Here is a 115343-nt window from a genome sequence, read left to right on the forward strand (position 1 = left end):
TTGCAGGGGACTATTTAACCCAAGAAGACTTTATACGCATGGGGGAAGGCGGATTGTGCCGAAATTGCCCAACCTGTCATTACCCGAATTGTTATTTCGGACGTTAAGAGTGCCGCCAGCGGCGGAAAGGAGGCTTTTATGAACAATATTCCGGTGGTTTGTATTGTCGCCGGCCGGTCAGATACAGGAAAGACGACGTTTATGGAAAAGCTCATTCAAGAACTCGTTCAACGCGGCTATGAAGTGGGAGCAGTTAAAAGTGATACTCATGGCTTTGACATTGATATACCGGGAAAGGATTCTTGGAGATTTGCTCAGGCCGGGGCAAAATCAACAACTATTATAGGGCCTGATAAATATGCCATGATTCAGAAGACGGAACGCAAACAAGAAATTGAAGACGTTATTCCTTTAATCAGTGGTGTTGATATTATTCTCGTTGAAGGATATAAAGCCTCGACAAGACCGAGAGTTGAAGTGATTCGAAAGGAAAAAGGGACAGAAATTATTTCTCCATCCGAATATCTTATAGCTATCGTAAGCGATGTCAAGGGGTTGAATACCTCTGTTCCAGTTCTTGATATTAATGATTTTCAAGGAGTCGCTGATATTCTGGTTAATAAGTATCTGGAGTGATGTCCATGCTAGAAATGAAGGACAATATTTTGAATAAATCCGTTTTGCCCGTAACCGGAGTATTACTTGCCGGAGGAAAGAGTTCTCGTATGGGCAGGGATAAGGCGTTTTTGGACTATCTCGGCAAACCGCTGATTGAAAAAGGTCTGGAAGAACTGAGGTCCGTTTTTTCAGAAGTGATCATCAGTACGAATTCACCCGAACGGTTTCAATGTTATGGAGAAAAAAAGGTTACAGACCTTTATCCGGGCTGCGGACCTTTAAGCGGACTTCAATCCGGACTACAAGCTGCTCAGTTTGGTTATTCATTTTTTGTTGCCTGTGATATGCCGTTTATTGATCCAGAAGTCATTCGTTTTTTAGCAGGATATTGTGGAAAACATGATGTCATTGTGCCGGAAGTGGATGGGGTTTTGCACCCTCTGCATGCTTTCTACCATAAAAACTGTCTTCCTTTGATAACAGAGTATCTAGAAAAAAGGTCTTTTAAAATCATAGATTTTTATCCGAGGTGTTCCGTACGTATCGTTCGAGAAGAGGAATTTCGCAGGTTTCCTCAAGTTGCGAGAAGCCTTAAGAATGCGAATACCGTTCAGGAATGGCAGGAGCTTCAAACACTCTAATTAAATTTCAATTCAACCTTTGAATATCACAGAATGGGAGAGAGCATATGGATTTAACACATATTGACGAACAAGGCCGTGCGCGCATGGTTGATGTAACGGAAAAAGTTGAGACTTCTCGCGTTGCCGTTGCTAAAGGAACTGTTAGCATGAATGAGGAAACGCTTAAGCGAATTCAGCAAGGGGGAATTGCTAAAGGCGATGTTTTAGGTGTAGCCCAAGTTGCAGGAATCATGGCCGCTAAAGAGACTTCTAATTTAATACCGATGTGCCATCCCTTGGCAATTACCAGTGCGAAGCTTAACTTCAAGGTAATTCCGCCAGAGACGGTGGAAATCGAAAGCATAGTTAAAGTTACGGGCAAAACAGGAGTGGAGATGGAAGCACTGACTGCGGTGAGCGTTGCGGCTCTAACCATATATGATATGTGCAAAGCCATCGACAAAACGATGGTCATCGGAGAAATCCGCCTGATCGAGAAGATGGGCGGTAAGAGTGGGCATTTTATCCGCGAAGAATACATTGGGCAATAGCGGAAATTTTATAAATGTAAGGGGATAGAAAAATGGGTAAAATTGTTGCTGTTTGTACGAGTCCGAAAAAAGGTATGCGTAAGAAAAACATAGGGGAAGGGACACTCAAAGTTAAATTTGGAATTGAAGGAGATGCCCATGGCGGTGATTGGCATCGCCAAGTCAGCCTGCTGGCCATGGAAAGTATCCACAAGATGCAAGCCAAGGGCTTAGATGTGGGGCCAGGTGACTTTGCAGAAAACTTAACAACTGAAGGAATCGATCTCGTCAGTCTGCCGATTGGAACAAAACTTAAAATCGGAGAAAATGGCTTGGGGGAAGTCACGCAAATTGGCAAGGAATGTCATGCTCATTGCGCAATTTATTATCAGGCGGGAGATTGTGTCATGCCTAGAGAGGGAATATTCATCCGGGTGCTGGAGGGCGGTCCTGTCCGAGTGGGCGACTCTATTGGAGTGATTGAAAATGCTTAAGGTAGGTGTAATAACTGCCAGTGACAAAGGATCGCGGGGCGAACGCGAGGACCTTTCGGGGCAGCTTTTAAAAGAACTTGTTCAAGAGATCAACGGGAAAGTTATCCTCTATATTGTGCTGCCGGATGATCAAAAACTTTTGGCAGATAGAATGAAGGTTTGGACTGATGTAGAAGAGGTTGATCTCATTCTTACAACCGGAGGGACAGGATTTTCGCTTCGCGATGTGACACCTGAAGCAACCCTTTCTATCGCCGATCGACTTGTGCCAGGCATAGCTGAGGTCATGCGGATGGAAAGTCTAAAAGTTACCCCGAAAGCAATGCTCAGTCGGGCCGTTGCCGTGCTACGTAAACGTACGCTGATCATCAATATGCCAGGTTCACCTAAAGCGGTTAAAGAATGTTGGCAGGCTATATCCCCAGCGTTAAACCATGGCATTCAGATTCTAAAAGGGGAAGCAAGTGAATGTGCTGAACCGATTAAGGCATAAGGTTCTAAACTACGGACATAATTTCTTAGTCATTGTTGATGCCTCAAACTTATGCATAGGAGTTTGAGGCAGTTTTTATGTTGTCCCATATTTGTATCAAATTGAAAAATCTTTTTTTAAATTGATAAAGGGACTAAGGATAATATTTTAAATTTCAATTATATTAATTAGCTCAAAGTCTTCTTTATTAAGCCATTGAAGGATTTATCCTGAAATATAAAAGCTTGGCATATGACTTGCATTATGTAAAGCAATAAAGGCTTTCTCCGAACCTCATTTCCTAAAGTAAAAACTATGGAATAGAGGTCTGGACTTTGTCCACGAAGTAGTAGAAGAAATTTTATTACTTGCTGTTTGGCGAAGGAGATGCACGAGAAATAGACTTGAGTCCAAACTCAGTCTATAGAAATCCTGCACTTCATTGCAGGATTTTTTTTTCTTGAGACATACGAACTCTCAATTCCTGACTTTGCAAGAACAGAATGATTCATTTTGAAATTCTCAGCATTGCCAGGAAACGGAGATAGCCCCTTACATTTAAGGAGTGAAGAAATTATGATGGATTCTTACGGAAGAAATATTAATTACCTAAGGCTATCTGTAACGGGTATGTGCAATTTAAGATGTAACTATTGTATGCCGGAAAAGGGAATCACGAAGAAAGCACATAAAGAGATTATAAGTCTGGAAACGATTGAACAACTTGCGGTTAGTGCAGTCAAATTGGGCTTTGAGAAAATACGAATTACTGGGGGAGAACCTCTTGTCAGGAAAGGAATTATTGATGTTATTCAGGAAATCGCTCAGCTAAAAACGCGCGGCCTAAAAGATTTAGGTCTGACGACGAATGGAACTCTGCTCCGCAACTATGCAGACCAACTAAAAAAAGCGGGGTTAACAAGAGTGAATGTAAGCCTTGATAGTTTGGATCCGGAAAAGTATTCTCAAATTACGAGAGGCGGCAGACTTTCCGATGTCCTTGAAGGGATTCAAGCGGCAAAAGAGGCAAAGTTATTGCCTTTAAAACTTAACGTTGTCCTTATTGGCGGCGTTAATGATGATGAGATCAGTGAATTTGTGAACTTAACCTTAGAGGATGATGTTGAAGTACGCTTTATCGAACTGATGCCTATTGGTGAGGCAAGCCGTTGGGATCAGGACCACTTCTTGACAGGTACCGAGATTTTAAAGCGAGTTCCGGAATTGCTTCCTTTAGCCGTTAAAGGGCAGGGGGCAGTAGCTCGCCTTTATAAACTTCCGAATAGTAAAGGCAGAGTGGGAATCATTAGTCCGTTAAGCAATCATTTCTGCAACTACTGCAATCGGCTTAGAATTACACCGGATGGTAAACTCAAACCGTGTCTGCATTCCGATCTGGAACTCGATATTCGGAATTATGGAGAAGATTATGAACGGTTCTTATTGGATGGTATTTGTGCAAAGCCCAATAGACACTACATTCAAAATGAAAATTATGAGCCGATTTTGCGGAACATGAATGAGATAGGCGGTTAAACACTAATGGTAAATAGTCTCAGAAGAAATAACAGCCAGTATTGAAGAAATAACCCTAATGATGGAAAAATTAAACAGGTTTTCCGAGCAATTGTAGATTCTTAGCTATAAATATTAAGGTCAGAGGCATTGAAAATGCCTGATTTAGCAAGATTATTTACACTTGTCATTGAGCTATTAAATATTATAAAGAGAAAGAACTTCATTGAAGGAGTTCTTTCTCTTTATGATATTTTGATTTTAAGATGTTTAATTTTACCTAAACTCAGAAGTGATTTTGAACAAATTTTAAAAAACGGAGAGCGGCAGGGGACATATATCGATTTGTAATCCATACTAAACCGATGATTCTTTGGCAGATGGGTTCAGATATTCGCAATTGCGCTATTTCTGTCATATCTAAACCCTTGTTATGAGGAATTAGTGCGATTCCAAGATTTGCGGCAACAAGTCCAGCAATCGTTCCTACTTCTTCCCCTTCAAAGGTTATACGGGGTATGAATCCAGCCTCTTTAAAAAATCTGTCAGTCATTTCCCCTAAGGTTAGTTCTCTTTTAAATGTTATAAACGATTCATCGGCCAGCTCCTTTAATTTGATATTGCCTTTTCGGGCAAGTGGATGTTCCTTAGGAACAATAACAAATAATTCTTCCGTCGATAAAGGAATCCACTTCGCATTTTTATGTGAATAAGGTTCAGTACAAATGCAAAAATCAAGCTTTGAGCTTTCTAATTGGTCTAGGATATTATGGGTTATATTTTGATAGAGTTGAAACCGTATCGTTGGATAGTCTTTTCGAAATAAGCCAAGTAAGTCTGGGACTAGACTCGATCCCTGCGAGGGAAGAAAACCAAGAGAGATACTGCCATCAGAACAATCTATAAGATTTTGAATTTCCTCTATGCCTTCAGAGATTTCTTGTATCCCGCGATTCACTCGGTTTAAGAAGATTTGACCATAGCGGTTGAGGGAAACCGTTCGTCCTTGACGGTCAAACAAAGGTACGCCTAATTCTTCCTCTAAGCGTGCAATAGCCCGACTTAAGGTAGGCTGGGAGACTGAAAGAGTTTCTGATGCTCGGGTAAAGTGTTCTAATTGAGCCACCGTTTGAAAGTACTGAAGTTGATTCCACTCCATAAAACAAGCACCTTCTTTGAGTTTTAGCTTTAATTGATTACTGTGAAACATTAAAATTATGCAAATTATAGATTGGACGCATAGAACTGTCAAGGTGTACGATTGGATCAGACTTATTTCATTAACCGGAAGGAGTCCTTAAACGGTGGATACCTATATTCAGCATGGAACACCTGCATTCCGTAAAACTAATATTGCTTTTTTTGCAGGGGGTTTTACAACCTTCGCTATTTTGTACTGTACACAGCCTATACTCCCTGAACTCTCCAGGGAATTTAATATTTCTCCGGCAATGTCAAGCTTGTCTCTTTCAGCGGCAACAATATCAATGGCCATAAGCATGTTATTTGTTGGTTCAATATCAGAAGTTCGGGGTCGCAAACCTATCATGATTTTCTCGCTCTTGGCAGCGTCCATACTTTCCTTATTTACATCCGTAGTCTCAAAGTTTCAAGTTCTATTATTATTCCGAATGCTTCAAGGAATTATCTTAGCTGGATTACCATCTGTTGCAATGGCCTACCTCAGCGAAGAGATAGAACCAGCCAGTTTAGGTGTTGCTATGGGATTATATATCAGCGGAAATTCAGTGGGGGGTATGAGTGGGCGGATTATCATTGGGACGTTATCAGACATTTTCAACTGGCATATTGCTTTAGCGGTTATTGGGGTGTTAAGTGTTTTGGCTAGTCTTTTGTTTTTATATATGTTACCTGCCTCTAAGAACTTTAGACCGCGTAAGATGGAGATTGTAAAGTTAACTAAATCTATGCTTGGTCATTTACGGGACCCAGGCTTACTTTGCTTGTATGCAATTGCTTTCTTACTTATGGGAAGTTTCGTAACATTATATAATTATATTGGTTACCAGTTAATGGCGCCCCCTTATTCCCTTAGCCAAACCTTAGTCGGCTGGATTTTTATTGTTTATATTGTAGGGACTTTTAGTTCGACATGGATGGGTCAGCTCGCAGACAAATATGGGCGTCGAAAAGTCCTTTGGATTGTATTGCTTCTTATGTTCTTGGGGGTATGTATAACTTTAAGTACGAATTTGATCTTTAAAATTGCGGGCATGGTCCTGTTTACCTTTTGTTTTTTTGGAAGCCATTCGATTGCAAGCAGCTGGGTAGGTCTTAGAGCAACACACGATAAAGCTCAGGCCTCTTCACTTTACCTCTTTTTCTACTATGTAGGATCAAGTGTTGGCGGTACATCGGGAGGTATCTTTTGGATGCACTTTGGATGGAGTGGAGTTGTCAGCATGATAAGTTGTTTTCTTATTCTAGCTTTTATCCTATCTATAGGGCTATCCCGAATTGCTCCTGTTGTGAAAATAGGGCTAAATTTTAATAATTAAGGAAGTTGCATGTTTCTAATATAAACCTAAATTAGGTGTTGACACCCCTAATTCCCTATGGTATTCTAATTGAGCGCTAAGGGACAGCCGTTCCGAAGCCGGCAGAAATGCTGGCAAGTGCACGGGGGCTTAGAAATAACACTTGATTCGAGAGAGAGAAAATGTTAATCTAAGAATCCACGCTGATGGGCTTCAAATGAAGTTCAGAAGCGAAAAAGGCACTTGACTCGAGAGAGTCAATCTGCTAAAATAAATAACTGTCGCAAGTGATTGCGACGACAAAGATTGGTCTTTGAAAACTAAACAACAAGGAACAGCCAAGTGACTCGTTAAAGAGTTTGAGATGAATTTGAGCAATCAAATTTTCTTCATAAATTTTATGGAGAGTTTGATCCTGGCTCAGGACGAACGCTGGCGGCGTGCCTAACACATGCAAGTCGAACGGAGAACTCAATAAGCTTGCTTAGCGAGTTTTTAGTGGCGGACGGGTGAGTAACGCGTGGGTAACCTACCCATTAAATTGGGACAACCCTTGGAAACGAGGGCTAATACCGGATACGTTTAACTGATGGCATCATCGGTTAAAGAAAGATGGCCTCTGAACATGCTATCGATAATGGATGGACCCGCGTCTGATTAGCTAGTTGGTGGGGTAAAGGCCTACCAAGGCGACGATCAGTAGCCGGCCTGAGAGGGTGAACGGCCACACTGGGACTGAGACACGGCCCAGACTCCTACGGGAGGCAGCAGTGGGGAATCTTCCGCAATGGACGAAAGTCTGACGGAGCAACGCCGCGTGTATGATGAAGGCCTTCGGGTTGTAAAGTACTGTTTTCAGGGACGAACGGTAGATATGCAAATAGTGTATTTACATGACGGTACCTGAGGAGGAAGCCCCGGCTAACTACGTGCCAGCAGCCGCGGTAATACGTAGGGGGCAAGCGTTGTCCGGAATCATTGGGCGTAAAGGGCGCGTAGGCGGATAATTAAGTCTGGTGTGAAAACTTGGGGCTCAACCCCAAGCCTGCATCGGAAACTGGTTATCTTGAGGACAGGAGAGGAAAGTGGAATTCCACGTGTAGCGGTGAAATGCGTAGAGATGTGGAGGAACACCAGTGGCGAAGGCGACTTTCTGGACTGTAACTGACGCTGAGGCGCGAAAGCGTGGGGAGCAAACAGGATTAGATACCCTGGTAGTCCACGCCGTAAACGATGAGTGCTAGGTGTAGAGGGTATCGACCCCTTCTGTGCCGCAGTTAACACAATAAGCACTCCGCCTGGGGAGTACGGCCGCAAGGTTGAAACTCAAAGGAATTGACGGGGGCCCGCACAAGCGGTGGAGCATGTGGTTTAATTCGACGCAACGCGAAGAACCTTACCAAGGCTTGACATCCTACGAATTCTTAGGAAACTAAGGAGTGCCCTTCGGGGAACGTAGAGACAGGTGGTGCATGGTTGTCGTCAGCTCGTGTCGTGAGATGTTGGGTTAAGTCCCGCAACGAGCGCAACCCCTATGTTTAGTTGCTAACGAGTAAGGTCGAGCACTCTAGACAGACTGCCGGTGATAAACCGGAGGAAGGTGGGGATGACGTCAAATCATCATGCCCCTTATGTCTTGGGCTACACACGTGCTACAATGGCCGGTACAGACGGAAGCGAAGCCGCGAGGTGGAGCAAATCCGAGAAAGCCGGTCTCAGTTCGGATTGTTCTCTGCAACTCGAGAACATGAAGTTGGAATCGCTAGTAATCGCAGGTCAGCATACTGCGGTGAATACGTTCCCGGGCCTTGTACACACCGCCCGTCACACCACGAAAGTCTGCAACACCCGAAGCCGGTGAGGTAACCCGAAAGGGAGCTAGCCGTCGAAGGTGGGGCCGATGATTGGGGTGAAGTCGTAACAAGGTAGCCGTATCGGAAGGTGCGGCTGGATCACCTCCTTTCTAAGGAGACATGTTAGCTTAAGATTTTAAGTTAACTAATCCTATGGTCGATCCTCAATCGAGGAAGAATCTCTTTGGAGAAACGGAATCGATTGAAGGGTAGAGTCGAAAGACTCAAAAGCCGAAAAGGCAAAAGCGCAGAGCAATCTGCGAGGCTGTAAAGAAGCGTAAGCTTTCCTTTGTTGTTTAGTTTTGAGAGACCCAATGTGGGGGTATAGCTCAGCTGGGAGAGCGCTTGAATGGCATTCAAGAGGTCAGCGGTTCGATCCCGCTTACCTCCACCATTATATTGGCTTCTCAATATTGGTCGCTTCTTGCCATCCCGATAGTCTCCAGTGGAGGGTATCGCATTTGTTTGGCGACGGCGACACTTGGACATCCAAGTCCATCGTTCTTTGAAAACTGCACAGAGAAAATAGTTTTCAAAAGTCAAAGGATTCATATAAAAACCTGAAGTGGCGAAAAGATTTAGGTCAAGCTACTAAGGGCGTACGGTGGATGCCTAGGCGCTAAGAGTCGAAGAAGGGCGCGGTTAACAGCGAAATGCCACGGGGAGCAGTAAGCATGCATTGATCCGTGGATACCCGAATGGGGCAACCCCATTGGAGTTATATCCAATGATCTTTAACTGAATAGATAGGTTAAAGAGGACAACCCGGGGAACTGAAACATCTAAGTACCCGGAGGAAGAGAAAGAATAATCGATTCCCTGAGTAGCGGCGAGCGAAACGGGAAGAGCCCAAACCAAGCTCTTCGGAGCTTGGGGTTGTAGGACCCTCTATTAAGCATTAATTCTTAGCTGAAGAAATCTGGAAAGATTCAGCAAAGAAGGTAACACTCCTGTAAGCGAAAAGAAGAAATGCTGTGAGGGTATCCTGAGTACCGCGGGACACGAGAAACCCCGTGGGAAACCGGGAGGACCACCTCCCAAGGCTAAATACTCCTTAGCGACCGATAGTGAACCAGTACCGTGAGGGAAAGGTGAAAAGCACCCCGGGAGGGGAGTGAAAAAGAACCTGAAACCGTACGCTTACAAGCAGTCAAAGCACCCTTGAGGTGTGATGGCGTGCCTTTTGTAGAATGAACCGGCGAGTTACGGTATGTAGCGAGGTTAAAGCGAGAAGCTGGAGCCGAAGCGAAAGCGAGTCTGAAAAGGGCGACAAGTTACATGCTGTAGACCCGAAACCGTGTGATCTACCCATGGTCAGGGTGAAGGTGGGGTAAAACCTACTGGAGGCCCGAACTCACTGTCGTTGAAAAGGCAAGGGATGAACTGTGGGTAGGGTGAAATGCCAATCGAACACGGAGATAGCTGGTTCTCCCCGAAATAGCTTTAGGGCTAGCCTCAATTGATGATTCTTGGCGGTAAAGCACTGAATAGGCTAGGGGCCTTACCGGGTTACCGAACCTTATCAAACTCTGAATGCCAAGAATTTAGATTGGGAGTCAGACTGTGGGGGATAAGCTTCATAGTCAAAAGGGAAACAGCCCAGACCATCAGCTAAGGTCCCAAAGTATACGCTAAGTGGAAAAGGATGTGGAATTGCACAGACAACCAGGATGTTGGCTCAGAAGCAGCCACCATTTAAAGAGTGCGTAATAGCTCACTGGTCGAGTGGTTCTGCGCCGAAAATGTAACGGGGCTCAAGCGTATCACCGAAGCTATGGCTTTACAGTTTACTGTAAGGGGTAGGGGAGCGTTCCAAGGTCAGCGAAGTTCAACTGGAAGGTTGGGTGGAGAGCTTGGAAGTGAGAATGCCGGTATGAGTATGCGAAAAGGTGAGTGAGAATCTCACCCGCCGAAAATCTAAGGTTTCCTGGGGAAGGCTCGTCCGCCCAGGGTCAGTCGGGACCTAAGCCGAGGCCGAAAGGCGTAGGTGATGGACAACTGGTGGATATTCCAGTACCTCTCTTAAACGTTATTAGCGATGGGGTGACACAGAAGGATAGGTTAAGCGTGCCGTTGGTTGAGCACGCCCAAGCCCGTAGGGTGTGAGGCAGGTAAATCCGTCTTACGCGTTGCCTGAAAGGTAATGGGGAGCGAAAATAAGTAGCGAAGTAACCGACTCCAAGCTGTCAAGAAAAGCCTCTAGTGAGTGAGAGAGAGCCCGTACCGCAAACCGACACAGGTAGATAAGGAGAGAATCCTAAGGCGCGCGAGAAAACCCTCGTTAAGGAACTCGGCAAAATAGCCCCGTAACTTCGGGAGAAGGGGCGCTCTTCGCAAGAAGAGCCGCAGAGAAATGGTCCAGGCGACTGTTTAACAAAACACAGGTTCCTGCCAATCTGAAAAGAGAAGTATAGGAGCTGACGCCTGCCCGGTGCTGGAAGGTTAAGAGGAGAGGTTAGCCGCAAGGCGAAGCTTTGAATTGAAGCCCCAGTAAACGGCGGCCGTAACTATAACGGTCCTAAGGTAGCGAAAATTCCTTGTCAGGTAAGTTCTGACCCGCACGAAAGGCGTAACGATCTGGACACTGTCTCAACGAGGGACTCGGCGAAATTGTAATACCCGTGAAGATGCGGGTTACCTGCGACAGGACAGAAAGACCCCATGGAGCTTTACTGTAGCTTGACATTGGATTTTGGTATAAAATGTACAGGATAGGTGGGAGACTAAGAAGCTAGGGCGCCAGCCTTGGTGGAGTCGCCGGTGGGATACCACTCTTTTTGTACTGAAATTCTAACTTAGACCCCTGAATCGGGGTTGAGGACCGTGTCAGGTGGGCAGTTTGACTGGGGCGGTCGCCTCCTAAAGAGTAACGGAGGCGCCCAAAGGTTCCCTCAGCGCGGATGGAAATCGCGCGAAGAGTGTAAAGGCAAAAGGGAGCTTGACTGCGAGACCAACAAGTCGAGCAGGGACGAAAGTCGGGCTTAGTGATCCGGTGGTACCGAGTGGAAGGGCCATCGCTCAACGGATAAAAGCTACCCTGGGGATAACAGGCTTATCTCCCCCAAGAGTCCATATCGACGGGGAGGTTTGGCACCTCGATGTCGGCTCATCGCATCCTGGGGCTGTAGTAGGTCCCAAGGGTTGGGCTGTTCGCCCATTAAAGCGGTACGTGAGCTGGGTTCAGAACGTCGTGAGACAGTTCGGTCCCTATCCGTCGCAGGCGCAGGAAATTTGAGGGGAGCTGACCCTAGTACGAGAGGACCGGGTTGGACGGATCACTGGTGTACCAGTTGTCTCGCCAGAGGCATAGCTGGGTAGCTATATCCGGATCGGATAAGCGCTGAAAGCATCTAAGCGCGAAACCGACCTCAAGATGAGATTTCCCACAGCACAAGCTGGTAAGACCCCTGAAAGATGATCAGGTAGATAGGCCCAATGTGGAAGCGCGGTGACGTGTGGAGCTGACGGGTACTAATCGGTCGAGGGCTTGACCTAATGAGCCATGAAGGTTGAAACTGATGACTTGAAGAAAACGAAAAGATCTGTGTAGTTTTGAAGGAACAGAAAGCTCTGAAAAGAGCCCTGAAAACTTCAAACGATCTGGTGATTATGCCGGAGGGGTTCCACCCGTTCCCATCTCGAACACGGAAGTTAAGACCTCCAGGGCCGATGATACTTGGACCGCAGGGTCCTGGGAAAGTAGGTCGTCGCCAGGTAAGCAAAAGCAGAGAGACTATCTTAATTGATGGTCTCTCTGCTTTTTGCTGTTTCTTCTATTCGTACGACATCGTACGATTATACCGAGTATCGGTTAATAGATTTACTCTTCTTCTGCATTCACAGGCGTGGTAGTTAAACCCACCCTGGAAAGTTTGGCATCTACTTTAATATCGACAGCAATATTTTTATATTCTTCTTCCCAATTTTTTTTAAGTTCTAGATAATCGATAGGGAATTTGCGATGATACTCCACACCAAATTTGAAGATATCAACTCCCCAAGTTTGGGCTTTCTGGAGAGCAGCAGTGATTTCGTCTTTGATTGCAGCGGACTGTTTTTCTTCAAGTTTTTTGAAGGCTTCTGGCTTGGTAAAGTTTGTTTGAGACATTTGCTCACCAAGACTTCCTTCCTCCTTCACCTCAACGGTTACTGCAAGTTTGCCACCGATCAAATTAGGGGTGACTTTACTCGAGGTACTAATGATTTCCAGAGCGACTTTTTTGTTTTCGTCTTCTGGGGATTCTACCACGATAATACCGCTCTTTACCTTTCCTAAAACCCAGAGAATTCCTCGTGTTTCTTTACCTCCAAACCAACCGATAAGCTTATCTTCCTTAAAAACGGCGGTTCCACAAAGTTGAACTTGCTTTTCTATTACAGCACCATTGGGTTGTTCCGCGAGTTCTATTCCTGGAAGAATTGGGGCAGTCGTTTTGCTGACAATACTTTTCATAAGATCGAGCAAGGTTACTTCGGGGGCCGTCGAGGTGGTTCGCGTTGCTTTGACCAAGTTTTCGAGAGCTTTAGCAGGCACCTGTTCTTGTTCATTTTCGGCTTCAATGATATCCTTTGCTGCTCCTTTAGCAATAAAAATATAGGAGAGCTCTCGAAGCTCAGGATCACGAACGACAAGGTCAAGCAGGGGGGCAATTCCGGATTTGGCTGCGGCTTCTCCAATGACGATCACCTTATTTTGGCTAAAGAGTGATTTGCGGTTGACTTGGTGAGTGGCATTTCGGATAGCGTCAAAAAGTGTCTGCCCCGTCGAAGTTACGACCCAAACACTTTTTCTGCTACCGCTCGCTCCTTTCCCATTTTTTCCTGATGATGCCTTAATGGAAGCCGGTTTGAGAAGCTGCAAGGTGAGGTTAATTTGACCATCTTCCGTTTTATCGATACCGATCGCTTGAACAACAGAAAGTGTAGTTAATTCTTTTCTGTTCCAACAGCCTGTTAAGCTCAAGGTTAGTGCAAGGCAGAGAATATAAATAAATACTCGTTTTCTCATCTTGATTGTTCTCCTTTTTTTCGGAAGATTGCGGTCAAGAGCAGGAGGGTGGGTATGAATAGAATAAAAAACAGGGTGTACCACGTGTAGATTTCAAAAGAATAAAATTCCCTTGTTTCAACCACGTTTTGCCCTAACACATTCGATAATGAAATAATAATTGAGCCCGTGGGTAGGATCAGTGGTTTATAGTCTTTGAGATGGAAAAGCTGGCTTAGTCCGAGTACGATTAAGTAATAATAAAATGCTATTTTAATAAACATCCCTAAAACCCAGATTGCAACATGGATGGATTCGATTCGTTCTAAGAAATCACCCACATGAACTACCCGTACAATGTTAAAGAAAGGATAAGTAAAACTTTTCGCCAAATCATCGCCTAAAAGGGCAATTACCGAGAAGGTTAGGATAAAAAGGAATAATACCAGTAACAAGGGAGTTAATATATAAACTTCTCTTATTTTTTTACGATCATTGAGAAAAGGCATAATTATGGCCATTCCGATAATTTCTACGGTTTGGGACACGGGGGATAAGCCGGTAAAAATTGAAGGATAGATTCCTTTTTCTAAGATCGGAGTTAACTCTTTAATATCCATATCTTTAACCAGTAATAAGATAACTCCAATGAGGGCGATCATGATAATTGGCGCAATAAATTCGGAGAGACGACCTAAAACCTCAATCCCGTAATGGGCTGCATAAGCTGCAGCAAGAGTTAAGGTAATTATGAAAAAAAGGGAAGGCGTTTCAGGCATGACGACTGTTGTATGAAATTCGGAAAACTGGCTTAGAGCTAAAGCAGATAGATGAATAAAAAACAAGATATAAAGAATTCCTACCAATTTACCTGCTTTCCCAGTAATGGCTTGGCTGTACTCGTAAGGTGTCTGGCTAGGAAACTTCTTGGCTAATAGATAAAAGGGAAGGGCTACAATAAGATGAATCGGAAACGACATCAAGCAATCAATCCATACATCTTGATTAGCAGGTGGGGCTAATATAACGGGGAGAAGGGCAATCCAAGAAATGACCCTACTGATAAATAATAGCAAGATCATTTGTGTATAGGTGATTTTACCGCCCTCTATCATGCTGTAGACCTCGCTTTAGTACTTGTAATTTATAAATCCAAAGAATCTAGGAAGTTAATAGTTTAATCAAATATTCAATTCCTTTATTCGGATTGGGAACTTTCACTCCAATGACCTGAAGAAAGGAAAGGATAAATCCAGTCGCGAGGAGCACTGAAGAAGTGATGAGCTCGGGCCATTGCTTCTTACGTAGGAGTCCTGGAATTTCGTAGTATGCTATAGCAGCAAAAATAAGGAATAATATGAATATGTGCATTCTGTTATCGTCCTCCTTCTATTTTTTCTGATTCCTCTATTTTTACAGGGGTGGTACTTAGACCAACTCGGCTAAGATGAGCGATGACTTCGAGGTTAACCTTTATTTTGGGGAATTCCTCCTCCCAGTTCTTTTTGAGGTCCGGCCATTCTTGGGGATACTTTTGATGGAACTCCTCGCCAAATTTAAAGATATCAACATTCCATGCTTGAGCTTTAGTGATAGCGACATTGATCTCTTCTTCAATCGCTGCAATTTGCCTTCTTTCCAGTTCAGCGAAGGTATCGGGTCTAGTTAGATTCATTTCCGAAAATTGTTCAGCCAGATTTCCTTCTTCTTCAATTTCAACGGTTATGGATAGCTTACCATCCGTAATTTGCGGCTTAAGTTGAGTTGAGGTTCTAATGATCTCCAGACTGACGTTCTTCGCTTCTTCTTCGGGTGATTTCACCACGATGATGCCGCTTTTTATCTCGCCCAATACCCAAAGCAGCCCGCGCGTTTCAGTGTGATCAAACCACCCAATTATTTTATCTTTTTTGAAGATTGCAGTATTGTCTAGAACGACCACTTCTTTTGAAGCTCCATTTTCATTTTTCTTTTGAATTTCAATGCCAGGGACAACGGCACTGCCTGTTTTACTCCCTAAGGAGCTGAGTAAATCCTTCAACTCTCTTTTGGGCAGATGGGAAGCGATGATACTTGTTTTGGATAAACCTTCGATGGCTTTTCCTGGAATTTTTTCCTGTTCATGTTCACCTATTAGAATATCTTTCGCTGTTCCCTTGGCAATGAAGACATAGGAAAGTTTATCTACCTCGTGATCCCGCCTTAGAAAATCAACGAGAGGTGTAATCCCAGTTTTAGCCGTGTCTTCGCCAATAATGATCACCTTATTATGTGGGAAAAATAATTTCCGGTCTGTTTTAAAAGAGGCATTTCGGATCGCATCAAAGACTGTTTCGCCTGTACTTGAGACAACCCATACCCCTTGCCCCCCGTTCTCTGAATCCCCACTGGATTGGCTGGGTTTAAGAATCTGAGCGGAAATGTTGACTTGATCATCGTCCGTTCGATCGATCCCAAAGGCTTGAACAATCGCTAGCGTATTGATTTCTTTTCTGTTCCAGCAGCCTGTGAGCAGACTCGATAATAATATACAAATGATATAGATCGGAATGTACTTCTTCATGGGGATTGCACTCCTTTCTTCCGGATGATTGCGGTAAAGAGAAGGAGGGAAGGAATGACAAGAATAAAAAACGAAGAATACCAAGCAAATGTTTTGTACGAAGTGAACGCTGCTAATGTGGTGAGGTTAGGACCAACTAAGAGGCTTAAAGGGATCAGAATTGTGCCAGTTGGCAGGATTAAGGGGCGGTATTCTTTTAAATGAAGGAGCTGACCTAAGCTGAGAACAACCAAATAGTACTTAAAGGTTACTTTAATAAAAGTACCGAGAATCCAAATTGCCATATGTATCGATTGATTACGTTCGATAAAATCCCCTATGCTAATGAGCCGGATAACTGAATAGAAGGGAAAGGTAAGGCCTTTAGCCTCTTCAAATCCCCATATGGTAAGAACGGGAACAGTTATAAGGGTAAAGAATAGAGTAACTAACGCGAAACTGAGGACAATAACTGATTTAGCCTTTTGGGGATTATTCAGATAGGGAAGAAGCATGGAAAACCCCAAAATTTCGAGTGATCTTGCAGAGTAGATCAAACTGCCCTGAGTTATCGGAAGTATCCCATTTTCCAGGACAGGTCTTAGCATTTTTAAGTTCATATCTTTAGCAAGTAGGAGAAACACTGTAATAGTAGCAATCATGACAAGGGGCGCAAATAATTCGGATAAACGACCAATCACCTCTAAGCCCCTACCTGTGGCATATGCACAAACAAGGACGAATGATAATGTAAAAAAAAGGACGGGTGTTTCGGGCATAACTGCACTTGTAAGGAAGAGACTAAACTGAGCTATAGTAATGGCAGCTTGATCTAGAAAATACCAGAGGATTAATATTCCTGACAGTTTACCAAGTTTGCCACCGATCGACTGGCAATACTGAATAATTGTTTGGTCAGGGAACCTCTTCCATAAAAAATAGATTGGGAGTGCAAATAATAATTGCAGAGGAAAATATAAGAGCTCGGAAAGCCAGATATCTTGGTTCGCTGGTGGCTCTGCCAATGCGGGGAGGAAAGTAATCGTAATGATGATCCGGCTTAAGGCGATGAGTAAAATTAACTGTTTGTAGGTAATTCGGCCTTTTTCCAGCATGCTAGTTTTCTCCCTTTGGGTCATTAGGTGGAGTAGGTCTTAGGTTAGACTTTTGCCGAGTTGGATTTTCACCCCCAAACAGGCGGGGACGAGTGTGCATCAGCCATAAGGGTACTCGGATAAATAAATCTTTTAAATCCGAGAAGGTGGTGGGAGCCAAAGGGGACATATAGGGTACACCTAGAGAACGAAGCGAGACTTGGTGAGTCACGAAGACAATAAATCCTAACATCACGCCATATAATCCTGAAGAACCAGCTAAGATGATGAGGATAAACCGAGCAAGGGTACTGATGTCAACTAAAGATGGAACAACAAACGAAGAGATAGCGGTAAGGGCAGTCACTACGACCATGGGAGCGCCGGCGATCCCTGATGAGATAGCAGCATCCCCAATCACGAGTGCTCCGACGATACTTACAGCTTGACCAACGGGCCGGGGTAAACGAACCCCTGCTTCTCGCAAGATCTCATAAATGGTTTGCATGAGAAGCGCCTCAACCATGGAAGGGAACGGAGTTCCTTCTTCAGCTGCTGCAATCGTCACGAGGAGTGCTGGCGGTAAAAATTCTTGATGGTAGGTCGTGAAGGCCACATATAACGCAGGGGTAGTCGTTGTGAAAAAGAAAGCCAACCAACGCAGCCAACGAATGAACGAGCTATAAAATGGTCGGGAATAGTAATCTTCAGCGTTTTGAAAGGCTTCAATAAATAAATAGGGAACGGTTAAAACAAAGGGAGTTCCATCAACTAAGATGGCAACTCGACCTTCTAACAGTTTCGCGCTCACAATATCCGGTTTTTCCGAGTTTCCTACAGTCGGGAAAATAGATTGGGGTGCATCTTCAATATAGGATTCAATATATCCTGATTCTAAGATTGAATCCGTGTCGATCCTTTGGAGCCTTTGCTTAACTTCATCGACAATTTTTATATCAACGATTCCTTTAAGGTAAGCCACACAGATGGTAGTTTTTGTTTGCTTGCCAATTTGCATTTGATAGAACTTAAGCGCGGGGTTTTTCATTTTTCTTCTTAAGAGAGCCATATTGGTTCCGATACTTTCGACGAAACCTTCGCGTGGTCCTCGAACCACAGCGGTGGTCTCGGGTTGATCGACGTTCCTCGCTTTCCATCCATGTAAAGCAGCGATTAGAGCAATGTTCGATTCCTCGATAAATAGGACAGTATCTCCCGATAATATGGCTTCCGTTACATCTGTGAAAGAGTGACCTTCCTTCACCATAGCAACAGAAAGGGCACTTTCTTTAATGACGTTTAAAGCATTACTTTTGTTCACGTCATGTTGCAAGAACATGAGGGGTTTGATCAGGTCCGCATTTACTGCTTTTACATCAATAAGTCCATTGAGCATAACGATAAAGGCCTTGATTGACTCATCGGCCCCAATCTTGAACTCTCGGGTAATCAGGTCGCTGGATTCCTCAAAAATGGTCTGGATTTTCTGGAGGTTTTCATCTAGATTTTCTGAAAGAGAATCTGCATTATCCTGCGAGCTGCCCTGTGTATCAGCCTGAGAATTGGTCTGAGAATTATTTTGAGAGGGATCTGAGCTACCCGTATTTTGTTGTTGGCGTCTTGATCTATACTTCCGCCTATGTAATTCATCAACTAACTTTTTTATTGGCATATATACTCCGATGCTTGAAATCCAAGTTCTGATCCTTCTTTACATCATCCTTACTTACTTATTATCTTTAAAAGTAATTCTTTTATGCTCACTCTAAGGGACTTGGACCTCGAATTGATATTGATTTTGAGTGGCGCGGCGCTTCTAACTGGACTACACTTTTATTTTTGCGACTCTCCTGTATCCGCAGGGGGCGTGCTAAGACCGATCCCGTTAAGCTTGGCAGTGATTTCGAAGTTAACCGCTATCTTCGGGAATTCTTTCTCCCAGTTTTTTTCAAGCTCTGGCCATTCATGAGGATATTTCCGATGAAATTCGTCACCGAATTTGAAGATATCGACATTCCATGTCTGTGCCTTACTAAGGGCGGTTTGGATTTCTTCTTCGATTGCAATAGCTTGTCTTTTTTCCAATTCAGCGAGGGTATCAGGCTTCGCCAAATCCACTCTTAACATTTGTTCAGCCAGATTTCCGTTTTCTTTCACTGCAATAGTTATAGACAGTTTACCTTCTGTGATCTCAGGCTTAAGTTGTGTAGAGGTTTTGATAATTTCTAGGCTGACGTTTTTTGTTTTTTCTAGGGGTGATTTAACTGTAATAATTCCAGTTTTCACCTCACCCAACACCCAAAGTAATCCGCGAGTTTCCGCATGATTAAACCATCCGATCAGCTTATCCTTTTTAAAAATAGCCGTCGAATCCAGGATAACGACGTTTTTTGATGCCCCATTCTCATCTTTTTTTTGGATTTTAATGCCGGGAGCAACAGAACTATTTGTTTTGCTGGCCAAGGTTCCAAGTAAATCTTTTAAATTGACTTCTGGCACCTGAGAAGTGATGCCACTCGTCTTGACCAGATTCTCAATGGCTTGACTTGGGACCCTTTCTTGTTCATGTTCTCCAAGGAGGATATCTCTTGCTTTTCCTCTGGCAATAAAAATATGAGCTATCTCGTGTGACTCATGGTCCCGCCCTAAAAAATCAAGGAAGGGTGCAATCCCTGCTATAGCTGTTTCCTCACCAATAACGATCACGTCATTATGGGCAAAAAATAACCTTCGATCCGTTTTGAGAGAGGCATTTCGGATCGCATCAAAAACCGTTTCGCCTGTACTTGAGACAACCCATACCCCTTTGTCATCTTTCTCTGAACTTCCTTTGGCTAGGATAGGTTTGAGTATTTGAGCGGAGATGTCCACTTGATCATCCTCTGTTTGATCGATTCCAAAGGCTTGAACGATAGCTAGGGTAATAAGTTCTTTTCTGTTCCAACAGCCGGTAAGCGTACTTGTGAGTAATAGGCAAAAGATCAAGAGAGAAACTATTTTTTTCATTTTGACCTTACTCCTTTTCGGCGGATAATTGCGGTTAGAAGAAGAAGAGATGGAATAAGCAAGATAAAAAAGTAGGAATATCCCATGAATATTTTGTATGAACTAAATAATTGTAATTCGACAAGGTTTGGGCCAATTAAAAGGCTTAACGGAATAAGGAGCGCTCCGATAGGCAGAACCAGAGGTTTATACTCCCTTAATTCCAAAAGCTGACTCAAGCCCAGTACGGTTAAATAATACTGAAAGGATATTTTGATAAAGGCACCGAGTGAACAAATCGCCATATGGATAGATTCGAGACGATTTAGAAAATCTCCAACGTTGATGAGCCTGATTACAGAATAGCAGGGAAAGGAGCTGCTTTTTGCTAATTCTAATCCGAGCATAGTGACGACGGGGAGGGTTAGCAAGACAAGGTAGAGAGAAATTAAAGCGAAACTAAGGATAAAGATGGGCTTAACTTTTTGACGATTGTTTAGATAGGGAAGAAGCATCGCTAAGCCTAAAACTTCCAGCGTTTTGCTCGCAGCAATCAAGCTTCCGTGAAATACGGGAAAAATCCCCTTTTCAAGGAGAGGGGTTAGTATTTTGAAGTTCATATCCTTAACCTCTAGACTCAAAAATAGGATGAGGCTAATCATAATAAGGGGAGCAAATAGTTCAGATAAACGGCCGATCACCTCAAGCCCTTTTCGTGCGGCATAAGCACAGACAAGAATTAAAGATAACATAAAAAAGAGAGCAGGCGTTTCCGGCATAACAGCGCTCGTAAGGAAGAAGCTGTATTGAGCTAAAGTGATTGCTGTATAATGCAGAAAATACCAGATAATTAAAAGTCCTACCAGCTTGCCAACTTTTCCAGCAATTGTTTGGCTATACTGAATAATCGTTTGATCCGGAAACCTCTTCCAGAGTAGATATATCGGGCTTGCAAGAAACAACTGGATTGGAAAAAACAGCAAATCAGATAACCAGATGTCTTGATTTGCCGGTGGTTCATTTAGCCCTGGAAGAAAACTAATGGAAGTAACAATTCGGCTTAGGAAAATGAGTAGGATCAACTGCTTGTAGGTAATGCGGCCTTTTTCCAGCATGCTTTTTCTCCCTTTGAGTTACAAGGCGGAGTGGGCCTAAGGTTAAGATTTTGGATTTATCTGAAGGTTTTGGTCTAGATTGACTAAAGGAGAATCTGGATTATCTGGATTATCTGGATTATCTGGATTATCTGGTGAACATGTCTTCAAGTTTCTAACTCTTATCCGCTTATCTAGTATTATCTTTAAAAGTATTATATTTATGCTCGTACTTAAGGGGCTGGGACTTTGTATTTCTTGGTTTAGAACTATTAAATTTGATGATAATCGTCATGTGAATTTATGTATTGACACTTATAAAGCCCTATGGTATTCTAATTGAGCGCTAAGGGACAGCCGTTCCGAAGCCGGCAGAAATGCTGGCAAGTGCATGGGGGCTTAGAAATGACACTTGACTCGGTAGAGAGAAAATGTTAATCTAAGAATCCACGCAGACGGGCTTCAAATGAAGTTCAGAAGCGAAAAAGGCACTTGACTCGAGAGAGTCAATCTGCTAAAATAAATAACTGTCGCGAGTGATTGCGACGACAAAGATTGGTCTTTGAAAACTAAACAACAAGGAACAGCCAAGTGACTCGTTAAAGAGTTTGAGATGAATTTGAGCAATCAAATTTTCTTCATAAATTTTATGGAGAGTTTGATCCTGGCTCAGGACGAACGCTGGCGGCGTGCCTAACACATGCAAGTCGAACGGAGAACTCAATAAGCTTGCTTAGCGAGTTTTTAGTGGCGGACGGGTGAGTAACGCGTGGGTAACCTACCCATTAAATCGGGACAACCCTTGGAAACGAGGGCTAATACCGGATACGTTTAACTGATGGCATCATCGGTTAAAGAAAGATGGCCTCTGAACATGCTATCGATAATGGATGGACCCGCGTCTGATTAGCTAGTTGGTGGGGTAAAGGCCTACCAAGGCGACGATCAGTAGCCGGCCTGAGAGGGTGAACGGCCACACTGGGACTGAGACACGGCCCAGACTCCTACGGGAGGCAGCAGTGGGGAATCTTCCGCAATGGACGAAAGTCTGACGGAGCAACGCCGCGTGTATGATGAAGGCCTTCGGGTTGTAAAGTACTGTTTTCAGGGACGAACGGTAGATATGCAAATAGTGTATTTACATGACGGTACCTGAGGAGGAAGCCCCGGCTAACTACGTGCCAGCAGCCGCGGTAATACGTAGGGGGCAAGCGTTGTCCGGAATCATTGGGCGTAAAGGGCGCGTAGGCGGATAATTAAGTCTGGTGTGAAAACTTGGGGCTCAACCCCAAGCCTGCATCGGAAACTGGTTATCTTGAGGACAGGAGAGGAAAGTGGAATTCCACGTGTAGCGGTGAAATGCGTAGAGATGTGGAGGAACACCAGTGGCGAAGGCGACTTTCTGGACTGTAACTGACGCTGAGGCGCGAAAGCGTGGGGAGCAAACAGGATTAGATACCCTGGTAGTCCACGCCGTAAACGATGAGTGCTAGGTGTAGAGGGTATCGACCCCTTCTGTGCCGCAGTTAACACAATAAGCACTCCGCCTGGGGAGTACGGCCGCAAGGTTGAAACTCAAAGGAATTGACGGGGGCCCGCACAAGCGGTGGAGCATGTGGTTTAATTCGACGCAACGCGAAGAACCTTACCAAGGCTTGACATCCTACGAATTCTTAGGAAACTAAGGAGTGCCCTTCGGGGAACGTAGAGACAGGTGGTGCATGGTTGTCGTCAGCTCGTGTCGTGAGATGTTGGGTTAAGTCCCGCAACGAGCGCAACCCCTATGTTTAGTTGCTAACGAGTAAGGTCGAGCACTCTAGACAGACTGCCGGTGATAAACCGGAGGAAGGTGGGGATGACGTCAAATCATCATGCCCCTTATGTCTTGGGCTACACACGTGCTACAATGGCCGGTACAGACGGAAGCGAAGCCGCGAGGTGGAGCAAATCCGAGAAAGCCGGTCTCAGTTCGGATTGTTCTCTGCAACTCGAGAACATGAAGTTGGAATCGCTAGTAATCGCAGGTCAGCATACTGCGGTGAATACGTTCCCGGGCCTTGTACACACCGCCCGTCACACCACGAAAGTCTGCAACACCCGAAGCCGGTGAGGTAACCCGAAAGGGAGCTAGCCGTCGAAGGTGGGGCCGATGATTGGGGTGAAGTCGTAACAAGGTAGCCGTATCGGAAGGTGCGGCTGGATCACCTCCTTTCTAAGGAGACATGTTAGCTTAAGATTTTAAGTTAACTAATCCTATGGTCGATCCTCAATCGAGGAAGAATCTCTTTGGAGAAACGGAATCAATTGAAGGGTAGAGTCGAAAGACTCAAAAGCCGAAAAGGCAAAAGCGCAGAGCAATCTGCGAGGCTGTAAAGAAGTGTAAGCTTTCCTTTGTTGTTTAGTTTTGAGAGACCCAATGTGGGGGTATAGCTCAGCTGGGAGAGCGCTTGAATGGCATTCAAGAGGTCAGCGGTTCGATCCCGCTTACCTCCACCATTATATTGGCTTCTCAATATTGGTCGCTTCTTGCCATCCCGATAGTCTCCAGTGGAGGGTATCGCATTTGTTTGGCGACGGCGACACTTGGACATCCAAGTCCATCGTTCTTTGAAAACTGCACAGAGAAAATAGTTTTTCAAAAGTCAAAGGATTCATATAAAAACCTGAAGTGGCGAAAAGATTTAGGTCAAGCTACTAAGGGCGTACGGTGGATGCCTAGGCGCTAAGAGTCGAAGAAGGGCGCGGTTAACAGCGAAATGCCACGGGGAGCAGTAAGCATGCATTGATCCGTGGATACCCGAATGGGGCAACCCCATTGGAGTTATATCCAATGATCTTTAACTGAATAGATAGGTTAAAGAGGACAACCCGGGGGAACTGAAACATCTAAGTACCCGGAGGAAGAGAAAGAATAATCGATTCCCTGAGTAGCGGCGAGCGAAACGGGAAGAGCCCAAACCAAGCTCTTCGGAGCTTGGGGTTGTAGGACCCTCTATTAAGCATTAATTCTTAGCTGAAGAAATCTGGAAAGATTCAGCAAAGAAGGTAACACTCCTGTAAGCGAAAAGAAGAAATGCTGTGAGGGTATCCTGAGTACCGCGGGACACGAGAAACCCCGTGGGAAACCGGGAGGACCACCTCCCAAGGCTAAATACTCCTTAGCGACCGATAGTGAACCAGTACCGTGAGGGAAAGGTGAAAAGCACCCCGGGAGGGGAGTGAAAAAGAACCTGAAACCGTACGCTTACAAGCAGTCAAAGCACCCTTGAGGTGTGATGGCGTGCCTTTTGTAGAATGAACCGGCGAGTTACGGTATGTAGCGAGGTTAAAGCGAGAAGCTGGAGCCGAAGCGAAAGCGAGTCTGAAAAGGGCGACAAGTTACATGCTGTAGACCCGAAACCGTGTGATCTACCCATGGTCAGGGTGAAGGTGGGGTAAAACCTACTGGAGGCCCGAACTCACTGTCGTTGAAAAGGCAAGGGATGAACTGTGGGTAGGGGTGAAATGCCAATCGAACACGGAGATAGCTGGTTCTCCCCGAAATAGCTTTAGGGCTAGCCTCAATTGATGATTCTTGGCGGTAAAGCACTGAATAGGCTAGGGGCCTTACCGGGTTACCGAACCTTATCAAACTCTGAATGCCAAGAATTTAGATTGGGAGTCAGACTGTGGGGGATAAGCTTCATAGTCAAAAGGGAAACAGCCCAGACCATCAGCTAAGGTCCCAAAGTATACGCTAAGTGGAAAAGGATGTGGAATTGCACAGACAACCAGGATGTTGGCTCAGAAGCAGCCACCATTTAAAGAGTGCGTAATAGCTCACTGGTCGAGTGGTTCTGCGCCGAAAATGTAACGGGGCTCAAGCGTATCACCGAAGCTATGGCTTTACAGTTTACTGTAAGGGGTAGGGGAGCGTTCCAAGGTCAGCGAAGTTCAACTGGAAGGTTGGGTGGAGAGCTTGGAAGTGAGAATGCCGGTATGAGTATGCGAAAAGGTGAGTGAGAATCTCACCCGCCGAAAATCTAAGGTTTCCTGGGGAAGGCTCGTCCGCCCAGGGTCAGTCGGGACCTAAGCCGAGGCCGAAAGGCGTAGGTGATGGACAACTGGTGGATATTCCAGTACCTCTCTTAAACGTTATTAGCGATGGGGTGACACAGAAGGATAGGTTAAGCGTGCCGTTGGTTGAGCACGCCCAAGCCCGTAGGGTGTGAGGCAGGTAAATCCGTCTTACGCGTTGCCTGAAAGGTAATGGGGAGCGAAAATAAGTAGCGAAGTAACCGACTCCAAGCTGTCAAGAAAAGCCTCTAGTGAGTGAGAGAGAGCCCGTACCGCAAACCGACACAGGTAGATAAGGAGAGAATCCTAAGGCGCGCGAGAAAACCCTCGTTAAGGAACTCGGCAAAATAGCCCCGTAACTTCGGGAGAAGGGGCGCTCTTCGCAAGAAGAGCCGCAGAGAAATGGTCCAGGCGACTGTTTAACAAAAACACAGGTTCCTGCCAATCTGAAAAGAGAAGTATAGGAGCTGACGCCTGCCCGGTGCTGGAAGGTTAAGAGGAGAGGTTAGCCGCAAGGCGAAGCTTTGAATTGAAGCCCCAGTAAACGGCGGCCGTAACTATAACGGTCCTAAGGTAGCGAAATTCCTTGTCAGGTAAGTTCTGACCCGCACGAAAGGCGTAACGATCTGGACACTGTCTCAACGAGGGACTCGGCGAAATTGTAATACCCGTGAAGATGCGGGTTACCTGCGACAGGACAGAAAGACCCCATGGAGCTTTACTGTAGCTTGACATTGGATTTTGGTATAAAATGTACAGGATAGGTGGGAGACTAAGAAGCTAGGGCGCCAGCCTTGGTGGAGTCGCCGGTGGGATACCACTCTTTTTGTACTGAAATTCTAACTTAGACCCCCTGAATCGGGGTTGAGGACCGTGTCAGGTGGGCAGTTTGACTGGGGCGGTCGCCTCCTAAAGAGTAACGGAGGCGCCCAAAGGTTCCCTCAGCGCGGATGGAAATCGCGCGAAGAGTGTAAAGGCAAAAGGGAGCTTGACTGCGAGACCAACAAGTCGAGCAGGGACGAAAGTCGGGCTTAGTGATCCGGTGGTACCGAGTGGAAGGGCCATCGCTCAACGGATAAAAGCTACCCTGGGGATAACAGGCTTATCTCCCCCAAGAGTCCATATCGACGGGGAGGTTTGGCACCTCGATGTCGGCTCATCGCATCCTGGGGCTGTAGTAGGTCCCAAGGGTTGGGCTGTTCGCCCATTAAAGCGGTACGTGAGCTGGGTTCAGAACGTCGTGAGACAGTTCGGTCCCTATCCGTCGCAGGCGCAGGAAATTTGAGGGGAGCTGACCCTAGTACGAGAGGACCGGGTTGGACGGATCACTGGTGTACCAGTTGTCTCGCCAGAGGCATAGCTGGGTAGCTATATCCGGATCGGATAAGCGCTGAAAGCATCTAAGCGCGAAACCGACCTCAAGATGAGATTTCCCACAGCACAAGCTGGTAAGACCCCTGAAAGATGATCAGGTAGATAGGCCCAATGTGGAAGCGCGGTGACGTGTGGAGCTGACGGGTACTAATCGGTCGAGGGCTTGACCTAATGAGCCATGAAGGTTGAAACTGATGACTTGAAGAAAACGAAAAGATCTGTGTAGTTTTGAAGGAACAGAAAGCTCTGAAAAGAGCCCTGAAAACTTCAAACGATCTGGTGATTATGCCGGAGGGGTTCCACCCGTTCCCATCTCGAACACGGAAGTTAAGACCTCCAGGGCCGATGATACTTGGACCGCAGGGTCCTGGGAAAGTAGGTCGTCGCCAGGTAAGCAAAAGCAGAGAGACTATCTTAATTGATGGTCTCTTTGCTTTTTGCTGCGCAATAATATAAAAAACATTTGTGTAAAAACTGTGCGTAAGTTTTTCGTAAGTGACTCTTATGTGGGGATAAATAGTACTTTTTGTGGATAAGACAGTTAACGTAGGGGATAAGCTGTGGATAATTGAGAGCATAGCTATTACGTGAGCCTATGCTCAAATTGTTCGTCTTGCAGTTTTTAGCCGATTAAAGAAAAGCTATTTATAGAGAGCTCATTAAACGGAATGTAACCTGTGTATAAGATGCGAATAAGTTAGGAACAACATGGGATAACTTCGTGTTTTTTGTGGATAAGGCTGTGGAAGATGGGGATAAGTCCTGGGGAATAGGAATATATTGCCAAAAAGAGAAGGAAGGCGAATTGTACAGCTTTCCTTCTCTTTTATTTATTTATTCTATTTAATCCTTACTCTTTAGTACTTGATCCTTGGAAAGACCATGACCATCGCGTGAGTCCATGCTAGGGACCTTATCCGGTTTGTGGTAGACAGGCTTAGTATTCGGATTTTCTGCTTTATCGGGAAACTTTTTTTCCATATTTAAAAACCTACCTTTCTGCGCTTGCTTAACTTTGTGCTCAAAGCTTATTTTTCCGCAAAAGAAGGTTTTCCATGTATAGTTTAGGGGTCATTTTTTATGACTTTCTCTTGATCTGCGGGTATATAATAAATATCCACTAACACCGAGGAACAAAATGAGCCAGAATTCATTAAAGTTGAGTAAATCCATCTGTTATCCCTCCAATTTTTGAAGATATTTGTCTAAAAATATTGTATCGCGGATTGAGAAGTTTGAATAGATTAAATTTTAGGTTATCTTAGAGAATGAGATTAAATATATATAGAAAATGTTAAAAGTTGAGAAAAAAGTGGACAACCCTGATTGAGCGAGTAAGTGGGATTCCGGAGAACCTAAAAGAAGAGCAAACGACTAAACCCTTCCGAAAACGGGATTGACATGCTACATATAGCGTTGATAAAATGATCAAGACACTAGATGTAGGGGGTGAAATGTTGCATTGCCCTTTTTGTGGAAATGAGGATACTAAAGTTTTGGAATCCCGCCCAGTGGAGGAAGGTACAGCCATCCGAAGAAGAAGAGGATGTGACCGATGTTCACGACGTTTCACAACGTTTGAAAAGTATGAAGATAACCCTCTGATTGTTGTCAAGAAAGATGGGCGGCGAGTGGATTTTTCCCGGTCGAAAATTATGGCAGGTATTTCACGAGCGTGTGAAAAACGTCCAATTTCAACTGAACAGATTGAGGAGCTTGCTTATTCTATCGAGAAGACGCTCCGCAATAGTCATGAACGTGAGGTACAGAGCACTGAAATCGGGGAAGCGGTGATGAAAGCTTTACTTCAACTGGATGAAGTTGCCTACATAAGGTTTGCTTCGGTCTATCGTGAATTTAATGATATTCAACGCTTTTTACAAGAACTTCATGAATTGGTCGAAAAAAGGGGCCAATAGACCTATTTCAAAAATCAGGTCATTGTTCCAAAATATAATGGTGAAAAACTTTAGATTAGAGAAGAAAGTTGGGGATCATGTTGAGTTTTCAAGAATCTGCTCCGAAGACCTGGCCTAAGGCCAAACTAACACCAAATGCCAGAGTCATCCTAGAAAAACGCTATCTTAAACAGGAGAATGGGAAAGTCATTGAAACTCCGGAGGACATGTTTTACCGGGTTGCAAATGTTATTGCCGAAGTTGAAGAGCGTTACGGGAAAGGGAAAAAGGAAGTCAAGGAATTAGCCAAAGAATTTTATGCGATGATGGCTAACCTTGAATTTATGCCAAATTCCCCAACGTTGATGAATGCAGGCCGTGACCTAGGGCAATTGAGCGCTTGTTTTGTTCTTCCAATTGAAGATAGTATGGAGAAGATTTTTGACGCCATTAAGTTTGCTGCGATTATCCATAAATCGGGCGGTGGGACAGGCTTTAGTTTTTCACGCTTGCGTTCGAAGAATAGCACAGTACGTTCAACTGGAGGAGTTGCTTCCGGACCCGTTTCCTTTATGAAGGTCTTCAATGCTGCGACTGAAGCGGTAAAACAAGGAGGAACTCGCCGCGGAGCGAATATGGGTATTCTGCGTGTGGATCATCCAGATATTCAAGAGTTCATTTCCTGTAAAGAAGATAACAAAGAGATTACGAATTTTAATATTTCTGTCGGAATAACGGAAGAGTTTATGAAGGCGGTTAAGGAAAGACGAGATTATGACCTGATTGACCCCCATACCGGAAAAGCCGTTGGAAAGCTTTCAGCTCCCGAGGTTTTCCACACAATTGTTGATCATGCTTGGAGAAATGGCGAACCCGGTATTGTCTTCCTCGATCGACTGAATCGGGATAATCCAACTCCAAAGATTGGAGAAATTGAAGCCACAAATCCTTGTGGTGAGCAGCCCCTGCTTCCGAATGAAGCGTGTAATCTGGGGTCGATTAACCTTAAACTTTTAGTTACTGAGAAAAACGGGAAAGCCGTTGTGAATTGGGAACGCTTGAGTTATGTTACGCGTCAAGCGATTCACTTTTTAGATAATGTTATTGATGCCAATACTTATCCATTGCCGATGATTGAGGAAATGGTTAAAGGAAATCGGAAAGTGGGCCTCGGAGTCATGGGCTTTGCCGACATGATGATTTTGCTCCAGACCTCTTATGCTTCGGAAGATGCGGTAGAGTACGCTGAAAAGATTATGAACTTTATTCAAACCGAAGCTCGTTTGGAATCTCAACGTTTAGCCGAGGAGCGGGGAACGTTCCCTAACTATGAAGGATCGATTTATGATGGTGTCCGTAAGCTCCGGAATGCTACCCTTACGACGATTGCCCCAACAGGAACAATTTCCATGATCTGCGGTGCATCGAGCGGGGTTGAACCTCTCTTCGCTGTTGCTTATACGAAAACGGTAATGGATGGAACGGCTTTTGTTGAAGTGAATCCGATTTTTGAAAACTATGCTAAAGAATACGGATTTGATTCCTCTGAACTGATGAGAAAAATTGCAGACAAGGGAACCGTTCTGGGCTTTTCAGAAGTACCTGATTGGGTTCAGGCAGTTTTTGTGACGGCTCAGGAGATTGACCCTGAATGGCATATCCGAATTCAAGCCGCTTTCCAAAAATATACCGATAATGCCGTATCTAAAACGATTAATTTTGCGAATTCCGCAACGCGTGAAGATATTGCTAAAGCGTATGAACTTGCCTATGAACTTAATTGCAAAGGATTAACTGTTTATCGTGACGGCAGTCGTGATGAGCAAGTTCTTTCAGCAGGGACAAGTCAAAATAATTCGGAGGAACAAGCTGCTACTACAGCAGCTGAAGCGAAGACGGGCATACCCGTTGAATTTGCCGCTCCCAATGCTCCATTTGTTCCGGAAGCAAACACGGTTATTCCTCGGCCTCGTCCAACGATTACGATGGGGGTCACGGAAAAGATTAAGATTGGTTGTGGAAACCTTTATGTTAGTGTAAATGCCGATGAAAAGGGAATCTGCGAGATCTTTACAAATACCGGACGTGCCGGGGGTTGTTCATCCCAATCAGAGGCTACAGCTCGTCTTATATCGATTGCTCTCCGGTCAGGTTTATCTGTGGACGCGATTATTGAGCAAATTAAAGGAATTCGTTGCCCAGCTTGTATTCGCCGTGAAGGAGTTAATGTTATGTCTTGCCCGGATGCAATTTCTCGCGTCATCCGTAAATACATGGATGTTGGCGCAAATGCAAATGGGGCTGAAAAAGCGGCGGGAGCGGCTCTTACACAGCTTAAAAATACTGATGCAGCTAAACCAAAGAGCAAAGAAACTAAAACCGAAACAGCTACTGGTTTAACGAAGAAAGCGCAAGCTGGAGTGGCTGTGGACAATGCTTGTCCTGAATGCGGAACTCCGATTATACATGAAAGCGGTTGTGTCGTATGCACAAATTGCGGTTATTCTAAATGTTCGTAAGGTCACGTGTTTAATGATAATAAAGTTTGTCACCGAATAATAAAGTCTGTCACTGTATAATAAAAACTGTCACTGAATAACAAAGTGTGTCACTAACTTATTGATGAGGATGGAGGAAGTTCGTTATGTTAGGACATGTTTATAATGATGTCGAAGTTTTGAACCATCTATGTCGTGAGGACTATGAACAAAAAAGATGGTATAAAGCTGAAAACTATGCAAGTGAGTTAAATCAATTGTTGGAGTCGGCTCGACAATATAGAACGGAAATAAAAACGACACCAGTCATCTTTAATGATGTTTCTACGCAAGAAAAAGGGTTAAAGGATGTGCTCTTGAAATCAACTCTGTTACTGCAAGAGATAGATGCAGAGTAATAGATGACCGAGCTAGAAGAGGAAAAATGTGGATGGAACTTAATGATTCTATCCACCCAGCTAAAGTGAAATTACATTTGTTCAATGATAATAAATGAAGAGAATTTAATCTTATTTTTATTTCCAGAGAATACTTCTTATTGATCCCACAAGAAATCTTCCTAAACTTTGGTTAATTTGGACCCTAAGGCAGCTAGGCATACTCCATCATGTTATGTTAGGGGTATGCCATTTTTATACCTTTAGACAACTTATACTCATGGATATTCCATAATCCGGTTGCTTCATTTGGGAAAGTAAGAGCTTTACAGCCCAAAAAATCGAGTAAAATCCATTTGAAGTTAGCCAAAATGGCGAAAGCATAAAAAAATCAATAAATAAAATAAGAGAAAGTTTGCCAGTTGAAGATTATAACGAAATAAAAAGATGCTAAATTCACAACAGACAAAAGTCGAGACGTATATTGATTCTTTCATTACAGGTGCAGCGTTAGTCGATGAAAAGCTTATTATTGATGATGATTTCAATACGTGTCAGCAAACATTTTGTAAATACAATTATTGATAAAAAAGAAATTAGAAAATATAAGTGAAAAGCTAAAATAAAAGACTAATATGCCATCAACTCAACAATACAGATCAGAGGTTACCATAAAATTATACTACGGCTCCCATTATGTCTATAATGTGAACTTAAATGAGATACATTTTGTGTGAATAACTAGGAAGTTATAAAAAGATTCATTTTTCGGGGAGAGGTGATATACTTGTGCGAATCTTCTGCACGAGATCGGCGTGAAGCTATTCCTAGTTGGCATGGCTATGATTATCAGGGTAGAGTTGCAATAGTTGTGGCACTGGAGATACTTAATGAGATCAAGAATAATCCAGATAAGATTACTGCATATGATCTTGCTATCGAAGACATTGAAGATTTTGCAATTTATTACTCAGGAGAACTTAGAAGTATTCACCAAGTAAAGGCCAGAGCTAATAGAAATTTAACCGGGTATAATGAAGCATTATATATGCTCGCAAAAGGAATTACTAACAGAAAAGATGTACAAGCATATTTACATAATTCAGTCTCATTAGATTTCACAGATTGGGAAATAGATCTTGGTCGTTCTTTAAGATTATATTGCGCATCTACAAAAGATGAGTTGCTAGCAAAGTTAGAAGATGAAGAGAAGCTCAAAGAATATATCAAATCGCTGCAAAAAGGTATCACAAAAAACAATACTATTGATAAGCGTATTGATGAAGAGCGCAAGGCACTTCTAATAAAAATCATTGAGATAGATGGAGGTTTAGACCACCATATTAATCTTTCACTTGAAACTGTGCGACCGGCAATTGAAAGTTATATCGCTGATTTGGGAAATGAAAATATCATCTGTTCTGAAAATCTTTCCAGGATTAAATTATATCGATACAATCAATCAGAGTTTTTTCTAGACACAGATAATGTTGGTAAGGTAATAGAAGATTCGATTATACAATATTGGGGAAAAGAAGCAGAATTCAAGGTTCCTAACGTTGTAAGCTATCGAATCAAATTACAGGAACTTATTACAGAACATATTCGGAAACGTTATAGTAATCCAGCTATCCCTCGAATTTCTTTACAGAGATTTTCCGAAATTTTGGACTCTATTTTAAAGACCGATGGAGCAATGCGATTACTAATACAGAAAGATAAACTTTCTAGCTTTCGCCAAAGTTATTGCCATCAGGAATGCCATAGGACGAACGATAATTGTAATGGATGTGACCTATTAAAGAAAACAGCCCTGTTGGAAGTCATGGATTTTCGTGAATTTGGTAAAGCGTGTTATGCACTTTGCCCTCAGACTACAGATAATGTTTTGCAAAAGGATGCAACTGAGTTAATCACAGAACCTGGCACATGGGAATGTATGTTTCCAGTTCTCCAGAATGTCAAACGAGAAGCCGAATTAAATCATTGTAGAATTGTATATGACATTGATGTTCAGTTTTATATGCTTACTGCGCTTTACTTTTCTAGGATAAGAGAGTCTCATATTCTAAAAAATCTTTGCAATAATGAGACTGTTGATGAGCTTTTTTCCTCCGTTTGTAAAAATTCTGAATCGGGCTTGATATTCAGAGAAATAGACTACATGATCATATCGTCAGATTATGAGTTGGAAAATACTGAACTAGAAAAGTATAATCCTAGCATTTTCAAAAAAGGACATCTTGCAGGATGGACCCCATCTTATTCAAAAATTACGGGGCCGAAGGAAGTTCACCTGATAAAGAAAGATACTTTTCTAGAAAGATGTAGTGAGGTACAGGCATGAATAATATAGTTTCTTTAATAAGCAATGCATTAAAAGACATTGGTTTACGCAAATATCCTAATATGAATGATTATTGCGCTGAATTTCCAGGCGAATACACCCTATTTGTTCCTGATGAGGATGCTCATCAACAATATTTAGTTATACAGAATCTCATATGGGATGATTCATTAGATCCATCTAGGTGGTTGCTTTATCAAAAGCCTCTATATGACATACTCTCAAAGTTGATTGACAAGTCTGAATTTCATAAGAACGTATCAATTCTCGTTTGCGTCCTAAATAGTGGAAACAAAGATCCGGATAAATTGGAGCGATTCATTTTGCATTTAGAAGAAGATATAGACTATTTCAAGAAATTAGTACTTGTTTATAATGCCAATAGTGCTACTGAATTAAATAACGCATATAAGCAATCCTCTATGGATTTTTTATCTTTTGTAAGAAAAGAACTTCGCTCTTATCCAGATATTGAAGAGGCGCTTGAAAATCCTAGTCAAAAATTATTACTTCATTTATTAATTAAACTACCATTAATTCAATTACCTGTTGTAGATTATGAACCTCCATCGATTGAAATCATGTTAGAAGAAAATATAACAGATGGTGTTTTAATAAGCGCTAAGAGTTTACTTGATAAGGTGGATATCAGAGAGATTAATGAAATTTCATTACCTGAACAAGAAGATCAAATTGAAGGCTTTCTAGATAAATGGGATTGTAGCGAGGAATTAGCATGAGTACATATATTTTACAAAAGTTAAACCTTCAAAATTTTAAGATATTTTCACATGTTCAGGTGAATTTTAATGGAAAGGATATTTCAGTTTTAGATGGTCCAAATGGTTATGGGAAAACAACCATTTTCGATGCCATTGAATATGCGTTAACAGGAAATATCTTGCGTATCACAGAAGAAACGCCAACAGATGGCAAGTTGACTTTTTCTACTCATTTTCTTGCACATAAACCTGGTGACACAGTATGTGTAGAAGCGTTTTTAACCGACGGAATTAATGATATTGTTATTCAGCGAAAAATAGATACTGTTGCGGGAAAGGAAAACAATCCAAGTCACTTTGTTGCGAATACGAGAACGACTATAACAATTGGTGAAGAGCGATTTGAATATGATAATGTTAAAAATGCAAACAAAAAGTTGACAGAATATATTAATAATAATGTTCAAAAGTATTTTAGACAATATTATTACCTCTCACAAGAAAATAGGTTAGACTTTTTGGCAAAAAGTGAAATTGAACGCATGAAGGCGTTGAACTATATCTTTCATATGGAAAATGAACAATTAGAAAAAGATAAAGCGACTAAAGCCTCAAGTAGATTTACTGATATAGCTAAAAAACTAGAGGATAGAAAAATAGCCCTAAAAGAAGATTTATTGAAATTACAGTCTGCTCCGGAATTATTTTCTGCTGAAAACCTCATTCCATATCATAAATTAGCAATTGACATAATATCTCCGTCGTGGGATTATGAGCATCCGACTATATCCAATTTGGATGCATTGAAAGATATGCAAAAACAACTGCATAATATAGCATTGTTTACACGACAGTTTAATTGGTTCTTTCAACAGAAGAAAAATGAATGGATTGAGCAGCAAATTAAAAGTCAGGATGAGCTAAAGCAGAATTTATTTTTGCTGTCAATGCAATTAGACAATTTGGATAATTTTTTCGAAATTGCGAACAAGTATAAGGAAATTCAACAGATAATTAAAACATACAAATTAAATACTAACGAGCCTGATTATGAAGGGATAAATCTTCAGAGACTCTCCACGTTGCTTAATATTCAATATAGCACTGAAGATGTTCGTATTTACAAAGAAAAAATTAGTGATTGCAGAAAGGGTATGCAGGCTCAGGAAAAAGCACGCGCTAATTTGATTACACTCAGAAAGCAGTTAGAAAATCAGAGGCAGATTTGGTCTCAAAATAAATATTCTGGTTTAAAGGAAAATGAATGCCCTTTTTGCGGCCGGTTATGGGATTCAAAAGAACAATTAGATGAGCATATCCAAATAATGACTGAGGCAATTGATACGGGCTCTAGTTTATTGGTCGAGCAGTTTGAACAATCGCGCAGTAAGCTTCAAAGGATTATTACAGAGATTTTCAACCCTGTGATACAGCTTTTTTTGAAAGATAATCAATATTTAGAGCTAGATTTATTACAGCGAATTTTATTGGATAAAACCAAGGCTATTCAACAAATGAAGGATTTTTGCAGTAAGGCAGCAGGATACGGGATCCAAATAGAGGAAAAAATATTAACACTAGATAACATAGAACAATGGAATTCCATTTATGAGGTATTTTGTTCACACCAATTGCGACCTCATCAACGTGAATTACCAGCAGGCTTCTTAGAAAATGCTTTTAATTGTGAATTTAACCATATATTTGAAGTTACATTTTTAGGAAATGAAGAAACCGTAAAAAGCCTACCAATAATTCAAGAAGATATAGAAAAACAAAAGGCAACATATTTAGAACAACAATATTACCTTCAGCAAGAAAAGCTGGCTGAAGAGATTAAGAAAAAAATTGTGAATTTAAATCATCAACAAAAAAAAGCAGTTAGAATACAGCAACAATTTAACCAGCTTCAAACAAAATTAACTAAAACCATTCAGGATTATGAAAAACAGATAGTACAACAGTTGCAAATTCCCTTTTTCCTGTTTTCTGGGCGAATATTACAAAATTATCCGGGAGGATTAGGGGTATGCCTAAAAACAAAAGGAGCAAAAAGTATTCACTTTGATGCAAGTAATCGTCAAGGACATGATATTATCTATACAATGAGTTCCGGTCAGCTATCGGGTATTTCAATAGCTTTATTGTTGACCCTAAATCGTATATATGCAGAAAATTCTTTCCGATGTGTTTTAATCGACGACCCGATTCAAACCATGGACGAGTTAAATATTACTTCGTTTGTTGATTTACTTCGTAATGATTTTCCTGAATATCAATTTATTATTTCCACTCATGAGGAAGATTTTTCGGACTATATGCGGTACAAATTTGACAATTATAATCGTTCTCAGCAGAGTATAGATGTTCGAACATTGGATCAAATTTGACCTTATATTTTACATTTCTAACCTTCTCTTATCTAACTGGCTACTTATTATGATTATACTAGACATAAAAACAACGTTTCAGCTTCCGATTCTATAAACTATGTACTAACTCTAAATATAATTGACCTCCTTCTGCTGATTAAAAGCGAAGGGCGGTCATTGTCTATAATGCGAACCAGAATTGGATTCATAAAAGGCTAATAATCGGTAGTTGAAATACCGTTGCGTATTAATCCGATCAGACGTGGGTGAAGAGAAGATCAGTTTGAAGGTTGAACCTTATCAGATTACATCAAAAATGGTTCGCTATTCCTTCGTCGTCATGCCTCAAACAGAATGAACTTGTCTTAGACAAAGCTGAAAAGGTGACGAGATGGGGAGCTCATTAGAGCGCAGGGAGAAGCCTGCGAAACGGAGATAGGCATTATGAAAAAACCAATGCGAGATGAAGATGCTGCATATGATGCTATAGAACAGCGGAAAGAGAAGTTTGGTACTTTTTATAAAACGTGTTTTCATTTGCACACTCCTGAGTCGTATGACTACAAACTAATGATTAGCTGGGATCAAAGCAGATATAATATCTCCTCCGATCAAGAAGTATTTGAAATATGTCTAGAGCGAAATGTATTTCCATATGTACTGAAAATTGAAGACTTTGAACCAACAGGACCATTTGATAAATATAATAGCAGGAAAGAAGTCTTATCTTTTTTACTTTTGGCAGAAGAATTAATTGCAAAAGATATAGAAATTGTTGTTGTTTCAGATCACCATACGATTAAGGGAGTTCCGAAGCTTGAAATAGCAATCAAATACTTGTGCCAAATGAGGAAGAGAAATATTTATCCTGAAGTAATCTTGGGCATTGAAATATCTTGTGCAGATAAGAACCATGTTGTTGGTATTTTTGAAAATACTAATAAAAATAGACAAGTAATAAATGAATGGCTGGAGGATAATTTACTTAATCTTGAAGAGGGTTCTTATGAAACGAGCAGGGAAGTATTGCAATTTTTCAGTTCTGCTGGGGGAATAGGTTATATTGCTCATATAGATACTTCAGATATATTCAAAGAAAAATATTTAAGCGGTGCCTATAAACAAAAGTTATTCTCTGATGAAGCACTGCATTTTATTGGGTTATCTGATTACGATAATCTCAGTTATATTAAGTCTAAATTGATGAAATATCGTTCAACAGAAATCAAATTTCTTATCGATAATGATGCGCATGATCTTGAATCAATCGATAAAAAGTGTTTTTGGATTAAGGGCAGTAAAAGAAAATATTCTATGATTAAAGAAGCTCTTAATGATTATGATATTTCTATTAGTTTTACAGAAGAAAGGCAGAATAAGCAATTCATTAAGGGTATATATATCGAAAATTGTATAGATGGTTTCTTGAGCGGAACAAATGGAAAAGGAAACTTCTGCTTGAATTTTTCAAATGCATTAAACTGCTTAATAGGTGGTCGTGGTACCGGGAAAAGCAGTGTTCTGGAAATTTTAGAATATGTTCTGAGTCAGCGGTGTGAATCTGAGAGATTACTTGATTTTATATGTGCACATGGAAATACATGGGTTTTATACGACTACCAGGGAGATGAATTCCTAATCGAAATGCGAATGCCATACAAAACAAATAAGGATGAAAATATACTTCGCTATTTCGGTCAAAATCTTAAGGATCAATATTATTTTAATTATCGATTTAGCAAAGAGGATGTTGAAGACTTTGCATTTAGACAGTATATAAAAATATCAAAAGTTATATATCGGGATGGTGATTTATGGCTTGAGACAGTACTAAATAAAAAGGAAATGCTTAAGAAGTTCTTTGACACTCGATATTCGGTTAATGAATTGGTCAATACTGCTAGCGGTGAACAAATAAACAAATTCTTATATGAAGTCCTTTTTGAAAACAAAACTTTAGCTAAACCAGCCGATGTTATTCGTGTTAGAAGTAAATCTGGTTTAAAAAAAATGCTTTTGAATGTGAAAGGCGCGCTGCAACAACGACAAGAAGCAGTAAATACCATAATTGACCCATTTAATGCTGATCAGCAAGGAATCCTTCGAATTGTTTATTCTCAAAAGAAAATTCCGAATGGACCTGATATAGGACGCTGGATTTTTGGAATGGATTATAACGAAGAAAGTTCTTTTCATAATTATAATATTACTCAAGAGAATGTCATTGGGTATCTGTTAAGCTTATATGATAAACTTGGAATTTTTGAATTCCTTGATATGGTGACTTATGGAAAGATCGATGAAGCGAAAAGACTAGTCAATCTATTAGACTTTCGTACGGACATGAACCAAGATTTGATTGATAAAGGAATAAATGAACTGAACTCAGCGAAAACAAGTAGTTTTATCAAAACTATTTTCTCTGAGCTTATCACTGATAGTAATATCAATATAATAATTAATTATTTGAGACAATATGTTGAAGATATTGAAGAGTTCTCCCTAGAATTTAATCTAAATAATAGAGAAGGCAACAATGAAATGAGTCCATTGTATAAAGATGTGAGGACACTTTCTCTTGGGCAAAAAGTTGTAGCAATGCTCTCTTTTATTCTAGGTTATAGTGAGTACTCAAAAGACTATAGGCCATTAATAATAGATCAACCGGAAGACAATTTGGATAATCAGTATATTTACAAGAATTTAGTTAAGCAATTAAGAGGGGTTAAGGAAAAGCGACAGGTTATTATTGCTACACATAATGCAACAATTGTCACTAATGCAAAGGCTGATCAAGTATGCATTATGGTATCAGATAATAATCATGGATGGGTAGCAACCACAGGATATCCAGGAGAAAATAGGATAAAAGAGCACATAATAAATTATCTTGAAGGTGGGAAAGATTCATTTCTACATAAGTTAAGTGTGTATGAAGAAGCTTTAGGAATTCAAGTAAGAAAATAATAAGATTATTTAGTCTGTTTGTAAAAATTCGGCGGGTATTTTCCTATTAGGGCGCCAGTTGGTGAATAGTCCAAGGTATTTTTTTACCCCTTTTGTGTCAATCTAGTTATATGAAGAACCAGTTGGCTTTTTTCCCGACTCCTTACGAGGATGAAGATTTCAAAAGTTTAATATATCGATACCATATCCGTTCTTGTAATGTAAACATTAAATATACTCTTGGAGAATTATTTAATGTTAAAACCCATAGGGTACCCCACTTTCCGCGAAACCTAAATTATTTAATTGAAAGATTAACGGATAATCATAGCCTTACTTCGGATTATCTTATTCAAAAGCATACTTTGCTGGCATTGTTCCTTCCATTTCTTTCGGCCGATGTGATTGTTAAATTGCTGAGCGATGTTAGGCATTCAAATGATGGAACAAAGATCAGCACTCGAATGTTACCTTCTATTATTTCCAAGTTAATAGGTTATTGCCCAATTTGTTTGGCAGAAGACTATCAACGATTGGGAGAATGTTACATTCATAGGGTTCATCAATATGATTTTGTAAATGTTTGCCCTGAGCATGGGGCAATCTTAATAACCCATTGTCCGATATGTGGAATACCCTTATCAGATGATTATGCATCATTTATTTTAAGCACCCCAGTTTGTCCAAATGGGCACTCTCTTAATGGCAACAGAGAAGTAACCCCTACCCATATTCAATTGTTTGATGAACGTATAGCTAGAGATGTTAAGTTTATTATTGATAATGTCTCTAATTTAAATGTAGATTTATTAAGGCAGAAGATGTTTGAGCGATGTACTGATAAACATTATTTTAAGCCTTCGGGAGCATTTGATAACAATAAATTATATAACGAGTTGCAAGTTGAATCTGACCAGCAACTACTAAGGTCAGTTGGGCTTAGTCTTGAATATCTATCAAATAGGACAGCACAAAAACTATTAAATATTACGGGTAGACCCAAAAATCCTTTGTTATATATTCTAGGTATGCAATACTTAGGCAAATCGGCTAAAAATTTTGTGTTTAGTAAAAAACGAGAATTAGATTGCAGTTATGGCCCATGGCAATGTAAGAATCCTTACTGCCCCGATTTTAATAAACCGGGCATAGCTGAATCCAAACGCAAATATCGAAAAGAGAGACAAAAAGTTATCTTAGAATGTTCCTGCCCGAGTTGCGGTTATAGTTATACTATTTCTGAAAATGTTAACGAGATTTCAGGACACGATATAGATTCGGTTTTATCAATTGGTTGGCGTGCTGCTCTTATTATTTTGGATTATTACTTGAAGAACGAGAAGCTGGATCGGGTTTTTGCAAGTTTAAGAATTAAACAAAAACAACAAATAATAGTAGAGAAAAAAGCCTGTTATGTAATTGAAACTGCAAAACAATCTTCTTTTAATCTCTCTAGGTTGCTATCTAGCAGTAATGAATTACAGTTTCTTAATCGTGTTTTAAGTTCGAAGGATATTCCCTATTTTATCAAGGACTACATAACGAACCCATTTGGATGGAAGTACGGACCGAAGGTTGAATTTAACTTAGAAAAGGATAAGCTTGATCTTTTAGAGAGTATCAGATCCTACCCTGATAGAGAATCGATTGTTCGAAATGTTGGAAAATGCACCTATAATAAATTGATGCAAAAAGAATCAGCGTGGATGAAAGAAGTACTCCCATCAAGAAACTTTAATTTTAAATCGCTTGACTGGGAGCAAATTGATGGTGAACTAGAGACAGTATTAGAGCAAGTTATTACTAAAACATATTCTTTCCCACCCAAAAACCGTATCCAGAAATACACTCTCATCAAACAAATGACAAGTAGAGATAAAGCAAGAATTGAAAGATTCCCGTATAGGTTACCGAGAACCATTGATCGCTTAAATCAATCAGTTGAATCTATAGAATCCTATCAGATTCGAAGGATCCCCGATATAATTGATCGGATCAGAAAAAGTACATGGGCGTTAACTTTGGAGAACGTACTTAAATATCCTGTCCTTTTGGGGTGCTCTCAAGAAGTGAAAGAGTTGGTTTTGAAGGAACTTAATTTGCATATTTTGTCATGAGGAACAAATGTAAATAACTTGGGAGTGACGAAGTAATAAAAGCTAGAAATCCTTACGGAGCCTTCCATTTTGGGGATTTTTAATGAGAAACCTATTTACAATAGTTAATAGGTAGAATATAATATGCAGTATAAAATGAATTAGTTAGGGATATATTATGGATGAAGTTTCCAGGGGTAGAATAATAAATGCTGTTGTAACATCTAGCGAAGTTATCAAAATTTTAGGTATAAGTAGAGCTAGACTTAGTCAACTAATTAAGCATAATAAACTAAAGCCACTTAAGAAAAATTTGTTCTTACTTGACGATGTTTTAAGACGGAAAAGTGAACAAGCAGGACTTCGAAAACTATATTATAGGCCTAGGGGTGACCGCCCAAATGAAAAGTTATAGGTTAATATGTGAATCAATATTTTTTGGAAAAAAGGGACGAGTATCGTTAAGATGATACTTGTCCCTTTTTTTGAGTGATTTTGGGTGCTTGACTTAAGTATAGGACGGTGGAATATGGCAAAGAGAAACAGGACTACTACAGAACGTAAAAAACAAATACGGATTAACGAAGGAAGAGGTCAAGGAGAAGGTTCGGACTATATTCCATGGTTAAAGATTCAGGATGTACCTTCGCTAGGAACGGTCTCAAGAGTAAAAGGTTGGAAAACGGGTAGAACCCATCATTTGATGTCCCGAAATAATGAGCTAATGTATTTTTACCTTTTGGAATGGTCGCCGATAGTAACCGATATTAGGGAACAATACCCACTTTTACCGATTGAGCGCACCTTAGAAATAGCTGAATCGTTCAATATAGAACATCCTAAAGATCCACATTCAAAAGAAAATATAGTTATGACTACTGACTTTATGATAACGGTCGATCGCGGAAATGGTCGGGAATTATGGGCAAGGACTATAAAACCGGTTGAAGATTTAGGAAAGAGAGTACTCGAAAAGTTTCGGATAGAACATAAGTTTTATGAAGAACAGGGTATTGATTGGGGAATAGTTACGAATCAAGTGATACCTAGGACTTTAGCTTTAAATATAGAGAAGATACACGATGCTTATTGGATAGACAACCATGGCAACATCGATGAGAAAATTATTTCTTTAGTTGCACCGACACTTTTTAATACTCTAAAAGATAGTTCTTTAACACTTTCCAAAGAGGCATTACTACAGGATAAGGTTTATGGATTTGAATCTGGAACGTGCTTATTTATTGTTAAACACATGCTAGCTCGTAAACGTTGGTTCACAGATATGAATAATGATATAAATTTTAACAGTCACTTGCAATTAGATCTAAAACAACAAAGATCAATAGATGTGGGGTGAAGAAGTTTTGGAAAATATTTTTGTTAATTCAATAATTGAATGGCAAGATGATAATAGGAACATTACAGTTGAGCGTATTCTATGGGTTTCTCCTAATTGTTCTCAATTAGTAATAATAGATATTAGTGATCTTTCCCACCTTCCTGAATTTAGGGAATACAAGGAAATCGAGGCAGCATTGGAACATGGAATTGCAAGAAAGCTCAGCATTGATCCGTATTCCAATTTCATGAGGCCTGTAGAGAACATATCTGAAAATAGCTTAAAAAATCGTGATAAGGCATGGAATATCATCTCGAATATTGTGGAGATAGAACCAGATATTTATGATGAACGCCGAAGAGGGAAGTTAATAGATGAGGTATGCAGAAAGTTTGGAATTCATAAAAAAATGGTTTATCGTTATCTAAAACGATATTGGGTAAGAGGAAAAACAAAGAACGCTCTCTTGCCAAATTACAGTAATTGTGGTGCTCCGGGCAAAGAGAAAAACTTGTCAAGTGTAAAGCTTGGGCGCCCTCGAAAAGTAACACGCGAGGATCCAGCCTTAACAGGTATAAATGTTAACGAAATTGATAAAAAAAATATACGAATAGCCATTAAACAATGGTACCTAAACACGGATCAAAACTCAATGGCTTTTGCATATAAACAGATGTTAGAGAATCATTATAACTCAAGCGTTTATTTTAAGAATGGAGTACCAATACCGATTTTGCCGTCAAATGATAACGTAATAAGTTTTGTCCAGTTCCGTTATTGGGCTCAAAAGGAAATCTCCAAAATTGATAATGCAATGCAAAGACGTATAGGCGAAAGGAAATATAATCTCCAAAAGCGCCCATTATTAGGAAACTCGACGAGTCGTGCATCAGGTCCAGGCGCTATATTTGAAATTGATGCAACACCAACAGATGTCTATCTTGTTAGCGAGCTTGATCGAAAACGCATTATCGGTCGAGCAGTTCTTTATATAGTTGAAGATGTGTTTACACGTTTGATAACAGGGATTTATGTAGGCCTAGAGGGGCCAAGCTGGATTGGCGCTATGATGGCATTAGAAAATGCGGCAAATAATAAGGTTGAGTTTTGCGCCCAATACAGTATTCAAATTGATGAATCAGATTGGCCGTGTCATTCCCTTCCAAAATCGATTACTGGCGATCGTGGTGAAATGGAAGGCAAAGGCCCAGAGAGTTTGAATGATGCATTGGGAGTAAGACTAGACAATACTCCTCCTTACCGTGGTGATTTAAAAGGGATTGTGGAACAGAATTTTAGAATGGGGCAACGTAAGATTGGACCGTTTGTTCCAGGGTTAATTAGGAAAGAAATTCGTGAGCGAGGGGAACCAGACTATAGGCTTTGTGCCAGGCTTACTGTTAAAGCTTTTACTAAAATAATGATCTTTACGATTCTTGAGCACAACAAAAAAGAATTACATAACTATCCACTTGATAAGGATATGACGGTTGAAGGTATTCCGCCAATTCCCTTAGAACTTTGGGATTGGGGTATCGTTAATCGTTCAGGATTTCTCCATGAAAAACCACGCGATATCATCAGATTAAATCTTTTGCCTAGGTCAGAGGTATCAGTTACTCGTCAGGGAATTTATTTTGAAAAAATGTATTATGGGTGTGATATAGCGCTTGCGGAGGGCTGGTACGAAAAAGCTACAAATAGACGATTTCGAGTACCCATATGTTATGACCCGCGAAATATGAAGTATATTTACATACCCAATCGAGATGGGACAGAATTTATAAAATGCCAACGACTTCCTCAGTTTGATCGATTTGATGACATGAGGCTTGAAGAAATCCAAGATCAGTTCTTTTTCGAAGAAGTCGAATCGCATCGACGTAAAACGGGACAAAATCAAATTGGCGCTGATACGGATGCCCAAATTAAGACCATAATTAAAGAGGAGACAGAATTAACCGAAGAGGTTTGGCCAAAAGATACCAGTAAAGCAAGCAAGCTCAAAGATATTAAAATGAATCGAAAAGAAGAAAAAGAGGCAATCCGACAGAGGGAAGCATGGGAACTGGGAGAGGATATTCTCAATCAAGAACATCCAGCCGAGGTTATCCCTATTTCCCGTTTGCGGGACAGTGATAAGGAGAATATTACTGGAAATCAAGAAACTGATCCCATAATGGAAATGTTACAATTGCAACGTAATAAGCGGAGGAAATAATGAAAGATTCTGTTTCGGAGATCTTAGAACACCCTGTTCTAGCTGGCTATCAATGTGAAGCTGAATATCAGAACCAACAGATTTCTGCTTATAAAGGAAATCCCCTACTTGAAGCGCTTCCACCTATATACGAAACTGAGCAGGTAGCCAAATTATTAACGGATTTCCCTGATTATGATGATAGCCAAAGAAGCTGGGGAGGAGAAACCAGGAAGCATTGCGTTGAACAAATTAAGCACTTTATGCAGCCATTACCCTACCATTTAAAGTTGGAAAGTTCATTCTCGCGGATTATACGAGACGGTTATATAGCAAGGAATCCACTATCGCCTATATTTGTACGGCAGTTTTCTGTTAAATTTAGTAAGATTCTTGCTACCGGGCTAAATCAAGAGGGGAGAAATATAACTGGAAACCGTCCTTCAGCAAGTGGTTTTTCCATAATTGGGATAAGTGGTATAGGGAAGACAACTGCAGTGGAACGTATCCTGTTACTGTACCCCCAGGTGATACAGCATAGCAAATACCATGGTAAGCCGTTTATACTTAAGCAGTTAGTTTGGTTAAAACTTGAATGTCCTGCAAGTGGGTCACTTAAAGTACTCTGCCAAAACTTTTTTCGCCAAGTAGATCTAATTTTAGGTACTGACTACTATAAAAAGAACGTTAACTTATATTCAACAAAGGAAAATATGTTAGCGCCTATTGCTCAGATCGCATCTCTTCATGGTTTGGGTGTTCTTGTAATTGATGAAATGCAAAGACTAAAGAAAGTTAGGAACAGCGGCGAAAAAGAGATGTTGGATTTTTTGACGGAACTAATTAATACAATTGGTATTCCAGTAGTCTTGGTTGGGACTTATAAATCTACGTTTTTGTTTGAAAGTGCCTTTGCACATGCTCGGAGGGCAAGCGACCAAGGGGATCATATTTTATCTAACATGAACAAAGGAATGGAATGGAATTTATTCTTGGAGTCTCTATGGGATCTCCAGTGGACTAGAAAAGTTTGTCCCTTAACCGACGAGCTTAATAATGTTATGTATGAAGAATCTCAGGGGATCACTGATATTGCTATCAAACTTTATAAAAATGCGCAATGGGAAGCTATTTCGAATAGGACAGAAAGAATTACTCCGTCCTTAATAAAAGATGTAGCTAAGCGTTGCCTAAAACTCCTTAGGCCAAAACTTTTAGCTCTTAAAAATAACGATCTTAATGCTATAAAGGAATATGAAGACCTAAAACCGGATTGGTTAACGCTTAATGATTATATTATTAATTCTGAGGAAAAGGTTTTGATACAAGGAAGGCTTGCGGAAGAACATATAAGAGCAAAAAGAAAACATGAGAAAAACGACATAATGCTTGATCTTATATCGCTTGCTTTAAATTTAGGACTTTTGCCGGAAGAAGCTGAAAAAATCTCTCTCGAAGTGATCAAGGCGTCAGGCGGAATAGCTGAGTCAACAATAATGAGACAACAGGTTGCGAATATAGCTCTTAATCGAACAACTAATGCATTTACAGAGTCTGAACAAATGAATACAAATAATGAAAAGGTAAAGTCAAAGAAAAAAGTAAAACCATTAATTAATAAAGAGGATCCTTGGTGTAAAGTCTTTCAAACTTTAGAAAAGCGTGGGTGTGTCAGCGATGCACTCAAGGAGGTAGGCTTACTTAAGCTACCAACAGAAGAACTATTGATAAAATGTTAGAATCAATATAGAAAGTTCTTTTAGAAGCAAAGAATAAGGCAATTTGTTAAATACGGATATGGTATGGCTAATAATCATCGAGGCGGTTGAGCAATATGGTAAATTGCTAACTTAAAGTGAATATTACGATTAAAAGAGCCAATCTATATTTTGACCCAAGTTTTATTATTTCTAAGATTTGGATCCTATCAAACCCACCAATTCCAAAATTTGTGTAAGAAAAACTAACAACCTGAAAATTGTTGATTCATGTGGACTTACAGGCTTTTATCAGACCAAATAAATTGTGAGTCTGGATGATAATTATAGTTATATAAAAATGCCAAGTATTGCCGAATACTCGGTCTAATAAATTAGTAATTATAAGAATGAAAGCTCTAGATTATTTAAATAGTCTAGGGTATGGGTCAGAGTGAGTATTTTAATTGACATTACTATATTCAAACTACAATAGATCGGAGTTGCTTTTAATGTGTCATACATTAGCTTTTTTTCCGACGCCCTACCCGGATGAGGATTTCCGAAGTCTAGTTTACCGTTATCATATTAGAGTTGGTTATGATAATTTTTATAGTACATGTCTGGATCTATATGGAAGTAAATTGAATCGTAACTTACCTATACCGATAAATATGATTGCATTAACTAATAAACTGCCAATTAATTGTGGTATCGATATGGAGAGCCTCTTGAATCACAATACTTTTTGGCCACTTCTTAGGATTTATATACATGAGTCTAATTTTAGTAAAAGTATATCAAGTATTCAATATGGCCGAAACACGATAGGCGCAAATCGATATTTAATACATAGCGGTATATTATCTTCCCAAATAAGGTATTGCTCCGAGTGTCTTAAAGAGGATTTTCATAGATATGGAGAATGTTTTGTTCACTTAAGTCATCAAATCAACGATATTGACATTTGTCCAATTCATCACATTAGACTTATAACTCATTGCCCAGTTTGTAATATTAACCTTACAAATGAAGATGGGACAAGTTTATTAGTTACTCCATATTGTTTAAACGGACATTCTTTATCTAATCTTCATACTGAAAAATGTAATACAATTATAGCCCAAATGCAGCTATATCATAATGTTCAAGTTATTTGTGAAAATTCTAAAAAACTAAGTCAAAAAGAAATTTTGCTACGATACAGACTAGCATGTATTCGTAAAGGTTATACGGGCATAAGTGGATCCTTAGAGAAAGAGAAATTATTTAATGACATTCTCGATGCTATTGCTACCAGTCCAGATAGCATTGTTGCTTTGGTAGACTATTCTGATGTTTCAAGGACTCTTAGTAAACCAATTTTTTTTAATTATCTTTACTTTCATAGTTTACCTTTTTTTATTTTTCTAATGTATTTTTTTTATGGAAGTGTGGAAGAGCTTTTGCATAGTAGTTTTTTGCTAACAGATGAACTTAATAAAGTGTTCGATGGTGTATTAACATTCACCCGTTCGGAGTATATACAAACTCATTTAATATTAAAGAATTTATTATTAAGCTTTGATGAAGTTGCTGTAACGGACTGATCATATATTATTATTTGCCCACCGAACTGCCATTTATGCCAGGCAACTCAGAACCTTTAAAATCGGATCAAGCTGCAACTCTCTGAATTTATTGAGGTATTCTTTTTGATAATGTAATCATCCTATTTTCCAATTTGCTAGCGCAAATACACAATAATTAATGAAATATCTTAGAAGAAATTCGCCTTTGAGTCTACCGAATGTAATCAAGAAAATCAAATATCTAATCCCCCTCGGTATTATATGGGGCGTTTAGAACTAGCCTTATCGCTCAAAATATCCCAGAAGTGGGCTAAAAAGTCTTTATCAAGATTAGAAAGATCAAAGCAAGCAAATACCCCAAATCTTGCGAAGTAAATTGCGACTCGAGTAATATAGTAGTCCATCTTAGAAGCCATTGCAGCATAACCGAAAAGTTGAGCAAAATCTTCGCTGCTATAGGAAAGCTTGTTTTTTGTTTTGATATCTATTAAACAATCATCTGCAATTAAGTCAGCGTCAGCCCCACCAAGAAGGGCACTATAGATACTAAAGCCAGGGTTTAAGATTATTTGAGCCCAAGTAATATTTTTGATCGATTCTAAAAAGACAGTGAGCAAATGGGATACATTTTCTATTATTTTTTTATCAGTGATCATACGTTTTTGGGAGAAGTAGGTTTTACCTTCAGTCTCTTTGAAGTAGTAATCGGCTACATGAATGGAACGCGCACGAAACGTGTATTCAAGACTTGTGAGGAAAACAGCATCTTCAATGATTTGATCTAGGTCACAGGCTCCGGTTAAAAACTTTTGACGGTTATCAATACAAAAGTCTAGTCGCTCACTCAAGTAATTCATAATTTTCTTTACGTTCTTAGCAGCTAATCTTTGGCCTTTAGAGCGTTCATTATCAATTGATGTATCTCCGGTAGGGTACAATGGGACTTCGATATACCTAGGGAAACGCTCTAATCCGCCTACAGCTACAAGTTGTCTTTCTGGAACACCATATTTTTTAGTCAAAACTGAACGGGCGACATAATCGAAAGCCGTACCAATATAGCCTGCCTCGAGAGAAGTACCAATACTAGCAACTTTAATCGGAGTTTTCCAATCTTCTTTTTTCAGAAGTTTCCCTGAGTAATCTGTCAGATGGGATTTAAGATTAGGAAATTCCTTTCTGATTTCTGGATTCTTTTCAATGATACTGGATAAAGACACTCGGCATTCCTCTTTTCTTGATACTTCCAATTTAGCTAAATATTTAAATTTGTTGTTTGTTGTATTTACCTCTTTCTAACTTATTGTTTAGTCTTTTATGGGAAAATGAGGTACTTGTTTATTAAGATAGCATCGATTACTAATTTAATAAAGGATTCCAAATAGAATTGTTGAATAATTTAGTCAATAGTAAATTTGCTCAGATCCATTAGGATATTAAATGTGGAGGTTTAACATGTATTTCTTAGATACACCGGTGTTCATTGAAGGGAATCAAAAGTTAAGAAAGCCCCAGATTGAAGCATATCTCAAAATTCAGGGGCATTTCAAGGAAAAACCTAATGAACAGGCACTTGTTGTATTACCTACAGGAACAGGTAAAAGTGGACTTATTTCTATTGCACCGTTTGGGGTATCTCATGGTAGGGTGCTAATAATAACTCCGAACAAGGTTACAAGGGCAAGCATCTCGAAAACAATGGATACACTAGAAGATAATTTTTGGATTAATTCAGATGTTATTTTTAATATTGAAGATAATCCAATTTTGGTTGCTTATGATAAGGACGTTTTAGATAGTGAACTTGAAGAAGCGGATATTGTATACACAAATGTTCAAAAACTGAACCCAAATTTCAGTAATTCGCTTTTAAATAGAGTCGGACCTGAACACTTTGATATGCTAATCATCGACGAAGCTCACCACTCTCCAGCTAATACATGGCAATCCGCAATAAAATATTTTAATAAAGCAAAAGTCTTACATGTAACTGGTACACCTTACAGAGGTGATGGTGTAGTTGTTCCGGGTAAAAAAATTCATGAAACTAAGTTATCAGAAGTGATGGAACAAAGATATGTAAAATGGTTGCGGAACTCGACTATAGGATCAACAGAGATATCATTCGTAAAAGATGACGGTAAGATTTTAACACTCGAAGAAGCAAAGGAGCTAAATGACGAAGAATGGGTACAGAAATCAGTTGCTTTATCCGATGAATGTTCTTTAGAAGTCATTAGACAGAGTATTAAGGAGTTAGATCAGTTAAAGAAACTATCTCCAAATGTTCCTCATAAAATAATGGCCTCTGCTTGCAATATTGCACATGCTAAGAGACTAGAAGAGTTATATTCTCAGGAAAGAATGGTACCGATACTGATTCATAGCAATATGCCTGAAGCTGAGCAGGCAAAACGTTTTAAGGATATTGAAAATCATAAATGCAATGTAGTTATTCAAGTTGGAATGATGGGAGAAGGTTATGATCATAAGTATTTGACAATAGCTACCTTATTTAGACCTTATAAAAGTCTTAATATGTTCGCTCAAATAATAGGGAGAGTGTTAAGAGCTATTCCCGAAGAAGAAATAACTAAGCATGAAATAGATAATAACGCAATTGTTATTTACCATAAGGAACTTGGAATGGAAAAATTATGGGATTATTTTCGAAAAGAGGTCCAAGATGTTGGTAAATACAGTAAGGTAAAGGAGATTGATATAACTGATCAAGAATTCGAACGCCGGGAAACTATCTATGGTAAGGCATTAACCAATGGAGAACTAGTTGAATTTAAAGACTCATATAGCTCGAATATAGATTTCAATGAAGAGTTTGAAAAAGCAAAGAGATCAATTGATGAGGAAGCAAATGTTAAGCGAAAACAATTAAAAGAATTAGGCTGGGACGATGAGGATATAGATGAAGCCGTAGAAAACCTTACTAAAAAGAAACTAAGAGTTAAGAATGGTGAATTAAATAAACTTTACAACGAGAAAAGACCTCTGGAACGTCGCAAGATGATAAAAAAGCTGTTAAAGGAAAAGATAGAATTACTAACAATAGATTTATTAAATGAGTGTAAAATTGACCCAAAGGGGAGCGAACTATATAATAAATTGAAAAAGTATCTGCCCCAATATATAAAAGCAGGAACTAAAAATGATGGAGTACTAGTAATTTTTATTAATACTAAACTTAAAATTCGGTTTGCTGGAAGAGATGAAATGGAAATTGAGGATTTAATGCGATCAGAGGAATACTTATCTAAAGTTCTAAGTGGAGAAGTGAGGCGAATTTTAAATGGAATTACAAACTAGATTAAAGGACAAGATTGATGAACTTATTCAATTGAACCTAAATAAAGGCATAGCGCCCCATGAACTAATGCAAAACATATATCAGGATGAATATATCGAAGTTAAAGCAAATAAACATTTTGACCAATTGTTTTGTCATGTTACATTTTATGATGAGGGGATTTTTGACGAAAAAAAGATTAAATACGAATACAGATATATTTATAATAAAGACTTATATCTTCAAGAAGTTTATCAAATGAAAAACAAAAGTGTTAATTTGCTTTGGAGTAGATTACAGGAGGAGCAGGCTCTGCTAACGGAAATTGTAGAATTATTTCGGCTTAATTCTAAAGCCTTTAAATCCTTTAAATCCTTCTTAAATACCTTACCTATTGAATACCAAACGATGATTAACGATAGACTAAAATCCGTGAAACAAACTGTAGGATTATGAACAAAAAAGATGGTATAAAGCCGAAAACTATGCGAGCGAGTTAAATCAATTGTGGAGTCGATTTCGGCAATATCGAACAGAAATTAAAACGACACCAGTAAGCCTTAATGAAGTAGCTTCAGAAGAAGAGTTAAGGAATGTTCTTTTGAAGTCGACTCGCTTGCTACAAGAGATTGATGCAGAGTAATAGCTATCTAGATATAACGTGAAAAACGAGGGGATAGGATTTGATTATTCTATCCCCTCGTTTTTAGAAGAAGTTAACTATGTTAGAAGTATGCTTTTCATCCAAAATAAAGTTACTTAAATTAGGAATTGAGTTTCAATATTAAGAAGCAGTATAATTCTTCTTTTTCCCCAATTAACCGGCATTAATTCTGGTAATTTAGGCCCCAGGGCACCAAGGCATACCTCATCATGTTAGGGGGTATGCCTTTAACTTTATCCTTGAATAATGTCTTCGAGGCGAACTACGACCAATAATCACAATGAGAAAAGTGCATTTGAGTTATTGAAAGTGAGTTAAAGTGAACGGCTTATAGTTTGGTAACTATGAACTTTATGTAATATTTGTTAATTTAGGAGGAATATTCAGGAAATATGTTGAATGCTAGAGGAGTGTTATCTGGGGGGCTTAGTAAGCAGTTGCTAATGTCTATAATGGGAAGCTGATTTAGGATCATTGTAAGATAATAATGGGAAATTCATTTTAGTAATTATTAAAAAATAATATATTAGAGGTGTGAAGTGGAGTTAATTTATATATGGATTAATGAATATCGTACATTTAAAGATAATGAAATTAATTTATCTAATAAATTTATTGTAAAATACATTCAAGAAAGTAATTCTATTCTAATTCGAGAGAATACCGATTATTTTAAATTATATCCTAAGCACATCTTAAATATCAGTGCTTTATTAGGCAAAAATTCAACGGGCAAGAGTAATTTGATTGATTTAATGGGCATGAGAATAAATGACAGAAATAATTTAAACGAAGAATTTGAAATAGTGTATAAAGCGAAAATGCCTGGACAATTAGGTTATCTAATGCCAGATGATATTGTTGAGGAAAAGAAAAAAGCTAGATATTTTTTTCTCTATTATTTAGGAAAAGATGAGGATGGGTTAGATAAGTTTTGTATAGAGGGAAATGATATTGACAGCTATTTAGATTTATTTAGTAATAAAGAAAGAATTAACACACAGAAAGAGCATAATCCAATAAATTATTGGAGAGAAAAATATTGGTTTGCATTTGTTTGTACATATTATGATGAAAAGTTAATTTATAAATATAATGTTCAAGAAGACGGTGGATTTGATTCCGAACAAAAAAAATATAATCTGACAACAAAAGATAAAGTAGTAATTATATCATTTAGAGAAAAGTATAAACAAAAAAATTATTATAATCATTCTTCTTTTAAAAGTGAGGATGATTATAGAATTTCGATACCAAGAAGAATTGCACATTTTGATACTAAATATTTATATAAAAAAATAGAATTTCTTATTGATCAAATGAAAAAAAAGAATAAGGAATTATACACTAATAGTAGCTATAATTTATCGATAAAGTTTGCTGAATCGCCTAAAAGAAAAGATATTGGAATTTATGATCTTGATGATATAAATAAAGGACTTTCTGATAATGAAAAGGCTGTATGTAAAATACTGTCGTCTTTCTGTTTTTTCTTTACATCATCAGTTTTTCCTAATGAGGAAAAGGGAACTGAGAAAAAACGAGTCTATTTTGCTAATATAAATAAGGTCGTTACTAATATTAAGCCAAAAGGTAAAACTTATAAAAACATAAAAACATATTACTGGGATGTATTAAAATATATTGTTAATGCTTTTTTTAAAGAAGACCAAGAGGATAATAAAGAGCAGGATATTAATCATTTTTTTAATACATATAAAAATTTAGAAAAAGTATTAGAGAAATTTTTTATTAATTTAAAGAATAGACCGAAGATTAAAATGGTTGAAGATAATATTTATCTTACTATAGATAAATATTCTAATAAGAAATTAATCTCAGAATTAATTCGTGCAACTATTGATGAAAAAATAGATAGCGACTTAGTAGGAACATATTCTGTATTTTTAAATTTTTTTGATTATAGTATTGAATTTTTGAGTGATGGAGAGTTAGCATTTCTAGGAATGATGGCATCAATTGATGAGCAAATCTCCCTTTTGACACAATTAGAAAATAGTGTTCAGAAAAAAGAAAAATATATTTTACTTTTTGATGAGCCAGAGTCAAGAATGCACCCTGAGCTAGCGAGAATATTTATGAAAACAATGATAGATTTTTTATCACAATATAAAGATAAAACCTTTCAAATAATTTTAGCAAGCCATTCTCCGTTTCTTGTTAGTGACATTCCGAAAACGAATATTATTACTTTAACAAAAGAGGAAGGCACACTGAGCATCCTGAGACCCTGTGAACTAGATACATTTGGACAAAATATACATAGCTTGTTGAAAGATGCTTTTTTCATGAATTTTACAATGGGTGAGTATGCAAGGGACAAGGTGGAAAAAGTTAAAAAGTTTTTAGATGGTAAATTAGAAAATGCTGACTACGATGGTGAAATGACTATTCAGGAGGCAGAAAAAACAATAGATTTAATTGGAGAAAGAGTTTTGAAAACAGCACTACAAGGAAAATTGAAAAAAATCAAAAATCATTACTGTACCCAAGAACTCAAAGAAACAATTAATAAATATGATAATCTTTCGCCTGATGAAAAGAAGGGATTGATAGAGTATATTATTATTTCCCAAAAAGGTGGGGATCAAAGGTGATGCAGCTAGAATTATCTAAGGAAATTGAAAAAAAACATTTAAAATATTTTCAAGAAAAAGTACTTACGAATTTTGATATTAAACCAAAATTCTTGAATATAACTAACGAAAACATTCATATTCAATTTATGAATTATTGTAAAACTAAATTTCGAGTATTAGCAATTGGAAAACCAGAAGATTTAAGAAAGTTTCGATCTGAGTTACCAGAAGAGATATTATCTTTGATTGACGAGAATCCGATGTGTAGTTACCGGGGTAAGAAACTTAAATACAATAAACTCTTATTAAACATATTTGGGTATGAGAAGTTCTGTAACCTAAATCAGTATGTGTCAAAGGAATTGCTAACACAAGAAAATTATAAACAAATTAATAGCGAACTTAAACACTACTGGACTCCATATAATTTTGTGACAATGAGCAATGTGAGAGCATGCCCCTACTGTAACAGACAATATATTACACCGATATATATACATTCGAACGAAAAAAACGATAAGCATAAATTGAGAGCTGATCTTGATCATTTTTACCCAAAAAGTAAATATCCGTATTTTTCAATGTCGATCTACAATTTGGTGCCATGTTGTAAATTTTGCAATTCATCGCTTAAACATGTAAAAGAGTTTGATATAACTGATGTTAATCCATATGAAGAAAACTTTGATGATTATTTTAAATTCAGGACAGATATATTAAATGATGGAGACGTCTATATTGAAAAAACACATTTAGATCATAGAATTGATCGATATTTAGACTATTTCCAGATTGAATCTTTGTATAGTTATCATAAAAATCAAGCAGAAGAAATGATACAAAAGCGAATAATATATCCTGAGAGTTACATTGATGAATTGTATAAGAATAATGAATTATATTTTGCAAGTAAAGAAGAAATAAAGCAACTAGTCATCGGATATATTTCCGATAGGGGATGTTTGAATGACGAAGCATTTTTAAAATTCAGGAGAGATATTGCCGAACAACTACACTTTATTGATTGTATAACAGATGATGAGCAATTAGAAAAACTTAAAGAATTGATAGGCAAATGATAAACAGCTTCCAATTATCCATAGAAATTGTACAGGTTATTTATTAAGGGACTTTGAGGTATGTCAAAATAACTAATTGAAATGTTTAAGGAGTTTAAACTATATGCAAGTCGTGCTTAATAGTTTATTGAAGTGGATAAAAAATGACCCTGTTTTGGTTAGTTCTATTGTAGCCAATTTTATGGTGTTCATTAAATGGTTTTTTGGGACACGTCAAAAAAGGAAACTGGGTAAGGCTGAACTGGCATATCAAAGGCTAGTGAGAATCTTGATACCCCTTAGTAATCAACTTTATTGGGTGAGAATTGAATCATGTGTAGCCTCATATGGACGAAGAAGCACTTTACTAAAGAAGCTAATTGGAACATTATTTCGGTTTGTTATCTTCCAATCTAATTATTCTGAGCTAGTTACCGCTTGGAGAAGATTTTATTGTCCATATATGTCTAAACCCGGATATGATTTTCCGTGGCAAGAGCCAGACTTCGAGAAAGTTGAGCAAATAATGATACAACAAGATTCTCTCGTGTGGTCTGAACTAAGGAGAAAATGGTTTCGATTAGTAGAAAGTTACCGTGAAGATTATCCCGATCTCACTGAAGATTGGGTTGACTTTATTAGATATGCGCGAAGTATGACTGAAAAGACAAAACTATACTTAGAAAAGAAATATCCTTCGGTTCTTGCAAAATCTACTTAAACTAAGGGAAAGTCTAAACAATGGGTATTCTGAAGTTCCTATTATCCATAGCATGGTCATTCCAAACAATTAACTATGGCATTAGTTAAACATCATGGCAAGCGGGTTTGAATTGACAGCAGACTGCAATTGATGCTCATCAATATAGACGAAACTAGAAATGAAATTGTTCAGGTATTAAAGAATATGGGTTTTAGAGATGCCGAAAAGGGTCTTCAGTCTTCTTATAGATCTACTTCCTATAGGAAATTTAATTAGAAAATTAACATTATAGTCTGAACTAAAACCCTAAAAAAATTGGTTTTAAAGAAACCCTCTATAGTAACTGACAAGCTGAGCATCTTTTCGACGTTCGACAAGCTCCAGTCTTGTAAGCGGTGAATGGCAGCTCTTTTTATAATCTATTTTATGAGACTCATCAATATCAAATTTTTGGTAAAAATTACTTTACAATTATTAGTTGTACAATATATACTTGTACTGGGAGGGATATCCTTTGGAAACAATTGAAATAGTTCCGGAAGAATTTGCGACCCAGCTTAAATTGTTACGCAAAAAGAAAGACATGACTCAACAGGAACTGGCAGAAAAAGCTCAAGTTACTCAACAAACAATTTCAGCCATTGAAAACGGTCGTTTAGACCCCTCACTAAAATTACTTATAACTATTGCAGCAGCCTTAGGTGTAGCCCTTTTAATCAAAGCGATATTTTCAGAGAAAGGAGGAAATTAAGCATGTTCTTAGCTAATAATCTTGGGGTTGTATATGGTAAGAGTAATGGTTGGTCTGTACCGATCCTTGGTATTCTTGCTATAGGAGTTTTGCTTTTCTTTGTTGGTAGAGCAAGTATGATTCAACCGATTGCGACTTATAATTAGGCTTTATTCAGGTTAAGTAAAAAAGGCTTCCAATAAATAATGGTAGCCTTTTTTACTTAACGCTTATTATAGGGCCCAAATTATTATGGACATGTTGTTTGAGAGGAGTTTTATAGTATAGTGGAACGTACAATTTCGTGGATTGTATCCAATCAAACCATATTATCAGTAATAACAAATATTTTATTAGTCATTGTCACTTTAGTTTATGCTGTACTGACAAGATCACTGGTAAAACTTGCTGAGAAGCAGGTTAAAGTAGTCTCTAATCCAATTTTAGGAATTAAGATAACCAAAATGTATATTTCTAAAGTCTATGGTCCCGAAAGACGAACGCTAACCGTTGAAATTGAAGTAGCCAATATTGGAGACGGACCAGCAATAAATATTCAAATTGATGGAGAAATAATTCTTAAAAATAATGATATTAACGGTAAGAAAGTTATTCCAGCTTACACTGAGCCTAGGAGGTTAACTTTCTTGATGGCAGGACAGAAATGGGACAATAACTTTGAGTCAAATGTGTATTTTGGTAATAAAGCAATTTTATATTTATTCGATGATCTAAGGGAGGCATCTAGATTGAACGAGCATAGAATAAAAACCAAATCTAACGATGAGGTTTTTGAAGCTAGTAAAATTAGAATCTTGGTTTATTATAGCAATAACTTAGGCCAACAATTCAGGTCAAGTTTTGAGACCTATGTGGACTTGGGTATGGAAATGAAGGAAGACCCAGAGGCAAAGTCAGTGACGATAAAGCCAAAGGAAATACCGACTGACGGCCAAGAATTTGAACTTACATATCATCCATATATCAGACCAGAATTTGAGTCTAGGCTAATTGAGAAAAAAGAAGTAGCAGAAGAGCTAGCTGAAAGAAATTTAAATCGTAAATTATCCGGGTGGTAATGATACGTAACTAAAGGAAGATACAACATCATCTTTGTTATAAGAGTAGAAATAGAAGAGGTTAAAATGGAAAATACTGAATTTAGATTAAATGAATCGAAGTTTTTTCTTGAAAGACTGAAAGATAGTAAAGATAAATCATTTGAATTTGAATACTATCTGAACGCTTATATTAGTTCTTCACGCTCTGTAATTTGGATTATGAACAGTGAATATAGCAAAGTAAAAGGATGGAAGAAATGGTATGAAGATAAAGGTGTAAGCGAAGAACAAAAAAAGTTATTAGATGGAATTGTAAAAATGAGAAATCGTTCCTTAAAACAAAAACCATTAAAAGTCACTACTTACATAACTATTGGCGATGATAAGAATTTTTGTGATATTAACGATGTAGCTAAAAGATTTGTTGGGAAAAAAGTGGCCATAGAAATTATGGAAGAAAAAATGGATGGGTTTAATTTTTATGAGGATACGAATCGAGTTGAAGTTTCTGGAGAGTTGAAAATTTCGACAACAGTAGAAGAGTTTAAAAACAAAGATATAATTGATATTTGTATTGAATACGATGCGTGGTTATTAAATATAGTTAATGAGTGCGTTAGTATATTTGGCTAAGCTACCTATACTTAGACTGTAGGAACCATCTTGGCGGGTTCTATTGTCATATCATGAATTATTGGATCCTTAACGTTTCTTAGATTATAATGTAGCAAATTTCACTTTTAGTGACAGACTTTATTATTCGGCCATATTAGGTTAATAAAATACTTGTGACAAACTTTATTTTTGTTTTGCCCATCTTTCAATTGCTCAAAGGGTTGATATGCTTACTAATCCGGTGACAGACTTTATTATTACTTAACATCACGGCAACACTAATCCCTTGAGGATATGCTTAGGTGTACTTTCATTTATAAAAAAGATGGAGGTTAGAGTATGTTAGGACATGTTTATAATGATGTCGAAGTTTTGAATCGCCTATGTCGTGAGGATTATGAACAAAAGAGATGGTATAGAGTCGAAAGATATGCAAGCGAGTTAAATCAATTGCTGGAGTCGGCTCGACAATATAGAATGGAAATAAAAACTACACCTGTAAGCCTTAACGCAGTTTCGTCGGAAGAAGTGTTAAAGGATGTTCTCTTAAAATCAACGCGGTTGCTTCAAGAGATTGATGAAGAGTAAGCGATGACCTACAAATAAAACTATATGAATGGAGCAGGTTCAGAAGTGGATTCTGGAACTGCTCCATTTTAAATTAAGAAAACGAGTGGATTGAATTTAGCGATTCAATCCACTCGTTTTTCGGGTCATGAATGATCATATTGAATATTACGGTTTTAGAGAGCCACTATTCCAGATGTCACTGAGCCATCTCTCTGGAAAAAATGATCCACTGCTCCGGACAGAGAGCCACCCGAATTTCCTTGAGTTTGTGGAGAGTGTGGGCAAGTTCTTTTGAGAAAGACCCAAAAGGGCTTGTCCTCACTCTCCACAGCTCTCTAAACTAGAGTAAGGTTTTGTTATTCCTGTATTCCTTTGCGTTTACGCATGGAATCTTGGCCATCGATCAAGATTGTATAGGAATCATGAACAATTCTGTCCAAGATGGCATCAGCTAAAGTATCCTCACCAATTTTGCCATGCCATCCGGCGGGTGAAAATTGAGAACTGAAAATGGTTGATCCCTTTTTGTGTCTCGCTTCCACGATTTCTAAAAGATCACGTGCTTCACTATTACCCAGTGGAACGAGTAACCATTCATCTAGAATGAGCAGACTGACTTGCTTGTATTGCTTCATTACTTTTTTGTAGATACCTTCTCCTCGTGCTACTGCCAGTTCATTCAGTAAATCGGGAAGCCGAATATACTTCACTGTATAGAAGTTGCGGCAGGCGGCAATACCGAAGGCACAGCTGAGATAGGTTTTTCCTGCGCCGGAAGCACCAAGGATAATGATGTTGTGTTTTTCTTGGATGTAAGTACATGTTGATAACCGAGCGATTTGTGCTTTGTCCAATTTCCTATCCGCATGATATTCAATATCCTCAATGCACGCTTGATTAAAGTAAAGATCGGCTTTGCGGATGAGGCGAGTGAGTTTATTGTTCTTACGCCTTGCCCATTCCGTGTCCACCATGAGCCCGAATCGTTCTTCAAAATTTAATGCGGTATAGGATGGATCTTGAAGTTGTTGGCGAAATGATTCTGCCATAGCAGTGAGTCGCATTTCATTAAGCTTGCCGATTGTTGTTTCGTTAACCATTATGAATTCCTCCTGTAGTAGTCTGCGCCTCGGGTAAAACCAAAGCTGTTAGAGGATTTCTCAGGGTTAACCGGCTCTTCCTTGACGATTTTGTCTTGTCCCGTTTTGATGATGGTCTGAATGCTTTTGTAGCTGGGGTTGGGTGTGTAGGAGAGTGCTTTTTCACAGGCTGCTTCTAAGCGACTAACCGAGTATTTATCTGCTAGTTTGAGTAAACCCATACAGCTTTTGTAGCCTTGTTGTTCTATACGGTGAGAAGACAAGATTGCCTTCACTACCACGGCGGTATGTTTACCAACGTTTTCTGCCCAAAATACGAAGCGTTCGCCATTCCATGCTGTATACTTTTGATGGTCTTCCGGCATATGTTCCGTAACTGTGCTGTATTGTCCGGGACGACCATGCAAGCGAGGATGGGAACATATCCGGTGATTATTAAAAAACACTTCAACTACATAACGGGTGATTCGGACATCGACTTTGTGTTTGATGTATTCATAAGGGACGCTGTAATGCATTTTCTCTACAGTAACATGATAGTTAAATTGGACGGTGGCAACCTTCCAAACTGCTAATTCATAGGGTACTGCGGGAAGAGGTAGTAACAGGGCTTTCTCTTCTTCTCGAAATACGCTCTGACGGCTTCCCGTTTTCTTCTGAAACGGTTTACTGTTGAAGGCCTCCAGTTTCTCTCGTATCGCCAGGTTAAGTTCTGGAAGAGAAAAGAATTGTTGACGACGGAGAGCCGCAACGATCCAGGTGGAAATGGTGCCAACCGTCCCTTCAACACTGGGTTTATCCTTGGGCTTTCTTACCCGAGCAGGAATAACAGCGGTCCCATAGTGCTCGGCCATTTCGTGATAAGACTTGTTGATTATAGGCGTATACCATGAGGAGCGTTCCACACCGGTCTTCAGATTATCCGGTACAAGAATCCGTGTAACGCCTCCAAAATACTTGTAGGCATTGACATGAGCTGTAATCCAGGATTCTTGGCCTTGATTCAGAAAAGCTTCCACATAAGCATATTGACTGTACGGTAGAACAGCTACAAATATGTAGGCAGCAATGCTCTCTCCTGTATCCGTATCCACGAGGCTTGCCGTTTGGCCTGCCCAGTCGACCTCCATTTGTTCGCCAGGCTTTCGTCCGATATGCATGGTCGCTTTGGTCTTCGCCACATACTGCTGATAATGGTAGCAAAACTGAGTATACATGAGGGGAATCTCATTGCTGAGTCTGCAGGATTCGCAGTATTCATTCCAAAGCAGACTGAGCGTTACTCCGCTTTTCGCCATTTCTTTATGAATGTACTCATTATCCGGGCGCTTTCGGGTAGGAGGTAATGTGGATTCAGGATAGAAAAGCTTGTGCAATTCACCATTCGTCCGATCTGGGTTTAACGGCCAAGTAATATTAAGCTCGTTGGATCGTTTCACCACCTTGGCAACAGTGTTGCGTGAGCATTCGCAGCTCACTGCGATGCTGCGTTGACTGATTCCTTGGCTAATTAGCCGAAGAATCTCTCGATAATTGGTCATTTGATGACCTCCTATGAATGTATTTACACTCCTCTCTCGGGTGTATAACTACATTCTAATAAGAAGTTTCATCAAGTGGCTCACAATCCGGAAGGGTGGCTCTAAAAATCCGGAGCTGTGGCTCTCACAGTCCGGAAGCATGGCTCATTTTGCTCCGTAATATTCAATCATATGAATTTAGCTTAAACTATGGATTAGAAACGAATTTTAGGAGGAATGTGAAATGGAACAGCAATCGATAAAGCATAGAAATAATGATCAACTCAGGCCTCAGAAAATTGTTTATTATATATTGGGTGTTCTCGAAGTTTTATTGGCCTTTCGATTAGTCTTTAAACTCCTTGGAGCTAATCCGGCTAGCCCTTTTGTGTCTTTGATCTATACCTTGACGCAAATTTTTCTTTATCCCTTTATGGGAATCTTTCCTACGGCAGTAACCAAGGGAATTGAAGCTCAAGCGATTCTTGAACCGACAACCCTTATCGCAATGATTGTCTATGCTGTGATTGCCTGGGGAATTGTTAAATTGATAGGGATTATGAAGGAAAATGCGGCTTAAATCACGAAATTTCACGTTATCCTATAATCTTGGGTTTTATTTTGAGGGGTGAGGATTTGTCCTTAATCGATGAAGAATTAGAAAAACTAAAAAGCTATACGGCTTCTGTCCATAGACCTATAGATTTTAAAGACTTTTGGCAGAAAGCGCTTCAGGAGGATTTTCAGCTGACGGCCCAGTTAGAGCTTGAACGCATATCATATCCCTTAACCCAGGTCGAAGTGTTTAAGGCTTCATTGTGCGCTAGTGACGGAGTGATGCTCAAGGGATATTATCTCCGTCCCGCTTCGGTAAACATCTATCCCGCCTTAGTAAGATTTCATGGCTATTCGGGGAACCGCGGTCAGATTTCAGAACTTCTTTTCTGGGCGTTGCAAGGGTATGCCATTCTGGGATTAGATGTCCGAGGACAATGCGGAGAAACACCGGATGGACGGATCTACCCACAGGGTGGATTTTCCGGATGGATGACGTTAGGAATTGATTCTCCAAATCATCATTATTTTCGATACGTGTATCTGGATGCAGTACGCGCAATTGTCGCTTTAAGCAAGCAACCTGAGGTCGACTCCGAGCGGCTGGGTGTGTTTGGAAAAAGCCAAGGGGGCGGACTAGCGGTGATTTCGGCGGGTCTAATCAATGGGTTGGGCGAAGAAGTAGGATTACAAACAAAGGTCAAGGTTATTAGTGCTGCGATTCCTTTTTTAGCCGATTTCAGAGGATCTTTTAAAATGCAGAGAGATGGAGAAGGTCCCATAGCGGAGCTCTCATGGTATTTCCGCCTTTCTGACCCGGAGCACAAGCATGAAGAAGACGTATTTAAAGTACTCGATTACTTTGACACCGTGAATTTTGCACCTTGGGTCGGCGAAGCAGGTAAAAAGGGTTTCGTCTCGAAGAGTTTGGTTTCTATGGGGTTAAAAGATACAGCTTGTCCGCCCCCAACGGTCTATGCACTTTATCAGGCGTTGAGCGGAGAAAAGAAATTATTAGTTTATCCGGAATACGGGCATGAGTCCCCGGATGAGTTTGTGGACCGACAGCTTGAGTTTTTGGCGAGGGAGTTGCGCTAATCCTCCATTTCGCGGAAACCTACTATTCTAGTCTCTCTGTTTTGACATCCAGTAATTCTAAAATAAAGATAAACAAGGGTACTCCAAAGAGAAGCCCCCAAATTCCAAAGAAATGTTCAGAGATAATAAGAATAACAAAGGTAAGAAAAACGGGAATCTTAGTCTTCATGCTCATAAGTTTAGGGTTTAGAATATAGCTTTCCAAAGCATGAAGGACAAGAATAAGCCCAATGACATAAACAATTTTGACAAAGCCCCCGAGATTATATGCGACAATACTCAAGGGGATAAATGAAATGATGACTCCGGCTACAGGAATAAGCCCCAGCACAAAGATCATAAAACCTAGTCCTACAACTTGGGGGAATCCTAAAAAGAAGAGAAAGATGACCGAAAGAATTGAATTGATAAAGGAAATCAGGATTTGTACTTGCATGACTTTCCCAAAGGAATTGAGAAAAGACGCTCCAATTCTCTCATAAAATTTAATGGCAAAATGGAGGCGGCTCTGTTCAAGATTATGAACGAATTTGAGCAAGGATTCTTTTTCCAGGATGAAAAAGAGACTTAGAATTAAGGCGATAAACAGATTTAAGCTAAATGACCAGATGCTGCTAGCCGTGTGGAGAAGGAGAGTGCCTCCGTCTTTACTATAGGATTGAAATGCAGATTGGGCCATATTGATTATTCGGGGATCAAATTTCCCCGGGTAATTGTCTATCTTAAAATTGCTGAGTTGCATCCCAATCGAAACTAATTCCCTAATTAAAACCGGAATATATCGTGATAAGAGTAGGCTCACGGTAACAATAGCTAGTAAATACAGGGACAGAGTAATTTCGGTTCTGTTTATATTTAGACTTTTCATCTTCTGGAAGAAATAATTTTGAATACTATAAAAGACAAATGAAAATAGAAAGGTTAACAAGACTAAATTAACCATATCCTTTAACAGATACGCAATGGCGAACAGGATTCCAATGGATATTAACCCTTCTAGAGTATCTTCACTTTTTATTTTGTTTAAAAACATTATTCGTCTCCCTACGCCCTTTTTCGATTGATTATACCATAATAATAGCTTAATTTTGTGTTTAGCGTTAACATTTAATGATGTATTTATGAAGATTATTACTGGAAAGATACCAGCGGTTTGGCATGATCTTTGCAATAGGTTAATAATACTTATACGCTTAGAACACAAAGGAAAAGAAATGGGTGATTAAAGGAGGAGAGTGAGGAATGGATCTGTCACAACGTTATTCACGAAACCGGCAAACAATCTCTGAAAAAGATCAATTAAAGCTTGCGTCCTCAACTGTGGCCATTATCGGATGTGGTGGGCTGGGTGGCTATATCGCTGAGGAGCTGACGCGTTTAGGAGTGGGACATCTCATTCTTATTGATGCGGATCGCTTGGAGGTCAGTAATTTAAATCGTCAAATTATGGCGACCGAGCTGAATCTTGGGGAATGGAAAATTGAGGCTGCTCAAAAACGATTATACAGTATTAATTCAGAAATAAAGGTTGACCTAGTGAAAGAATGGTTTGATGAAAATAATGGCGCAGATCTGTTACGTGAGGTAGATCTCGTTTGTGACGCTTTAGACTCGTTACCTGCTCGAGTCGCTTTGGAACGAGTATGTCATAAAATGAATATTCCTTTGGTTTTTGCAAGTATTGCAGGGTGGTACGGACTCTTGGGTGTGAGTCTTCCGGGAGATTATAGTGTAGCTCAGCTTTTTAGCCGTGGAGGAGAACGAGGCATTGAAAGGACGTTGGGAAACCCCGCTTTTACACCCGCGGTTCTGGCGAGTCTTAGTGTCGCTGAAGCAGTAAAAATTTTAATGGGGCTTCCGCTTTCTTTACGCCACGCCTGGTTACAGGTTGATCTGCTGTCCATGGAATTTGAACGGTTTGAAATGACAATTTGAAAGAGAGAGGGTTATAAACTTCAGCCCCCTGCAGAAAGAAATCGAAACCGGAAAGCTTGAACCATATGTAAAACAGCTTCCTCATCCGCTTCAAAGGTGATATGGACGACAGGAAGACGAATCGAACCTAAATTGATGGCTTGTTCCGCACCCAGATGAATTTTCCAGTTAGGCCCTTGAATATGCTCTGAAGAAGTTAGATTTCCTCCCAAGGCTAGAAAGTAATCAAGAAAGAGCTGACGTTTTATTCCGCGCATTTCAAGGGTTTGCGTATAGTGATACATTCTAACCTCCCTATTATTTTCCTCATAACTTGAAACGTTTTCTCATCTCATGATATGATTATGCCATAAAATTGCTATGATTAGGTGTCATCGTGGAAGAATGGAGGACTATTCAATGGAAGCGGATATGGATAATCAGAATCAGACGCAAATTCCGGTGGTATCGGTGGTCGGGAAATCGGATGTGGGGAAAACAACGTTACTTGAGAAGCTTTTGAAAGAATCTAAACGGAGAGGGTGGCGGGTAGCCACTGTAAAGCACGATGTGCATGGCTTTGATATGGACAAGCCTGGTAAGGATACTTGGCGGCATGCTCAGGCGGGTGCAGATATGGTTGTTATTTCATCTCCAAATAAAATTGCAATTTTAGAAAGTGTAGATGAAGATAAGTCTTTAGATGAAGTTCTCAGTCGAGTCCGTGGAGTAGATCTTATTTTTACAGAAGGCTATCGGCGAGCGAATAAGGCAAAGATAGAGATTTTCCGTTCTGAAGTGTATCAAGAACTGCTTTGCGAGCCGGAAGAGCTCATGGCGATCGCAGCCGATGTTCAACTCAATAACGGAGTTCCATGTTATGGGTTAGATGATGCTAAAGGACTTTGTGATTTAATTGCAGAAAAGTTCAACTTAAGATAATCTATCAAAAGCCAAGCTCCACACCACTTTGTTCTTGAAGTGATGTGGAGCTTGGCTTTTGATGACTCATTCTTAACTATATATTAATATTCATTTCTTTGATCTTGCGGTATAACGTATTTCGCCCAATGCCTAAGATTCGGGCTGCGGGCGCGATTTTGCCCTGGGTTTGGGCGAGTGCATCAATGATCGTTTGTCTGGTTTGTTGAAACAGGAGAGCATGGGTTTCACAGGGTTCGGACTCAGTGAGGGAAAGGGTTCTTAATTCCAGGGGCAAATCGTTGAGCGATAATATCGGTGTATTTGCTAGAGCAACCATGCCCTCAATACAGTTCTCTAATTCGCGAACATTCCCAGGCCAGGAATGGGCAAATAAATAGGGGTAAACCTCTTCCTCAACTTCTAAAAGGGGCCGGCCAAGCAATGCACAAGACTTTTGGATGAAATAGGGCACGAGTTCACGAATATCTTCAAGACGTTCACGAAGCGGGGGTAGTTCAATGGAAATCACCTTGAGGCGATAGTACAGATCAAGGCGGAATGTTTGGTTGTCAACCATGGTATTGAGGTCTTTGTGTGAGGCAACGATAACGCGGACATCAATCTTATGTGTTTTTGTATCGCCAATCCGGGTAACTTCCTTTTCCTGGAGTACCCGAAGTAGAGCAACTTGTGCGGTAAGTGGCATATCGCCAATTTCGTCTAAGAAAATTGTGCCTTGGTTAGCAAGTTCAAATTTGCCAAGCTGTCCACCTCGGCGAGCTCCAGTAAAGGCGCCGTCTACATAACCAAATAGTTCGCTTTCCAGGAGGGAACCCGGTAAGGCCGCACAGTTCAGGGCGACAAAAGGCCCTTGTTTATGAGGACTCAGTTTATGAATCATTTGGGCAATGATTTCTTTACCCGTCCCACTCTCGCCTTGAAGAAGAATTGAAGAATGGGTTAAGGCTGCCCTTTGGACCTTTTCTAGAATCTGACGAGACACTGAACCACTTCCAACCCATCCTGCAGCAAAATGCTCTGGGTTAAAGTTTAACTGCACAGTGCCAACTGCACCTAAAGATTTCCCTGATTCATCGGTTATTGGTTTGAGCTTAGAGATGATCTCGTTACCTGCTGAGTTTTTAGATTGAAAATCTAATTCCTTTTGATTCAGAATCCAGCCCTTTGGGGTGCTAAAGACCTCTTTGACCTGCTTGCCAATCACGTCTTCACGTTTTCGACCGAGCAGAGAAGCGCCAATAGGGTTAATGTCGGTAATGATTCCAGAGTAATTAATGGAGATAAATCCTTGCTGGAGTAATTCAATTGCTAACTTCGCGCCTTGCTGATAGAAGCTGAGTTGGCGATTAATATCTAGAGAACGCAAATTTTGCTCAATCATTTTTGCTCCCAGCATGGCGATTTCCAAAATGCGTTCTTGGTTGTTTCCAAATTCGCCACTAATATCGATGACGCCAAGGGTATCCCCTTGTATTCCTGTGATGGGGGCAGCGCAACAGGTTAGAAAATGATTTTCTTTAACATAATGTTCCCAGCCGGAGATGGAGATAGGGATATTTTCCGTAAGTGCTGTACCAATCGCGTTCGTGCCCTTCACGTCTTCACGCCAATTTACTCCCGGGGATAAATGGATCCTTTCCGCTTTGTTGACAAAAGGGCCATCTCCTTTGGCTTCAAGAATAAACCCTTTCTTGTCACTAAGAAGGACATGATAATTCGAGGTTACTAGAAGTTGAAAAATATAAGGTAATACCGGTTCAGCGGCACGAATTAAGTCCTCTTGGGAATCTCGCAGTTCACGTAAGTGAGGCGTTGATAGAATCATATTTTGAGAGATATGTGAGCGATTAACGTTATAGTTCAGACTTCGTTGCCAAGAGCGATAAATAACGGGAGTGACGTCAGTTTCAATTAGTTTACCGTTAAGAAACTTGTCCCAATGTTCACTCATAACATATTCTCCTTATCAAAATCCGACCTATAGCTCTTATTCTATAAAGTCAGAATATCACAATCATTTGAGTGAAACAACATCCTAATTTAGCATAATTCATGATTATTAAGACAAGTGTTCCAAAAAAGAGCATAACGATACAGTTAACTGTATCGGGAAAGGACAACCTGAATAAAGAAAAGAAGGGTAAGAACCGCTAGATCCAATTGTTTATATTGGCATAATTTTTGCAATATATAAAAATAACACTGAAGAAGTTTAAAGAGCTAAAAGGAGGAAAAGAAATGGGCGGTTATACCGGGAAAATTTTACGGATCAATTTAACGGATAGAACGAGTAATACTGAAACTTTAAATCTAGAAATGGCTAAAAAGTACTTGGGTGGGCGCGGTCTCGCTGGTAAAATGTATACGGATGAAGTGGCAACGGATGTGGATCCCTTTTCACCTGATAATAAACTATTTATTGCTACAGGTGCACTGACGGGAACGAATGCACCGACCTCGGGTCGTTTTATGGTGGTAACAAAATCCCCTCTTAATAGTACGTTAGCTTCCTCGAATTCCGGAGGATTTTGGGGACCCCAACTTAAGTTTGCAGGATACGATATGCTCATCTTAGAAGGGGCAGCATCTACTCCTGTTTATATCTCCATTAAAGATGATCAGGTGGAGATTAAGGAAGCTGACCATCTTTGGGGAAAAGATGTTTATGAAACTTCAGCGCTTCTCAAGCAAGAGTTCGGAGATGATCAAGCGAAAGTCTTAACAATCGGTCCTGCCGGTGAGAAGCTATCCTATATGGCTGCAGTCATGAATGACCTTTATCGCGCAGCAGGACGTAATGGCGTCGGTGCTGTTATGGGATCCAAAAAGGTTAAAGGAATCATCGTCCGGGGTACAGGAAAAGTGGAAAATGCAGATCCTGAGGGTATGAAAGCCGTTCTTACTGATGTATTGAAGAAAATTCGGGAAAATGGAGTTACAGGCCAGGGATTGCCTACCTATGGAAGTGCCATCTTGGTTAATATTATTAATGAAAATGGGGTTTATCCTGTTAACAATTTCCAAGAATCGTATGATGAGGATGCTGATAAAATTAGTGGTGAGACAATGACGGATAAGCATCTCATTAAAAAACATCCATGTTATCGTTGTCCCATTGCTTGTGGACGTTATTGTAAATGGGATGAAGGTGAAGGAGAAGGCGAAGGCGCGGGTCCTGAGTATGAAACGGTATGGGTTTTTGGTTCGGACTGTGGAATTCATGACTATGATGCCATTCATCAAGCGAATGACCTTTGTAATAAGTATGGATTAGATACCATTTCTGTAGGGGGAACGATTGCAGCCGGAATGGAGTTATTTCAACGGGGATATATCAAACCTGAGGAGTTGGGTGGAACTCCTTTAGAGTTCGGAAATGTGGCAGGAATGGTTGAGTGGGTTCGGAAAATCGCTTTTGCGGAAGGTTTAGGCGCCAAAATGGCCTTAGGTTCTTATCGCTTTGCTGAAAGCTATGGTGCTCCCGAGCTATCGATGTCAGTTAAAAAACAGGAGCTTCCGGCATATGATCCACGCGGTGTACAAGGGCAAGGATTAGCGTATGCAACGAATAATCGTGGGGGATGCCATGTCCGCGCATATATGATTTCGCCGGAGATCCTTGGGCTTCCTGAAAAAATTGATCGTTTCGCGATTGAGGGAAAAGCAGCTTGGGCCAAGATTTTTCAGGATCTTACTGGAGTCATTGATTCAATTGGTCTTTGTCTCTTCTCTTCCTTTGCCCTGGGGCTATCGGAATATACCCAACTTGTTAATGCTGTGACAGGGTTCGGTTATTCTGAAGAAGAGCTTCTGCAATGTGGAGAACGAATTTGGAATAACGAACGCCTTCATAATTTGCGTGTGGGTTATACGAAAGCAGATGACAGTCTACCCAAACGGTTACTTGATGATCCGATTGTAGATGGACCTTCCAAGGGACAGGTTAATAGACTCGAAGAACTCTTGCCGGAGTATTATAGTGTTCGCGGGTGGGATGAAGAGGGAGTGCCTACTCCTGAGCATCTCAGTGCCTTGAACATGTAATATTTTTGTGAAAATTGGTTAAAATTTATTGGAGAAGTAAAAGAAAGAGACCTTACGAGGTCTCTTCTTTTAAAGGAGAAACTGTTCATGAATGTGAAAATTAAGCTCTTTGCAACGTTTCGAGAGGGACGATTTAAGGTGGAAGAGCGAGAATTCCCGGAAGAAAGTCAGGTCGGGGATGTTTTGCAATCCCTAGGAATAGCTCCGGAAGAAGTGGCTATTTGTTTAGTAAACGGACGGGATGCAAAGGAAGATCGTATCTTGGAAGAGGGGGATACCCTTTCGCTTTTCCCACCAGTCGGAGGAGGATAATGAACTCACAAGTTTTCTTTATCATCTGCGTCTCTAGGATAATGCGTTAGGAGATAATTTAATCGAGCAGATGAAAGGTGTATTGAATATGGGAAGTCGTAGTGAATTATTTAAGGTTAAAACTTTAGCGGAGGTAGCTGAGACCCTGAAACCGTATGTTCAGTCCTTTTATGAACGAAGCGAAGAAGTTTCGTTAACGGAGTCTTTCGGCCGAATCTTAGCTAAGGATATTAAAGTGACTGCTCCTGTACCCCATTATCGTAAATCAACGGTGGATGGCTTAGCTGTACGAGCAAGTGATACATTTGGTGCCAGTGAGAGTATGCCTGCTCTCATACAGTGCCTGGGAGAGGTCTACATGGGAATTGCTCCCGTGGAATCGCTCAAACCGGGTGAAGGAATGCTTATTCCAACGGGAGGAATGCTTCCTGAGGGTGCAGATGCTGTTGTTATGGTTGAGCATTTAGAAGATTTCGGACAGGGACTTTATGGAGTAGGCAAGCCGATCGCTCCGGCGGAGAATTTGATTGATATTGGGGAAGATTTGAGTGAAGGAGAAGTTATTATCTCTCGGTTTACGAAAATTCGCCCACAGGAGATGGGGTTACTCGCTTCTCAAGGCGTAATTTTCGTCCCTGTTCTTCCTCGTTTTAAGGTTGGAATTATGTCTACAGGAGATGAGATTATATCCCCTGAGGTCAATCCAGCTCCCGCTGAGTCTCGAGATATCAATGGGTATACTTTGTTAGGTCAGGCCTTAGAGGCGGGTGCCGAGGCAAAGTATTATGGAATCGTGAAGGATGATGCTGAGGAATTACGGCAAATGCTTCAAAAGATGATAAAGGAAAATGATGTGGTCATCCTTTCCGGTGGTAGTTCGGTGGGAGTTCGTGATTTTTCAGCGCAACTTATTGAAGAACTGGGGAAACCAGGTTTGTTGTTCCATGGTTTAGCTCTTCGTCCGGGGAAACCCGCAATCGGTGGAGTCGTCGACGGAAAATTAATCTTTGGCTTACCTGGACATCCCGCTTCAGCTATGGTTGTGTTTGACTGCGTGGTTCGCCCGTGGCTGGATGTTTCCGTTTTGAGAAATCAAAGCTATCCTGAACCTGAGGGCACACTGACCCAAAACATCTACTCAGGGAGTGGACGAGAGGAATTCGTGCGTGTTCGTCTTTTACCTGACGGTAAAGATTGGCGAATTGAACCGATTCGCGGGAAATCAGGCCTGATTCGAACAATGGTACTCGCTGATGGAATTGTTCATATTGATTTAGATACCGAAGGAATCGAAGCTGGTAAACGCGTGAAGGTTCGCATTTTGCGTTAGGTCGAAACTCGGATATAAACCTGAGGAGGAAAAGGATAAGAGATGGAACGTCAGATTTATTTGGAGAATAAAGCCTGGCAAGAGGCGTTAGAACTGATGATGGGAAGGCTCGCATATACATGCTTTCCAGAGAATGAGAAAGTTGATGTGCGGAAGGCATTAAACCGGGTCACGGGTGAAACAGTGAGAGCGAATCGGAGTTCACCTCATTATCCTGCTTCAGCTATGGATGGTTATGCGATTCGTGCGAAAGATACGTTTGGAATATCTGAACGCGAACCGCGTTGGCTTAAATGGGAAAGTGAAGCCATTCAGGTCGATACCGGAGATCCACTTCCAGCTGACATGGATACGGTTGTCATGTTGGAAGAAGTATTGGAACAAGGTGAACAAGGAATTCTTCTTCAAAATTCCGTTGTTCCCTGGGATAATGTGCGCTCTGTAGGCGAAGATATTGTTGAAGGTGAAGTATTACTTCCCGTGAATCACCGAATTCGTCCTCAAGACCAAGGAGCATTGATCGCAGCTGGAGTTTTGGAGGTAACCGTGCGACGGAAGCCTCGTGTCGGGATTCTTCCCACCGGTGATGAAATTCGCAGTCCAGGGACCCCTCTTGAGGTGGGGGATATTGTGGATAGTAACTCGACTGTCCTTACTTCTCTCGTTGAGGAATGGGGAGGCGTGGGCACGATTTGGCCAATCACCGCTGATCGCCCTGAAAAATTGGAAAATGCCTTGCTGGAAATGGCGGAGTCTCAGGATATTTTAGTCTTCATTGCAGGGTCTTCACAAGGACGGGATGATTATACCTCTCGGATCATTGACAAATATGGGGCAGTTTATCTTCATGGGGTAGCGATTAAGCCCGGAAAACCTGTTATTTTGGGAGAAGTCCATGGCAAACCTGCGATTGGAATTCCTGGTTATCCCGTATCAGCCTTTATTACGGCTCAGCTTTTCCTTGAGCCTTGGGTTAAGTATTTACTTGGGTTCATAAAGAAAACCCCTTTGACCTTAGATGTTGTTGTGACTAAGAAGGTGTTTTCCAGCCTTGGCAGTGAGGAATTCGTGCGTGTTAAGGTGGGTAAAGTTGGAGAGCGTTGGATAGCAACACCCCTTAATCGCGGAGCGGGCGTAACGATGAGTCTTGTTCGTGCTGATGGTATCCTTCGTGTTCCTCGTTTGCAGGAAGGGTATCATGAAGGAGAGACGGTTCCTGTCGAGCTTTTGCGGCCGGTGGAGGAACTTGGAGAAACCCTTGTTTGCATTGGATCTCATGATTTAGCGATTGATATTTTAAGCAGTTATCTTAAAGCTCGAGGCAAAAATGAATCGATTGCCTCAGCCCATGTTGGTAGTTTGGGTGGAATTTTGGCGCTGCGTAAGGGAGAAGCGCATTTTGCGGGTATCCATCTTCTCGATCCGGAGACTGGGGATTATAACCGTTCTTACCTTGAACGGCTTTTACCCGGGCGGGATATTGTCTTAATGAATTTGGTTTATCGTACTCAGGGTTTGATGGTTGCCAAAGGGAATCCGCTAAATCTTACAAAGTTAGAAGATTTGGCTCGCTCGGGAATACGCTTCATCAATCGTCAGGGGGGTTCTGGAACGCGAGTGCTTCTTGACTATTTGTTGAATCAAAAAGGAATCTCCAAGGAAGACATTCTCGGTTATGAGCGGGAAGAATTTACTCACCTTAACGTTGCCGTCGGGGTGGCTTCAGGGTCTGCTGATGTTGGTTTAGGAATCCAGAGTGCAGCTCAATCGTTGGGGCTTGATTTCGTTCCAATTGGAGAAGAGCGCTATGATCTTGCCATCCCGGCGGAATATCTTGAAGATTTAAAAATGCAAGCGCTGATTTCAATTGTTCATAATGATGCTTTTAAAGAAGAAGTATTGAGTCTCGGTGGATATGATGTCCGAGATATGGGAAAATTTATTCGATGAGAAGATAAAACTTAAGAAAGGAGGTACTTATCAAACGTGATAAGTACCTCCTTTCTTAAGCTTTTGGGCGTTCCAATTTGGAGCAGTGTTCAGATACGAATGTTCAAGTCTAGAACAAATTTTTAGGATATGATTTAAAGGACGTTGTACTAAAAAGTACGAAAACTGATTTATCTGAGTTTTTATAATATAAGATTATTTCTAATTATTTTTATAATTGGCATACTATTTGCAATAATATTAGGCTAAACACTCTATAAAAAAGATTGAGGAGGAAATATTATGAGCGTTGTTCATCAAGTCTATGGGTATTTTATGCCAACGGTTAACCTTATGGGAGCGGGCGCTGTCCAAGAAGCAGGAAAACAAGCGAAGATTTTAGGTGGAAAAGTTGCTCTTTTAGTGACAGATGATTACCTAAACAAAGCAGGGATGGCAAAGCAAATCGCGGATATTATCGAAGCAGAAGGAGTTAAGGTTGTCATCTACCCTGGAGCGGAACCTAATCCAACAGATAAAAATGTTCATGATGGAGTTGCGGTCTTCATAAAGGAAGGTTGTAATATGATTGTCTCCCTAGGTGGAGGTTCTTCTCACGATTGTGCAAAGGGAATTGGACTCGTTACAGGAAATGGCGGCGAGATTCAAGATTATGAGGGAGTAGATCAATCCGAGAAGCCTATGGTGCCGATGATCGCAATCAATACAACGGCTGGGACAGCCAGCGAGATGACTCGTTTTTGTATTATTACGGATAGCTCGCGCCATATTAAAATGGCGATCGTTGATTGGCATACGACTCCAAACGTCTCCATCAACGACCCCTTGTTAATGATGGGAATGCCAGCTTCTTTAACGGCGGCGACAGGAATGGATGCGTTAACTCATGCCGTCGAAGCTTATGTTTCAACAGCAGCTACACCTGTTACGGATTCGGCGGCCTTGATGTCTATGAAACTCATCAGTAAGTACCTTCGGCGAGCAGTGGCCAATGGTAATGATTTCGAAGCACGGGATCAAATGGCCTACGCACAATTTATGGCTGGAATGGCCTTTAATAATGCAAGCCTAGGGTATGTTCATGCGATGGCTCATCAATTGGGAGGATTTTATAATCTTCCTCATGGTGTATGCAATGCTATTCTTTTACCCCATGTCTCTCGTTATAACCTCATTGGTAATGTTGAGCGTTTTGTAGATATTGCGGAAGCATTGGGTGAAAACGTCCAAGGTTTGTCATCACGGGAAGCAGCTGAAAAGGCATTGACGGCGATTGCTACGTTGTCGAAGGATGTTAATATTCCGAGCGGTCTTACAGAGCTCGGTGTAAAAGAAGAAGATCTCAAATTGATGGCTGAAAATGCAATGAAAGATGCGTGCAGTTTGACAAATCCACGGCTGGCTAAATTAGAAGATGTTATTAAAATCTATAAAAATGCATTTTAAGGATTAAGTTTTTAGGGTAGAAAAAAGCGGACCGAAGTTTAAACTTCGGTCCGCTTTTGCACTCAGGAGCTGGATTGATCTGAGATTGAGTTTAACCTTCTGGTATTACGCCAATACGAAAGAAATTGATCCACCTCAGGGGTCTGAGGTGTTGCTAGAAGTGTAGCCGGTTCAGCATCTGCGACAATCTGTCCTTGAATTAGAATTAACGCTCTTTGGGTCAACCGTTCAATGTCTTCAAAATCGTGACTGACGATGACCGTCGTGACTTGGGTTGAATGAAATATCTTTACAAGATCGGTTCTTAAGCTTTCCTTGGTCGGAGCATCTAAAGCAGAGAACGGTTCGTCTAGAAAGAGAACGTTTGGATTTAAGACTAAAGCCCGCGCTAAACTGACCCGTTGGGCTTCTCCACCCGAAAGAGAGCGGGCAGGCTGTTTCGCAAGATGGACGATTCCAAATTGCTGAAGCCAATAATTAACGCGTTCCCGGATTTCGGATTTAGGAACAGAGCGGATTTTTAAGCCGATCGCAATATTTTCCCAAACACTGGTGTTGAGCAAAAGAGCGTCTTGAAAGGCAATGGCAATTTTGCGTCGGATCTCCAGGGGGGCTAACTTAGGGATTGTTTGTCCTTGAAACCACAGTTCACCAGAGGTTGGAGGTTCGAGAAAAGCGAGGATTTTAAGCAAGCTGCTTTTCCCTGACCCATTCGGACCGATGAGCCCAAGACATTCCCCTGGATGAAGCTCAAATTGAATATGTTCGAGAATAGCTTTCTCGTTTTTGTGCCAACACAGGTTTTGCGCTCTCAGCATCAATCTATGCTCCTTGATTTTTTTGCTGAAGATGAGTTAAAAAGAGGGTTACGAAATAGGACAGTAGACATAAAATAATGCTTAAGGCAATGGCAATATCAAAGTTTCCTTTGGAAACTTCAAGCACTGTCGCCGTTGTTAACACGCGGGTCTGGCCTTTGATGTTTCCCCCGACAGCCATTGAGGCCCCCACCTCAGAAACGACAGCTCCAAAACCGGCAATGATCGCTGCCATAATTGCAAACCGAACTTCTTTCAGGAGAAGCCAGAGATACTGTAGGCGAGTGGTACCGAGTGCTTTGATTTGGAGCCTGAGTTTCGGATCCGTTTGTTGTAGAGCGGCGCTGGTTAAGCCGATAACCAGCGGAGAAGCAATCACAGCTTGGGCAATGATGATTGCGATCGGGGTATACATAATATTTAAATAACCAAAAGGACCGGACCGCCAAAGAAAGATGGAGACCCAGAGCCCTACAACCACAGGGGGAAGTCCCATTCCTGCATTCACTAGACTTAAAATGAATTTGCGTCCTGGGAATTCTTTTAATGCAAGTATAATGCCTAGAGGAATGCCGATGAGAAGGCTGATGAGGGTTGCAGTTCCTGAGACTTTAAGAGTTAAGAAAGCGACTCCTAAAACCTCAGGATCACCAGTCGTAAGAAGGCGGAGGGCTTCAAGAATCCCTTGTCCGATCATTTCCATTGAATTTCCGCCCCTTCCCCCTTAATTATTTACCTACTTACCTAAATCCTCCATCTTTTTACCTGCATCAGGGAAGAAGAGGGATTGTCCAAATTTATCCTTACCAAAGTCACTGATGATTTTTTGGGTATCTGGTGCGACCATGAAATCAACGAAGGCCTTAGCTCCATCGGCATTTACTTTCGGGAATTTTTCAGGGTTGACTTGCATCACGTGATAAATATTAAGAAGGGAAGCATCACCTTGGAAGAGAATTTCAAGTTTTAGATTTTTTTGTGTGGAAAGATAGGTAGCGCGATCAGTAAACGTATAAGCTCCTTTATCTGAGGCAATCGTTAAAGTTTGTCCCATGCCAGTACCACTTTCTTGGTACCATTGTCCAGCAGGTTTGATGTTGGCTTTGGTCCAAATGGCTTTTTCCGCTTTGTCTGTCCCAGAATCATCACCGCGGGAGATAAAAGTAGATTGGCTAGCTGCAATGGCTTTATAAGCGTCCATTGAAGTCTTCGCTTCTTTGATCTTCGCAGGGTCATTGGCTGGTCCAACTAAAATAAAGTCATTATGCATGACGAGGTTATAATTAATTGCAGTTTGATTATCGACAAGTTTTTTTTCTGAACTTGGAGCGTGAACCAAGAGAACATCGGCTTCTCCTTTTTCACCCATGGTGAGAGCTGCACCTGTTCCAACAGCAACTGTTTTTACTTTATAACCGGTTTTCTTTTCGAATTCAGGGAGGAGAACATCCAATAGGCCGCTATCCTGTGTACTTGTCGTCGTCGCAAGAATTAAATCCGGATTGGCTGGAGTCGGGGTAGCGGCGGCTTGAGGTTGAGCAGGCTGACTTGTACCGCAACCAGTTAAAGCAAGCATGAGAATCATAAGGGTAACTAACAGGGTGGAGAAGGTTTTACGAGATGTAATCTTAGAAAACATAAATCTAACTCCTCTCTTATTGGGGTAATTTTTTATATCATTTACTTATTAGATATAAAACGTATTTATGAATGATTCTGTTGGGTTAGTTTTGATATAGAATTTTTCCTGTCAATGAGGTATCATACCCGACTTGACGCTCAATCGCGTTATGAAAGGCGGGAGATTTTAAAATCGTCAAGATGTGTTGCAAGGCTTCAGTTGGCATTTTTTCGGGTAAAAGGACAAGATCATAGCGCTCGTGAAAAAGCGGGATGAAATCGAGCCCCATTCGGTGTGCTGCAGATTGGACCCCGATGCCTACATCAGCTTGGTTATTAGCGACACAGCTCGCGATATCCATATGAGTATCTACTTCTTGAGTATATCCTTGAATTTCTGCGGGTGTAATTTTGGCCTTATTTAAGTAAGAATCCAACTTGAGCCGTGTCCCCGAGCCTTTTTGACGATTAACAAAACGTAAGCCCTTTTGAGTTAAATCTTCCCAGGACTTTAGTTTCCAAGGATTTCCGGGTTGGATAATAAATCCTTGGATGCGTTGAACCAAGTTGATGAGGGTGACGGGTTCACCGGGTATGACATAATGGATATAGGGAAGATTATATTCCTGAGTGTTTTCATCCCAAAGGTGGATTCCAGAAATTTGGGCTTGATTATGGTAAAGCGCCATTAGACCTTCCATGCTTCCTTTAAATTCTAAATGGAGTTCAAAGGGAGTAGAAGCATGCTTCCAGAAATCAGCAAAAAGCTCGACGACAGGATCATGGCTGCCGATAAAAACTAAATTATTCAAAGGCGTTTCGCTCTTGAAATTCGAAGTTGGGTTTATTGAGTTTGAATTTTGATCTGTTGGTGGTACTTGGTTCAAATCAGGATTTTCTGGTTCAAAAGTTTTAGTTGTTGGATTATTATTCTGATCACTTCGATGAAGGGAGTTGAATAACGTATCAGGATCTATTCTGATTTGTCGTCCAATTCGTTGTGCAGGAATTTCTCCGCGTTTAATTAATTCATAAATCGTATATTTGGAAACTTTAAGGAGTTGAGCGGCTTCTTCAACCGTAAGCGGAGAAGAACTTTCCATGAAATAATCCCCTTTCGTTCAGACATTTTAAGCTTAAAGCAGAATTGGGAAATAATCAAGAGAAATGTGGGAAAATCATGAGCTTTAGTATGATGTAGTTGTGTTTGATGAGAACTAATATGACTCCATAATGTTAAGCTGAGTTGGAGTTGAGTAATATAAAGTTCATGGAAAGTTCACTTTTTCCTCATAGTCTTACCACATCTCTCCGTTATTCTATAGATACAATCTTTTTCCAAAAACCCTCCTTCCTATTATACCTCCTTAGGCATAACTGCTTAGGGGGGATTTATTTTTATAAGGGTGTGCAAGATAAGAGATTTAGCAAGAGGATTTTAAGCGTGTGTAGAGAATTTAAAATTTAGATAGAGAATCAATTGAGAAGAGCTTAGATTTAGGAGGAGAGAAAAAGATGGAATTTTTAGAGATCGTACAAAAGAGAAGAAGTTTGCGTTCATATGCATCCACTCCGGTGAAACCGGAAAAGTTAAACTACGTTCTGGAGTGCGCCCGGTTGGCTCCCTCCTGGAAGAACCTGCAGTGCTGGCGGTTTATTATTGTTAAGGACCTGGAAACGCGTCAAGCTCTAGCGGAAACGATGACGGAAGCGAATCCTGGCCGAAAAGTGCTTGTGCAAGCACCCATTGCAATTGTTCTTTGTGCCGTACCTAGTGAGTCAGAGGTATGGGAAGATAAGGATTTCATGATGCTTGATGCAGGTTTGGCCATGGAACATCTCGTATTAGCAGCTACTGAGCAAGGGTTGGGAACCTGCTGGGAAGGGTGGTTCCATGAGGATAAGGCGCGTGAGGCTCTCAACATCCCTGAAGATGTGCGTGTGGTTGCATTTACACCGCTAGGATATGCGAGTGAAGAGAGAAGACCTCGGCCACGGAAAAGCATCGATGAAATTGTTTTTTATGAAAAATGGAAATAGCCACATCACTTAATATACAGGGAACAGTTATCCCTTATGAAGAACGTAAGAATTCTCGTTCAAAACGTTTGAGCCTTCGCATTGGACGAGACAAGGTGAGGGTAACCGCACCCTGCAAAGCGACTAAACGAGAAATTCGAGAATTTGTCGAAGCTAATCAGGACTGGATACTAGCTCACTGGGTAAAAATTCAGGAGGAGTTACTCAATATTCCTAAACGGCAATATCAGGATGGAGAGGCTTTATCCGTCTTAGGTCAGAGTCTTGAACTTAAGATCATGAAAACAAATCAGAAAACGATGAGGCTGCGTTATCTTAAGGAAGAGAAAAAAATCGAGATTCGGTTACCTGAAGGGATTGCCCTAGAAAATCAAAACGAAGCAACTCGGGAAATCTTAGGTCAGTGGTTGAAGCGAAAAGCTCGTGAAGTTTTCCAGACTAAATTAGATCAAGTAAGTGCTCAAATGGGTGTAAGTTATAAGGCATTTCGGCTCAAGGAACAGAAAACACGATGGGGAAGTTGCTCCAGTAAAGGGAACATCAATTTAAATTGGCGAGTCATCCTAGCGCCAGAGCAGGTCATAGATTATCTGATCATACATGAGTTAGCTCATTTGAAGCATATGAACCACTCCCCCTCTTTTTGGGACGTTGTGGGTCAATATTGCTCAGACTATGATGTTTGCCGCCATTGGTTAAAGGTGAATGGAGATAGGCTCACACTTTAAGCGCAAATGAGTAACGTAAGATGGGAAAACTTGGAACAAGATAGGAAGAGGAACGTGGACCATCAATATTCGTTGGGCGATCTTTTAAATGATATAGGTGTACCTATCACAAAAGGAGATTATGTAGAACATACCAGCAAACCGGGTGTGCCTTTGCTTGTTGTGCGGGGGCCTTACCCTTCAAAGCTGGGTAATCTCTGCCTTGATGTACGTGAGCCTAAGGCAAAAAAAGCGTCAAGGGTACAGTTAGAAAATGTGTACAGAGTTTGATCCGTTCAAAGGAGTATATATGGCAAGCGAATACTCGTATCTTGTAACGACTCAAGGGGTAAAGGTCTTTTATTGTGAGGAACATCCCGATCAAGAAAAGGGAATAGTTATTATTAGCCACGGGTATGCGGAGCATTCTGGATATTATCTGGGCTTAATGCAGTTTTTGGTAGAGCACGGCTATGGGGTCTATGCTTTAGATCATCGTGGACATGGTCACTCCGAGGAAGAACGGGGGCATCTTGAGCAATTTGAGTTTTTCTTAGAGGATTTAGATGCTGTGGTGAACTTTATTCACGAGAAGCATCCTATGCTTCCCCTTTATATGTTTGGTCACAGCCTGGGAGGCCTCATTGCGTTCCATTATGGAATTTTATACCCCGAGAAACTGGAGGGACAGATTTTTACGGGTGCGGCGGTTGGGAAACCCGTGGGAACTGCGATGATCCCCGATTTTTTATTCGAATTCCTCAATAAATACTTCCATCGATATAAGATTTATCAGGTCCTTTCCCAGCGAGCGACCCGTAATCTCGAAGTTCAAAAACATTCGAAGTCGGATCCGCTGCTCCTTGAATATGCTACTGTGGGCTTTTACTATGAGTTTATCTATCGCGGAGTTAACGCGGCTAAACGGAAAGTAGAAAACTATCGGTTACCCTGCCTTTTCTTACATGGACGAGCTGATCGAATTATTCCTTATCAGTCTTCAGCATATATTTTTGACCGGATTTCCTCAGAAGATAAAGAGCTTAAGTTTTACGATGGACTCTATCATGAGCTGATTCAAGAACCCGAGCGAGAAATTGTTTGGAAGGATATTTTGAATTGGCTTGAGAATAGAGTATGGCGAAATATTAGTTAAAAAGCATGAACCTGGTTTATACATTTAGACCAGGTTCATGCTTTTTTCGACCTTATAGAGAAAGAAACAGTGAGTTGCTATTTTTGCGAGTCCTTCTTTTTCCCATTGCCTGAGTTAAACCAGGAATCGAAGGAATTCGAGTCAAGACCGAAGCGTTTGAAGAGACGATCTTTCCAATTCTGTGAGGGTGTTTTCTCGGAATTTTTATCATTTTTATTTTTGCTATTATTCTTTTGATCTCCAAAGGAGTCAAATGGGTTGGATTGCCAAGGGTCTGTATACCCTAAGGGGACTTCAAAGTTTGTTATGGGAGCAGTCTTCAAGGCTTTAGAGAGTACTTCGCGGAAAACACTAGCTGGCTCAGTTCCTCCAGAGGTTGAGAGATAATGGTTGCGGTCGGTTTTATCATAGCCCATCCAAATGGCGGCGGTAAGTTCAGGGGTATAACCCACGAACCAGACATCTTTAGAACCCTTTGTAATTCCAGAGAATTCTTGAGTGTGGGGAAGTTCTACGGAACCTGTTTTACCTGCAGTAGGTCGTCCTATTTCGGCATTTTTACCCGTTCCATTATCGACGACGTTTTCTAAAAGCTGGGTCATGGTATAGGCGTTTTGAGGACTGGTCACTTGCACTGATTCCGGTTCCATTTGAGCAAAGACATAACCCTCTTCAGAGGTGATTTTAGTAATTGCATAGGCTTTATTCATCGTGCCGAGATTGGCGAACGTTCCGTAAGCTTGAGCCATTTGTAAGGGAGAAACTCCGTCCGATATTCCACCAAGCGCAAGACTCAATGTCTTGTCTTTCTCTGTGAGAGGAAGGCCTGCCTTTTGACCAAAGGACAGGCCTGTATCCAAGCCAATTTCGTTTAAAAGCCAGACTGCAGGGATGTTCCAAGAATATTGAAGAGCTTCCTCCATGGTCACTTCGCCCCGGTTTTGATAATCATAGTCCTGAGGGGTGTAACCATTGATGCTGAGGGGCCCGTCATAGAGTTGAGAGAAGGGCGTATACCCTTTCTCCAGGGCTGGACCGTATACGGTTAAGGGTTTAATTGCGGAACCTGGTTGCCGTTTAAGTTGAGTGGCATGGTTAAAGGAACGAAACGCGCTTTCCCCACGGTAACCGACGAGTCCTCGTATTCCTCCAGTATGCTGATCAAGAATCGCTATCCCACTTTGGACGCTTTGATCTGATTTCCCAGAAGGAAAGTACTGGTCATTTTTATACACTGTCTCTGCTGCGAGTTGAACCTTTGGATCCATTGCAGTATAAATTTGCAACCCGCCGGTTAGAAGCTGATCTTCAGTAAAACCGTAGCGTGAGATCGCTTCCTCAATCACACAATCGACATAGGGAGCAAATTTTCCAGAGAGATTATTGAGTGATCCTTTACGGAGGGTAATCGGAGCAGAGCGTGCCCGTTGATATTCAGCGTCAGTGATATTGCCTTGGTCGTTCATTAAAGAAAGGACTAGGTTGCGACGTTCAAGGGCTTTTTCTTTATCGTTTAGTGGAGAATAGATGCTCGGAGCCTGAGGTAGTCCTGCGAGCAGAGCTGACTCTTCCAAGTTGAGGCCTTCAACGTTTTTCCCAAAATAATACCGAGCAGCGTTTTGAATTCCCCACTGGCCTTCCCCAAAATAAATTTGATTAAGGTATTCTTCAAGGATTTGATCTTTGCTCAAGGTGAGTTCGATTTTAAGGGCATAAGCGGCTTCGGTAATCTTTCTGCTGATCGTTTTATCCGAAGGTAAAAAGAGGTTTTTGGCTAGTTGCTGGGTAATCGTACTTCCCCCTTCGGAAAAATCACCCGTTTGTAAATCACGGGACAAAGCGCGCATGATTGACCAAAGATCAACTCCATTGTGTTCATAAAAACGTCGATCCTCTGTATCAATGACTGCGTCACGCAGCGTTTGCGGAACTTTTTCAAGCGAAACGGGGTCAATTTTTGAGGAAGAGAGTTCAGAAACCTTATCCCCATTTTGATCATAAATATAGGTCGGTCGAGCCAGTGGACTTTGGAGTTTGCTGACATCTAAAGACAACATCCATAAAGTGAAGGAACTGGAACCGAGGATAAAAAGAAGGAGGACAATTAATGAGAACCCTTTCCAAAACTTTGGCTTTCGCCAAAACTGAGAGGAATAAATTGGATGGGTGATTCGCCTCAGAAAGGCTTTAATATCCTCTAGCAAACTTTTCAAGGGTTAACCTCCTTTGATTGATTACAGTAATTATACGGTTAGATATCCTGCCTTATGGGGGTGGGGACTTGATAGAGGACTGATTTTTCACCGATGAGTTGAATTCCGTGGACAGGGATGAAACCACTTAACTGAGTTTGAGAGGCCTCTATGACACTCAGGCTGAGGTGAGCGAGTGGGAGTTTTCTGCATTCTTCTATTGTGAAGAAACCGATTTGACTCACTTCTTCGAGCTCAGGTTGTAATTCACCCGCGATGTAGCGGAGAATAAAAACCATATATAAGTCATGTTTATTCCCAGGACGGTCGCGCAAGGCAATTAGGGAAACAGGTTCTGTTTCGAGTCCCGTTTCTTCCTGAAGCTCGCGGACGATAGCTTCGGATATGCGCTCTCTTTGATCAACAAATCCTCCGGGAATCGTCCAGTTTCCTTTGCCGGGATTCTGAGCTCTTTGAACGAGGAGAACTTTATTTTCGCGCCAAACGATTCCCCCAACGCCTAAGGAGAATTCTCCCCAATGTACAAAAGAGCAATCTGGACAATACGGGTAATTCTGTTTGGAAAATTGACCTTGGATTAAGGGTTTGCCACACTGGGGGCAAAAGTTATAGGTGATGATTGGATGTGACATAGTGGTCCCTTCCTTTTTATACTCAATAAAATTAAGTCTCGGGGTTAAGAGGGATTAGATGCTGGAAGTTTCGCACAGCACGTTGATAAAGGAAAAAAGCGAAAATGGATATTCCGATAAAACTTAATGCGAGAATCCAAATTATTTGTCCGCCCCAATAGTCAAAAACTAAGCCTCCAAATAAGGGGCCAAGTACCCGTCCTCCTGAGGCAGCCCCAGCAGCAATCCCTTGATACGTTGCGGCTTTTCCTTTCGGTGCTATCTGAGCAGCGGCAGCAGGGACTGCAGGAAAGATGAGCATTTCACCTAGAGTTAAAACTAGCATGGCGAGAAGGTACGAATAATAAGGAAATTGAGCAAGTAAGATGACAAACGAGATTCCGATTAAAAGACACGAAAGGTAGAATTGACGAGTAAAGCTGTGAGCCCAATGTCGGATGATCCACTGGATAAACGGTTGTAAGGTGACGATAAAGATCCCATTCAGGGTCCAGAGGATACTATATTGAGGTAAGGAAAAACCAAGTTGAGTCATGATAACGGGTAAGACAGTGGGAAGCTGGATATAGGCAGCCCAGACCATTAGGATTCCACCGCTGAGGGAGAGAAGAACGGGAAAACTAAGATCATGGCTTAAAGTTTGACGGGATCGCCTTGAAGTCGCATTTGTATTTACGCCATTTTTTGCAGGAACTCCCACGAGGATGAAGATAAGATAAATAGAAAAAGCAAGTGCATTAAAGAGGAATATTAATCGGAAAGAGTAATTAGCGACAACCCCGCCTAGAGCGGTGCCGACTGCAACTCCCGCATTGTTGAATACATAGAGAAGATTAAAGCCGCGCCGTCCCCCTTCAGGCCAAAGCTGAGAGATCAGGGCATTGAGCGGGACAAAGATAAAAGCAATGGAAAGCCCGAAGCCAAGTAGCCCGGGTGCATAAACCTCCCAAACAGGGAAGCGTGCAATGAGTCCTAACGATATGATGGCTCCAATAAAGCCAAAGTGCATCATTCGCATTGCTCCAAAGCGGTCAGCTAGAAATCCGCTGACAAACTGGCCGAGAAGTGTAGTCAAAGCTTGAGCAGATATGAGCATGCCTGCTTCTGTAAGCGTTCGACCGAGAACATTATACATAAAGAGACTATTTAAAGGCCACATCAATGAGTTTCCAGTGGACTGGATAAAACCGCCTAGAACGAGGATAAGGACAGGAGGGGGAATTTCTGATTTTTGCAAGTATGTAGCTAGTCTATTTATTTTCATGATCAACATTCCCATTTCTAAATTATTAACATTCTCATAGTAAGTTAAAATATATCACATAATATAAGTTGTTCAGAAGGGAAAAATTAAAAAAGAGTAAATAATCATATTTAAGATTAAAGATGGGGGGTATTTCCGTGGAATTTAGCAAAACCCAAACCTTTCAAAATCTGGCCAATGCTTTTGCTGGTGAATCCCAAGCTCGGAATCGCTATACTTTCTTCGCGAGTATCGCTAAAAATGAAGGCCATCAATTTGTTCAACAGGTGTTTGAATCGACGGCGGATAATGAAAAAGAGCATGCCAAAGTCTTTTACAAGCTCTTAAACGCCCATTCTCAGGGAGAAACAAATGGATTTCATGTTGATGCGGATTATCCGCTTGTGTATAAGGATACTTTGACGAGCCTCAGAGCGGCAGCTGAAGGGGAGCGTGAAGAATGGGAAGTTATTTACACAAAAGCTGCAGAGATTGCGGAGCAGGAAGGGTTTAAAGGTATTGCCCTTGTCTTTCGAGAAATTGCTGAAGTGGAAGAGCATCATATGAAACGTTTTGAAGATTTGGCAGAGAAACTCGAAAAAGGAACCCTTTATAAAAAGGAATCTCCAACCACGTGGAAATGTACAAATTGCGGCTATGTTCATGAAGGCCCTGAAGCTCCCGATACCTGTCCAGCCTGTAAACATCCCAAAGGATATTTTCAAGAGCTTCCGCAAGACTATTAACGGATCTCGCTCGAAGGTTCAGAAGATACAATCTCTTCTGAACCTTTTTAACTTAATTAAGGGTAATAGGTGTTATAATATATTTGAATGGTATTATTTAGTAGTGCGTATTGATAATTTGATGGGTTCTAATAAAAAACGAGAATAGGGGCTCAGGTATGCGTTCACTTCGTCAACAGATATTGTTTTCATTGATAACTTCGTTATTGCTTCTGGCGACTAGCTTTATTCTTATTTTTGGCTCTCATATGCAAGAAAGGGCGATTTCGGCAGCCATTATCAAGGCCCAATCGGATTTGGCCACCTGTACGGAAATAATTGATCTCCAATATCCCGGAGATTGGAAAGTAGAGAACGGGTCTTTATTTAAGGGAAAAAAAGAGATTGCCTTTAATAATAATCTCGTGGATTACTTATCAACGTTAACAGGTGATACGGTGACTGTCTTTCTTAATGATACACGCGTTGCGACTACAGTGAGAAGCTCGGATGGGGAAAGAGCACTTGGAACAAAAGTTTCGGATGTTGTTGCTCAAAAAGTCCTTAAAAATGGTGAAGTCTTCTTGGGAGAAGCTAATGTAGTTGGTGAAACCTATCAAACAGCTTATGAACCGATTCGAGATGCTTATGGGAACATCGTAGGGATGTTTTATGTGGGGATCTCACGGAGTTATACGAAAGATCTTATCGTTAATTCTCTTTGGCAGACTGCTGCCATTGGTGGAGGAATAACTCTTCTTGTCGGAATACTGGCTTGGCTTTTTGTCGAAAAAGTGATTATTCGTCCTCTTCGAAACATTACCCTTGGGACACGGGATTTGGCGACAGGTCATGTGACAGAAAAAGTGGATATCTCTGGTCCTAAAGAGATTGGAGAGTTGGCTTCGGCATTTAATCAGATGATCGAACGATTGGAAAATGTCACTAAAGGATTAGAGAATCAAACGGAAATTCCTGAGAAGGGACAAGAAATCGGGATAGAGAATCAGGTAGAGGTGACAGAGACTGGTCATACTTCAGAGATTAGTCCTGAAGAGACGTGTTTTGAACAAGCCGTACTAATTGAAGCACAGAATACGTTTATAGAACATGAAAGATACTTAAGTGAGCATAAATTACCCAAAGGTTTGAATAAAGAAACACTGAAACAGATTACTCATTTCTTCGTCGATCAACAGGGTTTTGTTTCAGCAGAGGAGGTTGCTGAAGGGGTAAAATTAACCCGAGTAACGGTAAGACGGTATCTCGAGTTTTTGGAAGAGAGAGGATTATTGACCTCAAAATTAAAATATGGGACGGTCGGTCGCCCGGTTCGTATTTGGTCGACTAAAGAAAACCTGGATTAATGAGTTTAGAATAAGTAAAATCCTCAAAGGCTTGTGAACACAAGCCTTTTCTTAATTTACATAACCTCTTTTTTGCTTTCATTATATTCATAATCGTGACAGCACTTGAGACTAACGGTAAGATAAATATACATTCTACGTTTTCAGAAAATTCAGGTTTTGTGAAAGATTAAACTATCTTGAGAAAAAGAGGAGGAAGGATGAAAGATGGAGGTATCCCGTCGTAATTTCCTGAAGCTTTCGGGAGCGTCACTGGCTGCGTTAGTGACAGGGCTTGGTTTTGAACCAGATGTTGCTCGGGCACAAGGGTATGACCTAAAAATTGAGGGTAGCCAAAAGATCCCAAGTATTTGTCACTTTTGCTCTGGAGGCTGTGGTCTGCTTCTTTACGTTAAGGAAGGTAAGCTTATTCATTTGGAAGGAGACCCAGATCATCCAACCAATGGAGGGACCTTATGTCCTAAAGCGGCCAGTTTGCGTAGTGTTGCTTATTCATCAGATCGGGTGACGAAGCCTCGACGTAGGGCACCTGGTTCCGATTACTGGGAGGATATTTCTTGGGAGGAAGCTCTGGATCGAGTTGCTAAGAAAACAAAAGAGGTCAGGGATTCTTCTTGGAAAGCCACTGATCCAATAAAGAATGCTAAGACTGGAGAGATGGAAGAGTTCCCAGTGAATCGTGTAGAGGGAATTGCTTTCCTCGGTTCTGCTGAAGTCGATAATGAAGAGTCCTATATTTTCTCCAAGTTTTGTCGAGTTTTGGGTACACCCTATAATGAACATCAGGCCCGTATATGACACGCTCCCACGGTGGCAAGTTTGTCACCATCATTTGGCCGCGGTGCAATGACCAACTCATGGTCAGATTTACAAAATTCTCAAGTGTTCCTTATTGCAGGTTCGAACTGTGCTGAAAACCATCCGATCGCGATGCGCTGGATTAATCGGGCCAAAGAACATGGGGCGAAAATCATCGTCGTTGACCCTCGATTCACACGTACAGCCTCACAAGCGGATGTCTTTGCTCAGATTCGTCCAGGAACAGATATTGCCTATTTAGGAGCAATCATACGTTATATTATTGAAAACAAGCTATACGATGAAGAGTATCTGAAGAACAATACGAATGCTCTTTTAAAATTAAATAAAGAGTATAAATTTGAAGAAGGGCTCTTTTCAGGATTCGATTCCAAAACAAATAAATATGGGGTCGATAGCTGGAGTTATCAACTTGGAGCAGATAACACGCCTTTAAAGGCGACGTCCTTCGAGGATCCTGACTGTGTTTTGAGTAAGCTCAAGGAACATTACTCTCGTTATACCTTTGAAACCGCTGAGGAAATAACGGGAATTCCGGCAACGAAGATTCAAGAGATCGCCGAGACTTTCTGTGCTGCCCGCCCGGGGAGTATTCTTTACGCTTTAGGAATGACTCAACACACAACTGCGGTTCAAGGAATTCGTGCGTATGCTGTTATTCAGTTGCTATTAGGCAATATTGGTAAAGCTGGCGGCGGAATTAATGCTCTCCGTGGAGAACCCAATGTCCAAGGCTCAACCGATATGGCGAACCTCTTTAACAGTCTCCCAGGTTATCTCCCCCATCCTATTAGTACGGATAAAACGCTTCAGAATTATCTGGTACGGAATGGTTCCGTCCAAGAAAAACCAATCGTTGCTCTGCTTAAAGCATGGTATGGTGAAAATGCCACAAAAGAAAATGATTACGATTTTAGTTATTTGCCCAAAAATAACCCAGCCACAAATGCAACAATGGTTAAAGTCTTTGAACTTATGGAGAAAGGTCAATTTAAGCTTCTCTTTAATTTCGGTTCGAACTCCTTAGTATCCATTGCCAATCGCCAACTCGTCCGTTCCGCTTTAAAAAAATTAGATATGCTTGTGGTTTCCGACCTCTATGAAATCGAAACGGCTCAGTTCTGGCGGGAACCCGGAGTTAAGCCTGAGGAAATCCAAACTGAGGTGATCATGTTCCCGGCAGCTTTTGTTTATGAGAAAGCAGGTTCTCTGACCAATTCTTCACGTTGGATTCAATGGAAGGATGCGGCGATTAAACCTCTAGGCGAGGCTAAACCTGATCTTGATATTATCGATGCGCTTTTTAAGCGGGTTCGAAAGCTGTATGAAGGAAGTACAGAAGAGAAGGATGCCCCGATTTTACATGCACGTTGGGATTATGGAGAAGAACCGAGTGCGTTGAAGGTTCTTCAGGAGATCAATGGTTATGATGAGACGACCGGAAAGGTTTTACCGACGTTGGCTAGTTATCTTAATGCTCCTGTGGGTACTGTGTCTACAGGATGCTGGATTTATGCCGGTGTCACAGGAAATGGGAATTTAGCGGCTCGCCGAAAAAATGATGATCCATCTGGTTTGGGGATTTTTAATGGGTGGAGCTATGCTTGGCCAGGCAATATTCGGATTTTATATAACAGAGCCTCTTGTGATGCGCAAGGTCAACCGCTTGATCCAAAGCGGAAGCTTGTCTGGTGGGATGCTGCCAATCAGGTTTGGGCCGGGAATGATGGAGCCGATGTTGCGGATAAGACAAAAGGACCGGATACTCCCCAAGGAAGGCAGAGCTTTCGGATGAATCCGGAAGGGGTTGGTCGCCTCTTTGCTGCCAAATATACGAGTGGAATGATCGCGACTCTGCCGGTTCCAGGGCAGCCTGTAATCGGTATTCGTCCAGCAGCACTTTGTGTTGATGGACCGATTCCTGAGTTCTATGAACCGACTGAAAGTCCAACGGTTAACCTTTTACATCCGAATGTATCGGCGAGTCCTACGGCAATTGTACCCTCAGCTTTCCCAGAAATTCAGAAACGCGGTAAGCCTGAAGATTATCCTTATGTATTAACGACCTATGGTGTTGTAGAGCATTTCTGTGCAGGGGGAATTACTCGTAATATTCCTTGGCTGAATGAATTGATGCCTGAGCCATTTGCTGAGATCAGTAAAAATTTAGCCCAAAAGATCGGTGCCAAAGAGGGAGATAGGGTTGAAGTTTCCTCAGCGCGGGGCAAAGTGACGGTGCGATGCCTAGTGACGGATCGACTTCAGACCTATAAGACAAATGGCAAAGATACAGAAACCATTGGTATGCCTTGGAGTTGGGGATTTGCCAGCTTAAGCCCTGGGCCGAGTACGAATGAATTAACGATTGCCTCACTTGACCCCGGGGCAGGAACTCCTGAGACCAAAGTATGTCTGGTCAATATAAGGAGGGCTTAAGATGTCACGAAAAATGGTTTTTGTCGATACGTCCAAATGCACGGGTTGTAAAGCGTGTACAGTGGCTTGTAAGGAATGGAATGAACTCCCTGCTGAGAAGACCCAACTTGTCACGAGTTATCAGACGATGAAAGATTTCACTCCTAAGACCTGGACGTTTATCACATTTACGGAAAAGTATGAAAGCCAAAAGATGAATTGGTATATGCGCAAAGCTCAATGCTTCCATTGTGCTGAGCCAGCCTGCCTGAAATCTTGTTCGTCCAAGGCGATTAGTAAGACGGATTCTGGGTATGTTGTGATTAACCAGGATCTGTGCATCGGGTGCGGGTACTGCGTAGAGAACTGCCCTTTTGGTGTCCCTCAACTGGATAAGACAGCAAAAAAAGCACATAAATGTACGGGCTGTATTGATCGGGTTGAAAATGGTTTAATCCCTTCCTGTGTGGCCACTTGCCAGCCGGGTACGCTTAAATTCGGGGAGCGGGAGACGCTGATGGCGGAAGCTAAGAAAAGACTAGCAGAAGTTCAGAAGACCCATCCTAAGGCGCGAATCTATGGAGAAACAGAGATGGGGGGGACGACTTTCGTCTATCTTCTTCTTAATGATCCAGAGGTCTATGGTTTGCCGGTTAATCCACAGACGCCGCTTTCCCTTACCCTATGGAAAGACGTGGTTCGCCCCGTTGGGGGAATGGCAGTTGGAGGGGCAGCCGCGGCAGTTGCGGTCGGAGTTTTAGGACACTTTCTTCGCGGATCTTATCGTGATCAACCACCCGAAGACCAAAACACGCAGGAAGGGGGCGAGCGCTAATGTCAATTCAAACACAGACGAAAGGACAATTTGGACAGCCAGCGGGGACAGATAAGGTTTTACGGTTTACCTTGGGTGAACGCGTAAGCCATTGGATCCATGCTGTATCATTCTTTCTCCTTCTCTTTACTGGCTTAGGAATCTTATCGCTCACCATTCGACCTGCGCTTGCGGTAATTGGCGGAGTTCAAGTTGCTCGGATCCTTCATCGCACCGTGGCGGTGTTGTTTGTGGTCGGGGTGGGTTCCATGTTTTTCATCGGCAATCCCAAATATCATTGGGAATGGCTAAGAATGGTTTTTCATTTTACAAAAGCAGACTGGCAACATGTCCGTGTTTTTCCGAAGGAGTTCTTTGGAGGACATGGAAATTATCCGGCCCAGGACAAATACAATGGTGGAGAGAAGATCAATTCATTATTTACGGTTTTTGGCTCGATCTTTATCACTCTGAGCGGTGTTGTAATGTGGTTCCCTGCTGTTTTTCCACCAGCGCTCGTTCGGTGGGCTTACCCTGTTCATGATTTATCCATGTTCATGATGACGACGGCTGTGATTGGGCATATGTATCTCGGACTTTTGCATCCCGATTCACGGGTCTCTTTATCGGGTATGCTGAATGGGTATGTGCCTTCGAAATTCGCTAAGGCCCATCATGCTGCTTGGTATGAGCGGGTGAAGAAGGGGCAAAATTGAGCATTTGAAAGGAGAGACGTATTGTGGGGGAGCTAAAGGGGTCTAATGCAACAGTAGATAAAGCTATGGAAATCGATGCATTTTATAAAGTCTATCAGAAGCTGCAAAACGTGATTTTTCAATGGCAAGAGGAGCGGGGGCAGTATTGGGCTCAAAGCTTAGTTCCTGATAAGAATTATCCTTATTTTAGCTTATCCAGATTACCTGAGGAGCCTGTCCTGGAACTGGTGAAACGTTTACTTGAAGCGAGTGAGCGGTTATGCCCTTTGGAGGAACTTCATTCTTCCTGGAACCACTATCGTCAAGAGCAAAAGCTTGAAAGTCAAGAGCTTTTCAGCCATTTTACCCTCGCTGTTTCGGGCGTGATTAGATTGGCTCGCCAAAGTTTACCGGAGAATCTACGTCAAAAGGCGGGAACTGAGGGTGGACTGGTGTGTCCTATCTGCGGGCAAGCTGCAGGTCTGTCTGTGCTTGTTCCTCCTATCGGAAAACGGGTTTTGCATTGCACGCGTTGTGATCATGAATGGCCGGGTAAACGAGTAGGCTGTATTCACTGTGGGAGTGAAGAAGCTTTAGATCAAACCTATCTAAAAAATGAGGATTTTCCTGGAATTGAGATTGTTGTTTGCCAAGCGTGCGGTGGCGATTTCAAGGAAGTAGATCTGCGAGAGCGGAGGGTTGAGGACTGGGGTTGGGAGGATATTCGAACCTTACCCTTAAATTATGCTGCAGAGAAGTGGCTTCACGAACAAGCCCAGAAGAAGATTTTAATTTAAGTCAAAAAGGAAAGCTAAGACCCTACCATTAATAAATAAAAGTCATTAAATTGTAGGGCCTTAGCCTTTTTTGCTAAAATTAGGATGCAATATTCAGTTTTTGGGTATAAAATATAATTAAAGGGCAATAGGTTTAAAAGAAAGGGAGGAATTTTTATGTTTAAGAAAATTCTCGTACCCACAGATGCTTCGGATTATTCCAAACGCTCTTTACAGACAGCACTTGACTTGGCCCGAACGCTTCAAGCGGAGGTCGAAGTATTTCATGTCACCTATACTCCTCAAGCTTATTGGGGCTACACTGTATCCTATGGAATCACGGTATCTCAAGAAGAATTGAATAAGAATGGACAAATCGCTTTGGAAACTACGCTCGCAGGGATGAATACTGAAGGGGTAAAGATTAAAACAGCGTTAGCCGCAGGGCATCCGGTGAGTAGAATTCTTGAAGAAGTTGAGAATGAGAACATCGATCTTATTATCATGGGTAGTCATGGTTATGGTGTCGTTGCAGGCTCTGTTTTCGGAAGTGTCAGCCAACGTGTGTTGGTAAAAGCGACCTGCCCCGTCCTAATCACGAAATAAAGCGATTTATATACTAATTTGGGACTTTGGTCCTTCTCTTTTGGGCAGGGATTTCTTTGTTTATCGCGAATACCAAAAAGTGTAAAGCAATAAACGACTGTAGCTAGGAGACTGTCCGGAATGAAGGAAAAGGAAATTGAACTAAGTACAGAGGAAATTCGCTATTTGCTTAAAGGGATGATTCACTGGCAGGATATCGAAGAAAAGGAAAATCCGCTAATGCGGAACTCCGCAATCTCTCGAAAGCAGAACGAATCTGTCTCGCAAAAAACTGCACAAGATCAGAAGATAGAAATTAAGCGTTCCTCAGAGACGGAAAGTCATGAGCGTTCTGAATTGAATCGTGTTTTATTAGGAGATAAACAAGAAATAAGTCCTCATATTTTTGAGGGAAGACCGGTGGTATTTCTTTTAGCAACTGTTGGCTTACTTACTGTATCAACATGGGCATACTTCGTTTTCGCGGGTTAAGCGAGAGCGAAGTATTTTTTATTATTTTTTTTAGAACTTGCAAATTCTAGTCTTTATGAGTAAGATTATATTAAAGGTCAAAGAAGGTCATAAGGTCAGAAAACGTCATAGTTTAGGAGTGGATCACGATGAGCAATCTTGCGGACCGCATCGAGTCATATCTAAAAAAGATCTTGGAGGAAACCGATGAAGGATTTGTCGTTCTCCAACGGGGCGTTCTAGCCGGGGAATTCTCTTGTGCTCCTTCTCAAATCAATTATGTCTTGGGAACACGGTTCACGGTTGAGCGAGGGTATTTAGTTGAAAGCCGCCGGGGAGGTGGAGGATATCTACGAATCGTTCGCTTAGGATGGAATCAGGATAGTCAGTTTCAAGGTCTTATTCGTCAGTTGATTGGAGACCAATTGACATATGAGAGGGCTCTTGGACTGCTTAAAAGGCTCTTAGAAGAAGAAGTTGTTTCTAGTCGGGAAGCTGCACTCATTCGGACGATGCTTCATCCGGATAGTTTAAATAACGACGTTTTCCATCCGGATATTCTGAGAGCACATATGATGAAACGAATTTTAACGACTTTAAGTCGTGAGGATCTGATCTAAAAAGTGAAAGGAGAGAGGTAAAGTGCTTTGCCAAAAGTGTCAACAACGTGAAGCCAATGTTCAGATAACGAAGACGATCAATGGGAAAACCCAGAATGTATATCTTTGCGAACATTGTGCGCATCACACGCAGGAAATGAATTTTGTTATTAATCCAAATATCGTTCCTGATTTTCTGCAAGCTCTCTTTGCCTTCACAATTTCAACACAAAATCAGGGAAAGAATCAAGCGCAGAGTTTGACCCAAGAAAAGGTGTGTCCACAGTGTGGAATAAGTTTTTCACAAATTACACGGGCAGGAAAGCTGGGGTGTAATGTTTGTTATCAAACCTTTAATGATCAGTTAGAACCTTTGCTGCGGCGTATCCATGGTGGGGGACAACATGCGGGGAAAATACCCGCTCGTCGAGGCAAGGAGCTTCGGGAAAAGGTTGAGATAACGAAGCTTAAGGAAAAACTTCAGCAACTTGTTCAAAAGGAAGACTTTGAAGGCGCTGTCCTTGTCCGTGATGAGATTAAGAGATTGGAACAAGTAAAAGGAGGGGAGGAGTAATGCAGAGAAAAGAGCTTTTGCTAGGTCAAAGTGAATGGATGAAAGAGAGCAGTAAATCCGATGTTGTTTTAAGCAGCCGTGTACGCTTAGCTCGTAATTTGGAGAATACACCTTTCCCTCATATTTTATCGCCAGAACAGTCGCATGAAGTAGAAGAGAAAATTGCAAAGGTCATCAAGGATATTAAAGTCGAGGGTAAACAACTGACGTATTTTTCTCTTCCTGATCTATCCCTGATTGAGCAACAAGTCCTCATTGAGAAACATTTAATCAGTCCAGGTCTTGTGCAAAGCAAGGGGTCGCGTGGAGTAGCGGTAACTGAGGATCATTGTATCTCGGTGATGGTGAATGAAGAGGATCATATTCGAATACAGTCCCTTCTTCCGGGAAACCAATTGAGAGAATGTTATCGGTTGGCGAATTTAATGGATGATTCTTTAGAAGAGCAACTCGATATAGCCTATCAGGAAGCGCAGGGTTATTTAACAGCCTGCCCGACAAATGTTGGAACAGGAATGCGGGCTTCAGCCATGGTCCATCTACCCGCGCTCGTGATGACAAAACAAGTTCAACAAATTTTAGGTTCTCTTACGAATCTCGGTCTAGCCGTTCGAGGTCTCTACGGTGAAGGCTCACAGGCCTATGGACATCTCTTCCAAGTTTCTAACCAAATCACGTTAGGACAGAGTGAAGAAGATATTTTGACTCATTTGGAAGCTGTGACGGGTCAGATTGTAGAGCACGAGCTTCATGCTCGAGAAGCGCTGCAACGTGGAGCGAAGTTAGTTGTCGAAGATCAGGTCTGGCGGGCTCGAGGGACGTTAGAGAATGCACGTTTGCTCACCTCAGAGGATGCGATGCACCTTTTGTCTTTGGATCGAATGGGAGTGGACATGGGTCTTCTGCCGAGGATGGAGAAGAGTTTCCCTACTCTTTTGGTTGATTCTTTACCCGGTAATCTCCAGTACTTACAGGATCGAGAATTAGATCCGGGACAGAGAGATGAAGAACGTGCTCGTCTTATAAGAGATGTTTTACGAGATCAAAATTTGAGTGATAAAAAGGAGAGTGAATAAAATGCCAGAGCGATATACAGAAAGAGCGGTTAAAGTCTTAAACTTAGCAAAAGAGGAAGCTCAACGGATGGGGCATAATGTTGTGGGGACTGAGCATATTTTGCTGGGTTTAGTTGCTGAAGGTGAAGGAATTGCGGCCAAAGCCTTAAATGGAATCAATGTTGAACCGGAAAAAGTCAAGGAACAAATTGAATCTCTCGTCGGCATCGGTCAGCCCTATACAGGTGAAATAGGATTTACGCCACGGGTGAAGCGTGTGCTCGAGCTTGCGAATGAAGAAGCTCGTCGCCAAGGTGTGAATTATATTGGGACAGAGCATTTGCTCCTGGGGCTTTTAATGGAAGGGGAAGGAGTAGCGGCTCGGGTGCTTCTCAATATGGGAGTTAGCCCAGAAAAAATTTGGAAACAAGTTATTCGCCTGCTAGGAGGCGAGGCTGAGGATGCTTCGATGCCAGCTGGAGCGAATGCTGCGCCGACAGGGAAAAATGTGGGTCCTGGGAATACACCAACACTCAATGAATTTGGACGCGATCTTACCCAATCAGCTCGGGAAGGAAAACTCGATCCGGTAGTGGGCCGGGAAAGTGAACTGGAACGAGTGATTCAAATTTTAAGTCGACGCACCAAGAATAATCCAGTGCTCATAGGTGAGCCAGGGGTTGGAAAGACTGCCATTGCTGAGAGTTTAGCTCAGCGTATCGTCCAAAATAAAGTTCCGGAAACCTTGACTAATAAACGTGTAGTTACTCTTGATATTTCTTCGGTAGTGGCAGGGAGTAAATATCGTGGAGAATTTGAAGAGCGGTTAAAAAAGGTGATGGAGGAAATCCGTATCGATGGAAATGTAATTGTCTTTATCGATGAATTGCATACCTTGATTGGAGCTGGAGCCGCTGAAGGAGCGATCGATGCTGCGAATATTCTCAAGCCCGCTTTAGCCCGTGGAGAATTGCAGTGCATTGGGGCAACAACGCTGGATGAGTACCGTAAGTATATTGAGAAAGATGCTGCTTTAGAGCGCCGCTTCCAACCGATTACAGTGGGTGAACCGACGGTTGAGCAGGCTGTTGAAATCTTAAAAGGGCTTCGTGATCGCTATGAAGCCCATCACCGGACAAAAATCACGGATGAAGCCATTGAGGCAGCAGTTCGTTTATCTGATCGTTATATTTCAGATCGATTCCTGCCAGATAAAGCGATTGATTTAATGGATGAAGCAGCTTCTCGCGTCCGCTTGGACACCTTTAATGCTCCACCGGATATGAAATCTCTGGAAGAACAAGTTGAACGGCTGAAGAAGGAAAAAGAAGCAGCGGTTTTAGCCCAAGAGTTTGAAAAGGCTGCAGAAATTCGAGATCGGGAACATGAGCTAAGGGAAGATTTAGCTCAAAAACGTTCTGACTGGGAAAGTCAGAGAGACGTTACTAAATCAAGTGTCACCGAAGATGATATCTCCCAAATCGTGGCGAGTTGGACGGGGATTCCTGTTAAAAAGATTGCGCAAGAAGAGGGCGATCGCCTCTTGCACCTCGAAGAAACCTTGCATGAGCGGGTGGTAGGCCAAGATGATGCTGTGGCAGCAGTGGCAAAAGCAGTCCGTCGGGCACGTGCAGGCTTGAAAGATCCTAAACGTCCGATTGGTTCCTTCATTTTCCTTGGACCGACTGGGGTTGGGAAGACGGAACTCGCGCGTACATTAGCAGAAGCCCTCTTTGGTGAGGAAGACGCTATGATTCGGATTGATATGTCTGAGTATATGGAGAAACATGCGGTGTCTCGTTTGGTCGGAGCGCCTCCTGGATATATCGGACATGATGAAGGGGGACAACTCACCGAAGCGGTTCGCCGGAAACCTTATAGCGTCATTTTGCTTGATGAAATTGAAAAAGCGCATCCCGATGTCTTTAATATTCTCTTGCAAGTTTTAGAAGACGGACGACTTACAGATACGAAGGGTCGGACCGTGGATTTTCGTAATGCGGTTGTGATTATGACCTCTAATGTGGGAGCTTCCTTCCTTCATAAGGAAGCGATGGGCTTTGCTGCTCACCGAGATGAAGAGACAGAATATAAGAATATGCGCAGAAATGTTATGGATGAACTGAAAAAAACGTTCCGTCCTGAGTTCTTGAATCGTGTTGATGAACTTGTGGTCTTTCATTCTCTTCCGAAAGAGGCCTTAGTTAAAGTGACTGAGATTTTGATGAAGCAAGTGAACAAACTGGTTAAAGGACAAGGGTTTAACCTTCAAGTGGAAATGAGTGCACTTGAGCTCATTGCGAAGGAAGGAAATGATCCAACTTATGGAGCTCGACCTTTACGACGTGCGATTCAACGTTTGATCGAAGATAGCTTGTCTGAAAAGATTCTACAGGGTGAATTTAAAGCGGGCGATCAAATCCGCGTGGAAGCTGAAGAGGGGAAGATGAAGTTCACCAAGGTTAAACCAAGAAGTAAAAGTAAAAGCAAATAAGTCATTAATGAGAGAATAATCCGGCCATGCACGTATAGAAGCGTGCAGCCGGATTTCCTTTTCTTCTTCCTTTTGTCTAGTCTAAGGGGAGGAATACAGACTTGTGAAAGCGAAGAGAAAAAAGGAAGGAGGTTTCTATGAAGACAAAAGTCATTTATCGTTGTTCTCAATGTGGCTATGAAAGCCCACGTTGGATGGGAAAATGCCAGGAATGCGAAGCTTGGAATACCTTTGAAGAAGTTATTCATCAACCTAAGGGAAGTTCTTCGACTCCTTCTAATCGACCTAGGCCCTTGGCCAAAAAACTTTCTGAAGTCATATCAGGAAACAGTGATCGAATTGTCACGGGAATTCAGGAATTTAATCGTGTTCTTGGTGGCGGGATCGTCAAGGACTCGCTCACAATTCTAACGGCCCGCCCGGGTGCGGGTAAATCGACTTTGCTTTTGCAGGTTGCGGATGACGTGGCCTCACAAGGTTATAAAGTCCTTTATTCCTCAGCCGAAGAAAGCGAGAGTCAGATCAAAAATAGGGCAGATCGGATTTTAAAAGGAAATAAGCGTAATATTTGGATTCATTCCGATACGCACTTAAACAATGTTCTTGCTTCGGTGGAGGAACTTGACCCTGATTTGGTAATTATTGATAGTATTCAGACTTTTTCCTTAGAAGAATATAATTCACGTCCGGGATCACCAGTCCAAACGATGGAATGTGCCAATGAATTGCTTAGAACGGCCAAAAGCAGTGAGCGACCCAGAGCAGTGATTATGGTGGGACAGATGACGAAAGAGGATGAAATGGCTGGCCTCAGGGCCTTAGAACATCTTGTGGATACGGTGTTAATTTTGAATGGTGAAAGTGGAGAAGAACTTAGAGCAGCCTGGTGCTCAAAAAATCGATTTGGAAGCACAGGGGAGATTGGATTCTTTTCTATGACGGAACAGGGAATGCTATCCATTGATAATCCTTCAGAGTTCTTTATGACTTCACGTGCGGAAGGCGAAAAAGTCTGTGGAAGTGCGCTCACTGTAGTGAAGGAAGGAACTCGGCCGATTATTGTTGAGGTTGAGAGTTTGGTTTCTAAATCTTATACGCCTTACCCTTCAAGAATTTCGGAGTGCTTGCGCCGAGAGCAGTTAAATACATTGGTCTCTATTCTTGAGCAGAGGGGAAAAATCGACTTATACGATAAAAATGTGGTGATCAAAACAACGGGTGGACTGCAGCTTAAAGAGCAAGCGGTTAATCTTGCGGTGATCATAAGTATTGTCTCCTCAGTAAAAGATGTTCCCATCCCTGGAGATTCTGTTTTTGTAGCAGATGTGGGGTTGACGGGGGAACTGAAAAAGGTTCCAGCACTCGAAGCACGAATTCGAGAACTGGATAGGATGGGCTTTAAGAAAGCGTATATTCCTAAGGATACCCTTAAAAAATCGTTGCGTTTAACGCAAATTGAATTAATTGAAAAGGGAACTTTACGTGAGGTTATTGAGGACATACTCAAAAAATAAATACAAAAGGAGGTAGCTTATTGAGTGTTCAAGAAGCGAAGGTACAACACAAAAAGACTCCTGTAGCTAAAATCTTAAAAAGAGGTTTACTCATTTTTTTAGGAGCTATCCTTGTTGCTATAGGATTGGAAATTTTCCTTGTCCCTAATCATATAATTGATGGTGGTATTACTGGCGTTTCAATTATGCTTTCTCATATAACGGGAGGGGACCTTGGTCTTTTCCTATTTTTCTTAAACCTGCCGTTTCTTATCGTCGGCTACAAACAAATTGGGAAGACATTCGCTTTATCTACTCTTTTTGCTATTCTTGTGATGTCAATTGGGACCTTTATGCTTCATCCTGTACCTGGGGTAACAGATGATCTTCTATTAGCTTCAGTATTTGGTGGAATTACTTTAGGTATCGGTGTTGGATTGGTTTTGAGATATGGGGGGTCGCTGGATGGCACTGAAATCGTAGCCGTTTTGATTAATAAAAACCTGCCCTTTTCGATTGGCGAAACGGTTATGATTTTTAACTTTTTTATTCTTGGGAGTGCTGGCTTTGTGTTTGGATTTGATAGGGCTATGTATTCATTAATCGCCTATTTCATCGCTTATAAAATGATTGATGTTACGATTGAAGGTTTAGATGAGTCTCGTTCCGTATGGATAATCAGTGATAAGCATACGGAAATTGGGGAAACGCTATTGGCTCGTCTTGGACGCGGAGTTACATACCTAAATGGAGAAGGGGCTTACACAGGAGAAGGCAAAAAAGTTATCTTTTGTGTCATTAGCAGACTGGAAGAAGCAAAGTTAAAATCCATTATCGAAGATATTGATGAAACAGCTTTCCTTGCTGTTGGTCCGATGAATGATGTAAAAGGCGGAAATTTTAAAAAGCGGGATGTTCATTAATGAGGCTTATATAAAAAGCTGGCAAGCTTATATAAAAAGCTTGCCAGCACATTCAGTCTTAAAGGATTACCCTTAGTATCTAAGTTAAATTAAAAATAGTTAAAGTTGAAAGTTTGTTTTCCTCTTTGGCAATAATGTCATCAAGGGAAAGATCCAGTGTATTCGCTAAGGCAGCAATATAAAAAAGCTGCTTTCCTAATTCTGTTTGTATGATATCTCTGCAATTATCGCAGAGCTTTCCATCGAGTTGACTATTGAGCAATTCCTTTAAGTCGCGGATACTTACGTCTTCTGGGAGCGGTTTTTTATGTGCATCGATTCCAAGGCAACCACAGTTAGTTATAGACTTTACGACAGCTCGATTGACACGAGCGGAGGCCTCCTGTCCCTTAGATAAGATATCTAAGATGCTTTGATGGCGAATGAGCAATGATTTGACACTACTCTGAAAATGATCCGTGATTTCTTCCATGGGCTCGATCCTCACTCCTTTCTGTCCCCTCCATTATAGCTATGCGTTAGGGGAGTTGTCAATTTTCAACGGGAGCAAGTTATTATCAAGGATAAGTTAAGATCAGGTGAAGAATCTGACGAGAGTAATTGACATCTTAGACTTATCTGTGATATTATTTTATAATTTATAAATTTTTTGACCCGTATGGTAAACCTTGTTATAATAGTCACAGGGGGTGGGTAGCATGTTTGGAATCGGTGATAAAGTAGTTTACCCGATGCACGGCGCTGGGGTCATTGAAGCGATTGAAGATCGGGAAGTCCTCGGTGAATCTCGGCAATACTATGTGATGCATATTCCTGTAGGAAACATGAAGGTTTACATTCCGATGAACAATATTGAACAACTTGGAATTCGTCAAATCATCTCCCCATCTGAAGTCCCTGACGTCTTTAAAATTCTTGAGAATGAAAGCCAACTCGCAACCCTTGCCTGGAATCGACGGTACCGGGCTAATCTTGAACGAATCAAAAGCGGAAGTATTTTTTCTGTTGCGGAAGTTGTACGAAGCCTTTCACAACGTGAACATGAGAAGGGCCTTTCCGCAGGAGAAAAGAAAATGTATGAAAATGCCTATCAAATTCTGATGAGCGAGCTTGTTTTAGTTGAAGAATCCCATGAAGAAGAAATGCGTCAACGCCTTAAAGGATTGCTTGCCTAGAGATAAGAGCTGTACTAAAATATTCGGTAAATCGGAGTTTAAGGAGTATAATGAGTAAGAGTTTTAGTAAAAATAAGGATAAAATGGTTTAAAGGAGGTGATGCGATGATTCGCAATCTAATACGCGGGATCATCACACTGGTATTTGGCGGAGCGGGTTTTTATGTGGGTTTAATTTTGTTCAAACTCAATCTATTTAACTTTTTGGGAGGACAAATATCTCCAATTTGGACTTATATTATAATGGGGATTGTGTTTGCGGTAATTGGCTTTCTAATCGCTCCAGTAAGTATTCGCGGTTTTTTAGTACTGATGCGATGGATGGATGCTCGATTAACGAAAATACCCACCCATGATTTGATGGGTGGAGCGCTTGGTGTTATTATCGGACTTATTATTGCTAGTTTATTAAGTGATACTATTTCACAAATTCCTTTCTTAGGTCCAGCTTTATCTATTTTAATAAGCCTTTCAATGGGTTATCTTGGCCTAATGCTTGGGGTTAAACGAAAAGAGGAAGTCTTTGGATTTTTCAATGTCTTCCCTCGTTTCAGAGGGGAAAAAACGGAAAAAATCAAAGAGGCTAAAGCCGAGCGTAATCTGGAACAAATAAAAACAAACTATAAGGTCCTGGATACAAGTGTTATTATCGATGGTCGAATTGCAGATATCGTTAAGACGGGTTTTGTTGAGGGAGTACTCTTGATTCCTGGCTTTGTCTTAGAGGAACTTCGACATATTGCCGATTCTTCAGATTTACTCAAAAGGAATCGGGGACGTCGTGGGCTTGATATTCTGAATCATATCTCAAAAGAAACAGCCATCAAGGTTGAGATCTATGAACAGGATTTTGAAGATATTGCCGAGGTGGATAGCAAACTTGTGCGATTAGGACAGGTTTTAGAAGCTCCGATTTTAACGAATGACTATAATTTGAATAAAGTTGCTGAGTTGCAAGGCGTTAAGGTCTTAAACATCAACGAATTAGCAAATGCAGTAAAACCAGTTGTGCTTCCAGGTGAAGAAATGCTCGTTCAAGTGATGAAGGAAGGGAAAGAGCCTGGGCAAGGCGTTGCTTACCTTGATGATGGAACGATGATTGTAGTCGATACTGGACGACGTTATATGGGACAGCATATTACGGTCTTGGTTACGAGTGTTTTACAAACGGCAGCTGGCCGCATGATATTTGCAAAACCGAAGGGGGTAGCAGGAAAAAAGTCGATGGAATTTTCCTCGACGGATGAGGTGAACCTTCTTGGCTAGGATAGGTGTTGTTATTCCTGCTGCTGGACAAGGAAAACGAATGGGGGCCGCCTGCAACAAATTGTTTTTAGCGCTTGCAGGTCGGCCGATTTTGGCACATACCTTAGCTCTTTTTGAAGCTTCTTCCCAGGTTGAGGAAATTGTGGTTGTTGGTTCAGAAGAGGATTTGGCGAATATCCGGACACTTATCCAGGAATATCAGATTAAAAAGGTTTCACAAGTTACTCTTGGCGGAAAAGAACGCCAGGAATCAGTTTTTGCGGGGGTAAAGGCTCTGAATCCGGCGATCCAGCGGGTTGCCGTGCATGATGGAGCCCGCCCCCTTTTGACGTTAGAAGAGTTAAACCGTTTTTTTACAGAATCGGAAGAGTATAGTGCGGCAATTATGGCCATTCCGCTAAAGGATACGATTAAACGGGTTGATGAAAAAGGGCAAGTTCTTGAGACACCCCCCCGCGAAAGATTGAGAGCAGTCCAGACGCCTCAAATTTTTGAGCGTGAGTTGCTGGAGGATGCTCACCGTCAATGTGCAATCGAAGGCTTTCTCGGGACAGATGATGCCAGTTTAGTCGAATGGCTTGGAAAACCGGTACAGGTACTTGACGGAATGCTGGAAAATATTAAAATAACAACGCCAGAAGATCTGTGGATAGCCGAGAGTATTCTAAAAAAACGATTGAGAAAAAGATGAAGTTGGGAAAAAATAAGGAGTGAGAACGATTAGAGTTGGTATTGGTTATGATGTACATGCTCTGGTCGAAGACCGTCCTCTCATTCTGGGAGGAATTGAAATTCCATATGAGCGAGGGTTGCTTGGACATTCGGATGCAGATGTTTTAACCCATGCGATTATGGATGCACTTCTCGGGGCTCTGGCTCTAGGGGATATTGGGAAACATTTTCCTGACACAGATGAGCGTTTTCGGGGAATTTCGAGTCTAGCTTTACTTGAAGAGGTTAGGCGATTGCTTAATGAAAAAGGGTATCAGTTAGGAAACTTAGACTGTATCCTTGTTGCTCAGCGTCCCAAGCTAGCAGGATTTATTCCTGCCATGCAGGAGAAGTTAGCCGCAACGCTGAAGGTAAAATTGGATCAAATTTCAGTTAAGGCAACGACGACTGAACATCTTGGTTTTGAAGGCCGAGAAGAGGGCATCAGTGCTCAGGCTATTGTGAGCTTAGTTAAAATAGAGGAGGAACAATAACATTATGATTAAAGTTCGTTTCGCGCCAAGTCCTACAGGACCTTTACATATCGGAGGTGCACGCTCAGCGCTTTTTAATTATTTACTTGCTCGTCGTGAGAATGGAGTATTCATCGTACGCAGTGAGGATACCGACTTAGAACGTTCCAGTCGGGAATCGGAGCATAATATTCTCGAAGCATTGCGTTGGTTAAATATTAAGTGGGATGAAGGAATTGAAGCCGGCGGGGAAAATGGCCCTTATCGTCAAACGGAAAGACTTGATCTTTACCGCAAATATACGAAAAAGCTGTTAGAAAGCGGACATGCTTACTATTGTTATTGTTCGGAGGAAGAGATTGAAGAGGAGCGACAAGCCCTGATTGCTAAGGGAGAAACACCGCGATATATGGGGAAATGCCGCCACTTAACAGAAGAACAAAAGGCCAAGTATGAAGCTGAGGGACGTAAACCGGTAGTCCGTTTTCGAGTTCCAGAGGGCCAACAAATCGTGATTCATGACCAAGTCCGGGGAGAAGTTGTTTTTGAGAGCGATGGAATTGGAGACTACGTTATTGTTAAATCCGACGGTATTCCGACCTATAATTATGCTGTTGTGATCGATGATTCAACTATGCATATTACCCATGTCGTACGCGGGGAGGAACATCTTTCCAATACGCCTCGCCAAGTGTTGATCTATCAGGCGCTCGGCCTTACTCCCCCAGAGTTTGCTCATATTTCTCTAATCCTGAATACGGAAGGACATAAAATGAGCAAGCGGGATGGCGATACTGCGGTTATTGATTACAAAGCAAAGGGGTATTTACCGGAAGCTGTTGTCAACTTTATTGCTTTTATGGGCTGGGCACCATCTGGAGAAGAAGAATTTTTTACACTCGAGGAACTGGAAAAAATATTTTCACTAGACCGTGTTTCCAAGAGTCCAGCTGTTTTTGATTTGAATAAATTGAATTATATTAACGCGCAATATATTAAGCAATCTTCTCCTGAACGCTTGGCTGAGATTGCACTTCCTTACCTTCAAGACATGGGGGTTATGCCTCAGGGCGAGCTGCCAGAGGAGAAAAGAACATGGCTCTTGCATTTTGTCAAAGCTGTTGTCAATCATCTTTCCTATATGGCTCAGGTGCAAGAGTATGTTCAGTATTTTCATGGTGCGGAGGCGCCTGCGCCTGAGGGCGAGGCTTTAGACATTCTCCATGGGGAACAGGTGCCTGAGGTGCTTGAACTCTTTAAGACCAAGCTTCAAGCTTTGGAAGAGGTGACCGTTGAAGAAATTAAACCTCTATTGAAGCAAATCACGAAAGAGTTAAAACTCGGCGGTAAGCTTGTTTATATGCCAATTCGGATTGCGCTCACCGGGCAAATGCATGGCCCTGAACTCTATGATATCATTCCGCTTTTAGGACGAGAGAATGTATTAAAACGGTTAGAAGCTACGGGCCAATATCTTTAATTTCAGCGGACATTGACATTAAGCCAAGGATTCCCTATACTTTATTCAAGCCTGAACCAAGACAATTGAAAAGGTGAGCAAACGTGATGATAGGAAAAGTAGGAAGGCCCTGCATGCAAAGAGAGGATGGGTTGGTGGGAACCATCTCTGAGGGACCTTGTGAAGTGCCTCCTGGAACGGAGCTGAAGAAACGTTAAGTATTCAAATCCGTAGCGGCTGCGTTAAAGCCTTGAGAGAAACAGGTTTATCCTGTTTAAACAGAGTGGAACCACGGAAATCCTTCGTCTCTGATGAGATGAAGGGTTTCTTTTTTTATTAGGAAGATAGGGTGATGGATGATGTTTCGTCAAATCAGACAAGATATTCAAGTGATTTTTGATCGTGACCCAGCAGCAAGGAGTATTATTGAAGTCGTATTGTGCTATCCAGGTTTTCATGCGATTCTTTTTCACCGTTTAGCACATTGGCTTTATAACAAAAATCATCTTCTCCTTGCACGGTGGATTTCTCAGTTTTCCCGTTTTTTAACCGGAATTGAAATCCATCCGGGTGCAAAGATAGGGCAGGGATTTTTTATTGACCATGGTATGGGCGTGGTTATTGGAGAAACTGCAGAAGTTGGGGATAATGTTACCCTTTATCAAGGGGTAACGTTAGGCGGAACAGGTAAGGAGAAAGGGAAGCGACATCCAACGATAGGAAATAATGTTTTTATTGGGTCTGGCGCTAAAATTTTGGGTTCGATCAAGATAGGGAATGATGTCAAGATTGGGGCGGGTTCTGTTGTAACGAAGCCTGTTCCGGCTGATTCGACCGTCGTAGGAGTACCGGGAACGATCGTGAGACACAGAGGAATTAAGGTTAATAATATTGAGATCGAGGAGTTGGAAGAAAAATCTTCAGTAAGACAAGAAGAGCTTCCCGACCCTGTTCATGAAATGCTGAAATGTCTTATGGAGCGAGTGAAGGTACTAGAGAAAGCTCAAAAAGAAAAGGAGAATCAATACGATGTCTTTGAAATTATTCAACACGATGAGTCATCAAAAAGAGGAGTTTAAACCTCGCGAGAGCGGTAAGGTCGCAATGTATACCTGTGGACCGACTGTTTATAATTATGTTCATGTCGGAAATGGGCGGATGCTCGTTGTGTTTGACATGATTCGACGCTATTTGATGTATAAAGAATATGATGTAACGTTTGTTCAGAATTTTACCGATGTGGATGATAAAATCATTAAGCGTGGCTTAGAAGAAGGGGTCGATCCCTTAACTCTCTCCCGAAAGTATATTGAAGAATATTTTAAGGATGCAAAAGCTCTTCATGTTTTACCTGCGACCGTCCATCCAAAGGCAACAGAGCATATTCCTGAAATGCTTGAAATTATTCAAGGACTTATTACGAAAGGGCTTGCCTATGAAGTAGACGGTGATGTTTATTTTGCTGTGGACAAATTTCCTCAATACGGTAAACTCTCTGGCCGTTCCTTAGAGGATATGCAAGCAGGAGCTCGTGTGGATGTAGATGAACGGAAAAATCATCCGATGGATTTTGCGCTTTGGAAAAAGGCTAAACCGGATGAACCCTCTTGGAAAAGTCCTTGGGGAGAAGGCCGTCCAGGTTGGCATATTGAGTGTACAGCTATGTCCCTAAAATATTTAGGAGCAGGTTTTGATATTCATGGGGGTGGAGGAGATCTTGTTTTCCCGCACCATGAAAATGAAATTGCTCAGTCAGAAGGTTATTTAGAGGGGAAACCCTTTGCTCATTACTGGATGCATAATGCTTTTTTAACCTTTAATCAGCAAAAGATGTCAAAGTCGTTAGGAAATTTCTTTACTGTTCGTGAGATTCTAGACCATTTCTCAGGGGAAGTTCTTCGTTTTTATTTGCTAAGTACGCACTATCGGAGTCCGCTCGATTTCGATGATGAAAATCTGCGAATGGCGCAAAAAGGATTGGAACGCTTGCAAACGAGTATCCGTTTAGCGGCGGAAGCTCTGACCAAGAAAGGTCCAGTTGAAATTAAGCTGGAAATGAACGAGGAACTTGTGAAAGCATCCGAGACAGCACACCGAGATTTTGAAGCAGCTATGGATGATGATTTCAATTCAGCCTTAGCCTACGCCAGTCTTTTTGAACTGGGCAAGCATATTAATACCCTCCTTCAGGATTATCCTTATGCCTCGGCAGGACTTGCGAAGGCACGAGAGACGTTGCTGGAATTAGCAGGAGTATTGGGCTTTGATTTAGAGCATCCAGAGTCTCAAGAAGTTGCTCAAGATGAAAAGTTGACCCAAGTCATGGAGGTATTGCTGTCTGTTCGGATGAAAGCACGCCAGAAGAAGGACTGGGAAACCTCAGACTTTATCCGTGATCAGTTAAAAGAGATTGGGATTGCGCTTGAAGATACGCCTCAAGGGGCACGATGGACCATCAAGAGTTAAATAAAAGGGGGAAAGGGCTTTTTGCCCGCCTAGATGTCAAGAAGTTGGCAGGAAATGAATGCTCTAACCTTAGCCTATCTTGGGGATGCTGTATATGAGCTATGGGTTAGAACACATTTACTTGAATTAGGATACGAAAAAGTTAAGGATTTACATCATGTAGCCACAGATTATGTCCGGGCATCAACCCAGGCGCAGTTGTTACAGGGATTAATGCCTGAATTGACGGAGATAGAGACTCAGGTTGTGATGCGGGGAAGAAATACGAAAGGCGGTCATCCCAAAAGCACCGATGTTATTACCTATCGTCATGCGACAGCTTTTGAAGCTTTAGTAGGGTATTGGCAGTTGACTCGACAAGAAGACCGGATGGTTTGGGCTTTTAATCAAGCTGATGCTGCTGTTGAGAATCATAAAGCTGTGGAAGCTAATTTACAAAAAAGATGAAAGTTGACGAGAGAAAGTAGGGATGAAACGTGAATGTCGAGTTAATTCAATATACGCCAGACCCAGAAAAGGTCGTTGCAGCTGCAGCGCGTTTATGCTACTCAGCTGATCCTGTTCCAGAACTTATGGAGAAGCTGACGGATGAGAAAATCGCGGGTTTTGTGCGTAAACTAAATTCTATGGGACATCTTTCTCCTTTTGAACATGTAAGTTTTCAGTTTTCTATTGATGGGGTGTCGAGAGCCTTATCGCATCAATTGGTGCGTCATCGCATTGCTAGCTATTCCCAACGTTCTCAGCGTTATGTTAAGGAAGCAGGGTTTGAATTTGTGACCCCCCCTAGTATTCGCCGTAATCCTGAAGCTCTAGTCCGCTTTGAAAAAGTAATGCAAACCTTGCAAGAAGAGTATCAGGAACTTCTCAAAGTGGCTCCAGCAGAGGATGCACGTTATGTTTTACCTAATGCTTGTACGACCTCGTTAATGGCTACTTTTAACGCTCGCTCCCTGCTCAATTTCTTTGAGCATCGAACTTGTATGCGTGCACAATGGGAAATTCGCCAAATGGCTGAAAAGATGCTTCAGCTAGTCCAGGAGGTTGCTCCTAACCTCTTTGCTGAAGCGGGGCCTACCTGTGTTACCCAAGGGGTATGCCATGAGGGAGCGATGAGCTGCGGACGTATTAAGACGCTTAAGAATCGAACTAAGGAGTAATGCTCATGAGTGAAATAAACGACGAAATAATCTATGGTCGCAACTCAGTTAGAGAACTTTTAAAAGCGGATAAACCCGTCAACAAAGTCCTATTTCAATCCGAAGGAACAGGGACGAATTTTCAAGAACTCGTTGAAGTTGCTCGAGAAAAAAGAATCCCTTTTCAGTTTGTCGAAAAATCAGCGCTGGATCGCCTGACAGCTCATGCTAAACACCAGGGTGTTTTGGCCTATGTTGCGCCAAGAGAGTACGCGACAGTGGAAGATATTTTAGGTTTAGCACGTTCCAAGGGAGAAGACCCGTTCATCCTCGTATTAGATGAGGTTGAAGATCCCCATAACCTTGGAGCACTTATTCGTACAGTTGACGCGGTTGGGGCCCATGGTGTCATTATTCCTAAACGCCGAAGTGTAGGATTGACAGGAACTGTAGCCAAAACCTCAGCTGGAGCGGTTGAGCATGTGCTCGTTGCTCGTGAAACGAATCTAGTCCAAACACTAGAGGAGTTAAAGAAAGAGGGCTGTTGGATTGCAGGAGCTGAGGCTGGAGGAGTAGAAGCCTCTCAGACAGATTTAACGGGCCCAAGAGTTTTGGTAATTGGAAGTGAAGGCAAGGGGATTGGCCGCTTAGTTCGGGAAGCCTGCGATGAAATCGTGAGTCTTCCCATGAAAGGTAAGATTAATTCGTTAAACGCGAGTGTAGCCGGTTCAATCCTTTTGTATGAGGTTCTTCGACAACGTACTGCCAAAACTTCACCTTGAGCTTTTCGTAGCACTCGGTTATAATAAAAATGTTATTGCTTGCGGACAAGAGTGATATATTATTACGCTATCTTCATCACCATGATAAGGGGGAAGCACTTTGAATCTTAATGCCCAACCTGAAGAATCTGAAGGGTGCGATGCAATTGAAATCATAGCGGATGAAGAAATCGTAGAGCTGGCCAAAGAAGGCGATGCCGTAGCGCTCGAATACTTAATTAACAAGTATAAGAATTTTGTTAGAGCAAAGGCACGATCATATTTTTTGATTGGCGCAGATCGCGAAGATATTATCCAGGAGGGTATGATTGGGCTCTATAAAGCAATTCGGGATTTCCGCGGTGATAAGCTCTCTTCTTTTCGGGCTTTTGCCGAGTTGTGCATAACACGCCAAATTATTACTGCTATTAAAACGGCAACTCGTCAAAAACACATTCCACTTAACTCTTATGTATCATTGAATAAACCAATCTATGATGAAGATTCGGATCGAACTCTCCTTGATGTGATTTCTGGAACTCGAATTACAGATCCAGAAGAGCTTATTATTAGCCAGGAAGAGTATGATGATATTGAAGAAAAGATGGGCGAGATTCTAAGTTCTTTAGAGTGGAAAGTATTGATGTCTTATTTAGAAGGCAAATCATATCAAGAGATTGCAGTAGATTTGCATCGTCACGTTAAATCAATTGACAATGCTCTCCAACGGGTTAAGAGAAAACTTGAACGATATCTAGAGAGAAGAAATGGCTAGAAGTGTCTCAGAATGACGAAATACGACATAAAGCCTCTATGCTGAAGTACTTAGGATTTTAAGTAAGATTTTGGATAAATTCTTTCGACGGATTTCGTCGAAGAATTTTTTTATCTGTTTTTGCCCAAAAGAGGTATATTTTTAAGAGCCAAAGGTATATACTAGGGTAAGTGCCTCTTAATTGACATCGCGGGATGGAGCAGCGGTAGCTCGTCGGGCTCATAACCCGAAGGTCGTCGGTTCAAATCCGGCTCCCGCAACCAAGTATAATCAACTCCGTAGAACAAGCTGCGGGGTTTTCTACTTTGTTTTTGACAAATATTCAATGGATTTATTACGCCTATCCTAGCTAGATTGTGTTTTTCTATAGGTAGGTCTTGTGATTATCCAAAGGATGCGGTACAATAATGGAGATGTAGGGGGCAGCTTGGCTGTCTTATTTATTTTTGTCTTATTTGTTGTATAAAAAACTTCTATTTCTTGACAGGACTAGTCTCTTGTGATAAATTATTTGAGCATGGATTAAATCCGGAGTTATATGTTTTTGTCCAGGGAGGTGTTCGTGAATGCGTGTCGCGCTTAATTTAGCATGTACGGAATGCAAAAACCGTAACTATTCAACGATGAAAAACAAGAAAAATAATCCTGACCGAATAGAGCTTAAAAAGTATTGTAAGTTCTGTAAGACTCACACAACCCACAAGGAAACCAAATAATTTTTTTTTATTATTCGGCTGTACGCCGGGAAGCGTTGTCGAGTATGGTGGTACAGATGTCTTGTAAGGATGTGATCGAGTGGGCGCTATAAAAAAACCAACAAATACTTCTGGACAAAAATCAACCGAAAAGGCGACAGAGTATTTTAGGGGAGTTATAAGCGAACTGAAAAAGGTACAATGGCCGAATCGCCAACAACTTTTAACCTATACAGGTGTGGTTTTGGTGGCTGTTGTGATAGTAGCTGTGTTACTTTGGATTGTCGATAGCGGGCTAAGTTTCTTAATGACAAAATTGCTCGGATAGGCTCTCGAACAGGTTGCCCTTAGACTTGGCAAGGAGGTTTGGGACCGGTATTAGAGGTTCCCTTTTGAATTATGGCGAAAAATTGGTATGTCATTCACACCTATTCCGGTTATGAGAATAAGGTGAAGACGAATCTTGAAAAGCGCGTGGAATCCATGAATATGGAGGACAAAATATTTCGCGTTCTTGTTCCCATGGAAGATGAGATTGAAATCAAAAATGGGAAGAAGAAAATTGCCAAGCGTAAGGTATTCCCAGGATACGTTCTGGTCGAGATGGAAATGACCGATGATTCCTGGTATGTTGTTAGGAATACTCCTGGGGTAACCGGCTTTGTTGGGACAGGTGCAAAACCAATCCCGCTTTTAGAGCATGAAGTCGTAAGTATTTTGCGCCAAATGGGCGTTGAAGAAGTACGAACCCATATTGATTATTCCATTAATCAAAGCGTTCGCGTTGCATCCGGACCCTTTAAAGATTTTGTTGGCGTTGTCCGAGAGATCTTGGAGGACAAAGGTAAATTGCGAGTTGCTGTCTCCATGTTTGGTCGGGAGACACCTGTTGAACTTGATTTTGCCCAAGTCGAAAAAATCGACTAAGCAGATAGAATTACCCTATTAAGGAGGTGTAAAGCATGGCAAAAAAAGTTGTTGGTTTGGTAAAATTAGCGATTACAGCGGGTAAAGCAACACCGGCACCTCCGGTTGGTCCTGCTCTTGGACAGCATGGGGTCAATATTATGGCCTTTTGCAAAGAGTACAATGAGCGTACAAAGGATCAAGCGGGACTTATTATTCCGGTTGAGATTACTGTTTATGAGGATCGCTCCTTTACCTTTATTACTAAAACCCCGCCAGCTTCAGTATTACTGAAAAAAGCAGCGAATATCAATTCTGGTTCGGCTGAGCCTAATCGCAAGAAGGTGGCTAAAGTTGATAAAACCAAAGTTCGTGAAATCGCTGAACTGAAGATGAAAGACCTAAACGCCGCAAGTGTCGAATCTGCAATGCGCATGATCGAAGGCACAGCACGGAGCATGGGAATTGAAATCATCGAAGCTTAATTCGATGCGTGGGAGGGTGTAAACCCGAATCGACCACAAGGAGGTTAAAGAATGTCTAAAGTTGGAAAGAACTATCAAGATGCAGTGAAAGCGTTTGATCGTAATTCCTTTTACGAGCCTGCAGAGGCTTTAGCTACTGTTAAAAAGATTGCGAAAGCAAAATTTGATGAGACAGTAGATGTTGCTTTTAAGCTGGGTATTGATACACGTCATGCCGATCAACAAATTCGGGGGGCTGTAGTTCTACCGAATGGTACAGGTAAAACCCGGTCTGTTCTTGTGTTTGCTAAAGGCGAAAAAGCAAAAGAAGCTGAAGCAGCAGGCGCGGATTTTGTGGGTGCTGAAGACATGATTGCTAAAATCGAGCAAGGTTGGTTTGGTTTCGAAGTCGTTGTAGCTACTCCTGATATGATGGGGTTGGTTGGTAAATTGGGTCGGGTGCTCGGTCCTAAAGGACTTATGCCAAATCCAAAGACCGGAA

100 protein-coding genes, 3 tRNA genes, 6 rRNA genes, 1 riboswitch and 1 other annotated feature (2 of these 111 running past the window's edge) are annotated in these 115343 nt (G+C 41.3%); of the genes, 86 read left to right on the top strand and 23 right to left on the bottom strand.

Annotated features, from left to right (window positions below; genetic code table 11):
* From DESME_RS00805 to moaA, 7 genes are all read left to right on the top strand, one after another.
* Nucleotides 1-107, top strand: the final stretch of a protein-coding gene (locus tag DESME_RS00805; RefSeq protein WP_006718730.1) for a molybdopterin-binding protein. The gene continues 913 nt to the left of window position 1, outside the view; only the last 107 of its 1020 coding nucleotides appear in the window; its start codon lies off the left edge, out of view; its stop codon occupies nucleotides 105-107.
* 31 nt (nucleotides 108-138) lie between these two features.
* On the top strand, nucleotides 139-636 hold the full coding sequence (mobB, locus tag DESME_RS00810) for a molybdopterin-guanine dinucleotide biosynthesis protein B (protein WP_006718732.1): 498 nt from the start codon (nucleotides 139-141) through the stop codon (nucleotides 634-636).
* A 5-nt stretch (nucleotides 637-641) separates the two neighbouring features.
* Nucleotides 642-1259, top strand: a complete 618-nt coding sequence (gene mobA / locus DESME_RS00815) for a molybdenum cofactor guanylyltransferase (RefSeq protein WP_006718734.1) — start codon at nucleotides 642-644, stop codon at nucleotides 1257-1259.
* A gap of 47 nt (nucleotides 1260-1306) precedes the next feature.
* Nucleotides 1307-1792, top strand: coding sequence for a cyclic pyranopterin monophosphate synthase MoaC (moaC, locus tag DESME_RS00820; RefSeq protein WP_006718736.1), 486 nt, complete (start codon nucleotides 1307-1309; stop codon nucleotides 1790-1792).
* 32 nt (nucleotides 1793-1824) lie between these two features.
* Nucleotides 1825-2265: an MOSC domain-containing protein gene (locus DESME_RS00825; RefSeq protein WP_006718738.1), complete on the top strand. Its 441-nt coding sequence runs from the start codon at nucleotides 1825-1827 to the stop codon at nucleotides 2263-2265.
* Nucleotides 2258-2758 carry a MogA/MoaB family molybdenum cofactor biosynthesis protein gene (locus DESME_RS00830; protein WP_006718740.1) on the top strand — a complete coding sequence of 167 codons (501 nt, stop codon included), beginning with the start codon at nucleotides 2258-2260 and terminating at the stop codon, nucleotides 2756-2758. The genes DESME_RS00825 and DESME_RS00830 overlap by 8 nt, the downstream gene beginning before the upstream one ends.
* A 252-nt stretch (nucleotides 2759-3010) precedes the next feature.
* Nucleotides 3011-3140: riboswitch (molybdenum cofactor riboswitch) on the top strand.
* A gap of 173 nt (nucleotides 3141-3313) precedes the next feature.
* Complete coding sequence (gene moaA / locus DESME_RS00835; protein ID WP_006718742.1) at nucleotides 3314-4273, top strand: GTP 3',8-cyclase MoaA; 960 nt, start codon at nucleotides 3314-3316, stop codon at nucleotides 4271-4273.
* A 265-nt stretch (nucleotides 4274-4538) separates the two neighbouring features.
* Here the strand turns inward: moaA and DESME_RS00840 are convergent, their stop codons facing one another.
* Nucleotides 4539-5411, bottom strand: a complete 873-nt coding sequence (locus tag DESME_RS00840; RefSeq protein WP_006718747.1) for a LysR family transcriptional regulator — start codon at nucleotides 5409-5411, stop codon at nucleotides 4539-4541.
* 145 nt (nucleotides 5412-5556) lie between these two features.
* On the opposite strand from DESME_RS00840, the gene DESME_RS00845 reads away from it, so the two are divergent.
* From DESME_RS00845 to rrf (DESME_RS00865), 5 genes are all read left to right on the top strand, one after another.
* Nucleotides 5557-6771: an MFS transporter gene (locus DESME_RS00845; protein ID WP_006718749.1), complete on the top strand. Its 1215-nt coding sequence runs from the start codon at nucleotides 5557-5559 to the stop codon at nucleotides 6769-6771.
* 376 nt (nucleotides 6772-7147) lie between these two features.
* Nucleotides 7148-8713: ribosomal RNA gene (locus DESME_RS00850) — 16S ribosomal RNA — on the top strand.
* Between the two features lie 208 nt (nucleotides 8714-8921).
* Nucleotides 8922-8997 (top strand) — tRNA-Ala (locus DESME_RS00855).
* 187 nt (nucleotides 8998-9184) lie between these two features.
* A 23S ribosomal RNA gene (locus DESME_RS00860) occupies nucleotides 9185-12098 on the top strand.
* Between the two features lie 104 nt (nucleotides 12099-12202).
* Nucleotides 12203-12319: ribosomal RNA gene (gene rrf, locus DESME_RS00865) — 5S ribosomal RNA — on the top strand.
* The 16S, 23S and 5S rRNA genes sit together here with 1 tRNA gene alongside, the layout of an rRNA operon.
* A gap of 104 nt (nucleotides 12320-12423) precedes the next feature.
* Here the strand turns inward: rrf (DESME_RS00865) and DESME_RS00870 are convergent.
* The 8 genes from DESME_RS00870 to DESME_RS00905 form a co-directional block, all read right to left on the bottom strand.
* A complete protein-coding gene (locus tag DESME_RS00870; protein WP_006719131.1) occupies nucleotides 12424-13611 on the bottom strand; it encodes a Ger(x)C family spore germination protein in 1188 nt (395 codons plus the stop codon).
* Entirely contained in the window at nucleotides 13608-14705 is a 1098-nt protein-coding gene (locus DESME_RS00875; protein WP_006719134.1) for a GerAB/ArcD/ProY family transporter, read from the bottom strand. The genes DESME_RS00870 and DESME_RS00875 overlap by 4 nt, the downstream gene beginning before the upstream one ends.
* Before the next feature lie 46 nt (nucleotides 14706-14751).
* A complete protein-coding gene (locus DESME_RS00880; RefSeq protein ID WP_006719136.1) occupies nucleotides 14752-14961 on the bottom strand; it encodes a hypothetical protein in 210 nt (69 codons plus the stop codon).
* Nucleotides 14962-14965: 4 nt separating this feature from the next.
* The gene (locus DESME_RS00885) at nucleotides 14966-16153 is read right to left on the bottom strand and encodes a Ger(x)C family spore germination protein (RefSeq protein ID WP_006719139.1); all 1188 of its coding nucleotides are present in this window, start codon (nucleotides 16151-16153) and stop codon (nucleotides 14966-14968) included.
* Nucleotides 16150-17247, bottom strand: coding sequence for a GerAB/ArcD/ProY family transporter (locus DESME_RS00890; protein WP_006719141.1), 1098 nt, complete (start codon nucleotides 17245-17247; stop codon nucleotides 16150-16152). The genes DESME_RS00885 and DESME_RS00890 overlap by 4 nt, the downstream gene beginning before the upstream one ends.
* A gap of 1 nt (nucleotide 17248) precedes the next feature.
* Nucleotides 17249-18898: a spore germination protein gene (locus tag DESME_RS00895; RefSeq protein ID WP_006719143.1), complete on the bottom strand. Its 1650-nt coding sequence runs from the start codon at nucleotides 18896-18898 to the stop codon at nucleotides 17249-17251.
* A 161-nt stretch (nucleotides 18899-19059) separates the two neighbouring features.
* A complete protein-coding gene (locus DESME_RS00900; RefSeq protein WP_006719145.1) occupies nucleotides 19060-20232 on the bottom strand; it encodes a Ger(x)C family spore germination protein in 1173 nt (390 codons plus the stop codon).
* Nucleotides 20229-21326 carry a GerAB/ArcD/ProY family transporter gene (locus DESME_RS00905; protein WP_006719147.1) on the bottom strand — a complete coding sequence of 366 codons (1098 nt, stop codon included), beginning with the start codon at nucleotides 21324-21326 and terminating at the stop codon, nucleotides 20229-20231. The genes DESME_RS00900 and DESME_RS00905 overlap by 4 nt, the downstream gene beginning before the upstream one ends.
* Before the next feature lie 79 nt (nucleotides 21327-21405).
* Between DESME_RS00905 and DESME_RS15970 the strand changes: the two genes are divergently transcribed.
* From DESME_RS15970 to DESME_RS00990, 19 genes are all read left to right on the top strand, one after another.
* On the top strand, nucleotides 21406-21648 hold the full coding sequence (locus DESME_RS15970) for a hypothetical protein (protein WP_167998814.1): 243 nt from the start codon (nucleotides 21406-21408) through the stop codon (nucleotides 21646-21648).
* A 303-nt stretch (nucleotides 21649-21951) separates the two neighbouring features.
* A 16S ribosomal RNA gene (locus tag DESME_RS00910) occupies nucleotides 21952-23517 on the top strand.
* Between the two features lie 208 nt (nucleotides 23518-23725).
* A tRNA-Ala gene (locus DESME_RS00915) sits at nucleotides 23726-23801 on the top strand.
* A 188-nt stretch (nucleotides 23802-23989) separates the two neighbouring features.
* A 23S ribosomal RNA gene (locus tag DESME_RS00920) occupies nucleotides 23990-26906 on the top strand.
* Nucleotides 26907-27010: 104 nt separating this feature from the next.
* Nucleotides 27011-27127 (top strand): 5S ribosomal RNA (rrf, locus tag DESME_RS00925).
* A gap of 1065 nt (nucleotides 27128-28192) precedes the next feature.
* The gene (nrdR, locus tag DESME_RS00930; protein ID WP_006716245.1) at nucleotides 28193-28654 is read left to right on the top strand and encodes a transcriptional regulator NrdR; all 462 of its coding nucleotides are present in this window, start codon (nucleotides 28193-28195) and stop codon (nucleotides 28652-28654) included.
* A gap of 77 nt (nucleotides 28655-28731) precedes the next feature.
* Nucleotides 28732-31152, top strand: coding sequence for a vitamin B12-dependent ribonucleotide reductase (locus tag DESME_RS00935; protein WP_006716246.1), 2421 nt, complete (start codon nucleotides 28732-28734; stop codon nucleotides 31150-31152).
* Nucleotides 31153-31277: 125 nt separating this feature from the next.
* Nucleotides 31278-31529, top strand: coding sequence for a hypothetical protein (locus DESME_RS00940; protein ID WP_006716247.1), 252 nt, complete (start codon nucleotides 31278-31280; stop codon nucleotides 31527-31529).
* A gap of 426 nt (nucleotides 31530-31955) precedes the next feature.
* On the top strand, nucleotides 31956-32093 hold the full coding sequence (locus DESME_RS15815) for a hypothetical protein (RefSeq protein ID WP_156922745.1): 138 nt from the start codon (nucleotides 31956-31958) through the stop codon (nucleotides 32091-32093).
* 202 nt (nucleotides 32094-32295) lie between these two features.
* The gene (locus DESME_RS00945; RefSeq protein WP_006716248.1) at nucleotides 32296-33855 is read left to right on the top strand and encodes an ABC-three component system protein; all 1560 of its coding nucleotides are present in this window, start codon (nucleotides 32296-32298) and stop codon (nucleotides 33853-33855) included.
* Entirely contained in the window at nucleotides 33852-34595 is a 744-nt protein-coding gene (locus DESME_RS00950; RefSeq protein WP_006716249.1) for an ABC-three component system middle component 1, read from the top strand. Before DESME_RS00945 ends, DESME_RS00950 begins: the two co-directional genes overlap by 4 nt.
* Nucleotides 34592-36967 carry an AAA family ATPase gene (locus tag DESME_RS00955; RefSeq protein ID WP_006716250.1) on the top strand — a complete coding sequence of 792 codons (2376 nt, stop codon included), beginning with the start codon at nucleotides 34592-34594 and terminating at the stop codon, nucleotides 36965-36967. Before DESME_RS00950 ends, DESME_RS00955 begins: the two co-directional genes overlap by 4 nt.
* A gap of 211 nt (nucleotides 36968-37178) precedes the next feature.
* Nucleotides 37179-37307: a hypothetical protein gene (locus DESME_RS16335; protein ID WP_282432821.1), complete on the top strand. Its 129-nt coding sequence runs from the start codon at nucleotides 37179-37181 to the stop codon at nucleotides 37305-37307.
* A gap of 86 nt (nucleotides 37308-37393) precedes the next feature.
* Entirely contained in the window at nucleotides 37394-39916 is a 2523-nt protein-coding gene (locus tag DESME_RS00960; protein WP_006716251.1) for a Spaf_1101 family AAA-like ATPase, read from the top strand.
* A gap of 110 nt (nucleotides 39917-40026) precedes the next feature.
* A complete protein-coding gene (locus DESME_RS00965; protein ID WP_006716252.1) occupies nucleotides 40027-42012 on the top strand; it encodes a TnsD family Tn7-like transposition protein in 1986 nt (661 codons plus the stop codon).
* A 508-nt stretch (nucleotides 42013-42520) separates the two neighbouring features.
* Complete coding sequence (locus DESME_RS00975) at nucleotides 42521-43351, top strand: heteromeric transposase endonuclease subunit TnsA (protein ID WP_006716254.1); 831 nt, start codon at nucleotides 42521-42523, stop codon at nucleotides 43349-43351.
* Nucleotides 43352-43358: 7 nt separating this feature from the next.
* Nucleotides 43359-45554: a Mu transposase C-terminal domain-containing protein gene (locus DESME_RS00980; protein WP_167998815.1), complete on the top strand. Its 2196-nt coding sequence runs from the start codon at nucleotides 43359-43361 to the stop codon at nucleotides 45552-45554.
* Nucleotides 45554-47272: an ATP-binding protein gene (locus DESME_RS00985; RefSeq protein ID WP_006716256.1), complete on the top strand. Its 1719-nt coding sequence runs from the start codon at nucleotides 45554-45556 to the stop codon at nucleotides 47270-47272. Before DESME_RS00980 ends, DESME_RS00985 begins: the two co-directional genes overlap by 1 nt.
* Nucleotides 47273-47742: 470 nt before the next feature.
* A complete protein-coding gene (locus tag DESME_RS00990; RefSeq protein WP_006716257.1) occupies nucleotides 47743-48819 on the top strand; it encodes a TniQ family protein in 1077 nt (358 codons plus the stop codon).
* Between the two features lie 239 nt (nucleotides 48820-49058).
* Here DESME_RS00990 and DESME_RS00995 read toward each other — a convergent pair whose 3' ends face one another.
* Nucleotides 49059-50021 (bottom strand): hypothetical protein, encoded by a 963-nt coding sequence (locus tag DESME_RS00995; RefSeq protein ID WP_006716258.1) that lies wholly within the window; start codon nucleotides 50019-50021, stop codon nucleotides 49059-49061.
* A 235-nt stretch (nucleotides 50022-50256) separates the two neighbouring features.
* Here DESME_RS00995 and DESME_RS01000 point away from each other — a divergent pair, with 235 nt between their 5' ends.
* From DESME_RS01000 to DESME_RS01040, 11 genes are all read left to right on the top strand, one after another.
* Entirely contained in the window at nucleotides 50257-52122 is a 1866-nt protein-coding gene (locus DESME_RS01000; protein ID WP_006716259.1) for a DEAD/DEAH box helicase, read from the top strand.
* Entirely contained in the window at nucleotides 52106-52558 is a 453-nt protein-coding gene (locus DESME_RS01005; protein ID WP_006716260.1) for a hypothetical protein, read from the top strand. Before DESME_RS01000 ends, DESME_RS01005 begins: the two co-directional genes overlap by 17 nt.
* Before the next feature lie 49 nt (nucleotides 52559-52607).
* Complete coding sequence (locus DESME_RS15520; RefSeq protein WP_174377949.1) at nucleotides 52608-52745, top strand: hypothetical protein; 138 nt, start codon at nucleotides 52608-52610, stop codon at nucleotides 52743-52745.
* 560 nt (nucleotides 52746-53305) lie between these two features.
* On the top strand, nucleotides 53306-55384 hold the full coding sequence (locus DESME_RS01010) for an AAA family ATPase (RefSeq protein WP_006716261.1): 2079 nt from the start codon (nucleotides 53306-53308) through the stop codon (nucleotides 55382-55384).
* On the top strand, nucleotides 55381-56445 hold the full coding sequence (locus DESME_RS01015; protein ID WP_006716262.1) for an HNH endonuclease family protein: 1065 nt from the start codon (nucleotides 55381-55383) through the stop codon (nucleotides 56443-56445). Before DESME_RS01010 ends, DESME_RS01015 begins: the two co-directional genes overlap by 4 nt.
* A gap of 442 nt (nucleotides 56446-56887) precedes the next feature.
* The gene (locus tag DESME_RS15975) at nucleotides 56888-57145 is read left to right on the top strand and encodes a hypothetical protein (protein ID WP_167998816.1); all 258 of its coding nucleotides are present in this window, start codon (nucleotides 56888-56890) and stop codon (nucleotides 57143-57145) included.
* Nucleotides 57146-57641: 496 nt separating this feature from the next.
* Nucleotides 57642-57878: a helix-turn-helix transcriptional regulator gene (locus DESME_RS01025; protein ID WP_006716264.1), complete on the top strand. Its 237-nt coding sequence runs from the start codon at nucleotides 57642-57644 to the stop codon at nucleotides 57876-57878.
* A gap of 2 nt (nucleotides 57879-57880) precedes the next feature.
* A complete protein-coding gene (locus DESME_RS15820) occupies nucleotides 57881-58024 on the top strand; it encodes a hypothetical protein (protein ID WP_006716265.1) in 144 nt (47 codons plus the stop codon).
* A gap of 120 nt (nucleotides 58025-58144) precedes the next feature.
* Nucleotides 58145-58936, top strand: coding sequence for a hypothetical protein (locus tag DESME_RS01030; protein WP_006716266.1), 792 nt, complete (start codon nucleotides 58145-58147; stop codon nucleotides 58934-58936).
* 66 nt (nucleotides 58937-59002) lie between these two features.
* The gene (locus DESME_RS01035) at nucleotides 59003-59551 is read left to right on the top strand and encodes a hypothetical protein (protein ID WP_006716267.1); all 549 of its coding nucleotides are present in this window, start codon (nucleotides 59003-59005) and stop codon (nucleotides 59549-59551) included.
* A 321-nt stretch (nucleotides 59552-59872) separates the two neighbouring features.
* On the top strand, nucleotides 59873-60121 hold the full coding sequence (locus DESME_RS01040; protein WP_006716268.1) for a hypothetical protein: 249 nt from the start codon (nucleotides 59873-59875) through the stop codon (nucleotides 60119-60121).
* 338 nt (nucleotides 60122-60459) lie between these two features.
* On the opposite strand, the gene istB is transcribed toward DESME_RS01040, so the two are convergent.
* Nucleotides 60460-61203, bottom strand: a complete 744-nt coding sequence (gene istB, locus DESME_RS01045; protein WP_006716269.1) for an IS21-like element helper ATPase IstB — start codon at nucleotides 61201-61203, stop codon at nucleotides 60460-60462.
* Complete coding sequence (gene istA, locus DESME_RS01050; protein ID WP_006716270.1) at nucleotides 61203-62744, bottom strand: IS21 family transposase; 1542 nt, start codon at nucleotides 62742-62744, stop codon at nucleotides 61203-61205. The genes istB and istA overlap by 1 nt, the downstream gene beginning before the upstream one ends.
* 223 nt (nucleotides 62745-62967) lie before the next feature.
* On the opposite strand from istA, the gene DESME_RS01055 reads away from it, so the two are divergent.
* Nucleotides 62968-63303 (top strand): YggT family protein, encoded by a 336-nt coding sequence (locus tag DESME_RS01055; RefSeq protein WP_006716271.1) that lies wholly within the window; start codon nucleotides 62968-62970, stop codon nucleotides 63301-63303.
* A 56-nt stretch (nucleotides 63304-63359) separates the two neighbouring features.
* The gene (locus tag DESME_RS01060) at nucleotides 63360-64376 is read left to right on the top strand and encodes an acetylxylan esterase (protein ID WP_006716272.1); all 1017 of its coding nucleotides are present in this window, start codon (nucleotides 63360-63362) and stop codon (nucleotides 64374-64376) included.
* 22 nt (nucleotides 64377-64398) lie between these two features.
* Here the strand turns inward: DESME_RS01060 and DESME_RS01065 are convergent, their stop codons facing one another.
* Entirely contained in the window at nucleotides 64399-65409 is a 1011-nt protein-coding gene (locus DESME_RS01065) for an AI-2E family transporter (RefSeq protein ID WP_006716273.1), read from the bottom strand.
* Nucleotides 65410-65618: 209 nt separating this feature from the next.
* Here DESME_RS01065 and DESME_RS01070 point away from each other — a divergent pair, with 209 nt between their 5' ends.
* Nucleotides 65619-66311, top strand: a complete 693-nt coding sequence (locus tag DESME_RS01070; protein ID WP_006716274.1) for a HesA/MoeB/ThiF family protein — start codon at nucleotides 65619-65621, stop codon at nucleotides 66309-66311.
* Between the two features lie 20 nt (nucleotides 66312-66331).
* Here the strand turns inward: DESME_RS01070 and DESME_RS01075 are convergent, their stop codons facing one another.
* The gene (locus tag DESME_RS01075) at nucleotides 66332-66595 is read right to left on the bottom strand and encodes a MoaD-like domain-containing protein (RefSeq protein ID WP_006716275.1); all 264 of its coding nucleotides are present in this window, start codon (nucleotides 66593-66595) and stop codon (nucleotides 66332-66334) included.
* A 115-nt stretch (nucleotides 66596-66710) separates the two neighbouring features.
* On the opposite strand from DESME_RS01075, the gene mobB (DESME_RS01080) reads away from it, so the two are divergent.
* Nucleotides 66711-67232, top strand: a complete 522-nt coding sequence (gene mobB, locus DESME_RS01080; protein WP_006716276.1) for a molybdopterin-guanine dinucleotide biosynthesis protein B — start codon at nucleotides 66711-66713, stop codon at nucleotides 67230-67232.
* 76 nt (nucleotides 67233-67308) lie between these two features.
* Here the strand turns inward: mobB (DESME_RS01080) and DESME_RS01085 are convergent, their stop codons facing one another.
* Entirely contained in the window at nucleotides 67309-69186 is a 1878-nt protein-coding gene (locus tag DESME_RS01085; protein WP_006716277.1) for a sigma-54-dependent Fis family transcriptional regulator, read from the bottom strand.
* Between the two features lie 287 nt (nucleotides 69187-69473).
* Between DESME_RS01085 and DESME_RS01090 the strand changes: the two genes are divergently transcribed.
* The 5 genes from DESME_RS01090 to DESME_RS01110 all read left to right on the top strand — a co-directional run bounded on the left by DESME_RS01090 (nucleotide 69474) and on the right by DESME_RS01110 (nucleotide 76317).
* Nucleotides 69474-71279, top strand: coding sequence for an aldehyde ferredoxin oxidoreductase family protein (locus DESME_RS01090; protein ID WP_006716278.1), 1806 nt, complete (start codon nucleotides 69474-69476; stop codon nucleotides 71277-71279).
* Between the two features lie 87 nt (nucleotides 71280-71366).
* Nucleotides 71367-71591 (top strand): MoaD/ThiS family protein, encoded by a 225-nt coding sequence (locus DESME_RS01095; protein WP_006716279.1) that lies wholly within the window; start codon nucleotides 71367-71369, stop codon nucleotides 71589-71591.
* An 88-nt stretch (nucleotides 71592-71679) separates the two neighbouring features.
* The gene (locus DESME_RS01100) at nucleotides 71680-72921 is read left to right on the top strand and encodes a molybdopterin molybdotransferase MoeA (protein WP_006716280.1); all 1242 of its coding nucleotides are present in this window, start codon (nucleotides 71680-71682) and stop codon (nucleotides 72919-72921) included.
* 42 nt (nucleotides 72922-72963) lie between these two features.
* On the top strand, nucleotides 72964-74871 hold the full coding sequence (locus DESME_RS01105; RefSeq protein ID WP_006716281.1) for a molybdopterin biosynthesis protein: 1908 nt from the start codon (nucleotides 72964-72966) through the stop codon (nucleotides 74869-74871).
* 282 nt (nucleotides 74872-75153) lie between these two features.
* Complete coding sequence (locus DESME_RS01110; protein WP_006716282.1) at nucleotides 75154-76317, top strand: iron-containing alcohol dehydrogenase; 1164 nt, start codon at nucleotides 75154-75156, stop codon at nucleotides 76315-76317.
* 62 nt (nucleotides 76318-76379) lie between these two features.
* Here the strand turns inward: DESME_RS01110 and DESME_RS01115 are convergent, their stop codons facing one another.
* The 4 genes from DESME_RS01115 to DESME_RS01130 all read right to left on the bottom strand — a co-directional run bounded on the left by DESME_RS01115 (nucleotide 76380) and on the right by DESME_RS01130 (nucleotide 79858).
* On the bottom strand, nucleotides 76380-77135 hold the full coding sequence (locus DESME_RS01115) for an ABC transporter ATP-binding protein (RefSeq protein WP_006716283.1): 756 nt from the start codon (nucleotides 77133-77135) through the stop codon (nucleotides 76380-76382).
* Nucleotides 77136-77139: 4 nt separating this feature from the next.
* Complete coding sequence (locus DESME_RS01120) at nucleotides 77140-77838, bottom strand: ABC transporter permease (protein ID WP_006716284.1); 699 nt, start codon at nucleotides 77836-77838, stop codon at nucleotides 77140-77142.
* A gap of 33 nt (nucleotides 77839-77871) precedes the next feature.
* Nucleotides 77872-78774: an ABC transporter substrate-binding protein gene (locus DESME_RS01125; RefSeq protein WP_006716285.1), complete on the bottom strand. Its 903-nt coding sequence runs from the start codon at nucleotides 78772-78774 to the stop codon at nucleotides 77872-77874.
* A gap of 85 nt (nucleotides 78775-78859) precedes the next feature.
* Nucleotides 78860-79858 (bottom strand): substrate-binding domain-containing protein, encoded by a 999-nt coding sequence (locus DESME_RS01130; protein WP_006716286.1) that lies wholly within the window; start codon nucleotides 79856-79858, stop codon nucleotides 78860-78862.
* Nucleotides 79859-80270: 412 nt separating this feature from the next.
* Here DESME_RS01130 and DESME_RS01135 point away from each other — a divergent pair, with 412 nt between their 5' ends.
* The 4 genes from DESME_RS01135 (at nucleotide 80271) to DESME_RS01150 (ending at nucleotide 82658) form a co-directional block, all read left to right on the top strand.
* On the top strand, nucleotides 80271-80795 hold the full coding sequence (locus tag DESME_RS01135) for a nitroreductase family protein (protein WP_006716287.1): 525 nt from the start codon (nucleotides 80271-80273) through the stop codon (nucleotides 80793-80795).
* Complete coding sequence (locus DESME_RS01140; RefSeq protein ID WP_006716288.1) at nucleotides 80786-81523, top strand: M48 family metallopeptidase; 738 nt, start codon at nucleotides 80786-80788, stop codon at nucleotides 81521-81523. Before DESME_RS01135 ends, DESME_RS01140 begins: the two co-directional genes overlap by 10 nt.
* A gap of 72 nt (nucleotides 81524-81595) precedes the next feature.
* Nucleotides 81596-81793 carry a hypothetical protein gene (locus DESME_RS15980; protein WP_167998817.1) on the top strand — a complete coding sequence of 66 codons (198 nt, stop codon included), beginning with the start codon at nucleotides 81596-81598 and terminating at the stop codon, nucleotides 81791-81793.
* Between the two features lie 19 nt (nucleotides 81794-81812).
* A complete protein-coding gene (locus DESME_RS01150) occupies nucleotides 81813-82658 on the top strand; it encodes an alpha/beta hydrolase (protein ID WP_006716290.1) in 846 nt (281 codons plus the stop codon).
* Between the two features lie 77 nt (nucleotides 82659-82735).
* Here the strand turns inward: DESME_RS01150 and DESME_RS01155 are convergent, their stop codons facing one another.
* Genes DESME_RS01155 through DESME_RS01165 form a run of 3 tightly spaced genes read right to left on the bottom strand, consistent with a single transcriptional unit; the run spans nucleotide 82736 to nucleotide 86767 of the window.
* Nucleotides 82736-84862, bottom strand: coding sequence for a transglycosylase domain-containing protein (locus tag DESME_RS01155; RefSeq protein ID WP_242837436.1), 2127 nt, complete (start codon nucleotides 84860-84862; stop codon nucleotides 82736-82738).
* A 47-nt stretch (nucleotides 84863-84909) separates the two neighbouring features.
* Nucleotides 84910-85503: an NUDIX domain-containing protein gene (locus DESME_RS01160; RefSeq protein WP_006716292.1), complete on the bottom strand. Its 594-nt coding sequence runs from the start codon at nucleotides 85501-85503 to the stop codon at nucleotides 84910-84912.
* A gap of 31 nt (nucleotides 85504-85534) precedes the next feature.
* Nucleotides 85535-86767 carry an MFS transporter gene (locus DESME_RS01165; protein ID WP_006716293.1) on the bottom strand — a complete coding sequence of 411 codons (1233 nt, stop codon included), beginning with the start codon at nucleotides 86765-86767 and terminating at the stop codon, nucleotides 85535-85537.
* A gap of 137 nt (nucleotides 86768-86904) precedes the next feature.
* On the opposite strand from DESME_RS01165, the gene rbr reads away from it, so the two are divergent.
* The 14 genes from rbr (at nucleotide 86905) to DESME_RS01240 (ending at nucleotide 102551) form a co-directional block, all read left to right on the top strand.
* Complete coding sequence (gene rbr / locus DESME_RS01170; RefSeq protein WP_006716294.1) at nucleotides 86905-87492, top strand: rubrerythrin; 588 nt, start codon at nucleotides 86905-86907, stop codon at nucleotides 87490-87492.
* Between the two features lie 158 nt (nucleotides 87493-87650).
* The gene (locus DESME_RS01175; protein WP_006716295.1) at nucleotides 87651-88838 is read left to right on the top strand and encodes a cache domain-containing protein; all 1188 of its coding nucleotides are present in this window, start codon (nucleotides 87651-87653) and stop codon (nucleotides 88836-88838) included.
* A gap of 207 nt (nucleotides 88839-89045) precedes the next feature.
* Complete coding sequence (fdnG, locus tag DESME_RS01185; protein ID WP_156922746.1) at nucleotides 89046-92093, top strand: formate dehydrogenase-N subunit alpha; 3048 nt, start codon at nucleotides 89046-89048, stop codon at nucleotides 92091-92093.
* Nucleotide 92094: 1 nt separating this feature from the next.
* Nucleotides 92095-92907, top strand: a complete 813-nt coding sequence (locus tag DESME_RS01190) for a 4Fe-4S dicluster domain-containing protein (protein WP_006716298.1) — start codon at nucleotides 92095-92097, stop codon at nucleotides 92905-92907.
* Nucleotides 92907-93602 (top strand): formate dehydrogenase subunit gamma, encoded by a 696-nt coding sequence (locus DESME_RS01195; RefSeq protein ID WP_006716299.1) that lies wholly within the window; start codon nucleotides 92907-92909, stop codon nucleotides 93600-93602. The genes DESME_RS01190 and DESME_RS01195 overlap by 1 nt, the downstream gene beginning before the upstream one ends.
* Before the next feature lie 23 nt (nucleotides 93603-93625).
* A complete protein-coding gene (locus DESME_RS01200) occupies nucleotides 93626-94378 on the top strand; it encodes a formate dehydrogenase accessory protein FdhE domain-containing protein (protein WP_006716300.1) in 753 nt (250 codons plus the stop codon).
* Nucleotides 94379-94534: 156 nt separating this feature from the next.
* Nucleotides 94535-94963 carry a universal stress protein gene (locus DESME_RS01205; RefSeq protein WP_006716301.1) on the top strand — a complete coding sequence of 143 codons (429 nt, stop codon included), beginning with the start codon at nucleotides 94535-94537 and terminating at the stop codon, nucleotides 94961-94963.
* A 120-nt stretch (nucleotides 94964-95083) separates the two neighbouring features.
* The gene (locus DESME_RS01210; protein WP_006716302.1) at nucleotides 95084-95434 is read left to right on the top strand and encodes a hypothetical protein; all 351 of its coding nucleotides are present in this window, start codon (nucleotides 95084-95086) and stop codon (nucleotides 95432-95434) included.
* Between the two features lie 128 nt (nucleotides 95435-95562).
* Nucleotides 95563-96033, top strand: coding sequence for a CtsR family transcriptional regulator (locus tag DESME_RS01215; RefSeq protein WP_006716303.1), 471 nt, complete (start codon nucleotides 95563-95565; stop codon nucleotides 96031-96033).
* Between the two features lie 22 nt (nucleotides 96034-96055).
* Entirely contained in the window at nucleotides 96056-96586 is a 531-nt protein-coding gene (locus tag DESME_RS01220; protein ID WP_006716304.1) for a UvrB/UvrC motif-containing protein, read from the top strand.
* Nucleotides 96586-97662, top strand: a complete 1077-nt coding sequence (locus DESME_RS01225) for a protein arginine kinase (RefSeq protein ID WP_006716305.1) — start codon at nucleotides 96586-96588, stop codon at nucleotides 97660-97662. Before DESME_RS01220 ends, DESME_RS01225 begins: the two co-directional genes overlap by 1 nt.
* 1 nt (nucleotide 97663) lies before the next feature.
* Nucleotides 97664-100135, top strand: coding sequence for an ATP-dependent Clp protease ATP-binding subunit (locus DESME_RS01230; RefSeq protein WP_006716306.1), 2472 nt, complete (start codon nucleotides 97664-97666; stop codon nucleotides 100133-100135).
* Nucleotides 100136-100272: 137 nt separating this feature from the next.
* Entirely contained in the window at nucleotides 100273-101649 is a 1377-nt protein-coding gene (radA, locus tag DESME_RS01235; RefSeq protein ID WP_006716307.1) for a DNA repair protein RadA, read from the top strand.
* A 20-nt stretch (nucleotides 101650-101669) separates the two neighbouring features.
* On the top strand, nucleotides 101670-102551 hold the full coding sequence (locus DESME_RS01240) for a YitT family protein (protein WP_006716308.1): 882 nt from the start codon (nucleotides 101670-101672) through the stop codon (nucleotides 102549-102551).
* 79 nt (nucleotides 102552-102630) lie between these two features.
* On the opposite strand, the gene DESME_RS01245 is transcribed toward DESME_RS01240, so the two are convergent.
* Nucleotides 102631-103023 (bottom strand): nucleoside triphosphate pyrophosphohydrolase family protein, encoded by a 393-nt coding sequence (locus DESME_RS01245; RefSeq protein WP_006716309.1) that lies wholly within the window; start codon nucleotides 103021-103023, stop codon nucleotides 102631-102633.
* Nucleotides 103024-103249: 226 nt separating this feature from the next.
* Here DESME_RS01245 and DESME_RS01250 point away from each other — a divergent pair, with 226 nt between their 5' ends.
* From DESME_RS01250 to rplA, 17 genes are all read left to right on the top strand, one after another.
* A complete protein-coding gene (locus tag DESME_RS01250) occupies nucleotides 103250-103726 on the top strand; it encodes a CarD family transcriptional regulator (protein WP_006716310.1) in 477 nt (158 codons plus the stop codon).
* Nucleotides 103727-103831: 105 nt separating this feature from the next.
* A complete protein-coding gene (locus DESME_RS01255; RefSeq protein ID WP_006716311.1) occupies nucleotides 103832-104992 on the top strand; it encodes a PIN/TRAM domain-containing protein in 1161 nt (386 codons plus the stop codon).
* Complete coding sequence (gene ispD / locus DESME_RS01260) at nucleotides 104985-105683, top strand: 2-C-methyl-D-erythritol 4-phosphate cytidylyltransferase (protein ID WP_006716312.1); 699 nt, start codon at nucleotides 104985-104987, stop codon at nucleotides 105681-105683. The genes DESME_RS01255 and ispD overlap by 8 nt, the downstream gene beginning before the upstream one ends.
* A 19-nt stretch (nucleotides 105684-105702) precedes the next feature.
* Nucleotides 105703-106197, top strand: coding sequence for a 2-C-methyl-D-erythritol 2,4-cyclodiphosphate synthase (gene ispF / locus DESME_RS01265; RefSeq protein ID WP_006716313.1), 495 nt, complete (start codon nucleotides 105703-105705; stop codon nucleotides 106195-106197).
* A 4-nt stretch (nucleotides 106198-106201) separates the two neighbouring features.
* A complete protein-coding gene (gene gltX / locus DESME_RS01270) occupies nucleotides 106202-107656 on the top strand; it encodes a glutamate--tRNA ligase (RefSeq protein ID WP_006716314.1) in 1455 nt (484 codons plus the stop codon).
* Nucleotides 107657-107733: 77 nt separating this feature from the next.
* Nucleotides 107734-107948: a binding site (T-box leader), on the top strand.
* Nucleotides 107949-107991: 43 nt separating this feature from the next.
* Nucleotides 107992-108714 (top strand): serine O-acetyltransferase, encoded by a 723-nt coding sequence (gene cysE / locus DESME_RS01275; protein WP_006716315.1) that lies wholly within the window; start codon nucleotides 107992-107994, stop codon nucleotides 108712-108714.
* The gene (gene cysS, locus DESME_RS01280; protein ID WP_006716316.1) at nucleotides 108665-110101 is read left to right on the top strand and encodes a cysteine--tRNA ligase; all 1437 of its coding nucleotides are present in this window, start codon (nucleotides 108665-108667) and stop codon (nucleotides 110099-110101) included. Before cysE ends, cysS begins: the two co-directional genes overlap by 50 nt.
* 33 nt (nucleotides 110102-110134) lie before the next feature.
* Nucleotides 110135-110548, top strand: a complete 414-nt coding sequence (locus DESME_RS01285) for a Mini-ribonuclease 3 (protein WP_006716317.1) — start codon at nucleotides 110135-110137, stop codon at nucleotides 110546-110548.
* 29 nt (nucleotides 110549-110577) lie between these two features.
* Entirely contained in the window at nucleotides 110578-111261 is a 684-nt protein-coding gene (gene thyX / locus DESME_RS01290) for an FAD-dependent thymidylate synthase (RefSeq protein ID WP_006716318.1), read from the top strand.
* A gap of 5 nt (nucleotides 111262-111266) precedes the next feature.
* On the top strand, nucleotides 111267-112022 hold the full coding sequence (rlmB, locus tag DESME_RS01295; RefSeq protein WP_006716319.1) for a 23S rRNA (guanosine(2251)-2'-O)-methyltransferase RlmB: 756 nt from the start codon (nucleotides 111267-111269) through the stop codon (nucleotides 112020-112022).
* Nucleotides 112023-112122: 100 nt separating this feature from the next.
* Nucleotides 112123-112776: an RNA polymerase sporulation sigma factor SigH gene (gene sigH / locus DESME_RS01300; RefSeq protein ID WP_006716320.1), complete on the top strand. Its 654-nt coding sequence runs from the start codon at nucleotides 112123-112125 to the stop codon at nucleotides 112774-112776.
* 188 nt (nucleotides 112777-112964) lie between these two features.
* Nucleotides 112965-113039 (top strand) — tRNA-Met (locus DESME_RS01305).
* Nucleotides 113040-113342: 303 nt separating this feature from the next.
* Entirely contained in the window at nucleotides 113343-113492 is a 150-nt protein-coding gene (gene rpmG, locus DESME_RS01310; protein WP_006716321.1) for a 50S ribosomal protein L33, read from the top strand.
* 79 nt (nucleotides 113493-113571) lie between these two features.
* The gene (gene secE / locus DESME_RS01315) at nucleotides 113572-113799 is read left to right on the top strand and encodes a preprotein translocase subunit SecE (protein WP_006716322.1); all 228 of its coding nucleotides are present in this window, start codon (nucleotides 113572-113574) and stop codon (nucleotides 113797-113799) included.
* 71 nt (nucleotides 113800-113870) lie between these two features.
* Nucleotides 113871-114398, top strand: a complete 528-nt coding sequence (nusG, locus tag DESME_RS01320) for a transcription termination/antitermination protein NusG (protein WP_006716323.1) — start codon at nucleotides 113871-113873, stop codon at nucleotides 114396-114398.
* A 35-nt stretch (nucleotides 114399-114433) separates the two neighbouring features.
* A complete protein-coding gene (rplK, locus tag DESME_RS01325; protein WP_006716324.1) occupies nucleotides 114434-114862 on the top strand; it encodes a 50S ribosomal protein L11 in 429 nt (142 codons plus the stop codon).
* A gap of 51 nt (nucleotides 114863-114913) precedes the next feature.
* Nucleotides 114914-115343 carry the 5' portion of a 50S ribosomal protein L1 gene (rplA, locus tag DESME_RS01330; protein WP_006716325.1) on the top strand. It continues 263 nt past the right edge of the window, so 430 of the gene's 693 nt are visible here — the first part of the coding sequence; it begins with the start codon at nucleotides 114914-114916; the stop codon falls past the right edge of the window.

This window comes from Desulfitobacterium metallireducens DSM 15288, from assembly GCF_000231405.2.
Classification (GTDB): domain Bacteria; phylum Bacillota; class Desulfitobacteriia; order Desulfitobacteriales; family Desulfitobacteriaceae; genus Desulfitobacterium_A; species Desulfitobacterium_A metallireducens.

Bases quoted from the DNA above. Each gene is read 5' to 3' on its own strand.
- rplK (WP_006716324.1), top strand. From the start codon at position 114,434: ATGGCAAAAAAAGTTGTTGGTTTGGTAAAATTAGCGATTACAGCGGGT.
- DESME_RS01230 (WP_006716306.1), top strand. From the start codon at position 97,664: ATGCCAGAGCGATATACAGAAAGAGCGGTTAAAGTCTTAAACTTAGCA.
- istB (WP_006716269.1), bottom strand. From the start codon at position 61,203: ATGGTTAACGAAACAACAATCGGCAAGCTTAATGAAATGCGACTCACT.
- DESME_RS01205 (WP_006716301.1), top strand. From the start codon at position 94,535: ATGTTTAAGAAAATTCTCGTACCCACAGATGCTTCGGATTATTCCAAA.
- istA (WP_006716270.1), bottom strand. From the start codon at position 62,744: ATGACCAATTATCGAGAGATTCTTCGGCTAATTAGCCAAGGAATCAGT.
- DESME_RS01040 (WP_006716268.1), top strand. From the start codon at position 59,873: ATGTTAGGACATGTTTATAATGATGTCGAAGTTTTGAATCGCCTATGT.
- DESME_RS00950 (WP_006716249.1), top strand. From the start codon at position 33,852: ATGAATAATATAGTTTCTTTAATAAGCAATGCATTAAAAGACATTGGT.
- moaC (WP_006718736.1), top strand. From the start codon at position 1,307: ATGGATTTAACACATATTGACGAACAAGGCCGTGCGCGCATGGTTGAT.
- DESME_RS01130 (WP_006716286.1), bottom strand. From the start codon at position 79,858: ATGGAAAGTTCTTCTCCGCTTACGGTTGAAGAAGCCGCTCAACTCCTT.
- cysS (WP_006716316.1), top strand. From the start codon at position 108,665: ATGTCTTTGAAATTATTCAACACGATGAGTCATCAAAAAGAGGAGTTT.
- DESME_RS00975 (WP_006716254.1), top strand. From the start codon at position 42,521: ATGGCAAAGAGAAACAGGACTACTACAGAACGTAAAAAACAAATACGG.
- radA (WP_006716307.1), top strand. From the start codon at position 100,273: ATGAAGACAAAAGTCATTTATCGTTGTTCTCAATGTGGCTATGAAAGC.
- DESME_RS01255 (WP_006716311.1), top strand. From the start codon at position 103,832: ATGATTCGCAATCTAATACGCGGGATCATCACACTGGTATTTGGCGGA.
- DESME_RS15975 (WP_167998816.1), top strand. From the start codon at position 56,888: ATGTCTAAACCCGGATATGATTTTCCGTGGCAAGAGCCAGACTTCGAG.
- DESME_RS00900 (WP_006719145.1), bottom strand. From the start codon at position 20,232: ATGAAAAAAATAGTTTCTCTCTTGATCTTTTGCCTATTACTCACAAGT.
- DESME_RS01115 (WP_006716283.1), bottom strand. From the start codon at position 77,135: ATGCTGAGAGCGCAAAACCTGTGTTGGCACAAAAACGAGAAAGCTATT.
- DESME_RS01105 (WP_006716281.1), top strand. From the start codon at position 72,964: ATGGAACGTCAGATTTATTTGGAGAATAAAGCCTGGCAAGAGGCGTTA.
- DESME_RS00830 (WP_006718740.1), top strand. From the start codon at position 2,258: ATGCTTAAGGTAGGTGTAATAACTGCCAGTGACAAAGGATCGCGGGGC.
- DESME_RS00985 (WP_006716256.1), top strand. From the start codon at position 45,554: ATGAAAGATTCTGTTTCGGAGATCTTAGAACACCCTGTTCTAGCTGGC.
- DESME_RS00965 (WP_006716252.1), top strand. From the start codon at position 40,027: ATGAAGAACCAGTTGGCTTTTTTCCCGACTCCTTACGAGGATGAAGAT.
- DESME_RS01035 (WP_006716267.1), top strand. From the start codon at position 59,003: ATGGAAAATACTGAATTTAGATTAAATGAATCGAAGTTTTTTCTTGAA.
- DESME_RS00905 (WP_006719147.1), bottom strand. From the start codon at position 21,326: ATGCTGGAAAAAGGCCGCATTACCTACAAGCAGTTGATCCTACTCATT.
- DESME_RS01095 (WP_006716279.1), top strand. From the start codon at position 71,367: ATGAATGTGAAAATTAAGCTCTTTGCAACGTTTCGAGAGGGACGATTT.
- rlmB (WP_006716319.1), top strand. From the start codon at position 111,267: ATGAGTGAAATAAACGACGAAATAATCTATGGTCGCAACTCAGTTAGA.
- DESME_RS01055 (WP_006716271.1), top strand. From the start codon at position 62,968: ATGGAACAGCAATCGATAAAGCATAGAAATAATGATCAACTCAGGCCT.
- DESME_RS01085 (WP_006716277.1), bottom strand. From the start codon at position 69,186: ATGAGTGAACATTGGGACAAGTTTCTTAACGGTAAACTAATTGAAACT.
- DESME_RS00935 (WP_006716246.1), top strand. From the start codon at position 28,732: ATGTTGAGTTTTCAAGAATCTGCTCCGAAGACCTGGCCTAAGGCCAAA.
- DESME_RS01090 (WP_006716278.1), top strand. From the start codon at position 69,474: ATGGGCGGTTATACCGGGAAAATTTTACGGATCAATTTAACGGATAGA.
- DESME_RS01110 (WP_006716282.1), top strand. From the start codon at position 75,154: ATGAGCGTTGTTCATCAAGTCTATGGGTATTTTATGCCAACGGTTAAC.
- DESME_RS00955 (WP_006716250.1), top strand. From the start codon at position 34,592: ATGAGTACATATATTTTACAAAAGTTAAACCTTCAAAATTTTAAGATA.
- mobA (WP_006718734.1), top strand. From the start codon at position 642: ATGCTAGAAATGAAGGACAATATTTTGAATAAATCCGTTTTGCCCGTA.
- DESME_RS01065 (WP_006716273.1), bottom strand. From the start codon at position 65,409: ATGTTTTTAAACAAAATAAAAAGTGAAGATACTCTAGAAGGGTTAATA.
- moaA (WP_006718742.1), top strand. From the start codon at position 3,314: ATGATGGATTCTTACGGAAGAAATATTAATTACCTAAGGCTATCTGTA.
- DESME_RS01070 (WP_006716274.1), top strand. From the start codon at position 65,619: ATGGATCTGTCACAACGTTATTCACGAAACCGGCAAACAATCTCTGAA.
- DESME_RS01135 (WP_006716287.1), top strand. From the start codon at position 80,271: ATGGAATTTTTAGAGATCGTACAAAAGAGAAGAAGTTTGCGTTCATAT.
- DESME_RS00880 (WP_006719136.1), bottom strand. From the start codon at position 14,961: ATGCACATATTCATATTATTCCTTATTTTTGCTGCTATAGCATACTAC.
- DESME_RS15820 (WP_006716265.1), top strand. From the start codon at position 57,881: ATGTTCTTAGCTAATAATCTTGGGGTTGTATATGGTAAGAGTAATGGT.
- DESME_RS00870 (WP_006719131.1), bottom strand. From the start codon at position 13,611: ATGAGAAAACGAGTATTTATTTATATTCTCTGCCTTGCACTAACCTTG.
- DESME_RS01285 (WP_006716317.1), top strand. From the start codon at position 110,135: ATGTCAAGAAGTTGGCAGGAAATGAATGCTCTAACCTTAGCCTATCTT.
- gltX (WP_006716314.1), top strand. From the start codon at position 106,202: ATGATTAAAGTTCGTTTCGCGCCAAGTCCTACAGGACCTTTACATATC.
- DESME_RS01250 (WP_006716310.1), top strand. From the start codon at position 103,250: ATGTTTGGAATCGGTGATAAAGTAGTTTACCCGATGCACGGCGCTGGG.
- DESME_RS01150 (WP_006716290.1), top strand. From the start codon at position 81,813: ATGGCAAGCGAATACTCGTATCTTGTAACGACTCAAGGGGTAAAGGTC.
- DESME_RS01125 (WP_006716285.1), bottom strand. From the start codon at position 78,774: ATGTTTTCTAAGATTACATCTCGTAAAACCTTCTCCACCCTGTTAGTT.
- DESME_RS00840 (WP_006718747.1), bottom strand. From the start codon at position 5,411: ATGGAGTGGAATCAACTTCAGTACTTTCAAACGGTGGCTCAATTAGAA.
- mobB (WP_006718732.1), top strand. From the start codon at position 139: ATGAACAATATTCCGGTGGTTTGTATTGTCGCCGGCCGGTCAGATACA.
- DESME_RS01100 (WP_006716280.1), top strand. From the start codon at position 71,680: ATGGGAAGTCGTAGTGAATTATTTAAGGTTAAAACTTTAGCGGAGGTA.
- DESME_RS00875 (WP_006719134.1), bottom strand. From the start codon at position 14,705: ATGATAGAGGGCGGTAAAATCACCTATACACAAATGATCTTGCTATTA.
- DESME_RS00960 (WP_006716251.1), top strand. From the start codon at position 37,394: ATGAAAAAACCAATGCGAGATGAAGATGCTGCATATGATGCTATAGAA.
- DESME_RS01120 (WP_006716284.1), bottom strand. From the start codon at position 77,838: ATGGAAATGATCGGACAAGGGATTCTTGAAGCCCTCCGCCTTCTTACG.
- DESME_RS01175 (WP_006716295.1), top strand. From the start codon at position 87,651: ATGCGTTCACTTCGTCAACAGATATTGTTTTCATTGATAACTTCGTTA.
- DESME_RS01075 (WP_006716275.1), bottom strand. From the start codon at position 66,595: ATGTATCACTATACGCAAACCCTTGAAATGCGCGGAATAAAACGTCAG.
- DESME_RS00825 (WP_006718738.1), top strand. From the start codon at position 1,825: ATGGGTAAAATTGTTGCTGTTTGTACGAGTCCGAAAAAAGGTATGCGT.
- DESME_RS01165 (WP_006716293.1), bottom strand. From the start codon at position 86,767: ATGAAAATAAATAGACTAGCTACATACTTGCAAAAATCAGAAATTCCC.
- DESME_RS01140 (WP_006716288.1), top strand. From the start codon at position 80,786: ATGGAAATAGCCACATCACTTAATATACAGGGAACAGTTATCCCTTAT.
- DESME_RS01000 (WP_006716259.1), top strand. From the start codon at position 50,257: ATGTATTTCTTAGATACACCGGTGTTCATTGAAGGGAATCAAAAGTTA.
- DESME_RS01215 (WP_006716303.1), top strand. From the start codon at position 95,563: ATGAGCAATCTTGCGGACCGCATCGAGTCATATCTAAAAAAGATCTTG.
- DESME_RS00885 (WP_006719139.1), bottom strand. From the start codon at position 16,153: ATGAAGAAGTACATTCCGATCTATATCATTTGTATATTATTATCGAGT.
- nusG (WP_006716323.1), top strand. From the start codon at position 113,871: ATGGCGAAAAATTGGTATGTCATTCACACCTATTCCGGTTATGAGAAT.
- DESME_RS00895 (WP_006719143.1), bottom strand. From the start codon at position 18,898: ATGCCAATAAAAAAGTTAGTTGATGAATTACATAGGCGGAAGTATAGA.
- cysE (WP_006716315.1), top strand. From the start codon at position 107,992: ATGATGTTTCGTCAAATCAGACAAGATATTCAAGTGATTTTTGATCGT.
- rpmG (WP_006716321.1), top strand. From the start codon at position 113,343: ATGCGTGTCGCGCTTAATTTAGCATGTACGGAATGCAAAAACCGTAAC.
- DESME_RS00990 (WP_006716257.1), top strand. From the start codon at position 47,743: ATGTGTCATACATTAGCTTTTTTTCCGACGCCCTACCCGGATGAGGAT.
- DESME_RS01160 (WP_006716292.1), bottom strand. From the start codon at position 85,503: ATGTCACATCCAATCATCACCTATAACTTTTGCCCCCAGTGTGGCAAA.
- DESME_RS15815 (WP_156922745.1), top strand. From the start codon at position 31,956: ATGCTAAATTCACAACAGACAAAAGTCGAGACGTATATTGATTCTTTC.
- DESME_RS01210 (WP_006716302.1), top strand. From the start codon at position 95,084: ATGAAGGAAAAGGAAATTGAACTAAGTACAGAGGAAATTCGCTATTTG.
- DESME_RS01190 (WP_006716298.1), top strand. From the start codon at position 92,095: ATGTCACGAAAAATGGTTTTTGTCGATACGTCCAAATGCACGGGTTGT.
- DESME_RS00890 (WP_006719141.1), bottom strand. From the start codon at position 17,247: ATGCTGGAAAAAGGCCGAATTACCTACAAACAGTTAATTTTACTCATC.
- DESME_RS01225 (WP_006716305.1), top strand. From the start codon at position 96,586: ATGCAGAGAAAAGAGCTTTTGCTAGGTCAAAGTGAATGGATGAAAGAG.
- DESME_RS01245 (WP_006716309.1), bottom strand. From the start codon at position 103,023: ATGGAAGAAATCACGGATCATTTTCAGAGTAGTGTCAAATCATTGCTC.
- DESME_RS01005 (WP_006716260.1), top strand. From the start codon at position 52,106: ATGGAATTACAAACTAGATTAAAGGACAAGATTGATGAACTTATTCAA.
- DESME_RS00940 (WP_006716247.1), top strand. From the start codon at position 31,278: ATGTTAGGACATGTTTATAATGATGTCGAAGTTTTGAACCATCTATGT.
- DESME_RS01195 (WP_006716299.1), top strand. From the start codon at position 92,907: ATGTCAATTCAAACACAGACGAAAGGACAATTTGGACAGCCAGCGGGG.
- mobB (WP_006716276.1), top strand. From the start codon at position 66,711: ATGGAAGCGGATATGGATAATCAGAATCAGACGCAAATTCCGGTGGTA.